Source organism: Lysinibacillus parviboronicapiens, from assembly GCF_003049605.2.
In the GTDB taxonomy this organism is placed as follows: Bacteria; Bacillota; Bacilli; order Bacillales_A; family Planococcaceae; genus Lysinibacillus; species Lysinibacillus parviboronicapiens.
Genome location: NZ_CP073713.1, coordinates 684,041 through 799,383, shown reverse-complemented (window position 1 = coordinate 799,383; position 115,343 = coordinate 684,041). Strand labels below are relative to the sequence as shown.

Sequence of the window (115,343 nt, the reverse complement as noted above, 5' to 3'; positions counted from 1 at the left end):
TATATCGCGCTCTTCAATTTTACGCATAAGTTCGTTGATAGATTCTTCTAATGCTTTAATCTCATTGTTTGTCGTTTGAATATCCGCTAATACATTTTTGATATTACTGTTTGTTTTGTCGATTTCAGCGTTTAATGTCTGTATTTGATCTAATAGTTTTTGTTGCTTTTCTTGATTCGCACTAATTGCACTTGTTTTATTATTAATTGAAGAGTTTAATTCATTTTTCTTTGTTTCGACTTGTTTCTTCTCATCTTTTAAATCCGATAAACTAGTTGCATACGCTGATGGAGTTTGGATAAAAAGGAATAATGCAGTCATTGCTGCAAATGTTTTTATAGAGTTTTTTGCCATACTTTTCACCGATTGAACTCCCCTTCGACTATTAATTTCAATATTTCACTTAATGCGTAATGTAGTTGTGGTTGATAATTCAATTAACTAAAAAATACGACTTACATTTTGCGACACGTTAAATTTTTAAAAACTTACGCACTGACATGAAACTTCCCCAAATACCAATCAGCACACCAATAAGTAGTAGTAGACCGCTTACTTGGTACACCAGTGGTGAGAAATCCAGTAATTGAACAAGCTCCCCTTTTAAACGTGGTGCAATAATTTTATATACATTGTGGTAAAGAGTTGCGACAACCGCAATCGGAATAACAGAACCTAAAATTCCGAGCCACATACCTTCTAATAAAAATGGAATTCGCACAAATGAATTCGTTGCCCCAACAAGTTTCATAATTTCAATTTCATCGCGACGTGCAATAATTGTAATGCGAATGGTATTGGAAATTAGGAAAATTGCTGTGAATAATAACCCTAAAATGAGTACAAGTCCTACATTACGACTAATATTTAAGAAGTTGAAAAGTTTTTCTACCTTACCTTCACCATACATCACGTCATATGTATACTCATATTTGTCAATTGCCTTTGCAACGGCTGCTGTTTGCTGTGGATCTGTTGCCTTGACATAAATTACATTGCGTAGTGGGTTACTTTGTTCAAATAACTTGAAGTCATCGCCAAAATCTTTTACTAATTTTGTTAACTCATTTTCCTTTGTTGAATAAGACATCTCCGCAATATCAGGTAACTTTTCAATTTTTGTGAGTAACTCTTTTTCAGCCGCCTCATCTGCCGTCTCATCAATTAAAACTTTAATTTCTACATCATTCTCTAAGTCTGACGCTACTTTGTTTAAGTTCATCATAATCAGTGCAAATACACCTACAAGTATCAATGTAACTGTTACTGCACTTACTGATGCAATCGTCATCCAACTATTCCGGCCAAGTGATTTTATACTTTCTCGGAAATGGCGTTTTATCGTATTAAATTTCATAGCCGTAATCACCTCCGTGTTCATCACGGACAATCATTCCGCCTTCAATCGCAATTACCCGACGGCGAATCGTATTCACGATTTCGCGGTTATGGGTGGCCATCACAATCGTTGTACCCCGCGCATTAATTTCTTCAAATAAATTCATAATCTCCCAAGATGTTTCAGGATCTAGGTTCCCTGTAGGCTCATCTGCAATGACCACTTTTGGTACATTAACAATGGAGCGTGCAATGGAAACACGTTGCTGTTCCCCACCTGAAAGTTCATTTGGGAACATTCTCGCCTTATGTTTAAGTCCTACCAACTCAAGAACTTCCATTACACGGCGTCGAATCTCTGCCGGTTCCTCTTCAATAACCTCTAAAGCAAATGCTACATTTTCATAAACATTTAAACGAGGAAGTAATTTGAAATCTTGGAAAACAACACCGAGTTGTCGGCGCAAGAAAGGTACTTTTTTATTTTTTAATGACCCTAAGTCAATACCATTTACAGTAATTTCGCCTGAAGTCGCTTTTTCTTCACGATACATTAATTTGATAAATGTCGATTTACCTGCACCACTTGGACCCACAACATAGACAAATTCACCTTGCTTTATGTTAACCGAAATGCCGTTTGTCGCAACGACACCATTCGGGTACTTCTTTGTCACATTTTTCATTTCTATCATATTTAAACCACCTAAACCTCTTACACATGTAAGATGTATTTCTCTATCTATTATAGCACTCAATCTATGTTTTTTTATTACAGTTTCATTTCATTCCTTGGAAGTTGCTTCTATTTAAATATTATATTGTCAAAGAATGTACTAGTGTAGTATAAAATGCAGACAAAATTAAACAGCAATCACTTCATAAGTATGTAAGTCGATTCCTGTTTTATGTATATGCAACATTGGACAATATCACAATTAAAAGGCATCCAAGCCTATGTTATTTCATAGCCTTAGACTGTTGACAAACTTTGCTTTTAAGAAAGAAGTATCTAGATGAACACGTTGAATTTCTATAGTGGACGCTTTTCGCGGACATCGCTTCAGTCTCCTCGCCGCGATTGCTTCTGCGGGCCCTTTAGCTCGTGCTTTTCCCGCAGGAAGCTTTACTCTGTAGCGAAAGGCGAATACCGCCAGCTATACTCGTCGCCTGCGCCCCCATCAACTCGTGTACGTCTATAAATGCTTGTGGTGATGAATAGCTTGACGGCAATAATGAATGACATCCATTAAATGGTACCTTACAAAGTGACGTGAAACAATGCTATGCACGTCGAAAAGAAACGATTGAACGTGTACTTGCGGAAGTAAAAAACAGCATGGTATGCGGTGGACAACTTTACGAGGGATTTAAAAATTGTTCAGGCAGGCGTTGCTTTTGGCTGGCATGAATTTGAAGAAGCTATAATTGGACATCGCAATTCCAAAGTGGCGGAAAATATTTGGCTGTAGCGAGCTACTCTCGTTAATAGAGGCTATTTGTAATTATTTTGTCTGATAAAATTTCAAAAGGTATTCGGAATGTAATCATTCTGAATACCTTTTATCAACTCTGAAGCTATGTTATTTCATAGCCTGAATGCTTTCCATATTATACTTGTTGTTCGTCAGTAGTCGTATAACGTACCAAAACTGCACCCGTTTTCGATTCACCTTCGATAAATAAACGGTTTGCATTTTCTACTTCTTTATCAAAGCGTACTACTTTTGATAAAAACTGATCCTGCGATTCCATTTTTGAAACATCTTGAATCCCAACATCTACTTTACCAAAGTTCGTCACTATTTTACCGCTTAATGACATCGTGCGAGGCACATATAATTCAACAGCCCCTGCAACGGTTTGTGCTTTGATTTTTGATGAATTGCTAGAGCAAGTCGTCACTACAACATGTCCATTCACCGATTTTGCTTCCACTTCATCCAATGCTCCATCTAAATAGACGCGACCATTTAATGTTTCAGCTTCTAAATCTTTACCGCGGACATCTGTTAATTCAATCGAACCGTTAGAAGAATCAATCTCTGCTTTCGTAAAACTTAGCTTAGAACCTTTAATAGCACCATTTAGGGTCTTTACTTTTAATTGCTCTAGCTTAGTATCTTGTAAAGTCACACTACCGTTCATCAAACGCACAGACAATTTTTCTAACTGTTCCTTAGGCACAAGTACTTTTACATTGACCTGTACAAGTTTCAATTGGCTTAAAATTCGTAGTGAATCTACATCCTCTTTTACAACAAATTGCTCTAGGAAATGGCTGCGTGTTTCTTCTTCATTGTCATTAATAAGAGGTGCCTTCACTTTACAGATGACCTGGAAGTTGTCTCCTTCACCAGGCTCTAATGTAAAATTGCCGTTTGGTAATTCGACGATGACATTTTGTACATTTGCAGCTGCAAACTCTTCGGTATGTGTAAATTCAAATTTATCACCGAAGGGAGAGGCAACATCAAATTCCTTCACTTTTTTTACTGCCGTATTCATCATATCCATAAAGACTGAGCCGATTTGCGATAAATCTTTACGAAAATCTTGCATTTCATCTTGGAAGTACTTCATAAAATCTGTATCTTTCTTGTGTTCCTCTTTTGGTGCTTCATTAAATATAGACTCTTTTTCTGTAGAAGATTGTTGTTCTTGATTCAACACATCATTCATAACATTTTGAGTGGACTTGCTAGGTTGCTCTAATGCTTCTAATAATGTAATCGCCTCTTGCGCTGAAATAATTCCTTTTTCCACAAGTTCTAAAATTCGTTGACGTTCATTTTGCATAAATCTAATAGCCTCCCTCAGTTCGTTATACTATTTATACGTAACATTTTATGAAAGGTTTCATATTAAAAATGAAAAAAGTATGGCGAGATGAGAAAAAAAATTCGCTTTCTTTTCCACAAGTGATTCACAAGCCTCATAGAACAAAAGTATCTTTGAGGCTTAACGTGTTCACTAACCCGCAGGAATGTCGCGAATTTTTTATCCATATAGGATTGCTCCCGCGGCATCTAAGCATAATCTAGTAGAACATTGAACATTTTATTTAGATGCTTGTGCTAAAACTGCTTCCATACGCATTCGATCACGCACTAAAATTGGTTTTAAATATTTCCCTGTGTAAGAACCCTTTACTTCCACTACTTCTTCAGGTGTACCTGTAGCGATGATTGTACCACCTTTATCGCCACCTTCTGGACCTAAATCGATAATATAATCGGCTGTTTTAATTACATCCAAATTGTGCTCAATCACTAGGACCGAGTCTCCATTTTCTACAAGTCTTTGCAAGACAATTAGTAAACGTGCAATATCATCAGCATGCAGGCCGGTTGTTGGTTCATCTAAAATATAGAATGATTTCCCTGTGGAACGACGGTGTAGTTCTGAAGCCAGCTTTACGCGCTGTGCCTCGCCACCTGATAAGGTCGTCGCAGGCTGACCTAGTTTCATATAACCTAAGCCAACATCCACAATCGTCTGTAGTTTACGCTGGATTTTAGGAATATTTTCGAAGAACACGACTGCATTTTCAATTGTCATATCTAAAATATCAGCAATACTTTTATCTTTATATTTCACTTCAAGCGTTTCACGGTTATAACGCTTACCATGACAAACCTCACAAGGTACATATACATCTGGTAGGAAATGCATTTCAATCTTAATAATGCCGTCTCCTCGACAAGCCTCACAGCGTCCACCTTTTACATTAAAGCTAAAACGACCTTTTTTATAGCCACGAACTTTGGCCTCATTCGTTGTCGCAAAGACATCCCGAATATCATCGAAGACCCCTGTATAAGTCGCAGGGTTTGAACGTGGTGTACGACCGATTGGTGACTGGTCAATATCGATAACCTTCTCAAGTTCCTCCATACCTGCCACTTCTTTATGTGTACCTGGCTTCACCTTTGAACGGTTAAGCTTCTGCGCCAAAGATTTATATAAAATTTCATTTATAAGTGTCGATTTACCAGAGCCAGAAACACCGGTCACTGCGACAAATAATCCTAATGGTACATCTACCTTGACGTTTTGTAAGTTGTTTTCTTTTGCTCCTTTAATAGAAAGCTTACGACCATCTGGTTTACGGCGCTCAATTGGTAATGGAATAAACTTCTTACCACTCAAATATTGCCCTGTTAACGACTTAGGATTGTCCATCACTTCCTGTGGTGTTCCTGCCGCCACTATTTCACCACCATGTACACCTGCCCCAGGCCCTACATCAATCAGATAATCCGCTGCCATCATTGTATCTTCATCATGCTCCACAACAATTAATGTATTGCCAATATCACGCATATTTTGTAGCGTGCTAATGAGACGGTCATTGTCACGTTGATGTAATCCTATTGATGGTTCATCCAATATATAAAGCACGCCCGTTAAACGAGAGCCTATTTGCGTCGCTAGACGAATTCGTTGTGCTTCCCCACCAGAAAGTGTTCCAGCGGCACGACTTAACGTTAAATAATCCAAACCGACATTGACTAAAAAACCAAGCCGTTCTTCTATTTCACGCAAGACAAGTCGAGCAATTTGCATATCTTTTTCTGATAAATCTAGCTCTTTGAAAAATGTATCTGCATCCTGAATGGAATACTTTGTCACTTCTCCAATATGCTTGTCAGCAATTTTCACCGCTAATGTTTCTGGTTTTAAACGATAGCCTTTACAAGACGGACAGTCTTGCTGTGCCATATACTTTTCCATTTGTTCACGCACATAATCAGAAGTTGTCTCTTTAAAACGGCGCTCTACATTATGCACAACACCTTCAAATTCAATCATTTGGTCACGCACATTGCCAAACTCATTTTCATAATGGAAATGAACTTTATCCTTCCCTGAGCCATATAAAATCTTATCCATTTTTTCTTTCGGTAGATCTTTTACAGGCACGTCCATCGGAATATCATAGTGGTCACATACCGCCTTTAATAGCTGTGGATAATATTGTGAGCTTGTCGGTTCCCATGGTGCAATGGCATGCTCTAATAATGAACGGTCCCAATCTGGCACAACTAATTCAAGGTCTACCTCTTGAGTTGTACCTAAACCATCGCAACTTGCACAGGCTCCAAACGGACTGTTGAATGAAAACATCCTTGGTTCAAGCTCACCAATTGAAAAGCCACATAATGGACAGGCATGATGTTCACTAAAGAGTAATTCTTCATGCTCCATTACATCAACTAACACACGCCCTTCCGCTAGCCGAAGGGCCGTCTCAAGCGAATCACTAAGACGTGCAGCGATACCTTCTTTTACAACGACACGGTCCACAACTACCTCAATAGAATGCTTTTTGTTTTTATCAAGATCGATTGCATCATCTAAATCACGTAATTCGCCATCAATACGTACTCGTACAAAGCCTTGCTTTTTCAAATCTTCTAGCAGCTTTACATGCGTTCCCTTGCGCCCTGAAACCATTGGCGCAAGTAACTGCATTTTCGTACGTTCTGGGTAAACTAGAAGGCGGTCCACCATTTGTTCAATTGTTTGGGAAGTAATTTCAATCCCGTGATTTGGACAAATTGGCTTGCCGACACGTGCATAAAGTAACCGCAAATAATCGTATATTTCCGTTACTGTTCCTACAGTTGAACGAGGATTTCGACTCGTCGTTTTTTGATCAATCGATATGGCAGGTGATAGTCCTTCAATCGCATCCACATCTGGTTTGTCCATCTGTCCAAGGAATTGGCGAGCATAAGCAGACAATGATTCGACATAACGACGTTGCCCCTCCGCATAAATCGTGTCAAAGGCTAACGAGGACTTTCCTGAGCCGGATAAACCCGTCAGCACAACTAATTGATCACGTGGAATTGTGACATTAATGTTTTTTAAATTATGTGCACGTGCGCCCTGCACGACGATTTCTGTATTTTTCACAAGCCCGATCACCCTTCTGTCTTCAATTCAAAGATAGTATCTCGCAATTCTGCTGCACGTTCGAAATCAAGTGCTATTGCTGCTTCTTTCATTTCTATTTCAAGTGTAGCAAGTAATTTCTCCTTCTCTACCTTCGTCAACTTCTTATCTTTTGTTGCCTTCGTAACATACGATTCCTCTTCTTCAGCAACCTGTGTCGCACGAATTATATCAGGAATTTTCTTCACAATGGTCTTCGGTGTAATACCATGTTCGTCATTGTACGCCATCTGTAGTGTACGACGACGTTTCGTTTCTTCAATAGCCTTTTTCATGGAATCTGTCATATTGTCGGCGTACATAATAACATGTCCATTGGCGTTACGGGCTGCTCGCCCTATTGTTTGAATTAATGAGCGCTCTGATCGTAAAAAGCCTTCCTTATCTGCATCTAGAATCGCGACAAGGGAAACTTCAGGAATATCCAGCCCTTCACGCAAAAGATTAATGCCAATTAGTACGTCATACGTGCCCTTCCGTAACTCACGAATAATTTCAATACGTTCTAGCGTCTTAATCTCTGAATGTAAGTATTCCACTTTTAGGCCCATTTCCTTCAAATAAGCGGATAAATCTTCCGACATTTTTTTCGTTAATGTTGTTACGAGAACACGCTCATTACGAGTAATACGCTCTTGAATTTCATCGATTAAATTATCAATTTGCCCTTCTATCGGACGTACATCAATTAATGGGTCTAACAAACCAGTTGGACGAATAATTTGCGCAGCCATCACTGGCGTATGCTCGATTTCATATGGACCAGGCGTTGCCGAAACATAAATCGCTTGACTTACTTTAGCATCAAATTCTTCAAAACGCAGTGGTCTGTTATCGAGCGCAGACGGCAAGCGGAAACCATGCTCTACAAGTACACCTTTGCGCGCTTGGTCCCCGTTATACATACCACGCACTTGTGGTAGTGTTACATGGCTTTCATCGACGACCAGCAAAAAATCCTCTGGAAAGTAGTCCATTAATGTGTACGGTGTTGCCCCTGCTTCACGTAATGTTAAATGACGGGAATAGTTTTCGATACCTGAGCAAAAGCCCATTTCCTTCATCATTTCTAAGTCATAGCGTGTGCGCTGCTCTAAGCGTTGTGCCTCTAGTAGCTTATCCTCCGCACGTAATAGAGTAAGTCGTTCTTCTAGTTCTTTTTCAATATTTTCAATGGCTTTAATCATTTTCTCTTCACGTGTAACGAAGTGGGACGCAGGGAAAATAGCTACATGATCACGGTCCGCTAAAATTTCACCCGTCAACGCATTGACCTCACGAATGCGGTCAATCTCATCACCGAAAAATTCAACACGTATACAATGTTCATCGCGCGATGCTGGGAAAATTTCAACAACATCACCGCGAACACGGAAAGTCCCACGAGTAAAGCTCACATCATTACGCTCATACTGTACATCCACAAGTTTTCGAAGCAATTGATTCCGCTCAATTTCCATACCTGTGCGAATTGACACGACCATTTCTCGATATTCTTGTGGAGAACCTAATCCGTAAATACAAGACACGGATGCAATAATAATGACGTCCTCACGCTCAAAAAGTGCAGATGTAGCAGAGTGACGTAATTTATCGATTTCATCATTTATGCTAGAATCTTTCTCGATGTACGTATCTGTTTGTGGTACATAGGCCTCTGGCTGAAAGTAATCATAATAACTGACAAAATATTCAACTGCATTATTTGGAAAAAACTCTTTAAACTCACTATATAATTGACCAGCAAGCGTTTTATTATGGGCCATAATAAGCGTCGGTTTCTTCACCTGCTGAATCACATTAGAAATCGTAAACGTTTTACCTGTTCCTGTTGCGCCAAGCAATGTTTGATGACGTTTACCTGCGTGAACGCCCTCCACTAATTCTACGATTGCCTGCGGCTGATCCCCACTAGGCTGATATGGCGCTTGTAAATCAAATTCTTGCACACATGTCCCCGTCCTTTCCTTCCAATTTGTACATTTATTTTAGCATAGCAGTATGAAAATATCGAACATTTAACGAACGAATGTTTGTTATTTTTTTATTAATAAGTTCTTCTCTCTCCTATTATCTTTCTAGCATTGACGTTTCTAATGGAAATTACTCCCTGATATCCGAGGTACATTCTAAAGTCCTTAACATGTTAACCACTGGATACTTGAAATCCCTGCAAACGCCTTTACACACTCTTTTTCCTCATCTAGCAACATTGCTACTTGCAGATATTATTTAAATACCCTTGATTTAATAAAAAAACCGCCCTCCAATTATTGGAGAGCGGGCTCGTCATATTATTCACTTGCTACTTGGTGTAATATTTCTAATTCAGTTGCGTATTGATGAAATGCTCTTTCATCTTTTTCATCGAGTGCTCTATCTATCAGAACCATAAGCTGCTCCTCACGATGCATACGCTGGATACGATTTAAAAATAGATCTAAATAAATCTCGTTCAATAATTTCTCTGCCTCATCAACTTTTTTTGACTGACCAACGGCTTTTAGAAAATCTGTATACGAATAATATTTATCCAACGATCTCACCTCGATCCTTTTCTAAATTATAAGAAAATTGGAACTAAAATGCAATGCTTAAGAAATGAAATTTGATTTGATTTGGTATATTTCTCATGTTTTTACATGCATTTCTTTTAAGAAATTAACTGTTTTATCTAGGGATTTTCATCATTATCCAGTATTTTATGAATGTTAGTTTGTGTTATAAACTACAGCTAATAAATAGCAAAAGGAGGCACTACATAATATGTCAACGAACTATGTTAATGGTTATATAATGTCATTCAATACGTATTTGTTACAGCCTATTCAACATGAGTCTAAAATCTTCACACGCGTAATCGACAAGCATAATGAACTTATTGTTACACGTAAACCGATGCATGTCTTGCGGAAATCTTGCTTATCTTTAGGTACAACTTATGAAGCAGCAAAATATTCTGCAAAACGTTTTTTTGGCAATCAACATAAACTGCCAATTGTCGTCGCCTATGATTTCGGCTTTCCTTGCATTTTCCTCCCAACCTATTCACCAAATTCTATACACAATACATGGATTGGACTCCATGCTATATCTAATATTATACCGAGTGAAAACGGTTGTATTGTCATACTAAAAAACGATATGCGTATTGAATTCCCCATTAAATATGCATCAATTAGCAAACAATTTGTCAATGCCTCCATGCTCTATAAGCATTATATGGGTGAGCGAAAACAGCTTAGCCAGGACGCTCCATACCACCCACCCTTCTAGACAGTTGATGTGATTTAAAAATAAGTCTACAGCCGTAATGTATTTATGAAGCCTATATCAAAATCATTCCATAAAAAATGAGGTTGGAACAAAACTTTAAATTTTAAGAAAGAGGAGCAAAGGTATTATTAAATTGTTGCTATCTAAAATGAAGAAAAATTCAGAAGATAGCACTAGTTGATGGTAGCGAAGGCGGCGACTCTTGGGGGATTAGCGTGACGCCCCCGGAAAGCGTCCGCCGTAGTGGACATCAACGTTCACAGCAAAAAAGTGTTAAATCGACATCAGTCAATCTAACACTTTTTCTCTTTTGTCCCAGCCTTATTTCTATTATCCGATTCTTGAGCGTAAGTATGCATTAATAAATGGATCTAAATCTCCATCCATAACTGCGCCTACATTACCTGTTTCTTCGCTTGTACGATGATCCTTCACCATTGAATATGGATGGAATACATAAGAACGAATTTGCGAGCCCCAGCCAATTTCCTTTTGCTCACCACGAATTTCATCTAGTTGAGCTTGCTGCTTATCAATTTCTAATTGATATAATTTCCCTTTTAACATAGTCATAGCTTTTTCACGGTTTTTAATCTGTGAACGCTCTGCTTGACATTGCACGACTGTGCCAGTAGGAATGTGCGTAATACGAACGGCTGAATCTGTCGTATTAATATGCTGACCACCAGCACCTGTTGCACGGTACGTATCAATTTTTAAATCCTCTGTGCGAATATCCACTTCAATATTATCATCAAATTCGGGCATCACATCACAGGATACAAATGATGTATGACGACGACCTGAAGAATCGAATGGTGAGATACGCACTAAACGGTGCACGCCCTTTTCTGCCTGTAAATAACCGTAAGCATTATGCCCCTTAATGGATAATGTCACGGATTTAATCCCTGCTTCATCACCTGGTAAATAATCGACCGTTTCTACTTTAAAACCACGTTTTTCAGCCCAACGCGTATACATACGAAGCAACATTGATCCCCAATCTTGTGATTCCGTTCCACCTGCACCTGGATGTAGCTCTAAAATCGCATTGTTTTGATCATATGGACCACTCAATAATAATTGCAACTCAAAGTCCGCTATTTTTTGTTGGAATTCCACAAGCTCTTTGCCTAGCTCCTCTTGTAATTCCTCATCCGGTTCTTCGCGCAATAATTCTAACGTCATATCTAAGTTTTCATGTGTATCCACTAACTCTTTATATTCATTGACAATCGCCTTTAAGCCGTTACCTTCATTAATGACCACTTGTGCTCCTTGCTGATCATCCCAAAAGCCAGGCTCTAGCATCATTTCATCTAATTCCTGAATACGTGCCTCTTTGTTTTCTAAGTCAAAGAGACCCCCTAAAGTCCGCCAGTTTCTTGGCTGTATTGTCTAACGTGTTACGTACATCTGCTAATTCTATCATCGTAAAATCCTCCGAACATTTTTAATGGATTTCTACATGCAGAAATCCGTATCTTTCTATTATAGCGTTTTTATTTCGGAAAACATACTTTTTTCAGCACAACACCATTTTAAACAACAGAAGAAACACATACTATTACACAAGTTCTGTGATAGTATGTGTCATAAAATTCTTCTAATCATCATCTTTCTTTGCTTCTTCTTCTAGCAAGGGGCGATTCCTCATTCGTTGAAATACTTTCACACGGTCATGTTTGACAAGTAGATGCTTCGTTCGTTTCTCTAATTTATATTTCAATAAAAAAGCTCTTTGAATTCGATATTCAAATGACTTTGCACTTACATCAACAATCATTTCATTACCATTCATAAAAATCACTTTTGTCTGCTTTTTATCAACTGCTGTAAAATCATCTATTTGATGTACAGCAAACCAAATACAATCTGGATGTAAGGGCGACTTACTTGGAAACCATAATATATTAAAACGTTCATGCACAATAATTGGATTCTTATTGAGCTTACCTAGAATCATTTTTGATCCATCAAAAGCCCCTCGTAAACTTGATCCATAATATCGTAGATTAAAGTCCATTAATTGCGTTGGCGTTAATTTTGATACATATTGATAATCCCGTTCAATGACACGCGTACACAAATTTCCAAAGGAATCATACTCAGGCATATACAGCATTGTTTCACGACTCATTATGTCTTCATTATTATAACGCATTGAAAAACCTCCTTTAAAAATTTTATAGTTACAATAACAAGGAATATACTAGTTGACATTTGGTATACTCCAATAAATTTCCTCGGTAGGTCTGACAGGACATTATTATCGAGGATATTTTATAGTTACAGCGAATCACCCCATTTTCACAAAAAAGGTTTACAGAACAACTCAACACTTTCAATCTATCTATTTCACTAGTCTACTTTACATATAATTAGAAGCACTAATTCCCATTGATTAATTCAACTAAATACCTATTGTTACATTTATTGTATACATTCAACACTCAATTGTCTATCAATTCTGACTACTTTCTACTTTTTTATCTAAAATTTTAAAGTGTTATAAAACGAAAAAAGACCATTTCAACGTAATGTTGAAATGATCTTTCATAGATTCTATCTTATTGTCCTGCACCATGACAATTTTTGAACTTCTTGCCACTTCCACATGGACATAAATCGTTTCGACCGACATTTTCAGCCTTGCGTACAGGTTGCTTTTTCGGAGCTGGCGAACCATCCTCTTTCGGATTAACCGCCTGGCCTTTAGCAACTTCCTCACGTTCAAGATTACTACGAATTTCTGCCTTCATGGCATATTTTGCTACATCTTCGCGAATCGAAGCGACCATGTCCTCAAACATTGCAAAGCCTTCTTGTTGATATTCGCGCAGTGGATCATTTTGGCCATATGCACGTAAATGAATACCTTGACGTAGCTGGTCCATTGCATCAATATGATCAATCCACTTCGTATCAATTGAACGCAATAAAATAACCTTTTCAAACTCACGCATACGCTCTGGCGTAAGCTCAGCTTCTTTTTCATCATAGCGAGTCTGCACAGCGTCTGAAATCAATGCAATAATTTCTTCGGAAGACTTGCCTTGTAAATCTGCTGCCTTCAAATCGCCTTCTTCTAATAGGTTTGCAGCAACAAAGTCCTCAATGGCTTTTAAGTTCCAATCATTTTGCTCACCCTGCGTATACAGTCCGACAATATTGTCGATTGTTTCTTGAATCATTGACTCGACAAGCACACGCATATTTTCAGTTTCTAAGACATCATAACGCTCTTTATAAATAATCTCACGTTGCTGACGTAAAACATCATCATACTGTAATAAACGTTTACGTGCATCGAAGTTGTTCCCTTCAACACGTTTTTGTGCAGATTCTACAGCTCTCGAAACAACTTTTGATTGCAGTGGCTGAGAATCATCCATTCCTAACTTCATCATCATTGACTTCATGTTATCAGAGCCAAAACGACGCATTAAATCATCTTCAAGAGACAAGTAGAATTGCGTAACCCCTGGATTCCCCTGACGACCAGAACGTCCACGTAACTGATTATCAATACGGCGAGATTCATGACGCTCTGTACCGATTACCGCTAATCCACCGATTTCCATTACGCCTTCACCAGGTTTAATATCTGTACCACGACCAGCCATATTCGTCGCAATGGTTACCGCACCTTTTTCACCAGCATTCGCAATAATTTCTGCCTCACGCTCATGGTTTTTCGCATTTAATACGTTATGCGGGATTTTATGTTTATTTAATAAATTGGAAATAATTTCAGATGTTTCAATTGCTACAGTACCAACAAGAACGGGTTGTCCAGCTTTATGACGTTCTGCAATATCTGCCGCAACTGCTTTATATTTTCCTTCCATCGACGCAAAAATCAAATCCGCTCGGTCATCACGCGCAATTGGTTTATTCGTTGGAATCGCGATAACACTCATATTATAAATATTACGGAATTCCTCTTCCTCTGTTTTTGCTGTACCGGTCATACCTGCAAGCTTTTGATACATACGGAAGTAGTTTTGGAACGTAATTGTCGCCATTGTCATCGATTCATTTTGAATCTCAACGCCCTCTTTGGCCTCAATTGCTTGGTGTAGTCCGTCAGAATAACGACGGCCTTTCATTAAACGACCCGTAAAGCCGTCAACGATGACGATCTCGCCCTCTTGTACGACATAGTCAACATCATTATGCATACTAACATGGGCCTTTAATGATTGGTTAATGGCATGGTTTAAACGTACATGTGTTAAATCAAATAGATTGTCGATACCGAACGCCTTTTCGGCTTTCTCCACACCGGCATCCGTTAAGGTAACACCTTTTGTAGACTCTTCATATGTGTAATCTGTATCTGCACTTAACATACGTACAAATGCATTAGATTGCTTGTACAATTGCGCTGATTTGCCGGCCTGTCCCGAAATAATTAATGGTGTACGTGCTTCATCGATTAAAATCGAGTCAACTTCATCGATAACAGCATAATGAAGTGGACGTTGTACACGTTCTTCTTTATAAAGCACCATATTATCACGTAAATAGTCGAAGCCAAGCTCATTATTCGTGCTATACGTGATATCTGCCTCATATGCCGCTCGCTTCTCCTCTTTTGACAAGCTATTCAAGTTTAAACCAACTGACAGCCCTAAGAAGTTGTACAGCTCGCCCATTTCCGCAGCATCACGACTCGCCAAATATTCATTGACTGTTACAACATGCACACCCTTACCTGTAAGCGCATTGAGATACACCGCCATCGTAGCTGTTAAAGTTTTACCTTCCCCGGTTTTCATCTCCGAAATATTACCTTCATCTAATGAAGCAGCCCCCATAATTTGCACGCGGAATGGGTACATCCCTAATACACGTTTCGATGCTTCACGACTTACAGCAAACGCTTCGGCACGAATCGACTCTAAATTTTCGCCATCCGTGTAACGTTGTTTAAATTCTTCTGTTTTCGCTTGTAATTGATCATCTGAAAGCTGTTCCATTTGAGAAGCGAATCCCTCTACTTGGTCAGCGATTTTTTCTAATTTTTTTAACTCACGTTTATTGAAATCAAATAATTTATTTAATAGGTTTGCCATGAATTTTTTCACTTCCTATATAGTCTCAACTTTCATTTTACCATTTTGAATGCACTTGGTGCAAATTGTCATCCGTTTTAAAATTAAAATGACCTTCTCAATTGTTTAGAAGGTCACTTTAAACACTTATTAACTTTTTAATAAAACAATCATATGTGCCATCGTTGAGTAACCACTCTCTTGAAGCATTTTACGAACATTTAGTAAATAATTTGGATTATGCTCGATTGTTTTAGCATACGATTGAATTAGTTTAATGACCAACTCAATCGTTAACCCTTTATGGTGTCCTGCCATGCCTATTAAATGGAGTTTAATCATTGAAATATTTACGACCAACATTACATAGCTTTCAAAAATATTAGGTTGATCAAAAGGGAATAAATTTTTAAACACATAGTTCACTGCATAATTCTCAAGTATGTATTCATGATTATTCATAAATGGAGCATAGTACTCGGTATAAAATCTTTTATACAATTCAGTAGACTCATTAATATCTGATTCATCATTTAGATGTAATGCCTTTAACATATCATTCAAGCAGTCTAAATATCGTTGACTCGACACACCTCCCGTTAAACGATATTTCACCAATTCTTTTGCCATATTCATTTGAAATGACAAATTTTGCGGTAAATTCAATAACAATTTTATTTGTGCATCATCTTCTAGAACATTTTTATAGCGTTGCATTAAAGGCTCTAATTGAGTTGACCAATTTCCACGAGGAATTTCATGCAATTTTTGAAGAAACATCCCAATAATAATTAACCGTACTTCAAATGCTTGTTTACGATTTTGTAACATCTCTATCGTAAACATTCGTAAATCCCAAAAAAATAGATTATCATTGGATTGTATTTGACCCACAGTCAATACGTTTGTATTAGTCCTTTCTTCATCAATTATAAATCCTATACCTTCTTCATTGAGTAAAATTAAGCGTGCCGCCTCTGGACAAGATGGTGTTAAACTTTTCTCTATGCGCGTATCAATTTCATTAAAATTTCTCGGATATACTGAACATGTATTACATAAGAATTCTTCACCCAGCTCCGCATGAATTTTGCACCAACCTTCTTCAGTCAACAATGTGCATTCATTCTTTTCATTCATTTTAATTTTTCCATAAGTAGCATCGGATGGATTTGAACGTTCACGTGTAATATTTTTTTTTAACTCATCTTTTATCCCAGGAGTTTTGACATTACGGTATTTGTGAAAAGCAGCTTTATCAACCGTAACCTTCCAACCTGCACAACAAGTATCTTCACATGCAGCCCCTATACATGAAAAATTTGTTAAATATTCTGGTATTAAAATTTCTCGCTTCATACAAGACACATCCTTTTTAATATTACTTCCATCATATAAAAATAACCCTCGCTATTGCGAGAGTTATTTTCACTATTTTAAAATTTAAGTTGTTTCAATTAAGCCATATTTACCGTCTTTGCGTTTGTAGACAATATTTGTGCCGTTTGATTCCGCATCTGTAAAGATATAGAAATCATGCCCTAGCATATTCATCTGTAAAACCGCTTCTTCTTGATCCATCGGTTTTAAATCAAATTGTTTTGTCCGAACAATTGAGTATTCTTCTTCCTCAGTTGCTGCATCCATTGTGGCCTGTGAAGTAGCGAAATAAATACCTGTACCTTCACGCTCACGGAATTTACGGTTTACCTTTGTTTTATGTTTACGAATTTGACGTTCTAATTTATCAACAATTAAGTCAACCGCTGCGTACATATCATTATGACGCTCTTCGGCACGAAGTGTTAAGTTTTTCATGGGAATTGTAACTTCGACTTTTGTTTGCTTGTCATTATAAACCTTTAAATTTACGTTGGCGTTGGCATTAATATCTTCGTTAAAATAACGCTCAACTTTTTCGACTTTATTCTCAACATACTCTCGAATAGCTGGAGTTACCTCAATATTTTCACCGCGAATGTTAAAGTTTAACATGTAAACTCCTCCTTTATAACTGCTATACTATCTATTTCTACACAAGTGTGTGAAATTCCTCTAAAAAAATTCCTTTTCTCACAATAATTTTTAGGAATCGATTTTTTTCATTTTTGCCTCAGCTGCTTCTTTTTTACGGCGAGACTTCAACTCTTCGACAATAAAATCTTCTAGCGGTCCTTGATTATTGAAATACACACCATAGTACTTACCGTTAGCAAACGGACGACTCCAAATCACCTCACCATAAGCACGTATTTCTCTTGTATCCAGAATAAAACGTAAATCAAGAGGTGGCGGGTTCACCCCTAAATCAACCTCTGTAAACATCTTTAAACCTCTTGGACTCACATCGAGCAAGTCTGCCATCGCAGTTTGTGAATTATTGACTCTGCCGTTTTCATATATCGCAAAAGTCATTTTAACCGGCTCCTCGAATTTAAATCGAAAGCCTTCTTGACGCTTAAATATCATTTTCCCACCCCAATACTTTTCCAAACATTTAGTTAGCTTGATTATGACACGAATGCACGATTTACATCCAGAGGGAATAAGTAACATATTTTACCGTTTTATGAACTAATTTATGACTATATGGGCTTATGCCTCTGTCTATCGTTGAAAGGCTTTAGAAATTATAGTGTTTTTTTATGAATATGTTATAAGTTTAGGTCTATCTTCATATAATAAAAGAGACCATCATCAATTGATGGTCTCCATGCGTTGATAACAAGCTCAAATAATATATAAAAATTTATATTATAGTAATTTTCTTAGTAAAGTGAAATACAAGCATTACGCACTTTTAAGCTATTCAAGCATAATAAAAATATACTATTTTTTCCCATCATAGTACATACCATCCATGACGCGTACATTACCATAAGGATTTAAATACGTTTGCTCAGACTTTTTAGACTGTTGCAAATTTTTCATATCTGTTTTGATAACTGTCATTACTTTTTTTAATCGGCTTTGAATACCTTGATCTAGTTCAATTAAATGAGGTGTTAACTGATGTCCCTCCAGAGACACACTTTCCGAAGCCATTACTTGCTCAAGAAGTTGTCCTCGTTTTTCAAGTAATCCATCAATTTTTTCAATGTAGCTATCACGTTCATCGCCCTCAGGTATGACAGTTAAATGCTCATAAAGCTGCGCTGATGTAGAAAGTAACTTTTCAACAGGTCCCATCATACTTGGTTACCATTCCCATATTGTTGTTGGCGATTAATACGAAGAACTTCTTTCCACGTATCTCGGAATTCAGTAACCAAGCCTTCAACTTCTTCAATAATAGCAATATCATTTTTCAAATTTGCTTCCACTAAGCGTTTATTCATATATTCATATAATGCAAGCATATTTTTTGAAACCTCGATATTCATATTCAACGTTGTCATAAATTCACTGATAATTGCTTGAGCCTTTAAAAGATTCGTATTTTTTTCTTGAATATTTTTTTCACCAATAGCATGTTTGGCCTTTGATAAAAATTTTAAACAACCATTGTAAAGCATTAATGTTAACTCACCAGGTGATGCAGTAGTAACACTATTTTGTTTATAGACATTATGAGCGGATGTTTGCGCTGCCACTTGAAGACAACTCCTTTTTATAACCTTTTACTACATTATACCTTATTGACCACCAAATTGCGCTAAGGATCCTGATTGTGCGTTTGCTTTATTGATAGCTTGTTCCATAGCAGTGAATTGTTTCCAATAACGAGCCTCAACATTTTTTAAACGATCTTGTAATTTTGTAATACGTTCTTCTGTTGAGGTTAAAGATTTACTAAGTGAAGAACTAGTATCTGTAATACTTGCACGTCCAGCTTTACGCTCGATTTCACGAGTGAAGTCAGTAATGGATTCACGCATACGTACTAAAAGGCCTCGCGTATCCTCGCCCGTTGTTACATTCTTTGTCCCTGACTGTGTTAAAGCATTCACTACACGATCAGGATCTTCTGTTAATGCTTTACGCAATTTCGTTTCGTCAATAACTAACTTACCACCGTCTTTATGTGCATTAGAAGTGGTAATGCCCATCTCAGCCATAGTATCGATTACTTTATCACCTAAGCCACCAACACGCCCACCTAGTGCACTACGCATCTTATCTAAACCACTTCGTAAGATTGAATCACTACGTAAAAGTCCACTTTTCGCCTTTTCATCCCATAACTTTTGTTCGCTTTCTGACATATCCTTACGTTGTTCAGCCGTTAGAGGGGCATAGTCGCGGTATTTTGTTTCTGTTAACTGATCATTAATACCTGCTATTAATTCATTATATTTGTTTACAAATTCCTTAATTTTGTCCATCATTGAATCGACGTCATTTGTAGAAGATACACTAACACCATCAGTTATAGTACCTGTTATACCTTTATTATCAGCAGTAATATTGCTCTCATTAAATGTACCATTCAAGTTAATTTGGTAACCTGAGACATTTACAGAATTAGATTTACTTGTCATGACTAAACCATTTACTGCATAGACAGCATCTTGACCTCTATTAGCAGCTAAATCGATTGCTCCATCGCTAGAAACTTGTCCAGCAGTAAGGAAACCTAATTGACCTAATAATTGTTTCCCCGAGCTATCCGCTGCTCCTACAACCTGAATTTCACTTGTTACAGTAGAATCAGTTGCTTTACCTGTATTATTAGTAGTCATATTGATTTGACCATTTGAGAAGATGGCTGTCACACCAGCACCGGAAGAATTTAAACGTTTAATAAATGAATCAATCGTATCGTCTTTTGTAAAGGCAATAGTTGTTTCTTTCATTTCACCATTTGCTTGCATAACATTTAACGTCAGCTTATCCTCATCGCCATTAAGCCCAAGACCTAAATGCCCTAATTTACTACTGCCTGTTGGTGTTTGTGCAGTTGAAGAATCTTGAATAAAATGCGCTGTGCTTGTTGTAGCTGTTTTTTTAATACCTAATTGTGTGAGTTTTATATATGAGCTATCATCTGCTGCAGTGACAGTCTTTTTTGAATCTGTGGCAGTAATAGAAAACCTACCTGTATTTTCATTGTAAGACGCTTTTACACCAGAATCTTGAGCATTTAATGTATTTACTAAATCTTCAATTGTATCATCTGCTCCGATAGTAAATGATTTTACATCATCACCTATTTTTAAATCTAGCGTTCCTGTTGCAATACCAAGATCCGTTAGTTTTATTCCTTTCGGAGCAATCGTTTTTCCGTCTGACAATTTAATAGCAGTTGACTGATTAGAAGTAGAAAAACCAAATTGTTTTAACTTTTCCTCACTTGCACTGTCCGCAAATGAATAGCTTACATCCTTACCACCAATTGTAAGTTTCCCTGTTGCTGCATCGAATTTTGAGTCCTTTAAACCAACATCATCACTCTGTAATTTTGCAACAAAGCTATCAATTGAATCATTCTGATCAAATGTAATTGTTTTTTCAGTTGTTGTTGAAACACCATCAGCATTCGTTGTTGTTACGTTTAGCTTAATTTCTCCACTTGTAACACCAAGAGCACTTAGTGCATCTCCCCCATTAACATTACGATGAGTAGTCTGTTGTGCAGTTTTAACTCCTGTACTTGAATTAGTAGCAAGTTGTTTAACCGCTTGTATATCCAAACTTCCTGCAGCCCCTGCACCCGCTTTTACAGATACTTTACTACTGTTTATACCACTAACATTAGGTGTTTTTGACACAAATTTACCTGATAGAATGAAATTATCAAACGTATAATTACTAAAGGTAGTTAATTTTGTATTTACACCACGATAAGCATCACGTTGCCACTCATATTTCGTTTTTTGCTGTTGTAATTTATATAATGGTGCACGTTCTGCATCCATCAATTTTGCAACTAATGCATCAATATCCATACCTGATACAAGTCCACCTACACGATTAATCATAATTTATCCTCCTAAAATTCATGTTATATTTTTTCATCTACAATCATACCAACCAGTTTTTGCATTTCATAAAAAGCATCTAGCAATTTTTTCGGTGGAATTTCTTTAATAACTTCTTCTGTGTCACGATTCACCACCATCACATAATAGCGTTCTAATCCATCGTGATACATAAACTTTGAAGAACTGTTATTTGTTTCGAGAAAATCATTTACCGCATCTACAACTTGCTGTAACTTTTCTTTTGAGATTTCCTGTTCTTCACCAGGAACTGTAGCAACTTGCTCTACTACCGGTTGTGAAACAGACTCATTTACCACACTAGACTTTTCATTTCCTTGCACCTTTACTACTTTTTTTTCATTTGAAGTAGTCGTTGCCTCAATTGATTGTCCTTGTGTTGCAATACGCACTATGCTCAACCTCCTAAACATTTCATATTCTTATAACTATTATCGACAGCTTTTTGGAATATTCCATGTTTAATATTAAACAAAAAACAAATCTATTTTCTAAGGTACTAAGTCTACTACTTTTCTTTCTCTCACAATTATTATGTATGTAGTAAAAAATTAGTCAGCGTTTGTGTTTGCATCGCAACTTAACTGTAAGTATTTGCTTGTATTGAAATAAAAAAACAACTCGCCCTTTTTATGGAGCAAGCTATTTTTAGTAGTATGATATATGCTATTTTAGTAATTCTACTATGTTCTTTACAATGCTCGAAATTTCCGCCATTGTCATTTCAGGATGAATTGGTAATGTCAGTGCCTTTTCATACCAACACTCTGCTACTGGACATATTCCATGTTCATAGCCGAGTTGCTGATAATATGGATGCCAATAAACAGGAATATAGTGAACATGTACACCAATATTTAACGCCCGCATTTGTTCAAATACCAGTTTTCGTGAAACACCTTCAAGTTGTACCATATATAAATGCCAACCAGAATTTGTCCCTTCAAGCTGGTTTGGTGTTACAATTTCATTCACGTTTTTAAATGCCTTTGTATAGAAATCTGCAATTTCACGACGACGGGCAATAAATGCATCCAGCTTTTTCATTTGTGATAAGCCAAGCGCGGCTTGTATATCTGTCATTCGGTAATTGTAACCAAGGTTTGTCATTTCATAATACCAATCCCCTTGCTCCACAGCATAATCGGTGCGTTCAATGCCATGACTACGAAATTGCTGTAGCTTATGAAGGTACTCCTTATTATCGGTTACAATAACACCACCTTCAGCTGTTGTTATTGGCTTTACAGGATGGAAACTAAATATTGTCATATCCGCTAGAGTACCAACCTTCTTATCTTTATAATCAGCACCTAAAGCATGAGCACTATCTTCAATTACGACTAAATCATGTTCACGTGCAATTTCCATAATCTTATCCATATCAGCTGGTTGACCAGTAAAATCCACAGGGATAATAGCTTTCGTGCGAGGCGTAATTTTCTTCGTCACTTCAACGGGGTTAATATTGTACGTATCAGCATCAATATCAGCAAACACAACGGTTCCCCCAACATAACGCACGCAATTTGCACTCGCAGCAAATGTAATCGGTGTAGTAATTACTTCATCACCTTCTCCAACTCCAGCTGCATAACAAGCCGCATGTAGTGCTGCCGTGCCATTACAAAAAGCAACTGCATATTTTGCGCCAACATAATCGGCAATTACTTGCTCAAACTGTTGAATTTTTGGACCCTGAGTTAAAAAAGGAGAACGCAGTGTTTCAATTACAACTTGGATGTCTTCTTCATCTACTGATTGGCGACCATAGGATAAAAATTCAGGCAATTTCTCCATCGCTATTCCTCATTTCCAAAAGCTGAAATAATAAGTGGATCGATTTAAATCCCCTTTATTTGTAACGATATTTATTCTTGTAAAATACGATTTATCTCTCGAACACCTTCACTAGTAATACTATGCATAAAAGGGAAAGGACAGTCGAACTTTTAACTCTTCATTCACAATAATAACTCCCAACTAAGTGGCGTTCCCTTTTTTACATCTTGTTTAATTGCCTTACCTAGTACTAAATCAAAATATTTTGTTGGTAACCCAAAGCCCGGGCGAACATTACGTACATTTTTCTCCGTTAAAATATCACCAACTTGTAAATCCTTACCAATATATAGTGAACGTCGGAATTTAATAGACTCTTGCTCAGCTTCGGTTGGACCATATTGAACCCGTCCTAGACTTTGCCATGCTCGCTCTGTTTCCTCAACAAGCATTTTTAATTCATATGGCTCCATAGAAAAGATCGAATCTACGCCTCCATCGGCTCTTGAAGTTGTGAAATGCTTTTCAATCACGGTCGCACCTAAAGTAACCGCTGCTACCGATACCCCAACTCCTATCGTATGATCGGACAAGCCAATTTCAGTATCAAATAATTCTTGCATATGCGGAATTGTTGCTAAATTTGAGTTTGCTGGCGACGCTGGGTAAGTGCTTGTACATTTCAGTAACACAATTTGATTGTTACCTTCAGCTCTTGCTGCATTTACAGTCTCATCAAGCTCCGCCGCTGTTGCCATACCTGTTGAAATAATCATCGGCTTGCCAGTACGTGCTACTTTGCGAATAAGTGGAATATCGACATTCTCAAATGATGCTATTTTATATGCAGGTACATCTAAGGTTTCTAAAAAATCAACCGCTGTTTCATCAAATGGTGAGCTAAACGCAAGTAATCCAAGTTCTTGTGCTCTATTAAAAATAGGCTCATGCCATTCCCAAGGTGTATACGCCTCTTTATATAAATTATATAGCGAATTACCATTCCAAATATTACTGTCATCCTGGATAAAGAACTCTCTTGTATGAACATCCAGTGTTATTGTATCAGGTGTATACGTTTGTAACTTTAATGCATCTACACCAGCCTCAGCAGCAAGCTCTACTAAATGTAATGCACGTTCCAATGACTGGTTATGGTTTCCAGACATTTCTGCAATAATAAAAGGCTTTGTATGTTTGCCGATTTCTTTCGTTCCAATTTTAATCACACTAACATCTCCAGTATCTTTAATAACCAAACATTTGGTTGCTTTGTAGCTGTTATTTGTAGACCTGTTGTTTTTAATTTATCTACATCTATTTTACTTAAATCATTAAATAATATTTTATATGTATCCACCGTTACTTGTTCATGCCATCCTAAATTAATGACAGCCTCAAGTTGTGCCGCATAACCTGTCGTCATATATTGATTTTCCGAAACAATTGTGCTCGATGAAGGTAAGCCAACATAACACCTTTCCCACATTGAACTACCTCCAGCACCAATTGCAAAGTCCGCCTGTTGCATGAGCTTAGCCATATAATTTACTTGGCAATGATAATGATAGCCTCGCTCGTTACAGAGTTGCTTGATCTCTTCTTTATCCACGTTGCCATTGCCAACAACTATATCCACATGCATAAATTCTATTGACTTAATAGCTGTTAAAACTTTCAATGTTTCTTTCGTTGGATCAGTGCCGCCCATAAATACAAGAATACGGTCTATTCGTCCGCTTCGCGCTTGCAATTGCTGACGTGCCTCGATGAACTCATCACGCATTATTAAGTATTTTGGTCCGAGTAACTTACTGCAGTTTTCGGGCACTAATCCTTCATAACGTGATTCAAAATTTGGTATAACATTTTGGTCAAGTAAAATATCACAGTCATGTGCTCTTGCTAAATCATCTATCACCACAATTTTTTTGGTAAATGGACGAATAGCACGTTCCCACACGATATCAATTTCGTAATGGTCGATAATATAAAGATCGGCCTGCTCAGCCTGCTTAATATTCATAAAGCCTTGCGACTCAACATAATCTATCAAATTCCCAACTAGCGGTTTCATCCAAAAACATACATCATAGTCTCTACGTTTTAAATTATGCGCTATAGTTAAACACCGCATAACATGACCGCTACCGATTTCTACTGAAGCATCTGTACGAATGACTATCTTTGTCATTAAAGCACCTGCTTTTGTTCAATATGTGCATTGAGTTTGGCAACTTCAGGTGTTTCTTGTAAATAACGAATAACATCCAAACTTGATACTAACGGGTCATCGAATTGCTTGGCCACGGCGGAAATCAGCTCATAATCTTCCTCTGTATCTAAAGTAATGCGTAATTCGGGTGCATTACGATTTGCAGGTGCTCTATAGGTTATGGCTTCAAATTCATCTACAAACTCATACGCGTAATACGTCACATGCTCACGATGATGTGCCCCCTTACCTACTTCGTTAATACGTAAAAGTGCCTCATATGAAATAAGCTCCACTGCTAATCCCCGTGGTAAATATCCATCAATTAATACTATATCTTTTCTTTTACTCGCCATTAATGCAACAATGTCACTACCCATCTCATAATCAACAAAAGGGCAATCCGATGTTACACGCATAACGTAATCAGGTTCATATATTTTAGCACATTGTACATAACGATCTAACACGTCCTCCTCTGATCCTCGGAAGCACGCCACGTCATGAGCCTTACACCAATTTTCAATCGCATCATCTTGCGACAAATCACTTGTTGCGACAATCACTTCACTCACACCATGAATCGCCCTGCAACGTTTTACATCATATGTCAGTACATCCACAGCACCAAGTGGCTTTAAAATTTTCCCTGGCAAGCGGGATGAACCCATTCTTGCTTGAATGATTATAATAGTCTTCATATGGAACCTCCAAACTAAAATTCTCTCATTTTTGTTGTGACGATTGCGTTAGTAAAGAGCAAACACCGGATTTTTTGGATAATTGGATAAGACAATAATTTTCACTTGAGAAGTAGGGTACATCGACTTTTTCTAATGACGATTTAGTAATTGGGCTACTCCAATTAAAAGAACTTTAGGATGACAAATTTAAATCCAACATCAATTATTGATATCAATGTTGGATTTAAAGCGTTTAAGTTCTTGTACATAGCTTCGTGTAGTTTTAATTTATAGTCTAGATTTACAGCATACTTATATCATTTGTATATCCGTTGTGATCCACTCTATTCATTTACCTTCATTTATAGCTAGTTCATAACACAGTTCTACAAGTAATATTTTAGCGCTCCACTTTCTCCTCTACCATTTAGCTCAATAGCTTAGAAAGTAAATACCACGCCCCTGAAATCCCCATTTATAGGTAACTCAAATATATTTCCAAGGAAAAATTTCTAACTCACACCGAATTTGTGTACTCATTTCATGTGTACTTATATCGCAACACAAACAAACCTGCTTTTCTTCGTTTTAGCATTTCTATGATCCAATGATTATGCTATTTAAAAAGTAAACTTCAAATACATCATTTTTTCTTAAAAATCATTCTAGCTAAGTAAGGATTTTCATTTTGGTATATAGACAATCCTTGTCCTTTATAATAATACTGATTAAAAAAACCATATTTAGTTTCTAAGTCTTTTTTTAATTCATCTGAGTCAATATATCTCCTATAATGATTATTATATACTTTTTCAATTTTTTCGTCTTCAGTAGTTCTAAATTCCAATACTAATAAATCTTCGCTCTTTAAATTCTTTGATAAGATATGTAATAAAATCAATTCAGTTTCTTTATTTATAGAGTGCAAGAAAAATCTACTGTAAATCATTATTTTTTTTGTCGCATTTTCCTCTATTGTAGAAACATATTCCAAGAATCTTTGTAAGTTACTTTTATCAGCAATATCTATATTAATAAATTCAATATTACTAATATGCTTGACGTGTTCATTATTCATATTAATAGCTTCTGTTGATCTATCAATACCATAAACCTGATATCCTTCTTTTGCAAATGAGCGGGTATCCCTGCCGGAACCGCAACCAATATCAATAATTACCACATCTTCTTTGATTTCTTTTTTTATAAAAGAACAAAATGTAGATTCTTCATCAATAGCAACCTTTTTATAAAATTCATTCCAATAACTCACATTATTCTTTTCACTTACACTATTCATAATTTCACCTCCGCAAACTCCATTTAATCTCATCTAATAAATTCCTTAATATTTGAGTAAATATATGACTCGAAAAATTCTACTTTTTCAAGGTATTGAATACTTACATCTTCTTTTGTATTTTTATTAATATATTTCGTTGAATATTCACTAAATGAAATTGTTAGATTGTTGTCTACGTTTTCTTTAGTTTCTAAGATAAATGTAAAGTCCTTTTCAGTAATTATTGCTTTATATGGCTGATTCGGATGAATAATTTGTGTAAAAGCATAATCTCTTTCAATTGTACCACCTAATGCTTTTGGTAATTTCCCATCTATCCCCTTAGGTACTTCAATATTTGAATAAGCTAGTAAGCTTGGTAATATATCAACAGTTTCAATTATCTCATAAACATTAGCAGAAGGAACATCTTTACCCTGCATCATAAAAGGAACTTTAATTCTGTTATTATGATATAAGGTACCTTCCTTATTTAAGAAAGTTTGTCCATGATCTGAATGTAAAACGACAAGATACTCACTTTTATCATAATTTTTTTGGATAAAGCCAAATAATATACCTAAAAATATGTCTATGCGCTTTATTTCTTGTTTATATTTATAAATTTTCACTTCATCATACTTAGTCAATACAGATGTAGACCCTTTTTGTCGTTTATTTCTTTTCATCGTAATATCTGTATTCACTTCTGAAAACAGATGGCTTTCTATTTCATCAGGTACATTATGAAGATCCATCATTGATAAATTTATGTAATTATTTGTATCTTTAAAAGATGAAATATGCTCAATGGCTTCTGTTACTACGTCCCTACAATCCATCCCTCCATGAAAACTCTCATAAACCAAACGGTCGACGCCTTTATAATATCCAAAACCTGCTGTTGTTCGCCAGTTTGTATCAAAACGCGCTGTGTAAAAACCTGCTTCCTTAAAATATTCTGCCATTAATTTATTATGCTCTTCAAAAGAGTAGTGGTATTCTGGATGCAATAATCTATGTTTTGTTGGATATGTCCCCGTATTTATACTTGCTTTACTTGGTAATGTCCATTCACTATTAATAATACAATTTCCAGCGTTAAAGCCATTCTTGAAAAAAGCAGCTGTATTAGGCATTATATTTTTTAATCCTTCTTCTTCCAACACATCATAGGCTAAACCATCTACAAAAATTTTCATAACTAATTTCGGTTTATCCTTTCTAATTTTCAAAAGAATAGGAATTCCTATGAATATCGATTTATTTGTTTCAATTACTAGTTCACCAGGCTCATTAAATTTTAAATAATTGTACTTATTAATCGGTAATGTGTTCTCTTCAAAATCAACAATTTTATTATTATACGTGACTTTAATAACTGTATCATCTTCAGTTAATGACAGCGGTAGTACAAACGGTGCATCACTATTATACGTATAATGAGCCTCTACCTGTTCACCATTTATTAGCTCTGTTTTGAAATAAAATTTGCTTTCTTTATTTATATTGGTCACTTGAAAAGATTGATACATATTAACTAAATAAGATTTCTCACTTTCATACTTAATAATTCTTCTGATTAAACTCTCTCCATTTAAATCTAATGGATACATTCTTCCATCCTGAACATTAACCTTTTTTACTATTTCTGCAATTTTCTCTTTCTTAAACATTACATCAGTTAAAGCAAATTCTTTTAATAACCTTTCAACATTTTCATCAGCACTCTTTTTATCATCTATGTTATTAGAATACTTAGCTGAAAATAAATAATGTTTAATTGCATTTAAATAGTCTTTTATTTCCCCATATAAAAAACCTAAATTGTAATGGATATCAAAATTAAATGAATGTTTTTTCAATCCCTCTTTTAAAATGTCAATTCCTTTATTTATCTCTCCTTGATAGAAACATAACGTAGATTTCAAAGAAAAGTATCTTGCATCTTGTACAAGTTTCCCATATTGTTCGATTAACTCGTGAGCAACTTCTAAATCCACTCCTAATTGGATTTCTATTTCCTTAAATAAATTTTGAATTTCAACTATTCTTTCTGATATCATATACCTCTCACCCTTTTTAGATAATATCAATAGTTTAATTTATCTCTAAATGTTTCAACATAAATTTAGAATTTTTTTATATTGTTCCATTATCAACATGAACAACTGTACCTGTAATCGACTTTGCTTGATCAGAAAGTAAGAAAAGCACTGTACTAGCTACACTTGAAATATCCGTTTCCTTTTTCAAAGATGTTCTTTGGTAAATACGTGCCTTTTGATCCTCCGTCAATGAAGTACTCATCGATGTTTCCATAAAACCTGGTACAACACAGTTAGAACGGATGCCTTTGCTCCCCCATTCCCTAGCAGTATTTTTAGAAAATGCCTCCATTGCTCCTTTAGATGCTGCATACATGCTCAAACCTTTATATCCCGTATGAGCACTGATAGAGGATATATGTACGATGGAGCCCTGTGTTTTATGTAATAACATATCTCTAATAACGTATTTCGATAAATGCATGGCTGCAAATACATTCACTTGGAACATTGTCTGCAATTGTTGCACATTTAAGTTAGAAACAATGTCGTCATAGGCCATTGCGGAATTATTAACGAGTCCATAGATTGGCCCTATTTTACGAATCTTTTCCAAATATAATTGCTTTACACCATCCACATTCGTTAAATCATAAGAAAGTGGTTTGAAACGGCTTGGGTAGTTTACTAATATCTCGCCTGCAGCTTCTTCACTTGACCTGCTTATACCAATAACACCAAAATCCGTTTCAGCTAGTATTTGATGAACAATTTCTCTCCCGACTCCTCTTGAATCGCCAGTCACAATAATCCACTTCATCTTCTGACCTTCTTTCCAGTTCGTGTACTAGGTAGTTCATCTACGAACTTAATAATGCGCGGAACTTTCCACTCTTGTAAATGAGTAGTTGCAAATTGTTTAATTTCTTTTTTCAGCTCTTTTTCATCAATATCATCACTTTTTATAACATCTGCGACAAGCAGTTCACCCGTAACACTATTCTTTTTAGACTTTACAACAATATCGATAACACCAGGTACTTGAACAAGTAAACTCTCCACTTCAAGGGGATTTACTTTGTAGCCTCCTACATTAATCATATCCGATTGACGTGATAGAAATTTAAAATGTGTTTCGTCATCCATTTCCACAAGATCTCCCGTGTGAAACCATTCATCATCTAATGATAGTGAAGCTGAATGACCAAGCAAAGAACGATGTATACATAATTCCTTTTGTGTTGTAATTTTCACCCACTGCTGATGTTCTTCTCTAATTTCAAACGTATCGCTTTGTGCTGTGAATAGGCTCCCTGCCTCCGTCGATGCATAAATATTTATCATTTTTGCATTAGGAAAAACACCCTTTAACTTATTTTCTAAAAACAAATCAAATTTTTCCCCGCCAAATGTTACTCTTTTAACCAACGAATACGTATTTCCTTGCAAGTAAGGAAGAACATTTCTATAAAATGTTGCCGTCGCTGAAATATTAGTTACCTCATAGTCTTCTATCAATTCAGATGCCCTTTTCATGGACTCCCCAAAAACATAAATCAACGTATTTTGATTGAGAAATGCTTGGAAAAATACTTGTAATCCAGCCATGTGAGTCGGATTATAAGCAAAAGCCCAAACATCATTGTCAAATTTCCTATGCAACTTTACGTTTCTAGTTAGTGTATGGAAAGAATGGCTCATCTTTTTAGGACGCCCTGTCGTCCCAGATGTATAAAGAGTTAATTGCCAGTTTTCTATATCTTTTATTCGTCGCATAACCGCTTCTATCTTCTGAAAAAAAAAGCGTTCTTTTAATTTTGTCGTCAATGTTAATGCATTTACATTGATACCCAATTCAATTATCTCTTTATCAGAAAAATCTCCATCTAACACTTCAATTGAATAGTCAAAAAGCAAACTATGAATAATCCCTAAAAAAACATCGTATGGGTGATTGTCCTTCACATATAGATAAGGAGATTCATTTTCCTTGTTGTTCAAATCCAATAGCAATTTCTCATAGGTATAGGCAATCTTATTATGTACTAAAAAAACTTTCTCCATATTATACGCCTTCGATTTTAGCAATGATTTCACCAATTGTTTGAACAATACCGTCTTCGAAAATATCTACATCAAACTCATCTTCAATTCGAACTGTTAATTCCGCTAACATGAAAGAATCTAAAGTTAAATCCTCTCTTAAATCCATAGAGGCTTCCAAAGATTCAATAGACTCATGCCCCGCTTCTTCTCGCATTTCATTAATGATTAATAGTAATTTATTCATGTATTTATTCTCCAATTCTAAGTTTCACTTTTCAAATTCGCATACATACTTTTCGAATTTACTTTGCTTTAGCCAATCTTCCTTTAAAAGCTCCAATAAATTCAAACCCGAATACGAACCATTTTTTAAAATATGATCTTTATATACACCGACCATTCGATAACCATGCAATAAATTCAACTTGATGACATTACTGTTCCCTTCCATTACTTCTGCTGTGATTTTGTGAAAGTCATAGGTTGAAAATATATAATTATAAAAGTAAGGGGGGATGATGCCTCCATATAAGCGATACTTTTCTTCGCCTATATAGAAGCCCCAGCTCGTTCTTTTATTCACATGATCCATATTATTTAAAGAAATTACGCCTACTGGTTTTTCCTTTATTTCAATAATCCAATAAGCATCGGTTCCAGAATTAGAAATTCTTCTAAACCACTCTCTCTGTTTATCCATGTTTTTTTCAATATCTGTGTTCATAAATTTAGTGACATCTTCCTGTGTTCTCCATTCTAGAACTTGTTCAAGATGTTCTTCTCTAAGTTTAATAAAGCGAATCATTTAGAACCCCCGTAAATATTCAGTTTCTTACATATAATTATATTATTTTTATCGGTAAAAAAACCGTTTTCTCCATATCTCTAGCATAACAGAAAAACGACTTTCAGTTGATTATTGAAAGTCGCTTTTCTCCTTTTTGCTTTTTATTAACGAATGGATTCCATTATCGCAGACCAATCTTTTTCTAGTCTCACAATATCTTCTTCTATTATAAGGTCACCCATCTGTACTTCAATTAGCTCTGTATCCGTCAATGCATAAAGGCAATGCCTCGAGCCAAGTGGAATACTTAATACATCTCCAGGTAAAACCATTTTTATTTCATCATCTAAGATAAAAATCGCATCTCCTGAAATAATGGTCCACACTTCCGATCGATAGTTATGATATTGATAACTTAAGTTTTTCCCTGCCTCAACACAAAGTCTTTTCGTTAAAATCTCGCGCCCATCTTTTCTCGTAACATCAAGTACTCGATACCAACCCCAACGACGTTCCTCATACATCGGTCTTGAAAATAACCCCTCATGCAACATATCTTTCATTCGCGAACTTGCTGGCTTATCTGTTACTAAAATACCGTCCGCGCTAACAGCAACTACTGCATTGGAAATTCCAAGTACTTTAACAGGTAAATCAAGCTCATTAACGATATGCGTATTGTAGCTATCCTCACTTAACCCACCATTCCCAATAACCTGCTGAGACATCTCTTCTGTTAACGTATTCCATGTACCCAAGTCTTTCCAATAACCATCATAGGTTAAAGCAGTTATTTTAGTGAGTTTTTCTACTACTTCATAATCAAAGCTATTTTTCGGCAATCTTGAAAATTGCTCTAGTAATTCTTCATATGAATTTGAAAATCCGCCTTTTTTAAGTTTATTTAATAGTAACTTTAAAGGGAAAGCAAATACACCACTATTCCAATAAGCGCCTTCACCAATTAACACTTCTGCAGCTTCTTCAGACGGCTTTTCAACAAAACGGTCAACTTGCATGTATTCAGTATATTGCTTTGGTATTAAATAACCATATTTTGAGGAGGGGTATGTAGGTTTTATCCCTAATAAACCAATATCAGCAGTGGTTGCCATAACAAGCTTTTCAAGCTTCTTCACCTGTTGATAAAAAGCAACATCTACAAAGGCATCCACTGAAACTACTCCAACAACCTCATCTTCCTTCATCCCTAAAGCAGAATAAAGATATGTACAAGCTAGTGCAATTGCTGGAAATGTATCACGTCTTTCCGGCTCTACAACAATTGGAATATCACCTAACTGATTGCGTAACATATCTACTTGTGCAGCATTCGTTGCCACAATCATGTCTTCCACAGCAACAACCTCTGACAATTGACGATACACACGTTGCACCATCGACTCTATTTCACCAGTTTGCTCATTCTGCAACACTTTTAGAAACTGCTTTGCACGCGAATCATTGGACAGTGGCCATAGTCTTGTACCAGATCCACCTGAAAGTAGAATTAGCTTCACTCACTTCACCACATTTCCTTAGTCTGTACTGTATGATAGTAATACTGGTCTTAGTTCGCGCAAAGAAAATCTATAAAGTGATTTATCTGTTTCACTATTTTCTATCAGCATGATATTATGCTGAGCATCTAAATAGCCTGGAAATAGCAACATAGCTTGTTCCATATTAGTAATTGCTTTTTCTTTATTGCCATTCATCGCGTAAATAACACCTGAATTATTCAATGCTGCCCCGTGGGTTACATCTGCAACAAGTATTTTTTCATATTCATCCAACGCCTCGTTGAATCGTTTATCTTCAATATAAACAATAGATTTCAAGAAACAATAGGTCACATAGTGCGATGAATCTTCTAAAACTCGAGTATTTTCTAACAATTTTTCGCATTGCTTCCACTGCTTATACCGAATTAAAAATAAAGCAAAATCTAAACTGTTTTTCTCCATTGTATAACTTCGTTTATAAAGTTTTTCTTTAATATAATCCAAACCATATTGATCCATTATTAACTTTTCCGCATTATGTGAAGTACTCATACTAGAGGTAGTATTATTTGAATGACGTCGAATAAATGAAAGTGGTTTATTAATATATTCGATTGAATAATTGTTATCTAAAAGACGCACCCATAAATCAACATCTTCATCACATTTAATAGAAGTATTAAATCCAGACATTTCAACTAATCTACTTTTCTTTACTAATACGCCAGAAGGAGAAATAATAGGATTCCTTATTAAGATATCGCAAAACCCTTCAATTCCGCTTAATCGCTTGCCGCTCAAAAATGGAGAAATCACATGAGAATGTTCATCAATTTGATAATAAGCAGTATAAATTACTGAAATATCTTCTCTAACTTCATTTATTTTAGCTAAATAAGTTTCAACTAGATTTTCAGAACATTCATCGTCAGCATCTAAAAATAAGATCCAATCACCAGTCGCTTCATGAATGCCCCTATTTCTTGCTGTCGAAGCTCCAGCATTTTTTTGTGTATGCAAAACTATTTTCGGTTCTTCTTTTTGGATCTTTTGAACAACTTTACAGGTTTGATCGACACTACCATCGTCAACAATAATAATTTCATGCACATGTATAATTTGTTTCAATATACTTTGAATAGCTTTTTCTATATATACCCCAGCATTAAATGCCGGTATTACTACGGAAATTCTCAATTCATATCACCTCATAATTGATATGTAAAATCTTTGTATTCTACATATCCAAACCCCACTAAAATGTCACGAATTTCTTTATAAAATCCACTACAAATAATAATGCCACTGTCTTTTTTATTAGGTATAGTTTCAATACTAATTATTGGTTTCCCTAATAAATATGAATTGATTTTACTTTTATCAGAGTCAATAAAAGCCTCAATTTCAATTTGTAAATAGTCTAATACTTTTCTTCCCGTCTGCCCGGCGCCCCAAATATAAATATCTTTTTTGGTATTCAACAGTTTCTCAGTCTGAACACTAATCTTATTTGCAGAGAAAATTTCTAAATCTAAATATTTGTAATATAAATTTTGAAACGGATTACTACAAGAGATATGCCAAGGTTTAACAGAACCTGTAAAATGAATTATTGCAGGTGAAATCTTTGCCTCCGCTAATTCGCCACTTACATTATTAATAGTAAAACTAGAATTTTGCACATTCCATTTATACGGTAAAATTCTTAATGAGTGATAAAGAACTGCATTTATAGCGTCTTGATCCCAGTACATTAATTTTTCCGTATTATTGTTAATAAATTGAAGAATTTCATTTTCAACATTTTTTTCTCTCCAATAATAAAGATTGATTAATAACACACCTGCGTTGATATATTTATATGCATCAGGAATTTCTAATTCTATTTTTCTATGATGTCCGTTAAAATCTATTACACCGGCTGCTGAATATCCATTTAACTCAAAATTCCAAATCTCCTCCAAATCTTCATTAATTACTATGTCACAATCTAAATAAAGTACTTTATCTATATTTGGAGGAATAATTTCTGCTAGTAAAATTCTATAATATGTCTCTTTTGAAATATGACCACTGATAAAAACATTACTAAAATCAAAAATCGTCATGTCAAAAAAGTTAAAATAAATATACTCATCTTTAAATAAGTTAAGTAGCTCAAAATCTTCTTTAGTTAAGTCCGAATGCAAAATGTAAATTTCATATGTATTTAGACTTCTATTATTTTCAATTAAAGAGTTGAGTAACACTGTAAAATGCTGTATATATTCTCTTTCAAAAGCAACAGCAAGATAAATTTTTTTCAAAATTCAACACTATCCTCTTAAAATAAATTTTCATCTTGTATTTCTACTTGATTTAAGAACTATATCATATGTATATAATTCATCTGGATTCAGCTCAAAACTAAAATCTTTTAAATATTTATTAGGAATATATATACCGCACATATTAAAATCAACAGAAAACACATTTGCCAATAATTCTTCTTTCAATACTAATTTAATCGCATTAACAACATCTAAATTATATCTACCATCTTTGTTCTTAAAATCATGCCAAACTACTATAGTGCTTTCAACATTAATAATATTAAAGATATTTTCAGTATCTAGTTTAACTCCATTCATTGAATGATCACCATCAATGAAAACTAAATCTATATTGACATCAATTTTTTTAAAATCAAAAACTTTCGAATCCTCTTTAAAAAAAGTTATGTTTGATTTTTTATTTGCTAAAAACCTACTAAAATTATTTTTCCCGATATTTCTAAACATTGTAGTCATAATCGGTTCATCATCCGGCAGTGAAACGCTAAAACAATGTTCCACGTAATCTGCAATATTATAGATACTTTCCCCAACAAACGTTCCTATTTCTAAATAACTTTTAGCACTAATTCTATTTGCAATATTAATTAAAAAAGCATAATCCAAAACAGTTGAAGTACCATACATAAAAGTTAAATTTTTCAACTTAGATGTATTTCCGAATAGAAATTCCCCTAAATTTATTGTTTTAAACATATTTTTAGTTACATCAGATTCAATGTCCACAGAATAAATTTCGATAGCATCGATACCTGCTGAATATAATTGATTAATTATTTCTTCTTTAAAATAACTAGCGACAATTACTTTATTAATCGAAGGGTATATCTCAGCTATATTACTTCCCAATATTATTTTTACACCATCTATTTCTGTTCCCACTAAATCTTCATTATTATCTGCAAAAAAGCAAATTTCATGAGATTCTTTATAATATTGATAGGCAGATTTCCCTAGAGTTCCTGCTCCAAAAATAACTATTTTTTGTTTCATTTTCTCATCCCTTTATACAATTTTTTTTAGCCATAAACTAGCTCCAGCTTCTGAATAAAAAAATTGAACTTCTTTTGAAGAATTACTTTTTTGTTGTTTTTGTATATAGTCTGTCCAAAATTCTATAGCAAAAGAATTATTATATTGTAAAAAACTTCTCAATAAATATGCTTCGTTCCAATAACGTCCTTCATTTATCCAAGTTTCAGGATATTCAAAAGGATAGAATAAATCATGAAAATGAATAATTACTCCTTTTTTCAACAAAGGAAGAATATTAAACATTATATAATTTACATCACTGCCCATTTTGGATACATGAGAACTATCAACAAATAATATATCATTTTCTTCCAATTTTTTAAATTCTTCAATGTCTACTAATTGAACAGGTAAATTTTTTATTTCTATATTTTCCTTTTTCAAATCATTACTTTGAAGTAAACTCTTTAATCTTTCTGGATTTGGATCAATAAATAATAATCTACTATCTAAATCTAAAATTTCTTTAGCATCTAACATTACTGCAGATGAGTAACCAGAACCAATCTCTATAATTCGTTTAGGGCGAAGTTCATGCAGCATTGCAAATAAAACGGCTGAATCTAAAAGTCCAAAATAATGATTATTTGGATTATATCTTAACACCTCATTACCATACACCACTTCTTTGAAATCATTAATTATCGGCATGATTTCTTTCAGTAGGGCATTTTGTCTTTCTATGTTTAATTCCACACCTTGTAATTCATTATTCTCTAAATATTGAGTAGCATTATTTTTACTTAAAATATCTATCTCAGGTATTGGAGAATAGAAGTGTCCATTAGGGAATAAAGAATTTAGATTTAATATTTTCTTTAAGTCAATAGAATCTATATAATTAGTATTCTCATTTAACCCATAATTTATTAGATCTCCTTTAATTTCATTACTATACATGCTACAAATTATAATAAAATATTTATTCCATTCATCTTTTTTTAAATTGGTTGGATGAATAACTTTCCTATTCCTAAAGTCTGTATTATTTTTCGTTAAATCATTATCTAAAAAAAATTCTATTTCGAGTAAAGGCAGTTGATTTAAAAAATTCTCGCTCGAATCTCCTGAGCCAAAACAAACAATTTTTTTTGTTTTCAATAAATATATAAGTTGTTCTTTATTCATTCTTTTTTCCTTTCAACAACATTGTCTTATGTTTTTATAGTTTCAATCAGAGCCCTTCGCTTTCTTTGTATGATTCTCCCCCCATAACAAGAAACAACAAAAGCCTTAAACTCTTCTAATTCAATTTTATTTGGATTTACAATACTGATATTTTGCAATTACCTTTTTTCCTTTTTCCACCAAAACGTTAATTAACATTTCACTTATATTTATAGATTCGGTAACAATACATTTATATAATCAAAATTGAAGTTTCGAGAGTACAAATCTTCTAGTATTTCTTTATGAGAATCACTGCAAATTACTAAATTCACTTTTTTACCTTTCGACTTTTCAAAAAAATCTTGAGGAGAATATATATTTACTGATTTTAATTCCTTTCGCCATTTAGTAATATCATTATCTATGAAACCAACTACAGAAAGATTACATGATTTTATATTTTCAAAAGTTCTTTCAGCTAAATAACCTGTACCAAAAATAAAGATTTCTCCTTCAATTAATTCTATCAATTGTTCGAAGAGGTGATCATTTTTCCAAAAAGACATATTATTTAATACTTTATTATACTCTTTAGAATGCACTTGATTATTAATTAAATCCCATGGTTTTAAAGGACCTGAGAAATGAATAATTGCAGGATTGCTAATAATTAATTCATATTCATTTTCTGAATACCAATTAATAAAATCTTCTTTTATAAAACACCAAAAATTTTGCACATTCCATTTGGGTTGTAAACTTAACCAGTTTCCATTTAACACACCATTTAAAATATCTTGATCGCCAAAAAAAATTTTTCCCTTATTTTTCTTTGCATATTCAATAAATATTTCGAAGTACTCTTCTTCTCTCCATAGCTCTAAATTTATTAAGATGAGTCCTGCATTAAAATAATCTAATCTTTTCTTTAAACCAATTTTTTTATACATAAAATCATCAAAATTCGCAACAGCAGCTAAAGGATAATCTTTTAAATTTATTGCCCATATTTCCATTAAATTCTGTTTAACAATCATATCAGAATCAATATATATAATTTTTTTTATATCCTCAGAAATTAAATCTGCTAATTTAAGCCTGTAAAAGGTTTCCACTGTTAAATGTTCTGCAACAAGTGGAAAATCTTTAAAATTCGAATTATCTACTTTATAAAATTTTAAACTCAACATATTAATTTCACCAAAAACATTAAAAATCACATCAATATCATCTTGCGTAAGATTATTATGTAGTATATGGACCGTTATATAATCATATTTTGAATTGTTTATTACTGATTGCAACATTACTGAAAAATATTTAATATATTTTTTATTAATAGAACAAGCTAAATGCATGTTTCCTCCCCACCCTGAATATTTTTTTCTATATTGAATTTAGAAAAAAAGGATTATCAGTTCAAAATATTTCATTTGATAAATGGTACTAATATTCGCGTTTTTAAAACTTTTCTTTCTGGATTCTTTAAACTTTAAGGTCCATTTCCCTAAAATCTCTTAATTTATTTTTTCAATTAACTCTTTCCAACTATATGAATTTATATTCACACTAGCATTAGCAAGTTGTAATCTAACTTCATCTTCATATTTACCTTCAAACCCAAATATAATTGCATCTATATTTTTTGGGTTTTTTACTAGCCATTCTGGTGAATGAATCACAATATTATTCATTTTAACATTTTGTTTTTGAATATCATTATCTATAAACGCTTCAACATTGATATTATGTTCATTAAATTCTGGTACTAATAAATTTGCAATTACACCTGTTCCCCAAATAGCAACTTTAGAAAAATTTTGTTGATTTAAAAAATGAGATATACTTTTTTTCTCAAAATTTTTCTTTTCTAACCATATTTTTAAATATTCTTCATTTGAAATAACTCCATCATAATTAAACTCTACTTGAAAAACATTCCGTAATATCAAAGCCATCTCTTTATACAATTTAGTACGATTTATTAATTGACTTGACATACCACCTATACGAAATATACTAATTAACCTAGGAATAAAATAAATTTGATCCTTATATTTTTTGAAAATTTTTGAAGTTAAATCATAATCCGCTAAAATTTCATATTTAGTATCAAATAACCCCATTTCTATCATTGTCTCTCTCTTAGTAAAAACCGCTTGATGAGGTAACGAATTTCCACTTTTAATCTTTTCATAGTCTATTTCTTTATTTATCCAGCTTTTTAAACCAGTTATATCATTTTGACATAATACACCACCATAAATTATAGTTACATCTTCCAACTTCTTCATCTCATTATTAACGTCATCAACTACAAACTTATCAATCAAATAATCATCTGCATTCAAATATTGAATATAATCCCCTGTTGCTGCTCTTGCACCTTTATTAAACGCATCATAAATTCCTTCATCGGACTCTGAAATGATGATATCTATTTGTTCTTTATAATTATTAACAATCTCCATCGTTCCATCAGTAGAGGCCCCATCAACAATGATATACTCAATGTTTTCATAGGTTTGCCCTAGTACACTTTGAATCGTTTGCTCAATTGTATTTTCTGCATTATAACAAGCAGTTATTATACTAATTTTTGGTCCATTATTCATGACTTTATGACATTATCAAGATACCAATTATATACATCTTGAATTCCTTCCTTTAATTCAATTGAATGTTTCCAGCCAAGATGATGTAACTTAGATACATCTGTTAGCTTTCTTGGTGTGCCATCTGGTTTACTAATGTCAAATACTAGCTTGCCCTTATAGCCTATTGCATCAGATAATAGTAAAGCTAATTTTTCTATAGACACTTCTTTACCTGTTCCGATATTAACAAATTCCCCAACTTGCTCAGCATCGCAATGCTTCATTAAATGAACACAAGCATCAGCTAAATCATCAGCATGCAAAAACTCACGGAGTGGCCTCCCCGATCCCCAAACAGAAACTGTCGACTCGTTATTCACTTTTGCCTCATGGATTTTCCTAATAAGTGCCGGTAATACATGCGAACTTTGCAAATCAAAATTATCATTTGGTCCATATAAATTGGTTGGCATCACACTAATAAAATTTGTACAAAATTCCTTGTTATAAGCATTACACATTTTAATACCTGCAATTTTAGCTATTGCATATGCCTCGTTTGTACATTCTAATTCACCTGTTAGTAAATACTCTTCTTTTAGGGGTTGGGGGGCCATTTTAGGATAAATACATGTGCTTCCTAAAAACAATAGCTTCTTAACTCCATATTGGCGAGCAGCTTCAATAATATTCGATTGAATCATTAAATTATCGTATAAAAATTGAGCTGGAAAACCAGAATTGGCTAAAATTCCTCCTACCTTTGCAGCAGCTAAAAACACATAGTCGGGTCTTTCTTGTTCAAACAAATGTTGAACACCTTGCTGATTACGTAAATCTAACTCATTGCTCGTTCTATATATAATTTGTTCATACCCTTTTGATTTTAAATTACGCATAATAGCAGATCCAACTAGACCTCTATGTCCCGCTACATAAATTTTACTTTGTTTATCCATTCGACAACACCTTGTTATAAAATCTCTTATTTTTATTATCGGTAAAAAAGTAATAGAACTGAATAGCTACAGTTCCTTTCATAGATTCTCAAATTATTGCGATTATTTCATTCCAATCATACTTAAAACACACTATATCTTCTTCATTAACTGCTTCTTGAATTTCTATAATTTCTGTATCTTCAATGTCACTCTTTCATCAAATCATATTAAAAAGAGCGATATGAGATTTATATTTAAAATTCATATCGCACCTTTCTTAAATTAGACTCTTTTTAAATCTTCATGAACCATTATTTTCACTAATTCATTAAAGCTCGTTTTTGGCTGCCACCCTAATACTTCCCTTGCCTTTGTTGAATTCCCTAGCAATAATTCCACTTCAGTTGGGCGGAAAAATTGCGGGTCAACAGCGACAATTACTTTTCCGGTTTCCCTATTAATACCCTTTTCATTAATTCCCTTACCATGCCACTCAATTGTAATATCCGCCTCTGCAAATGCACGTTCAACAAATTCTCTAACAGTTCTTGTTTCACCTGTCGCAATCACAAAATCATCTGGCTTGTCTTGTTGTAATATAAGCCACATTGCTTCAACGTAATCCCCTGCAAAGCCCCAATCACGTTTAGCATCTAGATTCCCTAAATACAAACATTCTTGCTTACCATGCTTAATATTGGCAACTGCAAGTGTTATTTTACGTGTAACAAAGGTTTCGCCGCGTAATGGTGATTCATGGTTAAACAAAATACCGTTACATGCAAATATATTATATGCCTCTCGATAATTGACCGTAATCCAATATGCATAAATTTTTGCAGCAGCATATGGACTACGTGGATAAAAGGGCGTTGTTTCAGATTGTGGTGTTTCTTGCACTTTACCATAAAGTTCACTTGTAGATGCCTGATAAATACGTGTTTTTTTTTCAAGCCCTAAGATTCTAATTGCTTCAAGCAATCTAAGTGTACCCACTCCATCAGCATTCGCCGTGTACTCAGGCATCTCAAATGAAACTTTCACATGACTCATTGCAGCTAAATTATACACCTCATCTGGGCGAATTTCAGACATTAGACGAATTAAATTAGCTGAGTCTGTCATATCGCCATAATGAAGGTGCACATCGCTTAAATATTCCTCAATACGATCATAGCGTTCAATTGAAGATCTACGGACTAACCCGTGCACCTCGTATCCTTTTTCTAAAAGGAATTTTGTTAAATAGGCACCATCCTGACCAGTGATACCTGTAATCAGAGCTCTTAACATTTTTAATCTCCTAATTTCATATCAATCTTTTGATTAAATATTTACAACTAAAAAATCTTTCCCTATTTTCAAACCTTTATCTGTTAATTGCTGCTTAATTTCTTTATGCCAAGTAGACGCTATAATAATAAACACATTGGTTGGCAAATCATCAAGTGAGACAATCTTTACATTTCTTAAAAGCTGACCTCGTTTATTAATATCATTATCAATAAAAGCACTCAACTTTATTGAATGATTATTTAAATGTTCTAAAACTCTTTCTCCAAACGAACCTGCACCAAATATAAATATCTCTTTTTCATTTGTACACATGGATAGATTATCGAATAGTTTTTCATCATCTAATGTATAGACGGCATCATGTTTTAAATAATCATAAAACTCATCATCTTCTAATCGAAAATTTATTTCTAATAAAGTATATTCTTTCATCTCTTGAAAAACACCATCAGAATATCTTTCAAACCCGCAAGTTGCAATTTCTAGAGCAAACCCTAATTGTTCCTCTATAATAGAAAAAACCCAACCTAATAAATAATCTCGCTTTGTAAAATATTTTTCATTACTAAAGTCATTTAAATATGTAATTTCTGCCCATCCGGGTGCTTTAGTTAAGTTTTTTTCTAAAAACATTTGTTCTGTTCTAGAAAAATATCGTGCCTCAACCTTTTTATTAAACCTTAATGTGCTTTTAACATTCATTTTAGATAACCAAAAATTTTTTTGACCAAAATACTGTATAGTTGAAAAAAGTTTATCCTCATACTTATATGCATCCAATATCCCTGGTTCAAATTCTGCTAATAATACTTTATTTTGAATCTGTTGATCTAAGCTAGTAAATAATCTTAAATCGGTCCCTTGCGAATCCGACTTAAACCAATCTACATACTCAATACCTATACTTTGTAAAGCTTTTTTTAATGTAATGTTGCGTAACTCAGTTTTATTATCTACATCAAACAACTCTGCAAATGACCAATTTTCTAATTGACTTTTATTTGGTTCAAGTACACTAGAACAATGCGGAGATTTAGTCAAATGAAAATACACTTTTTCAGATTCTATATTCGAGACAATGCTATTAAATACATACAATTGTTTAAATGTAGAATCTTTTTTATTTATGTACTCAAAATCCCTATCATCAGCATCAAATGCTACTCCAATTGAATATGGGGCAAGTATCTCCCACTTCTGATTCAAATCACCTGATGCTCCTATATCTAATAAAACAGGTGGATTATCAATAAATTCTTTCCTTTTTAAAATTCTCTTTAATATTTCCACATTAACTCCCTATTCTTTTGAATTAAAATGTATAAAACTATAAGTTTGCTGGTCCTTGTGAATAAATAAATCCCCTTTAAATTGTTCAACAATTTCTTTCCAACTTATTATTAACAACCGTCCTTTAGTAACTTTAAGTTCTTCTAACTCTTTAATTAAATTTAAATCATGACTCCCCTCTAAACATACTATAATAATTGCATCATGTTTATAATCATTCAAATAACATTTACCATAAATAGGAACACCGTCATCTGTTGTTACTTCTTGAGGATTACTTTCGATTAAAGCTTGAACTCGAATATTTGCTTTTTCGAGTTCATTCAGAATTAGAGGTGTAATTCGATTTTTTCCAAACAACATAATATCTTTACCATTAAAGTATTGGAAATTTGAACACACAGATTTATCTTGATTTATTTTAATTTCTAACCATTTGAGCAATATTTCTTTGTTATTATCTTTTTTTTCATCATAAACAGTTGATTCTAATAGATTATACGATTTCAATTTTTCATTCTGACTACTTATGCTTTTTAAGTATGGAATATATATAGCATTTATAATATCTTTATTTAAACGATAACGCCCCGCCTCAAATCTATTATTGATATATATTTCAAATTGATGGAAATGGTAAAAAACTATTAGAGATTCTTCAGTATCGATACCCTTAGATAAATCATATTGTTGAACATTCCACGGAGCAACTCCACCACCTAAATGTTCAAGTACATGAACGTTTCCTTCAAATCTAGTTAACCAGTCATCTAAATATTTTTGGTCTCCAAATTTCCCGTCTTCATAACGATTAAAACACCACTCTATACAACGTTCTTGCCACCAGTTTAATATTTTCTTACCTTCAAAATTGTTCTTGAAAGTCATAAATTGTACACAATAAATACCTGATGTACTTGATTGATCGTATTCTTTTGTATAGCGATGTTCCGTTATCAAAACTGATTTTCTAGATTTATCAAATTCATCAAGTAAAATAGACGGTGAATTATAAAAATACAAATCAGCATCTAAATATGTACATTCTTTTACATCATAATTATCTAATACATAAGAAATTGCATATGGTGTACTTGTCCAACAATACTCTCCTTTAGATCGACTTTCTTTAACTGATAATAATCTCTCGCTCTCAAAACTTGCTAAAGGTATTAAAACTGCATGCTGTAAAGACAAATCATCTAAGATTTCAAAGCATAAGTCATCCATACAAATAATGTATAATAGAAAATTATCTCCCGTTTTTTCTAAAGACTCATACAATGCCATACCTCTTGATAAATAATTCGAATCAAATAAAGTACAAAAATTATGCAAACTATTACTCCTTTCCAACTTCAACAAACTACACTATGCTCTTTATAATTTCTTCTTGCTCTCTATTCATTAATGTAACATTTAAAGGAATACTCAGAATTCTATCGCAAAGGTTTTCTGTACTAAGTAAATTACCTAGTTTAGCATACTGATTAAATGCACTCTGTAAATGAAGAGGTGTTGGATAATGGATTAAAGCACCTATACCTCTTTCTTCTAAATAATGATTTAAACTGTTTCTGATATTTGTATCGTCAAGAATTATAACGCTTAAATGCCAGTTTGGATCACAATTCGGGATTAAAGAATCTACACTGTAACATTCGCAACAAGTTCTACTAATTTAATAGCTAGGTTGCTCCCAATAAACCCTAGGCCTCCAGTGACAAGAATATTTTTAAACAATCTCTAATTTTTATCCTCTCTTCATTAAAAATCCTTCATAAGATTTCCATTCTCCATCAATTTTAATTTTAAGATGTGATTCAAATTCAAGAAAGATATTATACTTCCCATAAAAAAAATTTATTAACTTTTCTTTACTCATTATCCAAACAGGGTAATCTGCGTCATAAATATTGGGAGGAACGTATTGTATAGATAATCTATCTTCTTTTTTGTTATTAAATGGCATCTTATCGAACAAAATAAATGGTACCTTTTCTCCAATAACCTCTTCTAATATTAGATATGGGTCCTCAAGATACTGTAAAACACTTGAAAAAATTATCACATCAATATTCTTTGTCTGCATACATTTTTGGATATTATCGTAAAATTTAAGTGTATCATCTTCAAAATGTTCTTTACCTACACGAACAAACTCTTCCTGTTCCACAACATTCCAATTTATTTTTCTAAAATCAAAAAATTTCTTACACTCATAGTAGGTTGACCCTAAAGATCCTCCAAAATCAAGAACGTTTAAATCCCCTCCATTACTATTTGCTATAAATAATAATGATGCAATCAATGGAAAAGAATAATCTGGTTTATCAAATAAAACGGAGTCCCTTTCATATGCAGCTTCACCCTGTTTAACCTTTAATAAGGAACTCTTAACCTTATTAAGTATAATTTCTGAATTATAACCTCTACTTAAACTTTCTGCTTCTTGCCAATTATCGAAATCCCCATAAATACCAAAAAAATCTTCCCAATATAAATAGTTGTCAAATTTTTTTAGCCCTATTTTTTTGAGTTGTGTCTCTATTTCTAAATACCACGATGAGGCAATTACAATATAGGACTCTTTATTTATAATTTCTGGTTTATTAATTCTGAGCCCTTGTAATACTTTCCCACGTTTTAGAATATCATTATCTATAAACCCCTTAATATTAATTTTTTTCTTGTTCAACTCTTTTAGAACATTCACCCCCATTGCACCTGTTCCAAAAATATAAATATCACCATCGAATTTTAATAATTTATTTAAAATCATGGCCTCCCTCCCCTCTAGTTCCTATAAACCCAAACCACCTGTTACTATTTTTTATATTATCCGCTTTTATTCCCAATTAAATCTTTCCAATTAATTATTTTTACACCTTCCGGTATTAAATCATTAATTAAAGAAATTACTTTTCTATCATGATGTCCCTCTATACTTACCAAAATTATATCTTCAGCTTTAAATCTTATATCTCGAATATCTTTGATTTTTATGCCATTTAATACTTTCCCTACATTATTAGACTCCATTACTAAGAAGTTTTTAATACGATATCCTCTTTCATCCATATAACCTTGTAAAAACTCTCCCCATTCCCCTGATCCAAATATATACAATTCTCCTATTTCAAAATTAATAGGACTCATTTCTTCAACAGAGTTCTCTATAAACTTCATTTTCAGAACGGTGGTAGATGCTTTTTCTTTCAAAAACTTCACATTAAAGATATTTTCTGTTGTATAAAAATCCGCTTCAAAATTAGATACAATTTTTTGGGGATGAATTAAAGGGTAATCAATTGGATAAACTGGTAATTCAGCTAATAAATCATTATATTCTTTAGTATGGGTTGCTTCCTTCGAAAAACCAATATTACTAACCAAATTTTTTTTAGGCAATATTGTATACCCTTTGTTAATAAATGAAGTAAAAACCCATGGATACGCCCAAGAATCTATAAGACCATTGGCGACATCATCAAATGTTTTTTCCCAGAATTCTTTAACGAAGACATCGTAATAAATTTCATCAAATTCATTCGATTCTTTATATTTAGACCATTCCGCCAAACTAATATCAATCTTTTCCCACGCACGTTTCCACGTTGCCCATCCCCAACACTCTGGATATACAGAAAAATAATAGCTTTCGTCTATTTGAAATGACGGTAATTGAAAATTATTACCTGCTATTGTCATAACTCTTTCTTCTTCTCGATAGTACTCTAATAATTCCTCACAAAAGCTAAAGAAATCTGTATGAGGTAAACAATCATCTTCTAAGATTATCGCATCTTCTACATACGAAAACACCTCATCCAATCCTGAAGAAATCCTTCTTTTACACCCCTGATTTTCGTCTGAGTAAATATATGTCACATTACAATCCCAATCCACCTGTATAAGTTCACGTGTATCTGCACATAACTGCGCTTCGCCCTCTCTATACGCTCTCGGACCATCGGCAATAACAAATAACTGTTTCGGCGAATATTTGCGAATTTCCTCAAAAACGATAGCTGTTGTATCTGGACGATTGAATATGATAAATGCTACAGGTTTTTTCATTTTGCATCCCTCAACTTAGATTTTATTTTATTCCATCTACAATCAAAGACGAGTAGACATTATTACCATGCCAATTTCGCGAATCATTATCCTTACTTCTACTAATAAAACCATGCTCTAGCTTCCAATCGCTTTGATGAAAATTACCACTTTCATCAAAGTATTCGATTATATCAACAGTACTAAAACCAGCATTCTTTAATAAACCTGTTATCATATCAACGGTGTACAAAACTTTATGATCCTCAGCTCCATCACCAAATCCATCTGGCTTTATCCAACTAATATAGTGTGGATTCGGATGATTCCCATCTGGAACTGCAATCCTTAAACGACCACCTTTTTCTAAGTAATGAAAGCAATTTTTGGCTGCTATTACTCCTTGCTCATAAGTTAAATGTTCCCAAACGTGCTCTGCGACAATAGAATTTATTTCCCTTCCTCCAAATAAATTCTTCCAATCTTCCTGCTTTAATACATCCAAATAAGGTTTATCTGTAGAAATCCACCCTTTCTGATTTGTTTGAGATGCACCGATAATAACCTTTAGTTTGTCATAATACTTAATCTGCTCAGACGCAGTTAAATATCCTAAATAATCGTCGAACTCCCTATATGTGATGAAATCTATCTGCTGTTTAAATCTCATATGCCCTAATTGATTTATAATTTCCTTTTCAAAAGAGCTACAAATAACGATACAATGCTCACTAGTCATTAGATTATGAATTTCTTCAGAATGATGAATTTTCTTATCAAATAACATAAGACCAACCTTTGTTTTATCATTATCAATAAAACATTCTATATCAACGGGTAGACTATTTAGCAAAATATTACAATATTTTTTTTTACTTAAAGATCCCGTACCCCAAAAGATTAATTTTTTATCTATTAAATCGAGCATAATACACCTCTGAATTTCTTTTTGTTATTAGATACCAAAATCATTGTTAATTCTATAAAAATACTTGTCTGTGTTTTAAAATCGCACATCGAAGCCATTTCAACAAAATCTATCTTTCTAAAGCCGCGTTTTATTAAATTATCAAAACCTTTGTCTTCATTTATTGAACTTAAACTACTAACTACCCAATTCACTCTATATCTTTCATCTATTACCACCGAGATTTTTATGATTTAATACTTCTTTTGAATACTCTCCATTATAAAATAACTCTTTATAAATTGATATTTTTTCCACACTAATTATTACTAACCTTTTCAAACCATTGTTTATCCTGTTCTACCGATATAATACTATCAACTTTTTCAGACCACCATAAAGTACTACTCCAGAGCCATATTCAAAATTTTTCATAGTTTCATTTACTCTATCTTTAATAGATTCAATAAAGGATATGTAATCCACGATAATGGTTTTCCATTCTTATCAACAGGACTACTTTCTTCAACGCTTTGATAAAAAACGTTCTTTTTCAAATATATCGTGTCACAAATCATTCCTGTTTGATCTATATAAAATAAAATTTCATATCCCTATAATTTAAGCATCTCGAAGGCTTTCTTAAAGCTCTTGTACTTTTGCACACTGAATACTGACTAAACCCATTATTCAATATTGAAGATATCATTCTTTTCTTCGCTGAATTGATTAGCTATATAGTTTCTTATGATTTCCTTTGTAACTGTTCAAACAGTCGCACAAAAGTACCCTCTCTCCAACAAATATTGTCACAATACTTTTTATTAGCTCAGAAAACTCGTCTTGCAGTAATCTCGACGACCTTCTTTTTGGAATTGCATGATTTTGCTGGGTGCTTAACTTACTGGACGTAATAGTAATAAATAAATATGATCTTTCCCTACACTACCTTGCATAATCATTATCAGCCCTGCTTCACACCCCTGTCTTACTAATTCTCTTGTTCGAATTGCTTTTGGACCCCTCAATATTTTACATCTATATTTTGTTACTCATATCACAAGGTACTTTATATCCTGTATTGCATGACTATTTTTTTTATAATCGTCCATACCTCCACCTCTCAATTGAAGTATGGATCGATACGGGAAAGACTAAAAGCTGATACCGTCTAAATACGGTGGAGTTAGACCACACTTTTGGAATTAAATATTTCCATTTTGCACTCCGTTAAATGCCCCTGATTTTATCTTCTATATTAAATTCAATTCATATGAATATAATAGATTCTTGATACTTTTTTTTATTAAGATATAAAAGCCCCTAAACTTAATTATGTATCTCTGACAATTTATAATATTGCTTGAATAGGGCGATTCGTATTTTGGACAATTACAACTCTTTCATAAACCTAAACAATTATCATTTTTATAAAAAATACTCGTCTGTGATTTAAAATCATAAATTGGAATCATTCCAATAAATTCAATATGTTTAAATCCCCTCTTATTCAAATATTCATATCCTGCTTTATAACATTCTCTATCCGTGTTATCCCAAATTATAACTCCGCTTTTACTCAAAGAATGTAGACTATTGATGGCACAATTCACTCTATCTCGACCATCTATAATCACAATATCGATATCTTTATGTTTCAAAATTTCTTTCGAATAATTTCCATTATAAATTAATTCTCTATGAACTATTCCGACATTAGTATCTTTAGTTTGACTTTCAACCTGCATATACCATTCTTTGTCATGTTCAACAGCAAAAATTTTATTGACTCTTTTAGACCACCACAATGTACTATTACCTGATCCATATTCAAAAACTTTCATATTTTTATTTATTCTACTCGATAAAAATTCAATACAAGGATATGTAATCCAAGGAATAGGTTCTCCATTTTTATCTACAGATTTCATTTCATTAATACTTCTATAAAAGCCACATTCCTCTAAATAATTGTATTTTTGTTTTTTTAATTGCTTATAGATTAAATCATACGGTTCATCATGTATTGTTTTAATAGGTTTATGAATTACTGAAGATAATTTTTGTTGAAGCAATCTTGACTCATCTTTATTACCAAGAGCAATTAGAAGGAAGTCTATACTATTTATGCTTTCATCTTGAATTTCAGCAACACTCTTATAAACGATTACATTATCAAAATTTCTTGCATCTGTAATTGTACCAGTCTGATCTATATAAAACATAATTGTATAACCTTGTAGTTTTAAAATTTCACTTGCATAGTACCCTGATGAACTAGCTCCATATATGGCCGCTCTCAAACTTAACAACTCCTCACAAGATTAATAAAGGGCGAAAACCGACATGTGCTCCTATTGTGTTCTCCCGCCTGATATATAGTGTGTTAAAATCTTTATCTTTAGTTCCAATGTTACTTCCTCTAAAACCAACATAGTTTAACTTCTCTTTTACATCACACCACATATTTTCATTAATCCAAGTTGATGAATTACTATCATAATTCCACATAATATTATTTTTATTTTGGCTAATAAATTTCGAATCTAAATCCTGAAGTTTATCAATATCTGTTTCATTACTATATGTACTATTACCTGTTGGTAAGGTAATTTCCATTAGATTTATACTATTTTTCAGATGTACAGTAAGTTCATTCCAACTAACATAATTTTGAAGAACCCGATCTGCAATCAACTTCTTCTCTCTATCAATTTCATCCACCATAATAAAATAAAAATCTCCATTCGGATATGCAGTTGAAATAACTGGTAAATGATTACTTATTTCATCTCCAAGACCTGAAAATTCTCCAACTTGATTATAGATTGCTTTATAATGACAACGAATCCGCTTCCCAATTTCAAGCTCTCCTACAGAAATTACTTCATCTATGTGATACGCCCTACCAGTTGAACAAATTTCAATTCCTTCAAAAACAATTGAAGGATTATCTGATAGAATACAAATTTCAACATCATGCATTTTGCCATCTAGACCTGATGTTTCAAATAGTTTCTGACGCATAAATGAGCCATACTTATCTTCATTAACACCATCGGTCAGTATGATTGTGTCCACTTTATCATCAATCATAACTTGAAGCTTTAGCGCATTCTTAGAATGCACTGTCCCGAACACTTTTAATGTTTCTCCATAAAATCGGAAATTTATTTGTGCCCCTTTTTCTTTTGTTTCTACTCCTGATGTATAAATACTATAATTGGATACATCATTCTCATTCAAGGTATGATATTTTTTCTTCCAACCTCCTACATAATGAAAAACACCTGAAGTACTATTATAGCCTTTTGTTTCTAATTGTTTCTCTAATTCCAACAACGTTAGATTAGTAATGATTGGAGCAAGATCTCGATAAAAAGCTCGGCAATTATTCAGATAGCCATTGTACATTTGAATGGTACTCTCAACTTTTTTTATCGAACTATCCATCTTACTTATAATTTGTTTTTCCGCATTCAATTTTTCAAATGCAAGCTTTGCTATTAGTGAAATAGTCGTCAGAAAGAATATGTTTCTTTGATATTTTTCGAAAAGTCTCTCCAACTCCTCAAGTTTTTGATTAATTTGATTTTCTTTTATACTTATCAAAGACTCATTAAAGTCATTTAAATAGTTCTCCAATTCTTTATCTAATTGAATAAATAGCTCAAATTCTTTTCTATATTTCTTTTTAAATGCTTGATTTAACTCGTTAAATCCATCTAGTGGTATTGACTTCCACCATTCATCTACTACAACTTTTCCCGATAATTCTTCGATTATCTGTTGCAGAGGTTTGAAATTTGCGCCTTTAATAGCTGCACCGCCATTAGTAGTATTAATGACAGACATATTTACAAAATCTATATACTTCTCTATATCTAGCCTCATTCTATTTAAACTATCGTTTGTCATGACTTTGCCACCATGAACATCTTTCACTTCAAATGAATTAATTAAATCAAGCTTCTGTATTAAACTATTTGTTAGTTCCTTTTTCTCGTAATCGTATCTTTTTATTTCTTCTGAATAATACTTATTCTTTTTAAATGCTAAATTTTGACCAACAAGATATACTTGTTTTACTTCTAGAGCGTGGAAAATTTGTAGCATAATTAATGCAATTGTTGGTGCATCAGAAATAACAGGTATTTGTTCTTTATGGAACTGTGGGGTAATACGATCCTGTGATGTTACAAAATATAGCTTTGGTCCCTGATAAAATTGTACAGTTTCAAAACCTACCGTAGTACCATAAACCATTGGAATATCAGTAATTCCGTGCTCGTATATTTCTTTAAAAACAGTGTGATTATGTGATTGTGGATCATATGTACACATTGCATCTGGGTAAATGTTATTCAGTACCAATACCTTAGCTGCAGAACCAACAGCAAAAATATATGCCAAGCCTCGCTCTTTAATAATTCGTATATTATCTAGTTCTTCATCAAGAGAGGGGCCCGCACTTACTAATATAACTGGCTTGTTTTTAAAGAACTTTTTCTTATGTAAGATTATATTTTCATGTTTAAATGTTCCTGATAAATTCATCAATGCATTCAGCGTCCATCTTTTTGAAAAAAGTGAAGCTGCCACCATATTGGATCCTTTACTCATTAATAAGGATTTTAATGTTTCTCTGAATTCCTTTGTTTGTTCTGAAAATAATCTTTCGTACACAGGCAACACAATCAACAGCATTTTTTGATGAATTAGCTCACTAAGTAACTCCAAATTCTGAACTAAAGGATGTTGACTATCTTCTACGATGTAATTCATTAATTTATCTTTAGGAAATTTGGTTATAGCAAGCTTCTTTAAAGAAATTGTAGCAATCTCAGCAACTGGTTCATATGCCGAAACAAGTTTTTCAGGGAACTGCTCACAAAAGTATCGAACATGATAACCTAATCCCACTCCGTAAAATAAAATATGCTCTGATTCTTCTATTTTTCCTTTAAGAGTATCGATAAAACGCTCAGCTTCCTGCACAGGATTATATTTACTATGGAGCATCATTTTTTTATCAACAATCTCTACTTGTAAAGCTGGAACCCCTATTTTACTGTCAAGTACTTCAACTTGAATTTTGCTCACTTCATCCACCTCCAGTAGCCACTAAAATTTAAGTATATGCCTTCCATCAAAGACAGCCGCATTGTTAGAATAAGTCATTAACTTAGCCCAATCTGCCTCTATAAACTCTGACCACTCTGTAACTAGCAAGATTGCATCTGACTCTGATACACATTCTTCCTTAGTAGCTGCATAAGTTAACTTTATTCCCTCCAAATACGGGGATTTTTTTACAACTGGGTCATACGCTGAAATTTCAGCACCTCTTGCCACTAATTCCTTAATGATCATGATAGATGGGGCTTCTCGCATATCGTCCGTATTTGGTTTGAATGCTAGCCCTAATATTGCAATTTTTTTTCCTACAACCTCACCTTTAAAGTGATTTATAACTTTTTGAACATATATATACCGTTGCTCGCTGTTAGCTTGTATAGCGGACTGTACTATGCTTAGATTCACACCATTTTCACTTGCCAAATATATTAATGCTTCTGTATCCTTTGGAAAACATGATCCACCATAGCCCAATCCAGCATTCAAAAACGCGCGCCCTATTCGATGATCCATGCCCATACCATCTGCTACAGCATTCACATCTGCCCCTAGTGCTTCACATAAATTAGAAATTTGATTGATATAGCTAATTTTCACTCCTAGAAAGGCATTTGACGCATATTTAATCATTTCCGCACTGCGACGATTTGTATGCATAATTGGTATGTTAAGTGACTTGAACAGACTTTCTACCTTATCTCTAGCAATTGAATCTTCTGCTCCTATCACAATACGATCTCCGTAAAATGTATCGTTAATTGCATGTCCTTCTCGTAAAAACTCTGGGTTAGATACTACATGAATTTGTAAGCCCGCTGTCATATTCGCATGAATAATTCCTTCCACTCTATCATTCGTACCTACAGGAACCGTACTTTTCACGACAACAATCACATTATGATTTACATTGATTGCAATATCTTTTGCTGCTTGTTCGATATAAGACAAATCCGCCGCCCCGTCTTCTCCTTGAGGTGTACCGACAGCTATAAAAATTATATCCGCCTGTGCAAATGCTTCTTGTGTACTTGTTGTAAAGCATAAACGATTTGCCTCAATATTACGTGCTAGTATTTCATCTAATCCAGGTTCATAAATTGGCGATTGCCCTTTGTTAAGGGTATTGATCTTTTCTTCATTAATATCTAAACAAGTAACAACATGCCCGATTTCTGATAACACGGCGCCTGTTACTAAGCCTACATATCCTGTGCCTATGATGCCTACGTTCACTTTGTTATCCCTGCTTTCATATTGATGTAAGCTTGAACATCCTCTTTTAAATCCTCACGTTGCAGTGCAAAGTCTATCGTCGCTTGGACAAAGCCAATTTTACTACCGATATCATATAATTGTCCTACAACATCTTGTGCAACTACTCGTTCTTCTTGATTTAACAATTGGATTGCATCTGTTAGCTGGATTTCCCCACCTGCACCAGGTTCAGTAGCTTCCAACTTTTCAAAAATCGAAGGTGTTAGGACATAACGTCCCATAATAGCATAGTTAGAGGGTGCAGCCTCTTTCGTAGGCTTTTCAATAAAACCCTTTACTTCAATGGTCTTGCCATTTTGCATCTCTACAGCTGGATCAATCACACCATATTTATGGACACTTTCCATCGGTACTTGTTGAACACCGATGACAGAAACCTTCTCGCGATCATATGTATCGATTAATTGTTTTAACGCAGGCGTAGGTGCTTGTAAAATAATATCACCTAGTAAGACAGCAAATGGCTCGTCTCCGATAAAACGATGTGCGCAATAAATGGCATCTCCAAGGCCCTTTGCTTCTTTTTGGCGTATATAGTGTATATTCGCTAGATTTGAAATAGCTTCGATTTCTCTTAAATCATCCAGCTTCCCCTTCATTTCCAATGAATGTTCTAATTCATAATTCGTATCGAAATGATCTTCGATTGAACGTTTGTTGCGTCCACTAATGATAATAATATCTTCAATTCCCGATGCTACTGCTTCTTCTACAATATATTGAATCGTAGGTTTATCTACAATTGGTAGCATTTCCTTCGGTTGTGCTTTTGTTGCAGGCAAAAATCTTGTTCCCAAGCCAGCTGCTGGGATAACTGCCTTACGTACTCTTTGCATCTTTCATCTCTCCTGCACTTTACTCGCAAAATAAGCGATTGTTTTCTGAAGTCCTTCATCTAACATGACTTTTGGCTCCCAATCTAGGATACGTTTTGCTTCAGCAATGACCGGTCGGCGTTGTTTTGGGTCATCTTGTGGAAGCTTTTCAAATTGTAATGGTGTATCATTCCCCGTCCATTTCACAACTTTTTCTGCAAGTTCAAGCATTGTAAATTCATTCGGATTGCCTAGGTTTATAGGTCCTGTAACTTCCTTTGCTGTTTCCATTAATCGTAAAAAACCTTCTATCAAATCATCTACATAGCAGAAAGAGCGTGTCTGTTTGCCATCACCATATATAGTTAAAGGTTTCTTCAGTAAGGACTGGACAATAAAATTGCTCACAACACGTCCGTCCCTAGCATCCATTCTTGGGCCATATGTATTAAAAATGCGGACCACTTTAATTTCGATATCATACATACGTGCATAATCAAAAAATAACGTTTCTGCTCCGCGCTTTCCTTCGTCATAGCAACTACGGATGCCAATCGGATTGACATGTCCCCAATAATGCTCAGGCTGCGGATGTACTAAAGGATCTCCATAAACCTCCGAAGTAGATGCCTGAAATACTTTTGCACCTGTTTTACTAGCAAGCTCTAATATACTCAGAGCACCTAATACACTCGTTTTAAATGTATGAACAGGATCTGCCTGATAATGTAAAGGGCTAGCTGGACAAGCTAAATTATAAATCTCATCAAACTGTCCTAATTCAGGAAAAGGTTCTATAATATCATGATGAACAAACTGAATTTTATGTAGTACATGGCTAATATTAGCCATTTCTCCTGTTTGTAAATTATCCATACATACAACTGTATGACCCTGTTCTACTAGTCTATCGATTAAATGCGAGCCTAAGAAACCTGCTCCACCTGCCACTAGTATACGTTTCATTTCATACCTCCAAATTTCTTCACATGCCACTGCCAGGCCGTTTCAATAATCTTTTCTAAGTCATATTGTGGCTGCCAACCTAGTAATTCCCCAGCTTTTACCGCTGAGCCAATAAGTTTCGCTGGATCTCCAGAACGACGCTCTGTAATAACAATTGGAATGCTACATTCTGTAACTTTCTCAATCATTTGAATAATCTCTAACACGGAATAACCCAAACCATTACCTAAATTTAATGTAAGATTTTCACCATTCCCCTTTAAATAATCAACAGCCTTGCTATGTGCATCCGCTAAATCTGTGACATGAATATAGTCACGAACACAGGTACCATCTAAGGTATCGAAATCTCCACCAAATATCGAGATTGAAGTTTTTCTTCCAATTGCAACATCTAATACAAGTGGGATTAAGTGTGACTCTGGCTCATGCCATTCACCAATTTCACATTCAATATCGGCACCAGCTGCATTAAAATATCTAAGTACCACAAATCTCAAACCATATGCATGTGAATAGTCTTCTAAAATATGCTCCATCATCAATTTTGTACGTCCATATGGATTAATGGGATTTTGCGGATGCGTCTCCGTTATCGGCCACTCTATAGGGTTCCCATAAGTTGCACAAGTAGAAGAAAACACAATACTTTTCACTTCATAGTGCAGCATCATATCCAATAAATAAATCGTATTTACAACATTATTTTGATAGTAAATAGCTGGTTTTTCAACAGATTCGCCAACGTATGCAAAAGCAGCAAAATGAACAACAGTATCGATTAAAGGGTATTGAGTAAACAAGCCTTGTAAATCCTCTTTATTTGCTAAATCTCCCTTGACTAAAGGAACATTTGAAGGGATAAACTCTTCATGACCCGTGCTTAAATTATCAAACACGACTACATCTTTGCCCTGCTGCATTAAATATTTCACTGTATGTGAGCCTATGTATCCTGCTCCGCCTATAACCGCAATCATGATATATCCTCCGACAGCTTTTCCAATTGTTCAATCGTTAGCCATTCCGTATTATTATCACTCGTGTATGCGAACCCTTCTGGTAATGACTTTCCACCCTCTGCAAACTTTTTAGACCACCACGGAAATTCTGGTTGAATGACATAATGATCATCAAATTCCACAGTATGTCGTGCATCATCCTCCATAATCATTGCCTCATGCAACTTTTCTCCAGGTCGAATACCGACAATTTCAACTTGACATTCAGGTGCAATCGCCTGAGCTAAATCCATTACCTTCATACTTGGAATTTTTGGCACAAAAATTTCGCCACCATGCATACGCTCTAGACTATCGATTACAAATTGAACGCCTTGATCTAAAGTAATCCAAAAACGTGTCATACGGTGATCAGTCACTGGTATTGTTCCTGTTTCTCTTACTTGTTTAAAGAACGGTACCACACTACCTCGACTCCCAGCCACATTACCATATCGTACGACAGAAAAACCTGTTTTTTTCGAACCAACATAAGAGTTAGCCGCAACAAATAATTTATCCGAAGCAAGCTTTGTTGCCCCGTATAAGTTAACCGGACTACATGCTTTATCTGTACTCAAAGCAATGACTTTTTCAACACCACAATCAATGGCAGCTTCGATAATATTTTGTGCTCCATGGATGTTAGTTTTTATCGCCTCAAACGGGTTATATTCACAGGCTTCCACATGCTTCATCGCAGCAGCATGCACAACAATATCTACTCCATCAAACGCACGATCTAAACGCTCCTTATCGCGAACATCCCCAATAAAAAAACGAACACGTTCATCATGAAATTGTTGTCTCATTTCATACTGTTTCAATTCATCTCGACTGAATATTATAATTTTTTTCACATTAAATTTTAAGGCCTGTTTGACAAACTTTTTACCAAAAGACCCCGTACCGCCTGTTACTAATACGGTTTTATTTTCTAGTATATTCATCTTTTTATTTCCTCTATTCTATAGAACTTCTAAGTATATATATTATCATTCGACCTTTAGCATGTATTGTATATATCGGTCACTTTTTGCATTTTTAAAATCATACATTTGAAACTTAATATAATATCAAATCAAAGTAAATAGTCAAAAAAATACTTGTTGCCATGCTTTCATGACAACAAGTATTTTATTTTAGTTGAAATCGTAGTGTTTCAAAACATTTCTTTTTTCAACGTATCACAAATAGTATAATCAATTCTATTATCTATATCGTAAGAATGAATTTCACTCATTACAAGTCTTACTGTTTCAGTAGCTAAATGATTTTATCACTTTCAATTGTTCAGTTTGTACTACAAATATCTCATTAAGAGAATATGCTTTAAGGTAAATTCCTCCTGTGCTAAGAAAACTAGTTTGTTTTATTATAAGATTTAATACCTCTTTTACATTTAGATTATACATCCAAATCCTATTTTTTTAACCATTGTAATGGACTTTACAATTAATAAATTCGCATGGGGCAGCACCATACACTTTACACAACTCTAGTTCTTTCTTATCCGCAAGTAGAAGTTGGATTACTATTTAGAAAAGCCTCAGCATGATAACCAAGGCGTAACCCGAATAAAATATATTGTTTAGACTGTTTTATTACTCTTTTCTAATAAATTTCTCTATATCTTGTTTGAGCGATATTTACTATAAAGGTAAACATCGTTCGATTGAAGCGTATATGAGCCACCTTTTGAATGTTCTACAAGTCAGTGCATTAATTTGACTGTATTTCAATTAATGTTGCTTCTTCAAAGAAAGGTGCAATCTCATACTCAAACATATCTGCTACTAATACATAATCCTGCATTTCAAGCCCCGTATTGATTTCTTGAAAAAATCCCTGAATTTTTTCAATTTGTATAGATACTTTTACCTCATTTGCTTTGAAGAGTTCACTCGCCTCTACAAGCCATGACATTCCTTCTGAAAACTCTAAAATCATTTTCAAGGCATTAGCTATTTGATCACTTCTTAACTTTACAGCTATTTCTAGACTTCCAGTTGCTACTCTGGGTAAATATTCGTTAAAGCTTTGCACTGTATCCATTAAAATTTCTGTCATCATTATTCCTCACTTTTTATTAATTTTTAATTGTCAATTCGTTTTTACATTTTGTATATATTTTCGTTTTCTAGTTGCTTCTAAAAGTTGAGAATAGAGTCTTTTTGATTATATACTCTATTTTCTCTTTCATTCTCTTTCTCTAAATAACTTTTTAAAACCTCTAATATGAGTGAATCCATTTGCACATTTGGAGATAGCTCAGCAATTTCTCTATTTACCATACCCAGTGTTTTAAAATTTTATCATTAAAAATAGTTAAACCTTTTCCTTTTAATACAGCTAAACCTTTTAACATTGTATAAAAGTTAATCTACTCATTTACTTTAAGTTTATCTTGCACCTCTAACAGGAAATCATTAAATCGTGGTTCAATCACTATTAAAGGGTCATCAAACTCAAATTGTATGTACTTTTAGCCTATCTCCTATATAACCTAAACCATAGTCAAAGAAAATTTGTAAATAATGTGGTTCATACTGCTTTTCTGCAAGCTTCTGCACACTAACTATTGGGTTATATTACTACGTAAAAAGTAATATTTTACTTTTAATGTCATATGTCCATTCTTCATTTAGATTGTTCAATAACAAGTTAATTTTCCATAATTATACCTCTACTAATATATCGGCTTAGATTATACTTTATCAATAACTTCCCCATCATTTCAAATATTTCTTTCGTCAATCAGAACCACCAGTTTAACTGGTGGTTTGCTCTGCGCGTGAAACGCTGGGGTACTGGCCCATGTCTAAAGACATCCTGAAAGGTCCGCCAACCGCACTCCGTTTCCACACGAACCGCTAAAGCGATTTACTTTTTTTCCTTTCTCTTGATTTCTTCTCCCGTGAACGGGTCAATGAATTCTTTCATTGTCATTTGATCATGTAGGATATCTTCCTGTAATTGGTTCTTGAATACTCTTGAATCACTTTTCGATTTCGACCGACTGTATCCACATAGTATCCTCTACACCAAAATTGTCGATTTCCATATCGATACTTTAAATTGGCATGTCGGTCGAAAATCATTAAGCTACTCTTCCCTTTTATATAGCCCATGAACGAAGATACACTTAGTTTCGGCGGTATACTCACCAACATATGTATAGGATCCGGACATGCTGATGCTTCAATAATTTCTACACCTTTTCTTTCACACAACTGACGTAGAATTCTTCCTACATCCGCCTTGATTTGACCATAAATAACTTGTCTTCTATATTTCGGTGCGAAGACGATGTGATACTTACAATTCCATGTTGTATGTGCTAAACTATTATTATCCATTTTTTAGGGCTCCTTTCGTACGAAGTCGGTTGACCAGACCTGACTTTATTGTACGATTGGATTTTTTTTATTGTCCATAGCTAATAGCTTTCCGGAACCCCACACACAGGAGGTTTTCAAAAAATACAAAAAACCCTGTTTCTCATTTGAGAAACAGGGTTACTGTCATCAATTATTGTAATAATTGAAGAACACCTTGTGGTTGTTGGTTAGCTTGCGCTAGCATAGATTGTGCAGCTTGCATTAAGATGTTGTTCTTTGTGAAGCCCATCATCTCTTTTGCCATGTCAGTATCACGGATACGTGATTCAGCAGCTGTTAAGTTTTCAGAAGAAGCACCTAAGTTGTTGATAGTGTGCTCTAAGCGGTTTTGAACAGCACCAAGCATAGAACGCTCTTTTGATACAGTGTTAAGTGCATCGTTGATCGTTTTAATAGCTTTATCTGCACCTTCTTGAGTTGTGATATCAACATCACCAGCAGCTACACCTAATGTTGCTGCATCCATATTACCAACAGATACAGTGATATTTTGACCTGAGTTAGCACCGATATGGAATTTCTTATCTGTGAAAGAACCATCTAAAACTTTCATGTTGTTGAATTCAGTGTTTTCAGCGATACGAGTAATTTCTGCAGTTAATTGAGTAATTTCATCTTGTAATTTTTGGCGGTCTGTATCAGCTGCGTCTTCGTTTGTATCGTTGGCAGATTGTACAGCTAATTCACGCATACGTTGTAGGATAGCGTGAGTTTCGTTAAGAGCACCCTCAGTAGTTTGGATTAAAGAAATTGAGTCTTGAGCGTTTTTAGTCGCCATGTCAAGACCACGGATTTGTCCGCGCATTTTTTCAGAGATTGCTAAACCAGCAGCGTCATCGCCAGCACGGTTGATTTTGTAACCAGAAGATAATTTCTCAAGGTTTTTAGAAGCTTGAGTGTTGTTGAAAGAAAGGTTACGATGTGTGTTTAATGCTGAAATGTTGTGTTGAATTCTCATTTGGAATTCCTCCTTGAATGTTTGTTTTGGTATTCCACATCCGTGTGGAATGCTGTGAGTTCAGGTCGTATTATGTACTTCCTGTGCCTTACAATATATATATCGTTAGTTATTGGAAATGTTTAATAGCTTTTTTAATTTTTTTAAAGAAATAATGTCCTCCTTTTTGACATAAGCTATCGTGAGCCAATGGACAATCGTTACATTCATGAGGACGTGTATACTTTAGCGTCTCATGTTTAGCATCATAATTGTCATATCGATAAGAATATTCCCGTGCACAAGTTGGAGCGAAATGATTATCAAAACCAATAGGTTCTGGTTCATTCTTTTTATTATAGGCAATGACGGATTGTGTACCCATGCGATAAACCTGTTGATAAATCGGAACGTAATCATACCCGGCGTCCATCGTTGCATAGGCAATATTTAAGGAAGAGAAACGATCCTGGATGCCTTTCAACAAGGGAATAGCTGCTTTTCCATCATTCAAACTTCCTGAAGAAAATAAGGATTGAACGATGTATTGGCTTTTTATTGGGGTTGGATAGGTACAGAAGATCGGAGTTCTGAAAGAGAGACATCTAATTGAGCGGCAATTGTCTTTTCATATAGTGGAAGATTCGCCTCTTCCTTTGCTTTTTCTAAAAGCCATTGTTCACGTTCTTCTTTCTTTTTACGACCTCGTTTTTTCGGTTCTTTCACTAATTGTCCTTTCTTAGAAGGAGCGCAATCACGAGCATCCACATGGGTTGCATCGATTGCGACTATTTCATTCGAGACGTAACCTTCATTAATAGCCTGTAGAAGTAAACGTTCTTGAACAATTTCCAATGCATTTGATTCACTGATTAATGTAATCATACGCGAATAAGAGGCTTCTGATGGGATTTCATCCGACACGAGGAAACCACAATCAACCTTGAAACGTAAATCTGTACGAAGGCGTGCTATCAAATCTTTGATAAATGGAATGTGCTCAGTGATCCGAATGATTAATGAATAAATCATTGCTGGATAATTAAGCGTTTGTGGAGCGCCTAAATGGGACTTTTTCATGACAACATCAAGAATTGGGTGGATATCAATATCAGATAAAATTGAGTTAAAACGATGAGTAGGTTTCAAATCATATAAAATTTGCATATCAAACAGGCTTTCTTGTCGTATAATAGGCATAGAGCATTTCTCCAATCTGTTAATTTGTGTGTAGTAACTCTCATTATACAGGATTTGGGGAGGTGCTCTATTTTCTTGTCATTTTAAGCTTAGAGCCGTAAGGTCTCAAAATTATGAAATTGACTCAGAGTAGTGCTCTTTTTTGTTTTTATATTTTTATTTTTTCTTCAATTGCTCCAAAAAGCTTGACGATGAGGAGAGTGCTTCCTTATTCTGCGCTTGAATCGCTTCGAAAACTTCTGAACGGTGTACTTTAACTGTTTTCGGGGCGACAATGCCAAGTTTAATCTGATCGCCGTCAACTGCTAAAATTTTAATTTCTATTTGGTCGCCGATCATAATAGATTCGTCTTTTTTCCTAGACAGCACTAGCATTATTTCGCACTTCCTTCCAAAGTAAGCATTGGAAAGCGTAATGGATAGGATTTGTTATCTTGGAGAACGATTTGCTTACCACAACTATTATGCACATTTAGAATTATAGGGGCAAGTAGGTTTAAAGTAGAGTCTTGGAACGATTCCTTCATTGTAACAATAGCATATGTAAGGACATCTTCTTCTCTTCCTATTTGTAATTGCTCACGATCTTCTTCACTGATGTCAAAGCTATAGTCCTTTTTGAATGCAAATGGATAAGCGACAACAAATCCAATTTCTACGTGCTCAATTGATTGTAGTAATGCTAGTGGGAGGTTTGCATCAATAGGTAGTAATACGAATTTCTTTTCATCCTCTAAACCTAATAAGCCATGTTCAAACGTAAGGATGTCTTGTTCAGTAATTTCCACTTCACCTAAAAATTTCGTAGCAATTTTCATATATTCCGAGCACTCCTTTAGATAATGACATCAATGTCAACATCTGGTCTTTGTATTAATGTACCAGTTACTTTACCTGGTGTGTATTCATGTATTGGTTTGTTCACTTGCGCGTCAATTTTTGGCTCTCTTCGCTGAATATTGACATCTGTCGTACCTGGTGTGTAATCGATTTTTACCGAGCCAATGGATGGCACAAATTTAATATTGAATTGTACACGGTGTGGACCATGATTTTGTTTAGCGATGTTTTGAATAGTTGCACGTCCTTGGTCTTTGCCGGCATTCTCCATCATTACACGGCCTTCTTTTACTCTCCGTGCCATTCCCTGCTGAGCCTCTTGTTTACCTCTCTCGGCATAATTTGCAGTTGATTCAATCGGTCCAATTAAACCTAGGTCACGTCTGGCCTGTGACGAATCCACACGTAAAACACCACGTGTTGTATTAATATCTAGAATTGCTGCAGGCTGTTCGATATGTTGAGTTGCTTTAGGTTGTTTGATATACTGCTGCGGCTTTGAGATACTAAGATCTATTTGTGCATCAGTAGTGCGAATTTGAATTTGAGGGAGTCTCATTATCTTCTTTCCTTTCAAGAAAAGCGCCTGAACATGTAACATAATGTCCAAACGCTTTCCATATTAGCGGATAAAGTCACTAAGGTATGCCTCTGACACTTCCAAGGGAAAATTAGTTAAATACTTCTGATGTTATTTTCTATCTAATAAAATCTACTAATGTTTGTTGAATAATTTTAGCACCTACTGATAATGCTGCCTGGTGAATGGATTCATTTGTGACCATTTCAGTAATTGCCTTTGAATAATCAACTGATTCGTTATCTCTCAACTGCTTTGTTACATTTACCTCTTGAATACCGAGACGATTTTCCATCATCTCCACACGGTTTTGGCGTGCACCAACGTCAGCCTGAGCCTCAAGAATTTTGTTATGCATTGCTGTAATATCGTCACTTGTACTTGTCGATGTAACACCACCAAGTAAATCCCCAATATCTGAACCAGTCTTGGTTGGGTCACCCAGTAAATCAGAGATTTTACCCATCATATCATCTATACCTTTAAATAAATCTTTTCCTGGGGTATTCACTTGAAGTTGAATACCATCATAAATCTCTATGTTTACAGAATTATTCGCCCCATTGAGCGCTGGGTTAATCTCTTTACTACCACCGGATGCTAGCGTAAATAATGGTTGATTTGTATTCGTTCCACTAAATAAATAGCTACCTCCTACGTTTGTGTTTGCCACATCCTGAAGTTGCTGACGGATTTGATCAATCTCCATTTTAATTTTTTCGCGTTCTTCTGGTGTATTTGTATCATTAGCAGCTTGAATAACTAGTTCACGAACACGTTTCATTTGTTCGCCAGCTTGATTAAGAGATTCATCTGTTGAATCTAACCAACTATTTGCTGTAATCATATTTCGTGTATATTGCTCAACTTTAGCTAAATCACGGCGATAGCCCATCCCCTTTACTGCGATTACAGGATCATCTGACGGCCGAGTAATTTTAGAACCTGAGTTTATCTGATCCTGAAGTTTAGACATCTTACCATAACTGTTACTTAAATTTCGTAGCATATTATTTGAAAGCATTGATTGTGTTACACGCATTGCAAAAACCCCCTTCTTTTAAGTCGGAGTAATGTGTCTCCGATTTGCTAATACTTGTATAGTAAAATTAACCCTTATAGTCCTACACGACCCATACCGTTGATAATTTTGTCTAGCGTTTCATCAACAACAGTAATCATCCGCGCATTGGCATTATAGGCTTGTTGGAAGGTAATCATATTCGTCATTTCTTCATCTAAAGATACTGCACTCATAGCGTCACGACTATTTGAAACCATAAGACGTTGTGATTCAAAACTTGAAAATAAACGCAGTGCTTCCTCACCATCTACACCAATCTGTCCAATAACCCCTTGATAAAATGTTTGCATAGTAGCATTACCAATATCCGCAAACAGTTTATGTTGCATATTGGCAAGCTCGAACGCATGCTTACCATCACCTTCTTCTGCTGCACCTGAAGCTGCGGCGATAAGATTTGGATTATTTGAAATGGCGTCAGTTACTTTAATACCGCCTGCACCACTACCTTCAAAGAACTGTCCACCGTTAGCTGATGGATTTATAATATTTCCTGCTGAGTCCTTTTCTTCAAGCGTATAGCCTTGTGCATGAAGATCATTGAATTCTTTGATAAATGCATCGGCTAATTGGTCTAATTTTTTTAATGTTTCTGGATAATAGCCCTTTATATCACCATTTGCACTTTGATAGCCATAAGAATTAATTAAGGACAATAACTTCCCTTTCGAAGCGTCAAAGTCTTCTTGTTTAATTACTTGTTGTGTACTTGTTACAGTACCTGCTTCATGTGCCTCTAAGGATTCTACACCTGTTAACTGCATTTCAGAGAAAACATTTGTAATATCATCCCCTGTAACTTGACCATTTGTCCCCATGACAGTGAATTGAGCAAAATCTTTTCCATCCACTAAATCTCTTACAACTCCGTCAGCACCTTTAAAAGTAATTTTCAAACTACCCTCTGCTACTTCAGAAGCTTTCCCACCAGAAGGCACGCGTTCAATAGACACTGGGATATATTCATTTAACTTGTCAACTAAAACATCACGGACATCATATAAATCATTTGGGACATGACCATTCGGCTCAACCTCTTGAATCTGTTTATTAATAGCTGCAATTTGTTTAAGTATTGTATTGATTTGCGTAGTGGAAACGTTAATCTCTTTACCTAAGTTACCTTGAATCGTTTTTAATTGTGTATCCATATAATTAAATGATTCAGCTAAATGTTCAGCACGTCTGATGGCAACTTTCCGTGAAGCTGCATCGGCTGGCTTTGTACCAACGTCTTCTAGCCCCTTCCAAAACTGTTCAAATGCTTTATCTAAACCAAATTCAGAAGGTTCACTCATAATATCTTCCATTTGAGAAATGGCTTTTGTTCTCGATTCCCAATAGCCAAACTTATTTGTTTCTTGGCGGAATTGACGATCAATAAATTCATCACGAATGCGTTGAATTGATCCCGCTTCTACCCCTGTCCCAAGATGTCCTGGATAAACAGGTTGGTTTAAGCCGGCTGTTGGAAAACCTGGTGTTGCTTGCATATTTACTCGTTGACGAGAGTAGCCAAGCGTGTTGGCATTCGATATATTGTGTCCTGTTGTATATAAAGCAGTTTGCTGTGTGAATAAACCACGTTTACTTGCTTCTAAACCCATAAATGTAGAGCGCATTCTTTTTCCTCCCTATAGTAACGTCCAAAAAAATCTAGCAATTAGTTTCGCGCAGGCGCAAAAACCTATGCTTGTGAATCGAAATATGATTTTTTGGCAACTGTATTTGTGCCGCGCACCTCACTGCCCGAGTAGTTCATTTGCTCGGGACGCGGACGTAGTGTATCTAGTGTCAAGTTGACGAATTGTAGTGATTGAAACACTAGCTTTTGATTTAAATCATTTTGTTTACGTAAGTCTTCTATGATTAGCATTAATCGATTGCGCACTGCTGACAGTGTGTCTTTTTCAGTTTGTTGTTCAGCAGCCTCGATGACATCAGCGACAGTCATTTTGTCAGTAGAAGCAAATCCTTTTGCTTCAAGGTAGTCCGTTACCTGTATTTGACGCTGTTGCTCGAGCTTATCGATGGCCGCTACATGTGCCTGCTCATCCTTGAGCATTTGGTCCAGTGCTTCGATATTGCCGGATTTAATGATTTCAGTTTTTTTATAGGCTAGTTCAAGTAAGCTTTTATGCATTCTTTCTAGCTTTGTTAATGTAGAACAAATCGCTTCTACAGACATATTGCTAAACACCCTTTCTGTTATTCCCTAGAAACGATAATATTTCAGCATATCTTCTGCAACTTGGCGTGCATTTACTTTGTAATCACCAGAAGCAATATCTGCTTTTAATTGTTGCACGCGCTCCGCACGCTCGGCGCTATATGTTGATACACCTTGCATTTCCTGCGCTGTTTTTGAAATTTCAATTTTATCGGCGAAAGATGCTTTGTTGTCACCTGCTTTTACATTGCGCACTTGATTTTTATAGGCGTTTACCGCATTCACACCATAAGATGTAATTTTCATGTCTGCCCCCCTTATCTAAAAAGCTTATCTTCCTATTATTTCGGACTTTCTCACACAATGTTAAGTTTCAAACATAAAAAAAGAGAAGGTGCTATCTAAAAAATATCTTAAGTAATAAATACCATTTTTTTATATGGGTAAAAATCCCGCTAAGTTTTCGGTGCATGGCATGAGCCCCGTAACTTGTTTACGTTTCCTTCCGGGTGTCGTGTTATTTTTTACCTTAAAGTAAAAATAGTATGCGAGGAGTACTCCTAGCATACTATTTTTACTTTTGACACAGTTCACTACTCGAACTGGTAACAGCAAAATGGTGTCTTTAGTTGAAGAGTGAGCTATTAAAACTGTATTTTTATCAACTATAGTGAGAGAAGCTTTTGCTACACATAGTTAAAGTTCGTCTCCTCCGTCTTCATCTTTTGCGATCAGAATGATATGTTACACGGTCACGTTGTGCAACACCATCACGGAATTCCTTTGCCGCATCAAATGTGCGAAGATCTGACTTTAATTCGTTCTGGCATTTTGTACAGAGTTTTCCCGTTGTCGTTAAATGACCACAGTTATCACATGGATAACCTAAGTTTGGGAACATCGCAGGTTGTAAACGACCTTTTCGAACCCATCTATATAATAGTTCTTCTTCTGCTCCTGTAGCTTCCACAATACGCTCAACAGTTGCTGCCCGGTTTTCCCGTTTACGCAAAAAGCGATAAACGATTTGATATAATTCTTCTTCAGATTGAGCGCATTTATGACAAACTTCTCTTACCCCTATATAATTAAAAAATTCATTACATTTTGGACAATTGCGAACCTCTGCCATCTACTCTTCCTCCTCTTGCATGATAATCATTATATAAAGTGAAACTTCAGTCAGATTCAGTGGGGGTGTCCTTCATCCCTCACTGATTGTTAGTTGAATCAATCAGGCTTTTACGGTTAGTTGATTGATCGCCTACTCTTCCCACTAAAGGTGGGCGTCTTACTGACCGTTACTGCGGGATAAAGTGAAACTTCAATCAGTGGGGGGTTCTTCATCCCCACTGATTGTTAGTTGAATCAATCGGGCTTTTACGGTCAGTTGATCGCCCCTCTAATCTTCCCACTAAAGGTGGGCGTCTTACTGACCGTTACTGCGGGATAAATTGGCTAAATTATACTATACAATTTGCTCTATCTATTATACATGATGCTTTTTCATTTTCATCCATTAATTAAAGTGAAACTACGAACATTTTTGGCACCAGCTTGTAGTAGAATTTCTGTGGCATGTCGTAATGTAGTTCCTGTAGTTTGTATATCGTCAAAAAGGACATATTCTTTATATGCTACAGTTACGCTAGGTAATAACTGAAAAAGTGACGCCGTTTGTAATCGTTCCTCTCTATTTTTCGAGCTTTGTGTTTCGGCCGTTGTTTTTTCTAATAGTTGAATATAGGGAATCTTTGCGGCTTTTAGTAGTTCCTCCATATGGGAAAAGGTACGCTCTTTTTGTTTTAAGGGATGCATCGGTATTGGGATAATAGGCGATTTTTCATGTTTGAATTGATCCTGTAGCTCCTGACGAAATACTTTGGCCAGCGCCACGTCTTGAAGGAATTTATATTGATGCAAATAGTCTTTCATGGCGTCATTATATTGGTACAATGCTGTAGGGGACGGGGCATGTTCGAATCGAGATGCACATTTCTTGCATATGCATGGGGGGAATTGTTTGGTTAAAAGTGTTTTCCATGAAGGTTCTGATTGCAGAAGCTGAGCACATAGTAAGCAATGTGTTTCCTTTTTATTCATAGTGAGAATCCTATCTTATTGTTGTATTGTATCTTAGCTCGTGCCTCATCCATTTCCACTGTAATGCCGTGATGAAAAAATACAACATCGCCGTCTGCAAAAGCTATATTTCGCCCAACACGACCTGCTATTTGAATCAGTGCGCTTGACGTATAAATAGAAGATTCTGCCCCGACAACAGCAACCTGAACATTTTTTATGGTAATACCTCTTTCTAAAATGGTCGTCGTTAATAATCCAGGAATTTCTTCATTGCGTAGCTTGAGTACCTTTTCTTTTCGTTCAGGATCCTCAGCATGTACCGCTAATATATCCGAATGTAATGCTTGAAAAATTGATACAGCTATATCTACTAACTCCACTTTTGGTAAAAAAATTAGGAATGGCTCTTTTTGCGTAAGACGATCCTCTGTCCACTTTTTCAGCTTCAACGGAATTACGCCTTTTTTCAGCTTTTTTTCATAGCCCCATAACGAACTATAGCGCGGTACAGGTAATGGATGATTATGATAGCGCTTCGGAATAAAAGAATAGCTACTGTTTTGGTACTGATTCAGTAACTTTTGCGATGGGGTTGCTGTGACAAAAAGTATCGGCGCCTCGGCTGTTTTAGCTTTGTGCACAGCTCTTTTTAATGTTTCATCAAATATATAGGGAAATGCATCAGCTTCATCGACAATCATGACATCAAAAGCCTGCTCAAAACGGTATAGCTGATGGGTCGTTGCCATGATAAGCTGGGCGTAACCTTGTTGCTGAGGAGCGCCCCCATATAATGCATGGATAGTCGTTTGTGGGAAAGCTTTGTGAAAGCGTGGAAATAATTCTAACACCACATCTGTTCGCGGCGTCGCAATACATACCCGTAAGCCTTCTTGCAATGCAAAATGGACAACTGGAAAAAGTAACTCCGTTTTACCAGCTCCACACACGGCATGTACTAAATGCGATCGTTTTACTTTTACACTTTCTAGCATTTCATCTGCTGCCTGCTGTTGAAGTTCGGTAAATTGTCCTGTCCATGCTAATAAGTGCCTTGTTGGCCTTATTGCGCGTGGACCTCTCCATATCACTAACTGTGTACAACTGCTAACCCTCCCCATAGCAAGGCAATGTCTACAATAAACACATAGCTGCCGACATTTTGAACAGTCGAACGTTGTAAATTGCTGGGGGTTGTCATTATGACATCGATTGCATTTTAAATGAGGTATTTGTTGAATACCTTCTATTATATTAAAGTAGTTTCGTTCGATTGCCCGGTTTAGATCTTGTTCTGCAATTGGTGAATGCTCTCTTAGCCAAATGCGTCCCTCATGAAAATCTCGTAATGCAGGTGGTAATAACCATCCTTTGTATTTCATATTATTTAGCTCCTTTCACCTTGTAATTATTTTTCTATCAGTATTTCAGTTGTTATCGTTGATTGTCGATTTTATCAGCGGTTCCTACATTGTTACCGGCGATGTTCGCTATTATAGTGACGATTCTTGTTATATTATCAGCAATTTTCACCTTTCCACTGGCGATTCTCTCTGCTACCAGCGGTGGTCGTCATCCTATCAGCATTGTCTGCCATCCAAACAAAAAACAGTCCCTACAATAATCTGTAGAGACTGTTTACATATAAACGTTATTTTTTGGTCCAGCCAAGCCCCATTGCACCTTCACCTAAGTGAGTGCCGATAACTGGGCCGAAATAGCTTAATTTAAAGTTTACGTTCGGGTAGCTTGCAGCAAGCTGGGCCATCCATTCTTCGGCTTCTGCTTGACAATTGCCGTGAATGACTGCAGCATCCATTGCCTCGTACTTGCTAGCATCTTGAGCTAGCAATTCTTCGGCACGCTTTAGGGCCTTTTTGCGTGTGCGAATTTTTTCAAATGGCACAATCACTTTGTCCACAAAATGTAGAACTGGTTTCACTTGTAATAAGCCACCAATTAAGGCTGCTGCTGCAGACAGACGCCCTCCACGTTGTAAGTGCGCTAAGTCATCTACAATGAAGTAAGCACGAATATACTGCTGCATGTCCGCTAATGCCGCAAGTATGTCCTTTGCTGAAAAGCCCTCCGCAGCCATTTCTGCTGCGCGCAATACATAAAACCCTTGGACAGCACAAGAAATCTCGCTATCAAATGAGTACACATCAATGTTATCCACCATTTCGCCTGCTTGGACCGCTCCTTGATATGTACCACTTATGCCACTCGATAAATGTATGGATACTACCTCGTCATAATCTTTTGCCAGTTCTTCAAAGAGTGCCGCAAACTCTCCTACTGGTGGCTGCGTTGTTTTTGGGAATTCCTTTGCACCACGTACTTTATCATAAAATTCAGATGCCGTAATATCAATTTCTTCTGCAAATAATTCGCCTGCGATGTTTACACTTAACGGAATCATACGAATATTTAAGCGTGCACGTTCCTCAGGCGTAATATATGCAGTACTATCTGTTACGATTGCCGTCCTCATCCATGTCCACTCTCCTATGTTCCATAGTTTACAGTAAAAAGAAATGAATGTGAAATCAATTTTACCTCTAGGTAGTCATGTTCAGACTTTGATTTGGCTTGTACAATTCACACCACTCAAAATTCATGACATCCGCTAGAGATTTAGCCATATCCTACAAGTAACTTTGCCGAATACAGGCGAAATTTCACATTCATTACCTATGTATGCTAAAGGGAATTAAATTCCCCTTGTTCTATTTACCCGTGCTTGATTTTGTGTCGTCTCCAATATAAAAGACGCTTGTTACCTTCCAATCTCCATCCTCTTTAACGAAAACTGTTACTTGGCGCCCAGCACTTTCATGTTCGACCTTCGTTTCAAGCTGTAGAGAGTGCATTGTCATGTTAGCGAAAACTTGCGCTTCTTTTTCATCATATTTCGCGATCGTTACATTTGCCACGTCACGCTTAATATCAAATTGGTTGAAAACGTCAGTTGCATACGTTTTCTCTTCATCATAATTAAAACCTTTTGGGTCTTTCGATATTGTTTGCATATAACGATTTATTTCTTCCGCATTTAGAGCTGCAATATATTCATCAAATGCCGCTATAATTGCTCTTTCGTCTTCTGCTGGCACGTTTTCAGCCTTTTCTATGTCTTCTCCCATCATTTCAAAGCCTACTGTACCTTCCTCAATGACTTGGTCACGCTCTTCTGCACTTAAATCGTCGTTTTTATTACCACAGGCAGTCAACACGAATAAGGTTAAAACTGCTAGAATACTTTTCTTTAACATCTTAAAACCTCCCGCGCAATATTGTAGCATATAAATGCTTTCGTAGGAATTTTGTTGCGCTTTTTCAACTTTTAGTTGTTACATCTTTCTTATGACGCTATAAGCTCTAAAATGTTGCACAATCAATTATGCCTCTAGCAAAAATTGCGTTCGGAGGCTTTATGCCTTCAGACATATTTGCTGAATGTAAAAAAACTGCTTTAAAAACTACTTCATCTTTAAAGTAGCTTTTAAAAACAGCTTTTGTTGTTATTGCTATACAATTATCGAACTTCAACCCAGCCGTTTTTGATAGCTGTTACAACAGCTTGTGTACGGTCATTTACGTTCATTTTTTGTAAAATGCTTGAAACGTGGTTTTTAACAGTTTTTTCCGAAATAAACAACGTCTCACCAATTGTACGGTTTGATTGTCCATCAGTCAGTAGTTGCAATACTTCACATTCACGTTTTGTTAATAGATGGAATGGACGGCGAATTTCTGTTTGATGGAAGTTACCCTTGTTTTCATGCTCAGAAAGACGACGGAATTCTGCTACTAAATTTTTTGTTACTTTTGGATGGAGGTAAGAACCGCCGTTCGCTACTACTTTAATTGCTTCGACAATTTCATCAGCATCCATTTCTTTTAACATATAACCAAGCGCACCTGATTTCAATGCATGTGTAACGTAAGTTTCATCATCATGGATGGATAACATAATTACTTTGGCATCTGGAAATTCTGAAATTAAGTCTGCCGTTGCTTCTACACCATTTCTGCCTGGCATATTAATATCCATTAATACCACATCTGGTTGATTTTCTGCATATAAATTTACAACATCTGTGCCATCGTCACCTTCAGCAACTACATCAAACGTATCTTCAAAATCTAAAATACGTTTTACCCCTTCACGGAATAGCTGGTGATCGTCTACAATAATAATCTTCGTCATAAGTCTTTTACCCCCTAAATTTCTGCAACAAATTGCTTCACTCTACTTCTAACGGAATTTTAAATAGGACCGTTGTGCCTCGATTTATCTCACTATCAATTGAGATTGTACCATCTAATATTTCAATTCGTTCACGCATGCCTAAAATACCAAATGAATGGTCTTTGACGCCGCGTGGATCAAATCCTACGCCATCATCTTTGACGACGATATTTACCGCATTGCTCAACCATTCTAGCTTAACCCATATATCCTTACATTTCCCGTGCTTCATAGCGTTGGTTACACATTCTTGCACTAATCGGAAAATGGATACTTCATAGTTTGAAGGAATACGTTGTTCAGTGCTTCTTGATTGGAAATGAATTTCGACACCTGGATTATATTCAGTCACTGTCGACAAATATTTCTTTAATGTCGGAATAATCCCCAAATCATCGAGCGCCATTGGTCGTAAATCGTAAATAATACGACGCACTTCAGATAATGCATTACGCACCGTTTTCTTTAAATCAGCTATTTCTGCCAAAGCATTTTCAATGCCCTTTTCACGATACGTTCTCTCAATTAAATCTGTGCGCATTAATACGTTTGCCAACATTTGAGCAGGACCATCATGAATTTCCCTTGATAACCGTTTACGCTCCTCTTCTTGTGCAGCGATTATACGGATTCCAAAATCTTGCTTCATTTTTGCTTGTTCAAGCGCTAATCCAACATTTTTTAAATCAGATGTTAAATAATTTAAAACGACATTCACTTGATTGACAATATGATCAGCACGTTCAATCGTATCGAGTAATCCTCTTAATCTTCTCTCTAAGTCATCTCTTTTGTCGCGTAGTTGCTTTTCTTGTGTTTTAATGACTGATAGCTTCACTTGAAAATCATGTGCCGTTTCGTATGCATCTCTAACTTGTTCTTCGGTATAATTATCAAATGCTTTACTCACTAACACAAGTCTTTGCTTTGCAAGCTGCGTACTTTTTTCTAAAGCATCGCCTTCATCGATGACAACTGATATTTGTTTTCGTACAATTTCTAGCTCTTTTTGCATATCTTCGAAGCTTAAACGACTTTGTTCGCTTATAATGAAAATATCATCTTTGGAGCTCATTATTGTATCCAACATTCGATTAAATACGTCATCAAGCGACTCTAAATCGAAGGTATCATTTGAAAACATAGTGTACTCTCCAGTCTAATGTCCTTATGATTACATACTATTTTGAAAGACCAATTTTCATAAGTCTACACCTATTATAGCATCACAATCATAAAATTTAATGCTTTTTCTTAATGAAAATTATAGAATATAACCCTATTTGGAAGGAGAATGACACATATGAGAGAAAACTATTTAACTGTTAAAGGATATGGAGAAAGCGAAATTATTATTTCTAAATCACGCTTCCTCACTTATATAGAACGTGCAGAGACAGAAGAGGATGCAATTACTTTTATTGAACGTATAAAAAAACTACACCATAATGCCACACATAATTGCTCAGCCTATATAATTGGGGAGCATGATCATATTCAAAAGGCGAATGATGACGGGGAACCTAGTGGCACAGCTGGCGTCCCAATGTTAGAAGTATTAAAAAAGCAAGGCCTGAAAGATACGGTCGTTGTCGTTACACGCTACTTCGGTGGCATAAAGCTAGGCGGTGGCGGTCTTATTCGTGCCTATGGAAAAGCTTCAACTGAAGGCTTACTAGCTGCACAAGTTGTAGAACGCAAGTTACATCATATTATGAAAATTGCCATCGACTACACATGGCTAGGAAAAGTAGAAAACGAGATTCGCAGTTCTTCCTATATATTAGAAGAAATTCGTTACCAAGAAGGTGTCGACATCATCGTTTCTGTGCTAAAAGAGCAAGAAGATTCGTTCCGAAATTGGGTAACAGAAATTACTAACGGTCAAGCAAATATTACATTCGAGAATGCACAATTTATCGAATTTGTTGTGAAATAAAATAGTTTTAATTGTCGAACACTGAATATCCATAGTATAATTTTAATATTGAGCTATTTTATAGTCATAAGATAAGCGTAATTTCGAACTAGTTTTATGTAACGTGATATACCCCAGTTAGTAATTAACACATAGACGCAAACTTGCGATTAGTTTTAGCTCTTATTAATTTGTCATGTCGCTTGTACTAACAATAAACATATGTGGCATCCACTAAAGGCTTAGCTGAATAAATTTTTTTGTGTTCGTCCCCAATGTATTACAGTAGAACTCAAGTTATATTAAACGCTTCATTATTCCCAAAATTTAGAGGAGAATATATAAATTATGAAAAGAAACAATTATAAAAAGAAAAAAAGGTCGTCTAAAGCTTCCTTAATGATCAAAGTGGCTTTACTGCTCGTTGCTAGTTTACTAATTTGTGTCACTGCTTACGGTGTCTATATCACGAAGCAAGCTGAACATGCGGCAGACTCAGCGCATGAGGTATTAGAAGGCCGTGAAGTTTCTACACTACGTGAAGAAAAAGTAAAACCGGTGCATGATAATGTTTCCATTTTATTTGTTGGTGTTGATGATAGTGAAAATCGTGGCCAAGGTTCCGAAAACTCGCGTTCAGATGCGCTCATTTTAGCAACTTTAAACAATAAAACAAAGACCATTAAAATGCTAAGTATCCCACGTGATTCTTATGTTAATATTCCTTCAGTAGGCTATAAAGATAAAATTACACATGCACATGCATTAGGTGGTACACTATCAACAATCGAAACGGTCGAAGGTCTATTCGATATACCAATCGACTACTATGTACGTATGAATTTCAATGCCTTTATTGATGTCGTTGATGCATTAGGTGGCGTCGAAGTGGAGGTGCCATATGCTTTACATGAGAAGGATGAATTCGACCGCAATACAATCAACCTTCAGCCTGGCTTACAACATTTGAACGGTAGTGAAGCACTAGCACTTGCTCGTACACGTAAGCAAGACAATGATATCGAACGTGGTAAACGTCAACAAGAAATTTTATCGGCGATTATTAAACAAGTGGCGTCAGTGGGTGCCATTTCTAAATATGATGATGTCATTAAAGCAATCGGTGATAATATGAAGACTGATATGACATTTAGTGAAATGAAATCGTTCTTATCGTATTTAACACAAGGTATGCCGCGCATAGACTCGTTAACGCTAGATGGTGCGGATGATATGTCTACAGGCGTCTACTACTATCAATTAAATCAAGAATCAGTAGATGAAGTAACAAATACACTGAAAAACCATCTCAACTTAAATAGTTCTTCATCCAGCCTAACAAGCGGTAATACTGGTAAAGATAGCGCAGCTGCCGAAGACAACCCTTCAACAGTACAATAAACATCCAAAGCCTTTCCAACATCAATCTCGATGGCGGAAAGGCTTTTTAATGTTTTGATTGCTGTCATTCTTTTTTCTGCGGTCTACTACTTGAAGTGTTTGCCCTGGCTCATTTAGCGATATTCTTAGTTATATGAGCGTTCGTTCCTTGCCGCTGAGCGGTTCTCTTGGTTACCTGAGCGCTTGCTCCCTTCACCTGAGCTGTTAGCTTGTCCATCTGATTTAGCTCCTTTTCCTGAGATCCATTCTGAGTCCCTTAAACGTCTAATTGGCTACCCGAACCACAAAAAAAAAGCAATCCTACACTATGTGCAAGATTGCTTTCTGCGTTTTTATTTATTAAATATCCGCACAAAATTTAAGAGCGGTTTATAGTTTTTACCTGCAAGTCCGATGACTTCAACAAAAATTTCAATGGCCGTTAAAATAACTGCGATGAGTAAAATAGCACCCCATAATTTTGCCATTGAGAAGATGATAGCGGCTAACCCAAACATCATGGCAATGCCATAAATAATGAGTACTGTTTGACGATGCGTAAAACCCATGTCCAATAATCGATGATGTAGATGGGATTTATCTGGATCTGACCATTTTTTCTTCATACGCACACGACGAACAATGGCAAAGAATGTATCAGAAATTGGAACACCTAGCATAATAACTGGGATAATTAACGAAATAAATGTGACGTTTTTAAAACCTAGTAATGCTAATACCGATATCATAAAACCAAGGAATAATGCGCCAGTATCGCCCATAAAAATTTTCGCCGGATGGAAATTATAAAATAGGAAGCCAATTGTTGCTGCAGCTAAAATGGCTGCAATCGCTAATACAAACATATTGTTCATAATAATGGCCATACCAGCTAATGTAATAAGGGCAATCGATGAAACACCTGCAGCTAGACCATCTAGACCATCAATTAAATTAATGGCGTTGGTGATACCAACAATCCACAGGATCGTTAAAGGAATACTTAGGAAGCCAAAATCCAATTCGCCAATGAATGGTAGGTTAATATAGTCAATTTGAATACCGCCAACAAAGATAACAATCAGTGCAGCAATCAGTTGGCCAAGCATTTTCGCTTTTGCTGATATTTCACGCATATCATCAACAACACCTGTAGCTACGATAATGGCAGCTCCGATAATAATTGCAATTAAACCATATTCACTAATCTTCAACCTAGGTAGTGCGTTTATTAAAAACGGATATAGCATAGCCACTCCAATTAAAAACGCAAGGAAAATTGCCAATCCGCCAAGTCTCGGCATAATTTTTGCATGTACTTTTCGATAGTTCGGCGCGTCAACAGCACCTATTCTGAACGCTAAACGTTTAACTAGTGGAGTTAACAAAATGGAAGCAACAAACGCTGCTATTAAAGACACGTAAAGCATGTCTCTCCTCCTCAAAAAAAATAATCTACATTTTAAACCATTTTGATTATAGCACGAACAAGCTGTGAAATATACTTTTTCTATTTATTTTCCACCATTTCACAAATGACATATTTCCCTATTATTATGTCCGTATGCTTTATGTCAAATGTAGTCACCATTCGTAAAATTTGATAGAATAATGAAGTGTCTAGCATTTAGACAACTTTAAAGGAGCGTAAATTCATGTTCTCAATTTTTAAACGTACTAACGAGCAAACAAGTGCTCGTCAATTAAAACGCTATTATAAAATAGTAGCGCAGATTAATAATCTTGAAGAAAATTATGTCAACAAGTCAGATGATGAATTAAAAGAAATGACTTTTATTTTCAAGGATCGTTTAGAACAAGGTGAACCAATTACATCAATCATCCCAGACGCATTTGCTGTCGTACGCGAAGCCTCAAAACGTGTATTAGGTATGCGTCATTTTGATGTACAACTTATTGGTGGTCTTGTACTAACTGAAGGAAATATTGCCGAAATGCCTACAGGTGAAGGGAAAACGCTTGTCGCTTCACTTCCATCTTATGTACGTGCATTAGAAGGCAAAGGTGTTCACGTTATTACGGTAAATGATTATCTTGCCAAGCGTGACTTTGAGCTTGTTGGACAAATACATCGTTTCCTTGGCTTAACGGTTGGCCTAAACGTGCCAATGATGGAGCCAGAGGCAAAAAAACAAGCCTACAACGCTGATATTACATACGGTGTCGGTACAGAATTTGGTTTCGACTACTTGCGTGATAACATGGCACATAGCCTGGCTGATAAAGTTCAACGTGCCTACCACTTCGCAATTATTGATGAAGTGGATAGCGTACTAATCGATGAAGCTAAAACACCACTAATTATTGCTGGTAAAATGCCTGCGAACGATGAACTACACCGCATTGCATCCATGCTAGCTAAACGCTTCAAAGAAGAAGAAGACTATGATTTTGACGATGAAACAAAAGCTACATCTTTAACAGATAAAGGTATTGAAAAGGTAGAAGCTGCCTTCAATGTTGATAATCTATATGACCTTGAACACCAAACACTTTACCACTATGTTATCCAAGCTGTTCGTGCTCACGTTATGTTCAAGCGCGACGTTGACTACATCGTTAAAGATGACAAAATTGAACTTGTCGATATGTTCACAGGTCGTATTTTAGAAGGTCGTTCACTTTCGGATGGCTTGCACCAAGCGATTGAGGCTAAAGAAGGTGTAACCATTACTGAAGAAAACAAAGCACAAGCACAAATTACGATTCAAAACTATTTCCGCATGTATCCGAAGCTTTCTGGGATGACGGGTACGGCGAAAACACAGGAAAAGGAAATTCGAGAAGTGTACGGTATGGAAGTTATTCAAATTCCAACAAACCGTCCACGTCAACGTGTCGATCAACCTGATATGATTTTCAAAACACAAGAGGCTAAATATAAACACGTTGCCGCAGAGGCTAAACGTCGACATGAAAAAGGACAGCCTATTTTAATTGGGACGACTTCTATTCTACAATCTGAAACTGTGGCAGATTATTTAAAAAAAGAAGGATTAAAGTTCCAGTTATTAAATGCAAAAACAGTTGAACAAGAAGTAGAACTTATCTCTGGAGCAGGTCAAAAAGGACGTATTACAGTAGCAACAAATATGGCTGGACGTGGTACAGATATCGTGCTAGGTGAAGATGTGCATGCACTTGGTGGTCTATATGTCATCGGTACTGAAAAACATGAAAGCCGCCGAGTGGACAATCAGCTTCGCGGTCGTTCAGGTCGTCAAGGCGATATCGGTGAAAGCCGCTTTATTCTCTCTATTGAAGATGATATGTTCCGTCGCTACGCAAAAGAAGACGTTGAAAAGTTCTCTGCAAAAATGATTACCGATGAAAATGATGTCATCCAAAACAAAGATGTACAAGAGCTTATTGATCGCACACAACGCATCGTTGAAGGCTCACAATACGGCATGCGCGAATACAATTTAAAATTAGATGATGTCATCAATGATCAACGTACAGTAATTTATGGGCTACGTGACAAAATTTTAGCTGGTGAAGATTTATTAGAACAATTGAAGCAAATGTTTTACGAAACTGTTGATTTTGCGGTACGAGATGCAGCGCCAGATGAATTGCCTTCTGTAGAATGGGATTATGATGGGATGGAGCGATCTTTAAATAGTCTTTTCCTATCTCCCGTCACAATTGATAGAGAAGTAGGAAAAGTAATTCCTATACTAGATTCACTACAAGAGCCAGTTGATGAGCTAACTGCAAAAATGGAAAAATTCGCTGAAAATGACCGTGTTATGGCAGTTATTCCCCAAGTAATGCTTAGCTATTTGGATAGTGGCTGGGTGAAACATTTAGAAGCAATGGCTCATTTAAAAGAAGGTATCGGCTTACGCCATTACCAACAAGAGGATCCAATGCGTATTTATCAACGGGAAGGTCTAGAATTATTCGCTAAAAATTTCCAAGAACTACGTCGTTCTATAATTATCGAAATCACAGGCTTCATGAAAATGATTGAAGCTGAACAGGAGGACTAACATTAATGGGCTTATTTTCATTCTTTAAAAAATCCGACAAAGTCGTTCAAGAGAACACAATCGACTCTAACGAATTATTAGGAACTGATTCTACTAATAACGGGGATAACCGTGATGTCGTAACAAAATTATCATTCCATCCTGAATGGGATGTTCCACAAGAGCAAAAATACATTTTCAATTTCCTTGCTAATGAACTAGAACCATTAAAACCGAATCAATTATCGCTTTCTTCTATTAGTATTGATGAAGACCTAAGTTCTGGAAACTGGCTCGTTCGTGCTTTTTTCCGCTCATCTTTACCAGAAGCAATTGAGCTTGGAGAAATTGAATTATTCATTATGGATAAAAATGATGAGCTTGTCGCATCCAAGAAATTTGATTTTAAAGCACTTGGGACAATTCCAGCTGAAAGTACTCGCCCTTGGGTATTTGAATTTGAAAAATCAACAATAAAAGTTGATGAAGTTCCTGAAGAAGGTTGGAAGATCGCATTTAACCTTGTATCTTTACGTGACCACCAATTAGAATTAGATCCAACTTGGGAAGAGCAATTACCTGCTGAACAGAAAGAGGAGCTTGCGAAAATCGTAAAAACTCTACCAAAACTAGGTGAAACAGAAGTTAATTTCACAGGCCTACAAGCCAAATTCGCGAATAACGGAAGTTTAAATGTTTCTATTTTTATTCGTAATGGACATAGTAAAGCTATCAACCTAGAACAGCTACCTATAGAAATTATTGATGCTAGAGGCATACAAATAGCTAAAGGCTCATTTAAAATGGAACCTGTTTTAACAGTGCAACCAAACTCTACGAAACCTTGGACGTTTATTTTCCCATCGCAATTAGTGAATCCCAAAGGGGCTGACCTTTCTCGCTGGACAGCTCGTGTAACACAATAAATTAAAACTCCCCCTCTCTTCTTCCTTAAGGGGGAGTTTTTTTATATCTATTAAAAATTGTAGCATTCTACCAAAGAGAATCTCCTTTCCTCTCTATCAGCGAATCCGAATAACTGTATGTACTGTCTATATATGATCATAAAAAAAACAATCCCAACATTTAGCTGAGATCGTTTTTGAATTATTTCATTAAATCAAATCGTTTATAAGCTACTAATCTACTTGACCAGTAAGAATAGGTAACATCAGAAATTTCAACACCCTCTGTACCTGCATGAACAAACTTATTATTCCCAAGATAGATACCCATATGAGAAATGCCTTCTTTATAAGTATTTTCAAAGAATACTAAGTCTCCAGCTACTGGATTCTTCACATTAGTGGTACTACTAGAATAGTAACCTTCACTGCTATCTCTTCCAATCTTTAACCCACTCTGGTTAAATGCATAGAAAATAAACCCACTACAATCTAGTCCATCTGGTGTGTTGCCTCCATATAGATAGGGTGTCCCAACTAGCTTATTAGCTATTTCTACTGTTTTCTTATAAATAGCTTGTCCATTAGCTGTAGGATCTTTTGTCGTTTCAGTTGTTGATGTACCCGCACCTGAAGTCACATTGTTATGTATTGTATCCTCGTCGGGGATGACAGCTACTGGAGAAATCTTTAACACTTGTCCAATATAAATTGTATCTTTTTCTAGTCCATTCCACATTTTAATGTCATTTAGTGCTACATTATACTGTTTAGCAATTTTCGATAGCGTATCGCCCTTCATTACTGTATGAGCGGCAATTGTTGGTTGTGCAGGTGTTGATGGTTTCGAAGGCTTTACTGTTTCACCATTCGTCTGTTTAGTAATTTCTAGTTTTTGTGCAACGTAAATCGTATCATGTGATAGATTGTTCCATTTTTTTATATCTTGAATGGTTACTTGATGATTTTGGGCGATTTTGGATAATGTATCCCCTTTTTGTACTGTATATGTCGCCGCTTCTGCCGTTTGTATTGCGAAAAATGAAGTCGCAATAGTACTTAAAGCAAGAATTCTCCATTTTTTTGACTTTTGCATATCAAATTGCCTCCGTTCATGCTAGAATATTTCCTTGTGTGTCTATCATACTAAAAATTTGTGTATTCAGAAATCGGAAATACTGACTATTTTTCAAACAAATTATCAATCTTATAAAATACTACAGAATCCGACTACTTTACAACGTTTAACTCGTTGCATGATTATCAATCATATGATAACATACACTTCTGTATTTAAAATTTTTAGAAAGTTTAATCTTTTCACTAATAAAGGAGTTTTTAATTTTTATGAAATTCATCAAAGAGAATCTAGCTGTAGGATTACTACTTTTCGCCTTATTCCTAGGAGCAGGAAATATTATCTTCCCACCATTATTAGGTCAACAAGCAGGAGAACATATAACAGTAGCAATGATTGGTTTCTTAATAACTGGTGTAGGTTTACCACTACTTGCTATCGTCGCTGTTGCCAAAGCAGGTGGCGATTTACAACTACTTGCTAATCGTGTTAACCCAGTTTTCGGTATCATTTTCACATCGATTGTTTATCTAGCAATTGGGCCATTTTTCGCAGTACCACGTACAGGCTCTGTGTCCTATGAAATCGGCATTGCACCGTTTCTTTCAGAAACAGCAGCAAATCACTGGGCTCCACTATTCATAACTTCTGTTATATTTTTTGCATTAATACTTTATTTAGCCATAAACCCTTCTAAACTTGTAGATCGCGTGGGAAAAATATTAACCCCTGCACTACTGATTGTTATTTTATTACTAGCAATTAAAAGCTTTGTAACGCCAATGGGCGAATCTAGTTTAGCTGTTGGAAAATATACAACTTCGCCTTTTACTGAAGGCTTTATTCAAGGCTACTTAACGATGGATGTGCTTAGTGCACTTGTTTTTGGTATTGTTATTTTACAGGCTTTACGAGGCATGGGTATGTCTGATACTAAAAAACAAGTCAAAACAACGATTTTTGCAGGAATCGTTGCAGCAATTGGTTTAGCATTTGTATATATCTCACTTGGCTATATCGGAAATACAAGTGTTGATGCCATTGGTGTATCAGATAATGGTGGTATCATCATTGCTAAGTCGGCTGACGTACTTTTTGGTAATCTAGGAAGTATTATTTTATCAATTACCATTTTACTAGCTTGCATCTCGACTGCTGTCGGTTTATTGACTGCCAATGCACAGTTTTTCAATAAACTCTTCCCCAAAATTTCATATAGAACATTTTTAATCGTTTTCACGATTTTCAGTTTAGCGATTACAAACGTTGGCTTATCTACAATTATTAACACATCTCTTCCTGTACTTTTGATCATCTATCCATTAGCAATGGTATTGATGGTGTTGTCGCTTTTAGATAACTTCTTTAAAGGTGGACAAATAGTTTATATTTTAGCATTAATCCCAACGTTTATGGTTAGTCTTTACGATGGCTTAAAACTGATGAAAATCGAAATAGTTCCTTATGAAAATTTCTTAAATGCCTTGCCATTGTATGAGCAGAGCCTAGGCTGGCTTGTACCAGCAATCTTTGGCGCAATCGTTGGCTTTATCATTCATAAAATTTCCAAAAAATAATAAAAGCTTAAAAGATACGTCTTTCTTTTACAGACGTGTCTTTTTCTTATTCGCAGATATATGGAAATTCATGTATAATAAAGGGTATTAGAAATGAGGTGTCTTATGAAAAAAGCATTGTGGTCTATGCTTTTCATTGTTAGCTTTTTCATCTTTCCATTGGCTAATGCTTCTGCCGCCAACAGTGAACCGCTTGTAGAAGAAATAAAGGAAATTATCGCAGAAAACTATGTTGGTACTATGAGTGGTAATTTACAAAATGCAAAAACAATCCCAGAAATCATCGACATGCTAGATCCATATTCAACATATTTCACAAAGCAGGAATTTGAAGATTTCATGAATAGCATCAACTTATCTACGATTGGAATTGGTGTAGTGATCGAAGAACATGAAGATGGCATTCATATTTTACAAGTAATTGACGATGGCGGGGCTTTTGCCGCTGGTGTTGTGGCTGGCGATATCATAATCGCTATCAACAATCACTCTATTGTTGGTCGTTCTACACAGGAAGTCTCTTCACTGCTGATTGGTCAGGAAGGATCACAAGTAACTATGACACTCTTACATGAGGATGGCACTACTTCAACAAAAACAGTAACTCGTAAAAAGTTTACACTACCAAATGTAGAATCTGCGTTACTATTTGGAGATGTGGGCTATATTGGCATGTCATCTTTTTCTGAAGACGGTGCACAATTAGTGAAGGATGCCCTTATCCAGCTAAAGCAACGTGGTGCTACTTCCTTTATATTGGATTTACAAAACAATGGTGGCGGATATGTGACCACTGCTGAACAACTTACAGGCTTATTTCCTAAAGCAAGAATCGCCTACTTATTACAAGAAGCTCATGCCTCTTACGAAGTGCGTGCTACTCATCAAAATGTGAAATTCCCAGCAGATACACGTATTCTTGTGAATCGGTATAGCGCAAGTGCCTCTGAAATGCTTGCAGCTTCCTTACAAGATCAACAAGCGGCTATTTTATATGGCGAAACTACTTACGGTAAAGGTGCGATGCAAGGGTTCTACGAATTGCAAGATGGTAGCTATTTAAAACTTACTGTCGGTAAATTTACAGGTCCTGCTGGCAATGTCATAAATGAAATTGGCGTTAAGCCCAACATTCAAACAAACTCTGCACCTATTTTTCAGGCGCATTATGATGCCATCAAAGCACAATATACAGACTATCAAGAGTTAACTAGTTTAAAAAATGTACCTACTACGAAAACATTTACAGTTAAATTCTCACAATCCTTGTCAACATCCATCCCTGAAGGCAGCGTACAACTTGTCGCCTTAGGCGGAAATGAAATTCCGATTACCACAATAGTCGATCAAGGAAGCTCCTTACTGGTTACTCCTACACAGCCTTTAATCAAAGGGCAAGAGTATATGCTTGTTGTTCATCCAACTGTGCAAAAACCATCAGGAAACAAGCTTAAAAATGGTATTTATCTTCATATAGTCGTGGAAAGCTAAAAATCCCTCTCCCCTTTAAAAAGCTTGTACTTTTAAGGGGAAGGGATTTTTTTATTAAGAATTTTCAATTCTCAAGTTGAAATTGTCGTTGTATCATATCGTACTTATCGTTTCTTATAAAATATAATTTTACTAAATCTTCTGCTAGCTCGCTTGGCTTTCTTTTTTGTTCGAGCAAATTTGTGAAGATCAGACGCTCAAATGAGCCCACTAAGCTATCTGCCAACGTTTTTACATCAACTTCGATTAATTGAAAAAAACGTTCACAATCATGTCGATAAATAAGATGAATAAACTGCTGTGAAAGTTGTGATTTAATTTGGTATGACTGTTCGGATTCAAAAAGGCCAATTTTCGTTAACTTTGGATTTTCAATGATATAAACGAATAACAAACATAGCTTTTGCTCCAGCGTTTTAATAAAGCCTTCTATACCTCTCACTATTTCATCTGAATATTCAGAATTTATAGTCATGATTTCGGTAAAGCCTTTTTGAAAGCTCTTATTCAAATCATTATAAAGAGATTGTTTGCTTTTAAAATATAAATAAAAGGTAGGCTGTGTTAAATTAGCGGCTTTTACAATATCACTAATTTTTGTATCATGATAACCTTTTTCAGAAAATAGGTCCACAGCTTTATTGAGCAATAATTGTTTACTTCGTTCACCATTTGAATTAATCTTTCTGCCTCTTGCCATATTTCCCACCTTATTTCATTCTATAGTAGAAATATTCATGATGCACTCGATTCATGATAGCCGTCGCTTTGCTCCGACATGCAATGCATCAATAATACCGAAATAGCCATTTACACATAAAACTTCCACCATTCAACACTGGTTTCATAAAATTTATTATAATACAACCCCTAATTTTTTACTATAAATTATGATTAATATGACAATTTTTTTATAGCAGTTCAACCCTTTGTAGATAGCTTGCTTTTTTCACTTATTCGAGGCACACGCACTATTAAATTCGATTATAACCTAAAAGGGGTATCTCAGATTCGCCACTAAGATACCCCCTTCTTTATTATTGCTTTAATAATTTTCTTCTTAGCTTATCAGCAAATTCTTTTACTTCCCTGACACCGAATAATAAATAAGAACCTACAAGTACTGCACTAAAGATAACAAGCCCAACTATAAAAGTAATCCACTTATAGTCAAACACTAAATAATGGCTTGAAAAGTACATGACAATTGTAATTATAATCATCGGTGGCAGCGCTCGGAAAAATTGGAGCTCTTTGCTGAAAATACCCATTTTCAGATCGTACTTGAAACTTGCATATATAATCAGCATGAAAAAATTCACAATAGCACTGATTAACGTACCCCATGCAATAGACACCACACCTGTAGAATCTACCAATAAAAAGATCACTGCTATATTAACAGCAAAAACATTAAGTAGACTAAATACTACTGGTGCCATCGAGTCTCCCTTGGCATAGTAAAAGCGTGTAATATATGTGTTCGCTGCAAGAAAATACATGGAAAGTACGAAGACAGCAAGTACTGGCGCTGTTTTAGCCGTTGACTCTACATCAAACTTGTTATATTCGAAAACAACCTGTATGAGATTTTCCGCATAGAAGTATGAGTAAATTGTCACCGGAACCAGCAATAAGAGTAAATAATGCAATCCTTTAGAGTATAAGCTTTTTATAGAAGCATGATCATTGTTGGCTTCTTTTTGACTTAAAATTGGATAAATAACCGTTGTTACGGCCGTAATTAAAATAGCCTGCGGAAATTGCATCAATTTTGAAGCAAAGTTAACAGATGATACAGCACCTTCTAATGATAATAACCCAGCAATATAACGCTGTAATAATGCATAGAGCTGAATAGTTGCGCCGCCAAGCATAATTGGTACTACCATAATCCATAACTCTTTTGATGATAAATTTCGTTCTAACGAAAAACCTACCTTGTACGTATCTAATTTACGGTAGCCAATAATTAAGAAATATACCATCAATGCCGCACTTGCTAAGGCACTAATCCCGTAGCCAATTGGCCCGATAAAATTCGATAACACAACGGCAATCACTAAGAATATGGCATTGTAAATTAAAATCGCAAAACTCGATAAATGAAATTTTTGATTTACATTTAGTAAGCCACTATACCATGAAGATAAAACAAGTAAAATAGATGACGGCATCATCCAGAAATAAAGATCTTTCGTTAATTTTATGTCACTTTCACTAACGATTTTACCCTGATTAAAACTTTCTAAAATCGGATTTGCAAAGGCAATCCCTATTAAAGTCATGACCGAAGCTGTCAAAAGGACAATTGTAAATGACTGTTTGACGAATAATGCACGATCTGTTGTTTCCCTGTTATAAATGGAAATGACAACAGTTGTAAATGCTCCACCAACCACTAAATATAAGAAGTTAGGAATCATATATGCTGTGAAAATACTGTCGGAAGTATGCCCACTACCATATTGGTAACCAACAATCATCTCACGTAAAAAGCCAAATACACGAGCCACAATATTAATAATCGCAACGGCTCCTATAATTTTTATAAATTTATTCATAAGTCATCCCTACCTTTGATGGCCGACTTATAAATCGCTATACATCTTGCTGTTATATTTTTTTCATCGTGAATGGCTAAGACGTTATCGACCGCTTCACGATCCATATATTGATCTTTTGGCGTGTTCACTGCACGCAGCATCTCCTCGGACAAGTCCATGGCGTTTTCGGGCTCTACTAAATGCCCTGCGCCTTCACCAAGCAGTGATACAAGTCCACCTACGTTAGAAGCAATAACAGGCGTATCTGTCGCTAATGCCTCTAATGCCACAAGTCCGAAACCTTCTAAATGGGAAGGTAACACAAAGACATCACTTGCTTGGAACCACTTTACTAGTTCTTGTTGTTTTAGCGGCTCTATAAATTTGACGTCTTCACTGACTAATGGTTGCAAGGAATGGAAAAATCCTTCATCTCTTCTAGAACCAACGATAATTAACTCTATTGGACGATTTACTTTTGTTTTTAACATTTGGAACGCCTGTAAAAGCTCCTCGACACCTTTTTGCTTAATGACATTTCCAACAAATAAGAATACAAATGGCTCCGAAGCTACTTGTAGCTCCTGACGTACTAGAGCTTGTTTACCTTTTGTGAATACTTCGCGATTGACTCCCATGCTAACAACCGAGATCTTGTCAGGTGCGATGTTAAAATCTTGTTCAATTTGTTGTGCTAAAACCGGACCTACCGCAATAACATGATCACTTTCACGTAAAATGCTGGCCGTCCAATTGCGGATTCTAGCATTCTTCTTCGCCATGCGCTCGATGTCACCGCCATGAGCTGTAACAATGTACGGTATTCCAAACATTTTCTTTAAAAGTAGCGACAGCATACCAGACGGAAAAACATAGTGTGCATGTGTAACATCGATTGATTTTCGATTTTTCAGGCCCTTCATCAGCGTAGAAATACCCCATTTAGCATATTTCATAATGGTGTTTTTCTTGCCAGTTGCTGGGTTTGCATTAACTGCTATTTCAACGTCTAGTCCAGCTTTTTCTAGTGCTGTGACTTGATTTTTCACAAAAATACCGAATGATAAATGATCAGATGTTGGATACATATTACTAATGACGAGTATTTTTTTCATAGACGTGTCACTGCCTTTTTCATTAATTCCTGACCATACATGGCCTCTTTATGAATATGTGTAGCAATTTGTTTCGTCTCAGCAATTGATTGCTCCCAATTGCTACTTAGCCTGCCAACTAATGTGGATAGAGCTTTCTCATCATCCGCTATATCCTGCATTTGAACACATCGCTCTGAAGCGCCTACAAAAGACATAAAATCCTGTACTTTTGTGTGATAAGATATCGCAATAATCGGAGTTTCCGCATTCGTTGCCAAAATAAGCGAGTGTAGACGTGTTCCAATGATAATATCCTGCTCTCCAGTAACTTCAAGAAGTCGCTCCGGCACCAAATTTTCTTCAATAATCTCTGTCTGCCCATGCTGTAGCATCTTTTTCTGAATATCTTTCGTCACCGTAACATCTTGCGGAAATTTCGTAGCAAAAAAAGTAATACGAACATTGTGTTCCGAGATGAGGTTATCTAAATTTTTCGCCATGCTTGTAACGTAGGCATCGTATTTTTCAAGGTCACCCTCTGGCCAGTAGTTCGCATTATAAAATGGAACCGCTGACACACCTATTTTTAACGGTTTTTCAGCGTAGCTATCACGAATCCCTTTTAATGTAAAAGCAGGATCACCGATAATTTCTATTTGCTTTTTTACGCCAATACTTTGTAAAAGCTCTTTAGACTGAGGATCACGCACAGAAATATTAGCTGCGTATTTGCACATCACTCTAATACTAATTTTTCCAGAAAACGTATCAAGTGGCCCTGCGCCACATCCGTAAATAATGTAGGGAATATTACTTTGTTTGGCCATCATTGCATACGCTCCATACAGGTGAGCCTCACGTTTATAAAAATCCATTAAAATGCCACCACCACCAATAATGAGGAGGTCAAATGTTGAAACATATTGTTTATTGTTATTATAAGTATGGATAAACGTTTTAACTAAATTGCTCTTTCTGTAATACAATGGATAGCTATGTACCCCATAACGCTCGGATGTTTGTTGTGTGTTATTACTAAAAACGGTAATGTCGTCGCTTGTTACCGAAAATGTTTGTTTTACTTGTTGAAGAATGCCGTATAATATTGATTCATCACCATTATTATCATTGCCGTAATTCCCCACAATGCCTATTTTCATTAAAAAACATCCTTTTACTTTTTAATACTGAGATTATACCACAATTGTACATTTTCTATCTTTTTAAAAATAGTAAAAAAAAGGGGCGAGTCTCGAAAGTCTTCGAAACGCCCCTTTTCTACTGTGAAATTTCAGTAGGGTAGTGGTTAAAAAGTGCTAAAAGTATCCTAGAGAATGATATTAATTACTAACCTTTAGCCTCTTCTATTTCTACCTATTTATTGATGTATTGCTCTATAAAGGAATAGACCGAAGTGCGCTCGACTAATCGCATCGTTTGGTTTATAAATATTTCCATCATAGCCTGTTGTAATTTTATTCGCTGCTAGTTGCTGGACATATGTGTAGGCCCAATGGTTTTTTGGTACATCTTTAAATGCAATGCTACTTGTACCTTTTAAATCGTAAGCCAATGCCACAATTTTCGCCATTTGAGCACGTGTTAATGTCGCATTCGGGTCAAATGTATTATTTTCTCGACCACTCATAATGCCGGCTTCCACAACAGCTGCAATTTGTTTATAGTACATATGGTTGGCTGGAATATCTTTAAAACTTGGATTTTTCACATTCGCTGTATTTAAGCCTAAGGCACGACTAATGATGACCGCTGCATGAGCACGTGTTAACTTGTCATTTGGTCTAAATGTACCATCCGCTTGTCCAGTAATGATATTATTAGCCGTTAAATACTCAATTTCTTTATAATACACATAATTATTTGGAATATCCTTAAACAAGGCTGCCTTCGCTACAGACACGGTAGCAGATTTACTTTCTGTTCCTAACGTTGCAATCACTTTACCAGTAGTACCTGCATTTTGTGCAGTAAACTTCCCATCGTTAGTAATTGTACCGATGTTGCCCTCCACTGACCATTTCACTTGAGATGGATCATAGACAATAGCTTTACCACTCTCATCTTTCGCATCTACTGTAAAGTTAACAGTTTCTCCAGCACCCACAGTTTTAGAACTTGGTGCAATGGTCATTGTTGTTGGTGCATCTACTATTTTGACTGGGAATGATTGCACCGCTGCACCATCATAACCGATATAAATTCTTTCCTCGCCAGCCTGTGTTGCCGTATAGTTTAAGCCATTAATTTTTAATGTTTCATTTTGTGACGCTAGTGATAAATGTCCATCTAGTGGAAGTGTCGTATAATTATCATCTAATACATATTGAACTGCTACGCTAGACGAAGCACCTACTAAAAGTGTTGCATAATTTGTGCTGTTTGAGAATTTTATATGTGTTGCTTTGCCTGTTGGTGCCGTACTTACTGCTTGTAATGTTGCAGACACAAGGCGTTGTGTATTGCCTGAATTAGAGGGAAGATTTGCTAAAACGACATTATTGCTGCCATAATTGCGAATGCCCATTGTTGTTGAGCCTCCACCGTCTAAGTTAATAGCTCTATCGACACCAAGTGCAACTAAATAATTTGCCAGCTGAACCATATTCATACCTTTACTATGGCTTTGACGGCCATCGACTGTTATGAAATGCACAGTTTGTCCATTATTACTTGTCGCTACAACTGTACGTGGTGCAACTTCTTTGGCACGAGAGCTTGATGTGCTCATCATAATATATGGTTTACCGTCTTTTACTAAGTATGGACCGCTCGCCAGTATAAACTGAGCATTTTGCCAAAGTTTATCGATAGAGAAGTTGACACTCATCTCATCGCCAACGGCTACTTGGCTTAGTTTACTATGCCATTCGCCTCCTTGTAAGGATACAACAAAGCCAGTTGATGGAATAGTTAATTTTTCTTTCGAGCCGTAAGCTTTAATTTGTGTTACTTTCCCTGTTAATGTTTGACCAAATGTATTTTCAGTAATCGGTGAACCTGTATCTACCACAATTTCAAAACCATATTCATTGGTATTTGTTGTTTTACTATAAAACTGTGGTGTGTAAATAATCGCTTCATAAATATTACGCTCGCGATTTAAACCGGACATTTCGTAATTCGTGCCTTTATGTGAAAGTGTCACATCAAAATCAAAATAATCGATAGCGCCACGACCATCTGCTGTCATCCCAAATGCTGTTGGCACATTCATGTATTGATCTGAGCCATTTGAAACTGCTCCACCATTTAAAATCACATTATTTTTAGCTAATAAAAACAATGGGTAGCCTTCTGACATATTATAAAAACTTGCATTAATAGCACCCACTACACGATTTCCCTCACGTGAATGACGATTAGCATTCGCTACAGTCGATTCTTTCCCATTCACTGTTGCAGGCATACCTAATTGTACTTCTGTTGCTTGTTCACCTACATTAATCGATAGATGATTAATAGAATTTGTATAGGTATTGCTGTATGTATACTGTTTATACTGCACACCTTTTGAAAGCGGATAATCCTTCTTTATTGTTTGAAATGCATAAGCATTTAATGGACTAATAACCATTGACATCATGACAACTAAAATCAGTAAATTTTTTGCTATTTTCTTCATTTTATTTGCGCTCCTCAATAATGTAGAGCCCTCACCTTCCCTTCTTATGTTTTACCTCTATAACATTAGCAAAAATATGTCAAAATTGCTATGGAACATTTAAGCTATTTTCCAGTTTCGTATAATAGCCATGAAAACTATTTAAATTGACGCATTTTATGATATTTCTAACATTTGACCCTTATCTCAGCTCTCTATCTTTGTTAAAATGGTGTTGAAGTTTAGGAGGGTAAAATATGAGAAAACTATCAATTATTGCATTTCTTTTAACATTAGTAGCCTCGCTATTATGGCAACCCCAAATAGCATCTGCTGATGAACTAACAGGTCATGCCCATGAAACAGGTCTTCGTTATTTAATTTCGAAAGACGCTATCGTGCAAGATGCAAACGGAAGCTATCGACCAAACGACAATGTGACACGTGGCGAATTTGCTTCTTATTTATCAAAGGTGCTAAAACTTGAAGCGAACGACGGAAAAGTATTTACAGATGTCCCAGATACATATATGTATTTGACAGATATTCAGCTTGCTGCGACAGCTGGCATTATCACAGGATACGCTGATGGTACTTTTAAACCCGATGCCGCTATTTCAAGACAGCATATGGCGATTATGTTGGAAAGAGCCATCGACTTTTTAAAAATCCCTAAGGGTACTTCTTCGATTACGTTTAAGGATAATGCAGCGATTATTAAGGACTACCGCCCAGCGGTGGCAGTTGGTGCTCATTTAGGCATTATAAACGGCTCTGATGGCTACTTTATGCCCGAAAAGAATGCCACAATCGGACAAGCTGCGACGTTCATTCAACGTTTAATGCTTCTTTCTGATGATTCAACTGTCGACACATCTACTTACGCTATCAAGGAAATTGCTAATGGTGCTCTTGTTGGTAATCAAGGCTACTCTAGTTTTGACGCAGCTGATAAAGCCCTAACGAAAAATACCCAGGTCATCGTTCAAAAAGATAAAATCGTCAAGATGACTTCAGGCTATGTTGTTACAAATAATTATGTAGCATTGAATTCCGAAACAATTAAAGACCAAATTTCTGTTGCAGGAAATACGGAAATGGAATACATCAGCAGTGACGCGACGCAAGTTAAAGTACGATTAGCTGGTCAAGTTGGTTTTTTGAAGCAAGCGGATGTTACACTAATCCCATTTTCATTGAGTAAAGGACGCTCTTACTATTCAAACGAAAATGGAGAAATTAAGCACACATTATACGATTACAATACAAATAAATATTCTTCTAGCTACGTATACGGAAAAGCGCCTGCCTTCATGAAGCAAGGCGAAAAATATTTTAGCTGGAACGGTATTTATTTTACAAATGGCAATGGTTCATCTAAGGGTGATGCCTATAACTATTATCAATTTTTACCTGCACGTGCAACAACGCAATATACGGCTGAAGAACTGGATGCCTATATTATGAATAAACTGGCTGAGATTGAAAGTACGGGTATTACATTGTATAAAGATGCAACAACGAAAAGTAAATTGATTGGCTTAGGCCAAACATTAAAAGAAGTTGAAGCAAATTCTAAAATCAATGCGATGCTGATTTTAGCACTTGCCCAACACGAAAGTGCTTATGGTATGAGCGATCATGCACAAAAGTTAAATAACCTCTTCGGTTTATATGTATATGACACAAACCCTCTTAACAAAGAGTTTGAAAGTGTTGCTGCCAATATTAATGAACTAGTTGAGAAGTTCCTACAGCCAAACTACATTACACCAGGTGGCTCATCAGGCAGAAACTATGCTAATGGTGCAGTAGTTGGTTCAAAAGCACTCGGCTTTAACGTTAAATACGCTTCAGATCCATATTGGGGCGCTAAAATCGCCGGACACTACTACCGCGCAGAAAAAATTCTAGGCTTTAAGGATGCAAACAATCCTTATACAATCGGTCTAACAACTTCAACTGGCTTAAATGTGCGTACTGACGCATCAACTAGCAATAGCCCACTGTTCACATACGTACGAAGTGGTATGCCTGTCATTGTCACAAACACTAGCACAAACGGCTGGTATGAAGTGCTTTCTGACAAGCTCCATTCAGGTACGGCATATATTAGCAAAGATTATATCCAAGTTATTAATACAGTAAAATAAAAAATGAGACTGGGACAAAAGAGAAAAAGTGTTAGATTGACTGATGTCGATCTAACACTTTTTTGCTGTGAACATTGATGTCCACTACGGCAGACGCTTTCCGAGGGCGTGATCTGAGCCTATAGTCTCAGGCGTCACGCTAATCCTCCAGGAGTCGCCGCCTTCGCTACCATTCTAAATTTTATTTATGCCAAAAGGAAGAACGTCTAAATTTTTTTCATTTTAGATAGCGAAAATTTAATAATACCTTTGCTTTTCTTTCTTAAAATTTAAAGTTTTGTCCTAGCCTCTTTTAGGCGGTAGACAAACTCAAAAGATTGAGTTTGTTTACCATCTTTTTTTAAAAGATAGAATTATCTATATGGACCCATTGATTTCCGCTAAGGCGGACGCTTTGTGCGGGCATGGCTTCAGTCTCCTTGTCGCTATGCTACACTCCTGCGGAAACTTCAGCTCATGCTATTCCCACAGGAAGCTTTGCTCTGTAACGAAAGGCGAATGCTGTCAGCTTCACTCGCCTCCACGGTCAAAGCAGTTATTTGCTTACATATTTTCACGTTAAACTTTCACTTTTATCCCCAACATTTTCTGATTTATCGATCACTTTTTTTAGTTTATCGACCATATTTATTCCTTTATCGAAAAAGGACTATCCTATGTAGGACAGTCCTTTACGGTTAATATTGAACTTTTTTTCCATCGGTTTTAATAATCGCAGACGCAATTACGACAAAACCGAGCATTAATATAAAGATTAAATCCAGTAAACCTGTATGCATTGATACTGTAAATAAAGTAATTACAAACGCATAGGCAACAGAGTGGAAGCTGCGAATACCACCTTGCTTCACTTTATTATAGATGAGAGAAATTAAGATACCGTATAACAAGAAGCCAATTGCTACAAGCGCATAGCCACCATCTAGGAACAGCTGCCCTATAAAGGTAGGTGTTGTTGTTCTCGTTGGACGTGTAATATACTTACCTTCTTCTACACTTAAAGAGTTTACAACCTCAGTAACCTTCATACGCGGTGAAATTTGCTCACCAGGTAAAATAGTATTGAAGATACCGCCATGAATCTCTCCTTTTAGGTAACCTTCCTCTTGTGTATACTCTATAATTTTACTTAAAACAATATGACCCGTAACACTTTCACCATTCAACGAACGCATCCATTTAGGTGTTAAATTTACCTTTTGCTCTACTGTCAAAAGTTTTTCTTTATCTGTTTCCGATAACTCAACATCTGGTTGATCGCGATTATTGAATTCCTTTGATGTATCCTCTGTCATAACGCGAAGGAAACCAAACATTGAAAACGCTACACCTATCACTAATAAGGCTGTAAGGAACCAAGTTAATTTCACACGTTTTACAACATAGTGGAAAATAATAATACCTGTAAATAGCATAATGATTAATGGTGTACGATAGCCCATTAATAAGAATAAAAACATGACAACCGCAAAAATCGAACCATAAACTAATGCTTTTTTCCATGTCATATGTTTTTCTAAAATCATTTTGTATGATAATAATAGCAGAATTCCATACCATAGTAATTGGCTAAAGAAGTTAAGTTTTGGATCAAGATTACGTCGGTTAGATTCATCCGAAATCCCCAAACCTCCACCAAAAATCATCATTAAATAAGAAGCTAAGCCGATTAATGTTAATAGCACAACAAAGTGAATCACATATTTCCCTAAAAAGGATAATCCGAATGATGGGATTGTCCATTGTAATTTATCAATGATATAGACACCGATGTAATAGCACACAAGCGCTACTAGTACAGCTGGTAAAATGGAAACGCGCACATTAAATAAATCGAATCGATGAAAATCGAACAGACTTGTGAAGAAATAAAGCACTAATATAAAAGGTAAAAAGAAATACGGTGAAAACGTATCTATCTTGTTAACCTTTGTAAAAACTTGTTTCAGTTTATTCATACATGTAATACATCTAATTTATCTTATTAGATGTTATTGCCCTCCTCTATCATGAATCAATAGTCACTAACTACTATTATATTCTTTAGTTTTCCCTACAAAACAAAGGTTATTATATCATAAATATAGATAGACTTATAGAATGGATTTAATAGATTTAACATAAAAAAACGCAATAATTTCTTTTTTTACCTAAATCTCTACGAATCATCCATTATTTAGTTGTAATATGTGTAGTAGTACTATTTTTTGCAACAATACTAAACAAGGATGTGAATCTTTTGAAAAAAATATTCTTTTCACTATTGGCAACCTGTGCTTTCTTGCTTGTAACAGAGTTATCCTCTTCACAAGCCCAAGCAGCAACACAAAGTATCGGTGTTGTTTTCTCTGAAAGTAGCGAGAAATATGCTAATACGACACACCCTGGTGGTACCTATCAAGGACAAACTGTATCGCCAAAGGTCGACTATAGCTCAACATACAATAAAGAGCTTAAAGCATACCTTCTCTATCAACAACAGGGCTTCAATGTAGAAAAAATTTATGAAAAGGACTTAAACAGCTTAGAAGCTTTAAGCCAGTACGACGCAATCGTTTTTCCATATACAGTGATGATGAATCATCAACAACGCGAAAATGTCAAAATGTACGTACGGAATGGTGGTGGGGCAATTTTCGCCTTCCAAACAGCTCGTAACGAGGCAACAAAATTTCCTAAAGCAGGCCAAATGGATTTATCCCCATTGATCTATGATGTCGATTCTTGGGTAATGGAATGGGATAACCTAACTGAAGTATTCAATGCGCGCTTTATAGACGATGTTGTGTTGGGGAACGCTACTGTCAGCAACACAAATACTGTACACCCTATCATGCAGAACGCGACAAAAGAGCTTGGTAAAAGCAAACTGAATCTGACTAAAACAGATCAAGAATGGGTTGAAATCATCAAGCCTTGGCAAGGTGGCTCAGCAACACCTATTTTGTATTTCTCAAATTACGATTACACAAGTAAGCCACAAACAATGAAGAAAAATGAATTCGGTGCTGCTCACGCCATTGAATACGGTAAAGGTCGTGTCGTTCAAATTGGTTTTAAAATCTTTGATTATATTAATATTGATGCAAAAGCAGATTGGCAGGACAACGAAAACGGAGTTGCCTACACAACAACACGTGGTGACAATGATGCAAAAGTATTTATGAAACACGCTTTAAAGTGGACGGCAGAGAATCATAAAGGCAATACACCACGCCGCTATAATCTTTCACTGTATTCTGACGGCGTGCAAAGCTATGTAGCTCCTTCTGGTCAATTTGTGTTCTATTCCACAGTGACTGTGAAGAATAACGGGAATGTACCTGCGCGTGGCACATTAAAAGTAGAGATTTTAGATACAAATGGTTATGTTGTTGGTCAAGGACATGAGCGCTATATTCCGGGTCTAGCGGCTGACGCGACAACAGATAATGCTGATCGTAAAGATATTAGTACCCATTCGGAAAAATATCAAATATTTATGCCTGGTAATTTAGCTGCCGGTACGTATACTATTCGTACATCCTTTATTGAAGGCCGAGATGATCGTAAAAATGTTGACGAAAAATTCGCAACGATTGCAGAAATTAAAACGCTCACACGCCCAAAAGGTTCCAATAAGACAACAATTGCTGTGGCTTCCATGTTCCAAGATATAACAACTTCAAATAGCGGCTACTATGATGTTAAAAATTTACAGGCCCTTGGTATTATTAATGGGAGTAATGGCAAATTTAATCCACAGGGAACATTAACACGTATGCAAGCCACTGAAATGGTCTTACGTGCGCTTGGTATTACTGCGTCAAGCTCAGCTTCCATGAAAGCAAGTGACGCAAAACCCGGTGATTATGGCTACGCACAGTTAGCAACGGGCATACGCTACGGAATTATTTCATTAGAAAATGGTAAAATTAATGCTCATCAGCCAATGACACGTGCTGATATGGCACATGCTCTTGTCAATGGCTTTAAACTACAAGGCTTTTCGACTAATACTTTTTCAGACGTGCCCCCTTCTCATACTTATTACAAAGATATCCAAGCACTATACGCTCTAGGCATTACAACGGGTTACGCAGATAATTCATTTAAGCCTAGTGGTACGGTTACACGTCAAAACTTTGCACAATTCGTTAATCGTACATTATACGCGAATGCTAAATAGTTTTCGCTTTGTCACTTATTACACTGTCCTTACTGGTAGAATGTTGAACTACAACATTCATATCAGCGACTGCTACTAATAAGATAAGAAAAGAGCTACACAGTTCACAATGAACTATGTAGCTCTTTTAAATTATTGTTTTGCGTAATATTGAGAAATACCTTTATAAATAGATTCTGCAAATAGCTCAACATATTGATCATCTGTCATTTTACCACGATCTTCACTATTTGTGAGGAAGCCTAGTTCGACTAAAATCGCTGGAATTAAAGTGTTACGAATGACATAGTATTGTTGCTCTTTCACACCACGATTTTTCATATTTAAGTTTGTCACAATTTGATTGTTTACAAAAGTAGCTAAATCTATATCCTCTTGATACATATCTCCTGTTGTCACAGCATAATATGTTTCAGTACCTTGTGCAGAAGTGCTCGATGCTGAGTTGACATGGATACTAACAAAGATTTCACCGAAGTTTGCATCCGTAAAATCCACACGATCTTGTAATGATGGGTACGTATCACCTGTACGTGTCATCTTTACCTGTGCACCTGCTGCTTCAAGTTTTTGCTTGACAAGTGTAGTCACTTTTAATGTAATAGACTTTTCTGAAGTTGAACCCACTACAGCACCTGGGTCCTTACCACCATGTCCAGCATCAAGAATGATAATACGGTTTTTCAACGGATTACCTTGGTTTAATAGCTTTAAGTACGATTTGTGCACATAACCTGTTTGGCCTTTAAAAGTAATTTGTGCCCAGTAACCATTTATACTGTTAACATGCACGTATTCGCCTTTGCTTAGCTTACCTAATACCGTAGAAGTCGAATTTGCTTCTTTTCGTACATTCAAACTATCAACAGTTGTACGTCCTAGTAAATCCCCTGATACAGGTGGAGTTGGTGGATCTGGTTTAGGTTGTTCCACTTCTACATCTTCTGTACTGTTTGCTACAATATATCCTGGCAAACCATTTACTACCGTTAAATAGTAACCATTAACCGTCTTATAGACAGGCAATTTCACTTTACTATTTACGGTTGCAATAATTTTAGATGAAGATGTTGCTTTCACATAAACATTAATACCTTGTGTAGTTGTAACTTGTTTTTGGATACTACCTAAAGCATTACCGTCCGCGTCTAAAAACTGTGCATACGTTTTATAAATATAAGCATAGGCACCTTTATACGTTACTTTTAACCAGTCTCCTTCAACAGCATAGACTGATAGTTTACCGCCTCTATTGACTGTCCCTACAACATTCGTACTAGAATTAGAATCTTTTGACTTACGAATATTTAATCCATCTGTCGTTACTTGAATTAAACCAATAACCTGCTTTGTATCTGGAACAGCATCACCTTTTACAGGTAGTTCTAAACGATATTTTTCACTTTTAGCACGCGCTACAAATAATGCAAATTGCGCACGTGTTACTTGACTATTTGGATTATAATTCTGACCGCTACCTTTTGTAATACCGTTATAATAAATAGTATTAACATATTGAACGTAAGGATGCGTAATGCCAACGTCCACAAATGGAGAATCTATATTGTCATAAGCACTAGCATCGAGCTTAAATGCCTTTGTTAGTACATAACTCATTTCGTCACGTGTTAAAGGCTTATTTGGTAAAAATTGCCCTTTTGTATTGGTTGCAAAGAGACCTAACTGAACGGCGCGTTCGACGTAGCCTGAAAGCTCAGTACCAACTGCTACATCTGAAAAGTTTGACTTGCTAACAACTAATGGTTTGTTCCCAGAGGCAACTACAACCATTTTTGCTACTTGTCCACGTGTTACATTATTATATGGTTTATAGTACGTTTTGCCGTTTTCCTTATAACCTTTAATAACACCTAAACTAACTAAATAATTAATCTCTTCATAAGCTTCATGCTTTGGGGAAACATCATCAAAACCACCACTTGCATTTGCACTATGTATAGTAAACATAGAAGCTGAAATGAATAAGACGCTTAATATAAGACTGATTTTTTTGAGGTACAATGTCTTATTTCCTCCCTTCCTGTTCTCGTGTTTCATTTTAACAAAAATACACAGCCAAAACTATCATACGAATGTAACTTTTCTACTGTTTTTTACATATCTCCTCCCTTTTCTATAAAGTGGAATTAATCGTTGCAGTGACTTTCACCACTTACAAACGATGAAAAGTTGACCCAATCAGATGGGACAACTATTTCATAAAAAGAAGAGAGCCTGCAAGTGCAAACTCTCATCCATTTATACATTATTTAAAAGAACTTTCTTGCAATACTTCAAATGAAACGTAGCCCTTGTTTTATGTGAAGTGGAAATATATATTATTTCTTTAATTGTTTTGCGCGTTCAATAAAAGTTTCAAGCTGAGAAATTTTTAGCATTTCATTATAACCGAAGTTACCGTTATCTTTACCAGCTGTGATGCCATTTGTTGCAATAATTGAAATATACTCAGTTGCCCAGTAGTTTTCAGGAACATCTGCAAATGTGACAACTTCACCTTGATGCTCAAGACCAAAAGCAAGTACTAATACTTTTGCAATTTGTGCACGTGTCATTGGTGAAGATGGGTTAAACTTCCCATTGTCATCACCTTCAAAGATACCTAACTTCGCTACAGCTGCAATCGCACCAGCATGCGCATATGTTGGTTTTACATCTGTGAATTTTGTGTTTTTATCAGATGTATCTAAGTTTAAAGCTTGAGCAAGTTGCACAGCTACTTCAGCACGTGATGCATACACTGTAAAATCAATTGCAGCATCCTTTACTTCAGCCGTCGCTACTTTTGTTACTTCTGCTTGTTGCTCCGTATCAAATGTTGCAACGCGTTTTGCGCCAATGTATCGAGAAGCCCAATAATACGGATCGTCTACACTAGAATAACTAACACCTTTGCCTGTTTGAGAGTGAATCATTTTACCGTCACCTATGTATATAGCTACATGTGAGATACCACTACCACTCGTGTTAAAGAAAAGTAAATCTCCTACTTGAAGATCGCTTTTGGCTACCGCAGTGCCTTGCTGATATTGTGAGCCTGACGTACGGTTAAGTTTAATACCTAAATCTGAAAAGACTTTAGAAGTAAAGCCTGAACAATCTAGTCCGCTTGTAGTTGTACCTCCATATGAATATGGAATACCTAAATATTTAGTCGCTGTATCAGTGACTTCTGATGCAGTCGCCGCCTCAGCGTTATCTATTGGAGTTGCTGAAAATATCATAAAAGATGCAAAAATCGGTAATAACCATTTCTTATTCATACTTTTGTTATACCCCTCTCGAAGAACTTTTTTGCCTATACATAGACTATCACAAATGTTAGTATTTTAATTTTTCAATTGTGTAACGGTTTTAAAAACAGAAAAAAGTGCTGATATACCAACGTTTCGAGGTTTATCAGCACTAATAATTGGGTATTAAATTATGGTTATTCCGGTCTTTTGTAACATTCCTGTAATATTAGAGATGGTTTGTTACAGACAATTACACTTCTATGTAATTAGATTCAGTTGCATAATAGTTAACTAAATCAAATAATAAACTTATTGGCTAGAAAATAATTGCACCCAATAGTAATTTCCTTTGCTATCTTCTGCAATGGCTACACCCGTGTTTGTGTAATGTTCGCGCAGTATGTTTTCACGGTGCGATGGAGAAGCCATCCATGCTTTCACAGCCGCTTGAGGAGTTGGGATATTTCTGCCAATGTTTTCTCCTAAGCTTGTATATGGATAATCGAATAATGTCGCTAAATCCCATGGTGCCCCGTAGTAAGGGGATTCATGCTCAAAATAATGTCGATTCACCATATCCTGTGCCTTGATAACAGCGACTTGTGTTAGTGCTGCATCTAAGCTAAGTGGTTGCAGTTTATTCTTGTGTCGTTCTATGTTGATTAAACGAACCACCTCATTAGACATAGTCGATGAAAAATTAACAGTCGGGATATATGTCTTTGATAAATAATCATAGGCAACTTCAAAATTTTTCACCTTATTCGTAAAAGTAAGGCTACGTTCAATTAACGTGGCAAATTGTGCACGTGTAACCATGAGATTCGGTGCAAATTGCTGTGACTTTACCCCTTGAATAATCCCCACATCAGCTAATGATTCAATATAGTCCTTCGCCCAATGTGCTTCGTTAATATCATTAAATTTGCTGTTATTGGTTGAATCAACTTCGATATTATAGGAAAGAGTTAGCATTTTCGCAATCTGCATACGCTTTAAAGGAGAATCAGGATTGAAGCAATCACCATTTTGCAAAATGCCTAATTCAACTAATGCGCAAATCTCTTTGTAATACTGATGATTGGCAGGTAAATCTTTAAAGTCAGGCGAAAAAGAACTATCCATTTTTAGCTGCATCGAGCGTGCAATCGCAGCAGCTGCCTCCGCCCTTGTGATCGACTGATCGGGCTTAAAAGATCCATCTTCATATGTTGTCATATATTGCTCACCTAACATATGCTGAATCGAGTTACTTGCCCAATGTGTTACTGGGACATCCTTTGCGACTTCCGCCGCTAATGCTACCTCTGTTGTACTCATCAAAGATTCAGCATACGGTGTAGCCTGAAAAATAAGTGATAATATGACAATACTAGATACTTTTTTTAACATCGCTACCTCCCATTATGTAAATACATAGTGTTGTTGTATGTTCAAAGATGGAGAGAGATTTATAGATTAATTGTAAACCTATTTAGATGCTAACATTCCAAAACTCCCCTACCTCTGTGGTAGTCCATACCCTTCAAGACCATATATAAACATACCATTATTACCGAATTTTTCCTATAATATTTTTAAAAAACACTCTAAAGGTAAGTTAATACCAAAGAGTGTTTTTTAACGTACTATTCTACACTAATAATATATAGGTGATTATCATTTTTTTGTAAGGTGCGATAAAGGAATAAAGCCATTTGTCCACGGCCAATATCCATATACGGTGAAAAAGTTGTCGAACTGGTGCCTTCCGTAATACCATAATTTAATAACGTTTGAATGTACTGGTTGGTTTCAACATCTTCCGTAAAATCTGCAAAAGGTGCCGATAATGTTGTTGCCTGCTGTAAATTAAATCCTAATGTTAAAATCTTCGCCATTTGACTGCGCTTCATATAATTATTCGGACTATAATTTGTTCCTTTTTGGATAATACCCTGTGCGGCAAGGGCTGCAATATGCCCATAATATGTATGAGAAGTCGGTACGTCATTGAAGCCAGGATTTTCTACATTTTTGGTATCTAACTTCAGCGCTTCTGCTAAAAAATAGGCCGCTTCCCCTCTTGTTAACTGTTGATAAGGGCTGAACGTCGTAGAAGTTGTACCAAATACAATTCCCAAGCCATATAATTCGCTAACTGCTTTGTAAAGTTCGGCCTCGCTACCACTATTTTTAATATCTTTAAATGGCATTGTAGCTGCTTCTGTCGGTAACACTGCAACACAGGGTGCCACCACTGCAGCAGTTATGAGCGCCCATGCTCGTCGTGAATGCTTTTTGTTCATTCTCTCCGCCCCCTTCTCATTAACTTTACTGACTGCTAAAAAAAATGAAAAGAGGGTTTCCCCCCTCTTCACTAATTAGTTTAATCCTAATGCATTTATATGATCTTGCAAAATACGATAATTATATACTAAATCCTGTTGTTCAAGAGTAAGTGCGCTATACAGTTTTTGTGCAGCAATTACTTTCTTTTCAAATGTTTTACTGTCTGAATCTAATTCCGCAATCGCATTGACAACCTTTAAAACTGCTGCGATATCTTTTTCTGCCTTCTTCAGTGCGTCATAGTTAAGAACTTGTCCCCTTACTTTTGAATCTAATGCCTTATAAGCAGCAACAGCATTGGCAACATCTTGTATATACGTGCTAGATGTTGGAGACAGACTAGCTATTAACTCGACTACTTTCTTTACTTCACTCATGTTTTTCTCAGCATCTAGCAAGATAGAATAATTAGACACCCTTTGCTTGTCTGTTGTACTTAAGCTATCGTAATCTCTACGCACCGACTCAACCATTCCAAAGTACATTTTGTCACTTGGTTTTAACGCAGCAATGCTTTTATAAACTTTAATGACATTATCTAATGATAAAAGAAGTTGCTCATTATAGACATATCTACGTTGAGTGGCAGAAAGTTTATCATAAGCATTTAAAATCTTTTGATATTGACTGTCCATATTTTTAGATGTCATAAGCTTGTCAATCTCTTGCACAATGCTAATAACAGGCTTGATAATTTTTTCTTGCTCTTGTAAAGTCTTATAATTTTCCACAGCCATTTGCTGATCTCTTGGCAGTGCATTATAGGCTGCGCGAATCTCATCAATACGTTTAACATATTGATGAGGTTCAATCGAAGATAGTTCATTAATCATTCGTTGGACATTACCTGCACCTAATATACTTGTTTCAGCAGCTTGTAATAAATGGTAGTTCGTGACATATTGCTGCATGTCCTTGCTTAACGCATCATATAATGCACGTGCTTGTGTAGTATCTGTATGGAATGTTTTGCTAGACGATTTTAACTTACCAATCAACTCAATGACCTTGGCAGTTGGCTCATAGTTTTGTAATGTTGCGATATTATGAACATAACTCTTTTGGTCCTTTGTTAACTTATCGTAGGCTTTACGTGCAGCATTCACTTTACTGACGAAGTTACTTGCCCCTGGCTCTAAACCATCAATTTGCACCATGACAGTTAGAATGGGCTTCACTTGTTTTTCACGATCCGTTAATGTTTTTATATTGACTACAAGCTTTTTTTGCCCCGAAGATAGTTTGTCGTAAGCTACTCGAGCATTCATAAGCTTTGTTAAATAGTCAGCATCCTCTGGTAATGCTGCATCTATCAATGAAATAACAGTATGTGCAGATGTTAGTTCAGTTTCAGCTGTAACTAGCTTATCATAGTTAATGACAGCCTGTTGCTTCTCTGGTGGCAAAGCATCATAATTTGTACGTGCTGTTTTTAAATCATTTAAAAACGTCTTACTTGTAGGTTTCAATGTTTCAATTAAACCAATTAATGTAGCCACATCTTCAACTGCTGTTAACTGTGCATAGTTCGTCACACGTTTTTGCGATGCTGCATCTAATGCATTGTAAGCTTTACGTGCTGCTAAAACCTTTTTTGTATAGTCTTTATTCGATGGATTTAATGCGGCAATTAAATTAATGACTTTCACAACATTGGCATTGTTTTTCTCGTATGTCGATAGTGTTTTATATTGCGTCACTAATTTCTTCGCATTTTTGTCCATTGTTTTATATTCTGCAGTAAGTGCCGCTACTTTGGCTACAAATGTAGTATCAGGTTCATTTGCTAACGCAAGTACACGATCATCAAACGCTTTTGCTGTTGCGATATAGCCTTTCGCCGTTTCAAGGTCTCGAGAATTCGTTACTAGTTTTTTGGCTTCGTCAGATAAACCTTCAAAGCTTAGTTTCAATGTTTCAACTGTATCTTTATACGTTTTCTGCGAAGTGTTTAAGGCCATAATTTGCGTAACGACATTCATTGCTTCCACTTGGTCTTTCAAGTTTTTATAGTTTTTCACATATTCTCGTTTTGTCACATCGAGCTTTAAGTAAGCTGTATTCGCAGTCTTCGCTTTTTTGGTATAATCCTTAGCTGCTGGATCAAGCTTTTCGACAAGCGCAATGACATTTAACACTGCTTTATGTGAGTTTTCCCAACTCGTTAACTCTGATAGATTATTAACGATTTTCTTCACACTTGCCGCATCAATTTTTTTTCCTTCTGGAGCTACGGGTGTATTGTATGCCGTACGAGCCTGCTCAATTTGTGTAAGTTTATCTGTAGCTGTGGCAACGCCAGAAATCAGTCCCTCAATCACCTCTGCTGCAGCAATATTTTCTTCTGCCAATTCTAAATCTGCGATATTTCTGACAAAATCTTTTTTATCTACAACAACTAGGTTATTAAGTGCTGCTCTAGCATCTTTCACTGCTTTACGATAAGCAGCATCATTTGAAATACGCAGTGCTGTAATTTGTTTAGAAATACTTGCAGCATCTTGATATGGCTTAAGTGCATCGTAATTTGTTACTAAACGTTTTGAGTCTGCATCTAATTTGTTATAAGCTGTTTCAATTGTTGTTATAGCACCAATGAAGCTTGTTGCAGAAGTAAAGTCTTCTGGTTTCTTAGTAGTTAGCTGCGTAATACTAGCAACTACTTGGTCAGCTGCTGATAAGTTAGCTAACACCTCTGTATATTTTTTATAGGGCGTCACAGCTGCATTATTTGGGTTATGGGCTGTGATAATTTTCTTTTGATCCGTCGTAAGTGTGCTAAAACTAGTCGTTACTTTCGCTGCCGCTTCCGCAATTTGAGTGGAAGATGATGCCGTATTTTCTAACACCGTGATAAAACCCTCTAAATTGTTAATGGTTACACTTGCTGTCGTAACATCTTCATTCATTTTTACAAGCTTCGCAATATCTGTACCGTTCTTTTTAAAATAATCATTTCGTTGTGCTTCATTATAGCCATATTGTAGGGCTGTGCCACGTACTGACGACACAATGCCAGTTGCATCCGGAGAGGCGAGGGCTGTATTAACGGCATTCTCAAAAATTGCTTGGACATGTAAATAGCTACCTGCATCTGGGCTTGTCCCTGAACCTAAAAATGTAGTGTAGTCCTTTTGAACATTTGTCACTTCAGCAACAAATGTTTTACTTGTATAAGACAATGCACTAATACGCTTACCGATTACCTTTAGTTCTTCTAATAAAGCTCGTTGGCTCTCAATATAATTATATTTCGCTGTAATAAATTTAATTTCTTCTGCATTGAAATCTGTTGTACTTAAAACCGCGACATCTCCCTTTGCGATGACCATGTCATTGGCACTTGATGTTTCAGATAGTTTACCGAATTGAGTAATTGTTTTTTCCCTTGTGTCAGTGGCCGCTACTGCATTGATATAGGCGGCTTGCTCTACTTGCGGTGTCTGGGGTTGCTGGGCAACTTCTTGTGCACTGGCAATTGCTGCCGGCGTTAATAATAAACTTGTTAACACACCAACTTTTAATGGTTTTTTCAAAAATATCCACCCTTTCTTATTTGTGTTATATAGGAATATAGATATGTATCATTTAATTGCATGTACTTACTTTAGTATCGGTACTATTTACTTGATTTCAAGCTATTCTCTTAAAGTCACTCACATCCTTTACTAACTTACAGTTTATTGTTATTTTTAGATGGAATAGGCTTTTTATAGGAAGTTATTGTTAGGATACTATATAATTGTTTTATGTGCATGTATCCCGTTTTTTAATGACTAAAGCACATAAAGAAAGCAGGTCGTGCAAGTAGAACTAAGAACCTCTTAAGTGCTCATTAAAGATTTACGTTATCGAGAGAATTACTTGAAAAAGTCAGCAATTATACTATGTTATTTACCAGTAATTAGGTGTATACTACATCTTTAATATGCATTACTAGAAAGGGAGCTATATATGTTTTATCACTATAAGTTTTGGCACAGCTTAACGCATCCCGTTACCTTCACACAAGCACTCGAGGGAGGCGAAATACGAGGCTATAAAAAAAGATCATTAGTCGTGTTTCTACTCTTTATCCTACTATTCGTCATAAGAGAGTTTTGGGGTATGGGGACAGAAAGCTTAACAACGTTATTTGCAATGAATAATCAGGATGAATATTATACCGCTCGACTTCTCTCAATGGTGGGGGCCATTATATGGGGAATCATTTATTATTGCTTCCAATACTTCGGCGTTACATACATGTTATATCTATTAACGGATATTCCATACAAATGGATTCAAAAAGTACAACTCTATGTAATGGCGTTTTTACTTATTGAAAAGGCAATTTTATTTGCTGTATTCTACGGAGTCGGCTATTCTACAACATTCTCTTTCTTTTCACTTGCACCTATTGCACAGCTATTCATTGATGCAGATGTTGTACTATTTGTTATTAATCAGTTAACGGCAGCAACTGTACTCACGATAATTGTACAATTCACATTTCTTTCTAAATGGGAAGAAGCAGCAGATCGTAAAGCGTTATTGGCGAAAATTATCGTAATACAAGTGTTAATGGCGGTAATTGTTGGCATGATTAGCGTTTTACCACTACAGGAATGGATTACAAGGGGGTTAGGATGATGCGCTTTATTAAATCCAGACCTTGGACAAGCTTGAGTATCATTGTGATAGCGCTGTTAATTGGCGTAAATGCGTATTTTGTTTTCAAGGCTGATAGCAAGGTGGCTCGTTCATACTTTATCGATGAATTTCAAAGAGCCACTACTAGCGACCGTGTAGAAACAGTCAAGAAGGATGCTATAGTAGCACCAGCAGAGACCTATACAATTTCTGCAGAAGCGAAAAGCTTATCAGCGGTTAACGTAAAACGTGGTCAGGAAGTACATGCAACAGATGTATTGGCTACATATAAGACAGAGGAAGTTGATGATGAATTGACGAAGTTGGAGGCTGAGCGCTCTGCTTATGAAACGGAACTAAGCGACTTAGAATCCGCCTTAGCTCAAATTGAATCCGAATTCGGTGGAGCTTCTGATCCGAAAAGCTCTATCAACACCGATCAGATTAGTGACAAACTAAATGTCAATGTCAAATTAGAATTGGCCCAACAAAACTCTCCTTCAACAGCTGTGGCCATTTTAAATCGTCATATTGCTGAGGCGGCTCGTCAAGTAGCGCTAATGGACGCTCAAATTGCTCAAATTCAGGCACGCCAAGGTGTTATTAGCCCTGTTGACGGTGTTATTTCCAAAATTACCGAAGATGCTGGCACAATGACTTTTGAAATTTACTCTTCAGAAAAAGCTATGATTGCCTACTTATCACAGGAAGAATGGCAACAGGTCGTAGCTGGACAAACGGTTAATTTTGACTTACAACATTTTGAGGATGATCTTTCGGGTATCGTACTTGAAAAACAAATGATTGCCACAAATAATGAAACTACATGGGCACATGAATTAGCTAAATCTGTCAAGCTACCACAGCCTTCAAGCTATGAAGTAACGCTACAACCGGATGATTTGCTAGTAGACTTTCCCTTCTCAACCGTCGGTAAAGCTTCTATTATTGTGAATGAAGCATTTGATGCTTATCAGGTCAATTCCGCTTGGGTGAGAACAGCAAAAAATGATGTTCACCGTGTTTATATTATTGATAGAGACGGCAAAATTCGACTTGAGGACATTGATGTTGCATTCAAAACAGCAAACGCCACTATCTTTACTGGCTATATGGATGAAGGGACGCCAATCATAACAAATGAACAGCGCAATATATTAGCGCGTTCATTCCGTACAATGCCCCTTGAAAAAATTGAATGGCAACATTTCAAAGAAATTGGCTGGAAAGACTATGTAAAGTACATCATCTTCTAAAATATAAAAACCTCCCCGTGTTTGTGGGGAGGTTTTTATTAATTTTAGACAAACTGAACTGCCCTAAATTGTAAGAAACCGTTGATTTCCGTTCCAGGCGCTCCCTTTCCGCAGGCACGGCTCCAACTAATTTATGCGGCTGCTTGGCCGCATAAATGGATTTTCCGCTCGTGCTGTTCCTGCAGGAATGTCACGCCTTCCACTCCAATCAACATGCCTATTGATAGCCTATTCTGCTAAAAATACTTGAGGCATAATAAGCATGACGTCGAATAATGCACGTGAACAACTTGAAATGCACCTTCAAAAACGCCAAAAGATATTCGGAATAATTACATTGCAAATACCTTTTGAAAATTTATCAGAAATACATCACTTCATTTATAAACGTACGAGTTGATTGGAGCACAGGCGGCGAGTGTACTGACTGCATTCGCATTTCGTTACAGAGCAAAGCTTCCTGGGGAATAGCATGAGCTTAAGGCCCCGCAGGAACGTAGCAACGAGGAGACTGAAGCCATGCCCACGAAATGCATCGGCCTTAGCGGAAATCAAGGATACTTATAGATACTTCTATTGTTATCGGAATCTATCAACATTTTCCTATTAGTTATCTGAATGATCCATTCATTTCCTTCTCTGTAGACAATTCATAGTACATCGACGTTACGCCACTTAGCTCGTAAATCATGCCATGCATGTATAGCTTTTCACCATTTGCTCCCATCAAACGAATCGCAAAAATGGCATCACCCTTGCCTGCTCTGTTTACGGTTACACCGTCTGGTGAAGATGTCACGTCAATGATTTTATGATCATGAACAGCACCAGTATATTGCTCAATTTTATAATCCGTTACAGCAAAACCTACCTCACTGGTCGGAATGAATACGCTGCTCATCTCTACTGCATGTGATGTATATAAATCATAACCGTCTGTTTCAGCATGAATACCTACACGTACTGTTTTCCCGGCATCATCAGAGAATGTAGCAATATAATCACCCGCCTGCATTAACTTCAGCGCGTAGCTAGCCCCTTTGGGAATACTTTCTTCATCCCAACCTTCGAATTCGAATGGCTGATAGGCATATACTTTATCACTTACTGTGTGACCCGCCGCAGTTGTTAACTTGATATGCTTAGGATTAAAACCTAAGTCTTCTTCAAAAAACAGCGATGTGCTCGGTGCTATTTCATCTGTTTGCTGGCAAGTCATCTGTAACTTTCCATCTACTTTTGTAATCACAATCTTATATTTTTGAGATTCGACTACTTCATAATTTCCTTCGTCATCGATTGTATAACCTGTCAGGACAAAGTAACCAGACCCCTCACTTAACGCTTCAAATTTCACACCATCATTCATAGAATAAATACGGAAAAATTCCTGCTCCTGATCTTCCGTCCAATTATTGTAAGAGAATGCCTCGAGATAATCGGCTCCAAAGTCATGTGTTTTAAATTCTTGGAAGACACGACTGGCCTGCATTGACTCGATACGATGTACAAATAAAGCGAGTTGGGAACGCTTTACTGTTTCTTTTAAACCAAATGTAGTCTCAGTGACACCCTTGGTAATTTGATTGTTATATAAAGGAGCCACTGCATAGTAAGCCTCGGAATATTTAACCACATCGGTAAATGGTAATGTCTGATCATAATCGTAATTATCTAATTGATAAGCTTTTGTTAGCATATTTGCCAATTGCTCACGTGTGATAGGTTGATTGACACCAAAACTACCATCTGCAAAGCCTGTCGCAATTCCTTCATTATATAGTGCAGCAACTGCACCGTAAAATTCATCACTTGGCTTTAAATCGGTGAAGTTTGGATTTTCCACTTTTGTTGTATCTAATTGCAATAATCCTGCCAAGATTTTGGCTGCTTGTCCACGTGTCACATCAGCAAATGGCTTAAATGTGCCATCTGTATAGCCATTGATAATACCACGTTCAGCTAAATCCTTCACTGCAGCACCGTATTCCTTTGAAACATCAACATCACTAAAACTATCTGCAGCCTGTACAGTCGGTACTACTACAATGGCACTCGTCGCTAGCGCTGCAATTAAAGCACCCTGAAACAGTGTATGTTTTTTCACCTGCTCAACCCCTCAACCCATTTTATCCATCATACTATAATTATACATTTAAATAGCACCAAAAGATTCAGGATTTTCCACATAAAATAAATTTTTCACATTCGTGCCTTCAAAACAAAAAACAGTGGAGAGTTCGATTACATCGAACTTTCCACTGCTTAAATAATTTATAACGTCATGTTAAAATCAGCAATTAAAAGTCAACTTTTGCTGTAACTTTTACAGGTGTTGCACTTTGACCACCGATGTTTACACGAGCATTAAATACATCGTTTGCTTTACCTTTTGCAAATGCATCAGTTGTACCGTTTGCGCTGAACACCACATCACCAGAAACTTTAGAGAATGTTAATGTTGTTGTAGCTGTTGCAACGTCGTTAAATTTCGCTTGACCTTTAACAACTCCAGCAGCATCAGCTTCTGCAACTGTTGCCATTACACCGTATTGGTCAGTTACAACTACATCAGCTAATTGGAAGAATGCATCAAGGTTGAAGTCAGTAGCTACATTGTAAGAGTTTGTCGTTACAAAGTTAATTGTTTCGCCAGCAATGTATGCAGCAGCTTTGTTATTCTCAACAAC

At 35.8% G+C, this 115,343-nt stretch carries 91 protein-coding genes and 2 pseudogenes (2 of these 93 running past the window's edge); 11 read left to right on the top strand and 82 right to left on the bottom strand.

Features of this window, described 5'->3' with window-relative positions:
- The 7 genes from C9J31_RS03815 to C9J31_RS03785 all read right to left on the bottom strand — a co-directional run.
- Positions 1-363: the beginning of a murein hydrolase activator EnvC family protein gene (locus C9J31_RS03815; protein ID WP_107947344.1), read on the bottom strand. 942 nt of this gene lie to the left of the window's left edge; only the first 363 of its 1,305 coding nucleotides appear in the window; the start codon lies at positions 361-363; its stop codon lies off the left edge, out of view.
- A 109-nt stretch (positions 364-472) separates the two neighbouring features.
- A complete protein-coding gene (gene ftsX, locus C9J31_RS03810) occupies positions 473-1,357 on the bottom strand; it encodes a permease-like cell division protein FtsX (protein WP_054768182.1) in 885 nt (294 codons plus the stop codon).
- A complete protein-coding gene (gene ftsE, locus C9J31_RS03805; protein WP_107925293.1) occupies positions 1,347-2,033 on the bottom strand; it encodes a cell division ATP-binding protein FtsE in 687 nt (228 codons plus the stop codon). The genes ftsX and ftsE overlap by 11 nt, the downstream gene beginning before the upstream one ends.
- Positions 2,034-2,949: 916 nt before the next feature.
- Entirely contained in the window at positions 2,950-4,137 is a 1,188-nt protein-coding gene (locus tag C9J31_RS03800; protein WP_107947345.1) for a DUF4097 family beta strand repeat-containing protein, read from the bottom strand.
- A 261-nt stretch (positions 4,138-4,398) separates the two neighbouring features.
- Entirely contained in the window at positions 4,399-7,263 is a 2,865-nt protein-coding gene (gene uvrA / locus C9J31_RS03795) for an excinuclease ABC subunit UvrA (RefSeq protein ID WP_107947603.1), read from the bottom strand.
- An 8-nt stretch (positions 7,264-7,271) separates the two neighbouring features.
- A complete protein-coding gene (uvrB, locus tag C9J31_RS03790) occupies positions 7,272-9,251 on the bottom strand; it encodes an excinuclease ABC subunit UvrB (RefSeq protein WP_107947347.1) in 1,980 nt (659 codons plus the stop codon).
- Between the two features lie 345 nt (positions 9,252-9,596).
- On the bottom strand, positions 9,597-9,839 hold the full coding sequence (locus C9J31_RS03785; protein ID WP_107925290.1) for an IDEAL domain-containing protein: 243 nt from the start codon (positions 9,837-9,839) through the stop codon (positions 9,597-9,599).
- A 229-nt stretch (positions 9,840-10,068) separates the two neighbouring features.
- On the opposite strand from C9J31_RS03785, the gene C9J31_RS03780 reads away from it, so the two are divergent.
- Positions 10,069-10,578, top strand: coding sequence for a competence protein ComK (locus C9J31_RS03780; RefSeq protein WP_107947348.1), 510 nt, complete (start codon positions 10,069-10,071; stop codon positions 10,576-10,578).
- A 330-nt stretch (positions 10,579-10,908) separates the two neighbouring features.
- Here the strand turns inward: C9J31_RS03780 and prfB are convergent.
- The 60 genes and pseudogenes from prfB to C9J31_RS03475 form a co-directional block, all read right to left on the bottom strand.
- A protein-coding gene (prfB, locus tag C9J31_RS03775; RefSeq protein ID WP_107925330.1) for a peptide chain release factor 2 occupies positions 10,909-12,010 on the bottom strand; the annotation gives its coding sequence in 2 pieces (ribosomal slippage) (positions 10,909-11,937 and positions 11,939-12,010; 1,101 coding nt in all).
- Positions 12,011-12,187: 177 nt separating this feature from the next.
- The gene (locus C9J31_RS03770) at positions 12,188-12,745 is read right to left on the bottom strand and encodes a competence protein ComK (protein ID WP_107925288.1); all 558 of its coding nucleotides are present in this window, start codon (positions 12,743-12,745) and stop codon (positions 12,188-12,190) included.
- A gap of 406 nt (positions 12,746-13,151) precedes the next feature.
- Entirely contained in the window at positions 13,152-15,662 is a 2,511-nt protein-coding gene (secA, locus tag C9J31_RS03765; RefSeq protein WP_107925287.1) for a preprotein translocase subunit SecA, read from the bottom strand.
- Between the two features lie 129 nt (positions 15,663-15,791).
- On the bottom strand, positions 15,792-17,000 hold the full coding sequence (fliB, locus tag C9J31_RS03760) for a flagellin lysine-N-methylase (RefSeq protein WP_107947350.1): 1,209 nt from the start codon (positions 16,998-17,000) through the stop codon (positions 15,792-15,794).
- Positions 17,001-17,084: 84 nt separating this feature from the next.
- Positions 17,085-17,636, bottom strand: coding sequence for a ribosome hibernation-promoting factor, HPF/YfiA family (hpf, locus tag C9J31_RS03755; RefSeq protein WP_054768184.1), 552 nt, complete (start codon positions 17,634-17,636; stop codon positions 17,085-17,087).
- 90 nt (positions 17,637-17,726) lie between these two features.
- Positions 17,727-18,056 (bottom strand): PilZ domain-containing protein, encoded by a 330-nt coding sequence (locus tag C9J31_RS03750; RefSeq protein WP_235616334.1) that lies wholly within the window; start codon positions 18,054-18,056, stop codon positions 17,727-17,729.
- Positions 18,057-18,470: 414 nt separating this feature from the next.
- Positions 18,471-18,833 carry a flagellar protein FliT gene (gene fliT, locus C9J31_RS03745; RefSeq protein ID WP_244854872.1) on the bottom strand — a complete coding sequence of 121 codons (363 nt, stop codon included), beginning with the start codon at positions 18,831-18,833 and terminating at the stop codon, positions 18,471-18,473.
- Positions 18,830-19,234, bottom strand: coding sequence for a flagellar export chaperone FliS (gene fliS, locus C9J31_RS03740; protein ID WP_107947352.1), 405 nt, complete (start codon positions 19,232-19,234; stop codon positions 18,830-18,832). Before fliS ends, fliT begins: the two co-directional genes overlap by 4 nt.
- Positions 19,235-19,276: 42 nt before the next feature.
- Complete coding sequence (gene fliD, locus C9J31_RS03735) at positions 19,277-21,562, bottom strand: flagellar filament capping protein FliD (RefSeq protein ID WP_107947354.1); 2,286 nt, start codon at positions 21,560-21,562, stop codon at positions 19,277-19,279.
- Positions 21,563-21,585: 23 nt separating this feature from the next.
- Positions 21,586-21,975 carry a flagellar protein FlaG gene (locus C9J31_RS03730; protein WP_238601992.1) on the bottom strand — a complete coding sequence of 130 codons (390 nt, stop codon included), beginning with the start codon at positions 21,973-21,975 and terminating at the stop codon, positions 21,586-21,588.
- Between the two features lie 274 nt (positions 21,976-22,249).
- Complete coding sequence (gene pseC, locus C9J31_RS03725; RefSeq protein WP_107947357.1) at positions 22,250-23,383, bottom strand: UDP-4-amino-4,6-dideoxy-N-acetyl-beta-L-altrosamine transaminase; 1,134 nt, start codon at positions 23,381-23,383, stop codon at positions 22,250-22,252.
- 164 nt (positions 23,384-23,547) lie between these two features.
- Positions 23,548-24,594 (bottom strand): pseudaminic acid synthase, encoded by a 1,047-nt coding sequence (gene pseI, locus C9J31_RS03720; RefSeq protein WP_107947359.1) that lies wholly within the window; start codon positions 24,592-24,594, stop codon positions 23,548-23,550.
- Positions 24,591-25,559, bottom strand: coding sequence for a UDP-2,4-diacetamido-2,4,6-trideoxy-beta-L-altropyranose hydrolase (gene pseG, locus C9J31_RS03715; RefSeq protein WP_107947361.1), 969 nt, complete (start codon positions 25,557-25,559; stop codon positions 24,591-24,593). Before pseG ends, pseI begins: the two co-directional genes overlap by 4 nt.
- Positions 25,559-26,281 (bottom strand): cytidylyltransferase domain-containing protein, encoded by a 723-nt coding sequence (locus tag C9J31_RS03710; protein ID WP_107947363.1) that lies wholly within the window; start codon positions 26,279-26,281, stop codon positions 25,559-25,561. Before C9J31_RS03710 ends, pseG begins: the two co-directional genes overlap by 1 nt.
- A 625-nt stretch (positions 26,282-26,906) precedes the next feature.
- Positions 26,907-27,563, bottom strand: a complete 657-nt coding sequence (locus C9J31_RS03705; RefSeq protein WP_193766967.1) for a class I SAM-dependent methyltransferase — start codon at positions 27,561-27,563, stop codon at positions 26,907-26,909.
- Positions 27,564-27,592: 29 nt separating this feature from the next.
- Positions 27,593-29,611 (bottom strand): sulfatase-like hydrolase/transferase, encoded by a 2,019-nt coding sequence (locus tag C9J31_RS03700; RefSeq protein WP_107947367.1) that lies wholly within the window; start codon positions 29,609-29,611, stop codon positions 27,593-27,595.
- A 76-nt stretch (positions 29,612-29,687) separates the two neighbouring features.
- Positions 29,688-30,413 carry an SDR family NAD(P)-dependent oxidoreductase gene (locus C9J31_RS03695; protein WP_107947369.1) on the bottom strand — a complete coding sequence of 242 codons (726 nt, stop codon included), beginning with the start codon at positions 30,411-30,413 and terminating at the stop codon, positions 29,688-29,690.
- Positions 30,410-31,657, bottom strand: coding sequence for a class I adenylate-forming enzyme family protein (locus tag C9J31_RS03690; protein ID WP_107947371.1), 1,248 nt, complete (start codon positions 31,655-31,657; stop codon positions 30,410-30,412). The genes C9J31_RS03695 and C9J31_RS03690 overlap by 4 nt, the downstream gene beginning before the upstream one ends.
- 1 nt (position 31,658) lies before the next feature.
- Positions 31,659-31,883 carry a phosphopantetheine-binding protein gene (locus tag C9J31_RS03685; protein WP_054767468.1) on the bottom strand — a complete coding sequence of 75 codons (225 nt, stop codon included), beginning with the start codon at positions 31,881-31,883 and terminating at the stop codon, positions 31,659-31,661.
- Positions 31,884-31,907: 24 nt separating this feature from the next.
- Positions 31,908-32,444, bottom strand: coding sequence for a UDP-4-amino-4,6-dideoxy-N-acetyl-beta-L-altrosamine N-acetyltransferase (gene pseH, locus C9J31_RS03680; RefSeq protein ID WP_107947373.1), 537 nt, complete (start codon positions 32,442-32,444; stop codon positions 31,908-31,910).
- 146 nt (positions 32,445-32,590) lie between these two features.
- Positions 32,591-33,946 carry a sugar phosphate nucleotidyltransferase gene (locus tag C9J31_RS03675; protein WP_107947375.1) on the bottom strand — a complete coding sequence of 452 codons (1,356 nt, stop codon included), beginning with the start codon at positions 33,944-33,946 and terminating at the stop codon, positions 32,591-32,593.
- 18 nt (positions 33,947-33,964) lie between these two features.
- Entirely contained in the window at positions 33,965-35,128 is a 1,164-nt protein-coding gene (locus C9J31_RS03670) for a glycosyltransferase (RefSeq protein ID WP_107947377.1), read from the bottom strand.
- A gap of 11 nt (positions 35,129-35,139) precedes the next feature.
- Entirely contained in the window at positions 35,140-36,237 is a 1,098-nt protein-coding gene (locus C9J31_RS03665) for a glycosyltransferase family 8 protein (protein ID WP_193766968.1), read from the bottom strand.
- Between the two features lie 30 nt (positions 36,238-36,267).
- Positions 36,268-37,257, bottom strand: a complete 990-nt coding sequence (locus C9J31_RS03660; RefSeq protein ID WP_107947380.1) for a class I SAM-dependent methyltransferase — start codon at positions 37,255-37,257, stop codon at positions 36,268-36,270.
- Between the two features lie 12 nt (positions 37,258-37,269).
- Positions 37,270-38,427 (bottom strand): class I SAM-dependent methyltransferase, encoded by a 1,158-nt coding sequence (locus C9J31_RS03655; protein WP_107947382.1) that lies wholly within the window; start codon positions 38,425-38,427, stop codon positions 37,270-37,272.
- Positions 38,428-38,636: 209 nt separating this feature from the next.
- A complete protein-coding gene (locus C9J31_RS03650) occupies positions 38,637-39,767 on the bottom strand; it encodes a glycosyltransferase family 8 protein (RefSeq protein WP_107947384.1) in 1,131 nt (376 codons plus the stop codon).
- Positions 39,768-39,926: 159 nt separating this feature from the next.
- The gene (locus tag C9J31_RS03645) at positions 39,927-41,024 is read right to left on the bottom strand and encodes a glycosyltransferase family 2 protein (RefSeq protein WP_107947386.1); all 1,098 of its coding nucleotides are present in this window, start codon (positions 41,022-41,024) and stop codon (positions 39,927-39,929) included.
- On the bottom strand, positions 41,021-41,983 hold the full coding sequence (locus C9J31_RS03640; protein WP_274520141.1) for a GDP-L-fucose synthase family protein: 963 nt from the start codon (positions 41,981-41,983) through the stop codon (positions 41,021-41,023). Before C9J31_RS03640 ends, C9J31_RS03645 begins: the two co-directional genes overlap by 4 nt.
- A 246-nt stretch (positions 41,984-42,229) precedes the next feature.
- Positions 42,230-43,240, bottom strand: a complete 1,011-nt coding sequence (gmd, locus tag C9J31_RS03635; protein WP_107947390.1) for a GDP-mannose 4,6-dehydratase — start codon at positions 43,238-43,240, stop codon at positions 42,230-42,232.
- 33 nt (positions 43,241-43,273) lie between these two features.
- Positions 43,274-44,533: a nucleoside-diphosphate sugar epimerase/dehydratase gene (locus C9J31_RS03630; protein WP_107947393.1), complete on the bottom strand. Its 1,260-nt coding sequence runs from the start codon at positions 44,531-44,533 to the stop codon at positions 43,274-43,276.
- A gap of 9 nt (positions 44,534-44,542) precedes the next feature.
- On the bottom strand, positions 44,543-45,871 hold the full coding sequence (locus C9J31_RS03625; RefSeq protein ID WP_193766969.1) for a hypothetical protein: 1,329 nt from the start codon (positions 45,869-45,871) through the stop codon (positions 44,543-44,545).
- A gap of 28 nt (positions 45,872-45,899) precedes the next feature.
- Positions 45,900-46,172 carry a DegT/DnrJ/EryC1/StrS family aminotransferase gene (locus tag C9J31_RS24200; protein ID WP_193766982.1) on the bottom strand — a complete coding sequence of 91 codons (273 nt, stop codon included), beginning with the start codon at positions 46,170-46,172 and terminating at the stop codon, positions 45,900-45,902.
- Positions 46,173-46,286: 114 nt separating this feature from the next.
- Positions 46,287-47,315, bottom strand: a complete 1,029-nt coding sequence (locus tag C9J31_RS03615; RefSeq protein WP_107947395.1) for a methyltransferase, TIGR04325 family — start codon at positions 47,313-47,315, stop codon at positions 46,287-46,289.
- Between the two features lie 56 nt (positions 47,316-47,371).
- The gene (locus tag C9J31_RS03610) at positions 47,372-48,613 is read right to left on the bottom strand and encodes a hemolytic protein HlpA-like protein (RefSeq protein WP_107923569.1); all 1,242 of its coding nucleotides are present in this window, start codon (positions 48,611-48,613) and stop codon (positions 47,372-47,374) included.
- Between the two features lie 22 nt (positions 48,614-48,635).
- Complete coding sequence (locus C9J31_RS03605; RefSeq protein WP_107947396.1) at positions 48,636-49,520, bottom strand: class I SAM-dependent methyltransferase; 885 nt, start codon at positions 49,518-49,520, stop codon at positions 48,636-48,638.
- A 1,382-nt stretch (positions 49,521-50,902) separates the two neighbouring features.
- A complete protein-coding gene (locus C9J31_RS03600) occupies positions 50,903-51,802 on the bottom strand; it encodes a class I SAM-dependent methyltransferase (RefSeq protein WP_107947398.1) in 900 nt (299 codons plus the stop codon).
- Between the two features lie 13 nt (positions 51,803-51,815).
- Entirely contained in the window at positions 51,816-54,602 is a 2,787-nt protein-coding gene (locus C9J31_RS03595; RefSeq protein ID WP_107947400.1) for a motility associated factor glycosyltransferase family protein, read from the bottom strand.
- Between the two features lie 21 nt (positions 54,603-54,623).
- The gene (locus tag C9J31_RS03590; RefSeq protein ID WP_107947402.1) at positions 54,624-55,871 is read right to left on the bottom strand and encodes a UDP-glucose dehydrogenase family protein; all 1,248 of its coding nucleotides are present in this window, start codon (positions 55,869-55,871) and stop codon (positions 54,624-54,626) included.
- A complete protein-coding gene (gene galU / locus C9J31_RS03585) occupies positions 55,868-56,749 on the bottom strand; it encodes a UTP--glucose-1-phosphate uridylyltransferase GalU (protein ID WP_107947404.1) in 882 nt (293 codons plus the stop codon). The genes C9J31_RS03590 and galU overlap by 4 nt, the downstream gene beginning before the upstream one ends.
- A 3-nt stretch (positions 56,750-56,752) precedes the next feature.
- A complete protein-coding gene (locus C9J31_RS03580; protein ID WP_107947406.1) occupies positions 56,753-57,694 on the bottom strand; it encodes a UDP-glucuronic acid decarboxylase family protein in 942 nt (313 codons plus the stop codon).
- Positions 57,691-58,674, bottom strand: coding sequence for a UDP-glucose 4-epimerase GalE (gene galE / locus C9J31_RS03575; protein WP_107947408.1), 984 nt, complete (start codon positions 58,672-58,674; stop codon positions 57,691-57,693). The genes C9J31_RS03580 and galE overlap by 4 nt, the downstream gene beginning before the upstream one ends.
- A complete protein-coding gene (gene pseB, locus C9J31_RS03570; RefSeq protein ID WP_193766971.1) occupies positions 58,671-59,645 on the bottom strand; it encodes a UDP-N-acetylglucosamine 4,6-dehydratase (inverting) in 975 nt (324 codons plus the stop codon). The genes galE and pseB overlap by 4 nt, the downstream gene beginning before the upstream one ends.
- Positions 59,646-60,417: 772 nt before the next feature.
- Complete coding sequence (locus C9J31_RS03565; protein ID WP_244854870.1) at positions 60,418-60,768, bottom strand: DUF8042 domain-containing protein; 351 nt, start codon at positions 60,766-60,768, stop codon at positions 60,418-60,420.
- 810 nt (positions 60,769-61,578) lie between these two features.
- Positions 61,579-62,054: pseudogene (gene tnpA / locus C9J31_RS03560) on the bottom strand (IS200/IS605 family transposase).
- A gap of 172 nt (positions 62,055-62,226) precedes the next feature.
- A complete protein-coding gene (hag, locus tag C9J31_RS03555) occupies positions 62,227-63,054 on the bottom strand; it encodes a flagellin Hag (protein ID WP_107947412.1) in 828 nt (275 codons plus the stop codon).
- A 163-nt stretch (positions 63,055-63,217) separates the two neighbouring features.
- Positions 63,218-64,233: pseudogene (locus C9J31_RS23510) on the bottom strand (transposase); the annotation flags it as partial.
- Positions 64,234-64,389: 156 nt separating this feature from the next.
- Positions 64,390-64,608 carry a carbon storage regulator CsrA gene (gene csrA / locus C9J31_RS03540; RefSeq protein ID WP_107947418.1) on the bottom strand — a complete coding sequence of 73 codons (219 nt, stop codon included), beginning with the start codon at positions 64,606-64,608 and terminating at the stop codon, positions 64,390-64,392.
- Positions 64,608-65,051, bottom strand: coding sequence for a flagellar assembly protein FliW (gene fliW / locus C9J31_RS03535; protein ID WP_107947420.1), 444 nt, complete (start codon positions 65,049-65,051; stop codon positions 64,608-64,610). Before fliW ends, csrA begins: the two co-directional genes overlap by 1 nt.
- 17 nt (positions 65,052-65,068) lie before the next feature.
- Positions 65,069-65,632, bottom strand: a complete 564-nt coding sequence (locus C9J31_RS03530; RefSeq protein WP_107947422.1) for a DUF6470 family protein — start codon at positions 65,630-65,632, stop codon at positions 65,069-65,071.
- A gap of 139 nt (positions 65,633-65,771) precedes the next feature.
- Positions 65,772-66,695, bottom strand: coding sequence for a flagellar hook-associated protein FlgL (gene flgL / locus C9J31_RS03525; protein WP_107947424.1), 924 nt, complete (start codon positions 66,693-66,695; stop codon positions 65,772-65,774).
- Between the two features lie 74 nt (positions 66,696-66,769).
- On the bottom strand, positions 66,770-68,359 hold the full coding sequence (gene flgK, locus C9J31_RS03520) for a flagellar hook-associated protein FlgK (protein ID WP_107947426.1): 1,590 nt from the start codon (positions 68,357-68,359) through the stop codon (positions 66,770-66,772).
- Between the two features lie 65 nt (positions 68,360-68,424).
- Complete coding sequence (locus C9J31_RS03515; RefSeq protein ID WP_107947427.1) at positions 68,425-68,925, bottom strand: flagellar protein FlgN; 501 nt, start codon at positions 68,923-68,925, stop codon at positions 68,425-68,427.
- 27 nt (positions 68,926-68,952) lie between these two features.
- Positions 68,953-69,213, bottom strand: coding sequence for a flagellar biosynthesis anti-sigma factor FlgM (flgM, locus tag C9J31_RS03510; protein WP_054767427.1), 261 nt, complete (start codon positions 69,211-69,213; stop codon positions 68,953-68,955).
- Between the two features lie 412 nt (positions 69,214-69,625).
- Positions 69,626-70,039, bottom strand: coding sequence for a TIGR03826 family flagellar region protein (locus C9J31_RS03505; RefSeq protein ID WP_107923592.1), 414 nt, complete (start codon positions 70,037-70,039; stop codon positions 69,626-69,628).
- Positions 70,040-70,419: 380 nt separating this feature from the next.
- Positions 70,420-71,010, bottom strand: a complete 591-nt coding sequence (locus C9J31_RS03500; RefSeq protein WP_107923593.1) for a ComF family protein — start codon at positions 71,008-71,010, stop codon at positions 70,420-70,422.
- On the bottom strand, positions 71,007-72,374 hold the full coding sequence (locus C9J31_RS03495) for an ATP-dependent helicase ComFA (protein ID WP_107947429.1): 1,368 nt from the start codon (positions 72,372-72,374) through the stop codon (positions 71,007-71,009). The genes C9J31_RS03500 and C9J31_RS03495 overlap by 4 nt, the downstream gene beginning before the upstream one ends.
- 269 nt (positions 72,375-72,643) lie before the next feature.
- A complete protein-coding gene (locus tag C9J31_RS03490) occupies positions 72,644-73,486 on the bottom strand; it encodes a DegV family protein (protein ID WP_107947431.1) in 843 nt (280 codons plus the stop codon).
- 235 nt (positions 73,487-73,721) lie between these two features.
- On the bottom strand, positions 73,722-74,267 hold the full coding sequence (locus tag C9J31_RS03485) for a DUF3225 domain-containing protein (protein ID WP_107947433.1): 546 nt from the start codon (positions 74,265-74,267) through the stop codon (positions 73,722-73,724).
- 263 nt (positions 74,268-74,530) lie between these two features.
- Complete coding sequence (locus C9J31_RS03480) at positions 74,531-75,205, bottom strand: response regulator transcription factor (RefSeq protein WP_107923596.1); 675 nt, start codon at positions 75,203-75,205, stop codon at positions 74,531-74,533.
- A gap of 37 nt (positions 75,206-75,242) precedes the next feature.
- The gene (locus C9J31_RS03475; protein ID WP_107923597.1) at positions 75,243-76,391 is read right to left on the bottom strand and encodes a sensor histidine kinase; all 1,149 of its coding nucleotides are present in this window, start codon (positions 76,389-76,391) and stop codon (positions 75,243-75,245) included.
- Between the two features lie 159 nt (positions 76,392-76,550).
- Here C9J31_RS03475 and C9J31_RS03470 point away from each other — a divergent pair, with 159 nt between their 5' ends.
- Both C9J31_RS03470 and C9J31_RS03465 read left to right on the top strand, forming a co-directional pair.
- Positions 76,551-77,186 (top strand): YigZ family protein, encoded by a 636-nt coding sequence (locus C9J31_RS03470; protein ID WP_107947435.1) that lies wholly within the window; start codon positions 76,551-76,553, stop codon positions 77,184-77,186.
- Positions 77,187-77,513: 327 nt separating this feature from the next.
- Positions 77,514-78,566, top strand: coding sequence for an LCP family protein (locus C9J31_RS03465; protein WP_054767425.1), 1,053 nt, complete (start codon positions 77,514-77,516; stop codon positions 78,564-78,566).
- A 332-nt stretch (positions 78,567-78,898) separates the two neighbouring features.
- Here the strand turns inward: C9J31_RS03465 and C9J31_RS03460 are convergent, their stop codons facing one another.
- Positions 78,899-79,975 carry a glycosyltransferase family 4 protein gene (locus tag C9J31_RS03460; protein ID WP_107947436.1) on the bottom strand — a complete coding sequence of 359 codons (1,077 nt, stop codon included), beginning with the start codon at positions 79,973-79,975 and terminating at the stop codon, positions 78,899-78,901.
- Between the two features lie 225 nt (positions 79,976-80,200).
- Between C9J31_RS03460 and secA2 the strand changes: the two genes are divergently transcribed.
- Positions 80,201-82,561, top strand: a complete 2,361-nt coding sequence (gene secA2, locus C9J31_RS03455; RefSeq protein ID WP_107947438.1) for an accessory Sec system translocase SecA2 — start codon at positions 80,201-80,203, stop codon at positions 82,559-82,561.
- A gap of 5 nt (positions 82,562-82,566) precedes the next feature.
- On the top strand, positions 82,567-83,466 hold the full coding sequence (locus tag C9J31_RS03450; RefSeq protein WP_107923602.1) for an accessory Sec system S-layer assembly protein: 900 nt from the start codon (positions 82,567-82,569) through the stop codon (positions 83,464-83,466).
- Positions 83,467-83,647: 181 nt separating this feature from the next.
- On the opposite strand, the gene C9J31_RS03445 is transcribed toward C9J31_RS03450, so the two are convergent.
- Positions 83,648-84,541, bottom strand: a complete 894-nt coding sequence (locus C9J31_RS03445; RefSeq protein ID WP_107947440.1) for a C40 family peptidase — start codon at positions 84,539-84,541, stop codon at positions 83,648-83,650.
- Between the two features lie 251 nt (positions 84,542-84,792).
- Here C9J31_RS03445 and brnQ point away from each other — a divergent pair, with 251 nt between their 5' ends.
- Entirely contained in the window at positions 84,793-86,100 is a 1,308-nt protein-coding gene (brnQ, locus tag C9J31_RS03440; RefSeq protein WP_107947442.1) for a branched-chain amino acid transport system II carrier protein, read from the top strand.
- 105 nt (positions 86,101-86,205) lie between these two features.
- Positions 86,206-87,591, top strand: coding sequence for a S41 family peptidase (locus tag C9J31_RS03435; protein ID WP_107947444.1), 1,386 nt, complete (start codon positions 86,206-86,208; stop codon positions 87,589-87,591).
- Positions 87,592-87,655: 64 nt separating this feature from the next.
- Here the strand turns inward: C9J31_RS03435 and C9J31_RS03430 are convergent, their stop codons facing one another.
- The 5 genes from C9J31_RS03430 to C9J31_RS03410 all read right to left on the bottom strand — a co-directional run bounded on the left by C9J31_RS03430 (position 87,656) and on the right by C9J31_RS03410 (position 94,877).
- Entirely contained in the window at positions 87,656-88,291 is a 636-nt protein-coding gene (locus C9J31_RS03430; RefSeq protein ID WP_107947446.1) for a TetR/AcrR family transcriptional regulator, read from the bottom strand.
- Positions 88,292-88,628: 337 nt separating this feature from the next.
- Positions 88,629-90,155, bottom strand: a complete 1,527-nt coding sequence (murJ, locus tag C9J31_RS03425; RefSeq protein WP_107923607.1) for a murein biosynthesis integral membrane protein MurJ — start codon at positions 90,153-90,155, stop codon at positions 88,629-88,631.
- Positions 90,152-91,252, bottom strand: coding sequence for a glycosyltransferase (locus C9J31_RS03420; RefSeq protein ID WP_107947448.1), 1,101 nt, complete (start codon positions 91,250-91,252; stop codon positions 90,152-90,154). The genes murJ and C9J31_RS03420 overlap by 4 nt, the downstream gene beginning before the upstream one ends.
- Positions 91,249-92,394: a polysaccharide pyruvyl transferase family protein gene (locus C9J31_RS03415; RefSeq protein ID WP_107947449.1), complete on the bottom strand. Its 1,146-nt coding sequence runs from the start codon at positions 92,392-92,394 to the stop codon at positions 91,249-91,251. The genes C9J31_RS03420 and C9J31_RS03415 overlap by 4 nt, the downstream gene beginning before the upstream one ends.
- Before the next feature lie 218 nt (positions 92,395-92,612).
- Positions 92,613-94,877 (bottom strand): S-layer homology domain-containing protein, encoded by a 2,265-nt coding sequence (locus C9J31_RS03410; RefSeq protein WP_107947451.1) that lies wholly within the window; start codon positions 94,875-94,877, stop codon positions 92,613-92,615.
- Positions 94,878-95,113: 236 nt separating this feature from the next.
- On the opposite strand from C9J31_RS03410, the gene C9J31_RS03405 reads away from it, so the two are divergent.
- Complete coding sequence (locus C9J31_RS03405; protein ID WP_107947453.1) at positions 95,114-97,009, top strand: S-layer homology domain-containing protein; 1,896 nt, start codon at positions 95,114-95,116, stop codon at positions 97,007-97,009.
- Between the two features lie 677 nt (positions 97,010-97,686).
- Here C9J31_RS03405 and C9J31_RS03400 read toward each other — a convergent pair.
- A complete protein-coding gene (locus tag C9J31_RS03400) occupies positions 97,687-98,967 on the bottom strand; it encodes an oligosaccharide repeat unit polymerase (RefSeq protein ID WP_107923612.1) in 1,281 nt (426 codons plus the stop codon).
- Positions 98,968-99,248: 281 nt separating this feature from the next.
- Between C9J31_RS03400 and C9J31_RS03395 the strand changes: the two genes are divergently transcribed.
- Positions 99,249-101,177: an S-layer homology domain-containing protein gene (locus C9J31_RS03395; RefSeq protein ID WP_107947454.1), complete on the top strand. Its 1,929-nt coding sequence runs from the start codon at positions 99,249-99,251 to the stop codon at positions 101,175-101,177.
- A 132-nt stretch (positions 101,178-101,309) separates the two neighbouring features.
- Here C9J31_RS03395 and C9J31_RS03390 read toward each other — a convergent pair whose 3' ends face one another.
- The 5 genes from C9J31_RS03390 to C9J31_RS03370 all read right to left on the bottom strand — a co-directional run bounded on the left by C9J31_RS03390 (position 101,310) and on the right by C9J31_RS03370 (position 110,301).
- Positions 101,310-103,199, bottom strand: coding sequence for an N-acetylmuramoyl-L-alanine amidase (locus C9J31_RS03390; protein WP_244854868.1), 1,890 nt, complete (start codon positions 103,197-103,199; stop codon positions 101,310-101,312).
- Positions 103,200-103,516: 317 nt separating this feature from the next.
- Positions 103,517-104,461, bottom strand: a complete 945-nt coding sequence (locus C9J31_RS03385) for a C40 family peptidase (protein ID WP_107947456.1) — start codon at positions 104,459-104,461, stop codon at positions 103,517-103,519.
- Positions 104,462-104,743: 282 nt separating this feature from the next.
- Positions 104,744-105,826, bottom strand: a complete 1,083-nt coding sequence (locus C9J31_RS03380) for a CAP and S-layer homology domain-containing protein (protein WP_107923614.1) — start codon at positions 105,824-105,826, stop codon at positions 104,744-104,746.
- A gap of 236 nt (positions 105,827-106,062) precedes the next feature.
- Positions 106,063-106,722, bottom strand: a complete 660-nt coding sequence (locus C9J31_RS03375; protein ID WP_107947458.1) for an S-layer homology domain-containing protein — start codon at positions 106,720-106,722, stop codon at positions 106,063-106,065.
- 75 nt (positions 106,723-106,797) lie between these two features.
- Positions 106,798-110,301: a hypothetical protein gene (locus tag C9J31_RS03370; RefSeq protein WP_107947460.1), complete on the bottom strand. Its 3,504-nt coding sequence runs from the start codon at positions 110,299-110,301 to the stop codon at positions 106,798-106,800.
- Between the two features lie 418 nt (positions 110,302-110,719).
- Here C9J31_RS03370 and C9J31_RS03365 point away from each other — a divergent pair, with 418 nt between their 5' ends.
- Both C9J31_RS03365 and C9J31_RS03360 read left to right on the top strand, forming a co-directional pair.
- Complete coding sequence (locus C9J31_RS03365; RefSeq protein ID WP_107947462.1) at positions 110,720-111,397, top strand: hypothetical protein; 678 nt, start codon at positions 110,720-110,722, stop codon at positions 111,395-111,397.
- Complete coding sequence (locus C9J31_RS03360) at positions 111,394-112,653, top strand: efflux RND transporter periplasmic adaptor subunit (protein WP_193766973.1); 1,260 nt, start codon at positions 111,394-111,396, stop codon at positions 112,651-112,653. Before C9J31_RS03365 ends, C9J31_RS03360 begins: the two co-directional genes overlap by 4 nt.
- Positions 112,654-113,263: 610 nt before the next feature.
- Here the strand turns inward: C9J31_RS03360 and C9J31_RS03355 are convergent.
- Both C9J31_RS03355 and C9J31_RS03350 read right to left on the bottom strand, forming a co-directional pair.
- On the bottom strand, positions 113,264-114,760 hold the full coding sequence (locus C9J31_RS03355; RefSeq protein WP_107947464.1) for an S-layer homology domain-containing protein: 1,497 nt from the start codon (positions 114,758-114,760) through the stop codon (positions 113,264-113,266).
- 193 nt (positions 114,761-114,953) lie between these two features.
- On the bottom strand, positions 114,954-115,343 hold the final stretch of the coding sequence (locus C9J31_RS03350; protein ID WP_107947466.1) for an S-layer homology domain-containing protein. The gene runs 2,763 nt beyond the window's last position; the window shows 390 of its 3,153 coding nt (coding positions 2,764-3,153); its start codon lies beyond the right edge, outside the window; its stop codon occupies positions 114,954-114,956.

What these genes read in the sequence shown, in the direction of transcription:
- ftsX (WP_054768182.1), bottom strand. Translation starts at nt 1,357, where the DNA reads ATGAAATTTAATACGATAAAACGCCATTTCCGAGAAAGTATAAAATCA.
- ftsE (WP_107925293.1), bottom strand. Translation starts at nt 2,033, where the DNA reads ATGATAGAAATGAAAAATGTGACAAAGAAGTACCCGAATGGTGTCGTT.
- C9J31_RS03800 (WP_107947345.1), bottom strand. Translation starts at nt 4,137, where the DNA reads ATGCAAAATGAACGTCAACGAATTTTAGAACTTGTGGAAAAAGGAATT.
- C9J31_RS03780 (WP_107947348.1), top strand. Translation starts at nt 10,069, where the DNA reads ATGTCAACGAACTATGTTAATGGTTATATAATGTCATTCAATACGTAT.
- C9J31_RS03770 (WP_107925288.1), bottom strand. Translation starts at nt 12,745, where the DNA reads ATGCGTTATAATAATGAAGACATAATGAGTCGTGAAACAATGCTGTAT.
- secA (WP_107925287.1), bottom strand. Translation starts at nt 15,662, where the DNA reads ATGGCAAACCTATTAAATAAATTATTTGATTTCAATAAACGTGAGTTA.
- fliB (WP_107947350.1), bottom strand. Translation starts at nt 17,000, where the DNA reads ATGAAGCGAGAAATTTTAATACCAGAATATTTAACAAATTTTTCATGT.
- hpf (WP_054768184.1), bottom strand. Translation starts at nt 17,636, where the DNA reads ATGTTAAACTTTAACATTCGCGGTGAAAATATTGAGGTAACTCCAGCT.
- C9J31_RS03750 (WP_235616334.1), bottom strand. Translation starts at nt 18,056, where the DNA reads ATGACTTTTGCGATATATGAAAACGGCAGAGTCAATAATTCACAAACT.
- fliT (WP_244854872.1), bottom strand. Translation starts at nt 18,833, where the DNA reads ATGATGGGACCTGTTGAAAAGTTACTTTCTACATCAGCGCAGCTTTAT.
- fliD (WP_107947354.1), bottom strand. Translation starts at nt 21,562, where the DNA reads ATGATTAATCGTGTAGGTGGACTTGTATCAGGTATGGATATTGATGCA.
- pseC (WP_107947357.1), bottom strand. Translation starts at nt 23,383, where the DNA reads ATGGAGAAATTGCCTGAATTTTTATCCTATGGTCGCCAATCAGTAGAT.
- pseG (WP_107947361.1), bottom strand. Translation starts at nt 25,559, where the DNA reads ATGACAAAGATAGTCATTCGTACAGATGCTTCAGTAGAAATCGGTAGC.
- C9J31_RS03710 (WP_107947363.1), bottom strand. Translation starts at nt 26,281, where the DNA reads ATGAAGACTATTATAATCATTCAAGCAAGAATGGGTTCATCCCGCTTG.
- C9J31_RS03705 (WP_193766967.1), bottom strand. Translation starts at nt 27,563, where the DNA reads ATGAATAGTGTAAGTGAAAAGAATAATGTGAGTTATTGGAATGAATTT.
- C9J31_RS03700 (WP_107947367.1), bottom strand. Translation starts at nt 29,611, where the DNA reads ATGATATCAGAAAGAATAGTTGAAATTCAAAATTTATTTAAGGAAATA.
- C9J31_RS03695 (WP_107947369.1), bottom strand. Translation starts at nt 30,413, where the DNA reads ATGAAGTGGATTATTGTGACTGGCGATTCAAGAGGAGTCGGGAGAGAA.
- C9J31_RS03690 (WP_107947371.1), bottom strand. Translation starts at nt 31,657, where the DNA reads ATGGAGAAAGTTTTTTTAGTACATAATAAGATTGCCTATACCTATGAG.
- C9J31_RS03685 (WP_054767468.1), bottom strand. Translation starts at nt 31,883, where the DNA reads ATGAATAAATTACTATTAATCATTAATGAAATGCGAGAAGAAGCGGGG.
- pseH (WP_107947373.1), bottom strand. Translation starts at nt 32,444, where the DNA reads ATGATTCGCTTTATTAAACTTAGAGAAGAACATCTTGAACAAGTTCTA.
- C9J31_RS03660 (WP_107947380.1), bottom strand. Translation starts at nt 37,257, where the DNA reads ATGAAACAAAAAATAGTTATTTTTGGAGCAGGAACTCTAGGGAAATCT.
- C9J31_RS03655 (WP_107947382.1), bottom strand. Translation starts at nt 38,427, where the DNA reads ATGAATAAAGAACAACTTATATATTTATTGAAAACAAAAAAAATTGTT.
- C9J31_RS03650 (WP_107947384.1), bottom strand. Translation starts at nt 39,767, where the DNA reads ATGCATTTAGCTTGTTCTATTAATAAAAAATATATTAAATATTTTTCA.
- C9J31_RS03645 (WP_107947386.1), bottom strand. Translation starts at nt 41,024, where the DNA reads ATGAATAATGGACCAAAAATTAGTATAATAACTGCTTGTTATAATGCA.
- gmd (WP_107947390.1), bottom strand. Translation starts at nt 43,240, where the DNA reads ATGTTAAGAGCTCTGATTACAGGTATCACTGGTCAGGATGGTGCCTAT.
- C9J31_RS03615 (WP_107947395.1), bottom strand. Translation starts at nt 47,315, where the DNA reads ATGATTTTAAATAAATTATTAAAATTCGATGGTGATATTTATATTTTT.
- C9J31_RS03610 (WP_107923569.1), bottom strand. Translation starts at nt 48,613, where the DNA reads ATGAAAAAACCTGTAGCATTTATCATATTCAATCGTCCAGATACAACA.
- C9J31_RS03605 (WP_107947396.1), bottom strand. Translation starts at nt 49,520, where the DNA reads ATGCTCGATTTAATAGATAAAAAATTAATCTTTTGGGGTACGGGATCT.
- galU (WP_107947404.1), bottom strand. Translation starts at nt 56,749, where the DNA reads ATGCAAAGAGTACGTAAGGCAGTTATCCCAGCAGCTGGCTTGGGAACA.
- C9J31_RS03580 (WP_107947406.1), bottom strand. Translation starts at nt 57,694, where the DNA reads ATGAAACGTATACTAGTGGCAGGTGGAGCAGGTTTCTTAGGCTCGCAT.
- galE (WP_107947408.1), bottom strand. Translation starts at nt 58,674, where the DNA reads ATGATTGCGGTTATAGGCGGAGCAGGATACATAGGCTCACATACAGTG.
- pseB (WP_193766971.1), bottom strand. Translation starts at nt 59,645, where the DNA reads ATGAATATACTAGAAAATAAAACCGTATTAGTAACAGGCGGTACGGGG.
- C9J31_RS03565 (WP_244854870.1), bottom strand. Translation starts at nt 60,768, where the DNA reads ATGATGACAGAAATTTTAATGGATACAGTGCAAAGCTTTAACGAATAT.
- hag (WP_107947412.1), bottom strand. Translation starts at nt 63,054, where the DNA reads ATGAGAATTCAACACAACATTTCAGCATTAAACACACATCGTAACCTT.
- csrA (WP_107947418.1), bottom strand. Translation starts at nt 64,608, where the DNA reads ATGCTAGTGCTGTCTAGGAAAAAAGACGAATCTATTATGATCGGCGAC.
- fliW (WP_107947420.1), bottom strand. Translation starts at nt 65,051, where the DNA reads ATGAAAATTGCTACGAAATTTTTAGGTGAAGTGGAAATTACTGAACAA.
- C9J31_RS03530 (WP_107947422.1), bottom strand. Translation starts at nt 65,632, where the DNA reads ATGAGACTCCCTCAAATTCAAATTCGCACTACTGATGCACAAATAGAT.
- flgL (WP_107947424.1), bottom strand. Translation starts at nt 66,695, where the DNA reads ATGCGTGTAACACAATCAATGCTTTCAAATAATATGCTACGAAATTTA.
- flgK (WP_107947426.1), bottom strand. Translation starts at nt 68,359, where the DNA reads ATGCGCTCTACATTTATGGGTTTAGAAGCAAGTAAACGTGGTTTATTC.
- C9J31_RS03515 (WP_107947427.1), bottom strand. Translation starts at nt 68,925, where the DNA reads ATGTCTGTAGAAGCGATTTGTTCTACATTAACAAAGCTAGAAAGAATG.
- flgM (WP_054767427.1), bottom strand. Translation starts at nt 69,213, where the DNA reads ATGAAAATTACATCTTATGGTGTGAATGCGGTAAACGCCTATAAAAAT.
- C9J31_RS03505 (WP_107923592.1), bottom strand. Translation starts at nt 70,039, where the DNA reads ATGGCAGAGGTTCGCAATTGTCCAAAATGTAATGAATTTTTTAATTAT.
- C9J31_RS03500 (WP_107923593.1), bottom strand. Translation starts at nt 71,010, where the DNA reads ATGAATAAAAAGGAAACACATTGCTTACTATGTGCTCAGCTTCTGCAA.
- C9J31_RS03495 (WP_107947429.1), bottom strand. Translation starts at nt 72,374, where the DNA reads ATGAAATACAAAGGATGGTTATTACCACCTGCATTACGAGATTTTCAT.
- C9J31_RS03490 (WP_107947431.1), bottom strand. Translation starts at nt 73,486, where the DNA reads ATGAGGACGGCAATCGTAACAGATAGTACTGCATATATTACGCCTGAG.
- C9J31_RS03485 (WP_107947433.1), bottom strand. Translation starts at nt 74,267, where the DNA reads ATGTTAAAGAAAAGTATTCTAGCAGTTTTAACCTTATTCGTGTTGACT.
- C9J31_RS03480 (WP_107923596.1), bottom strand. Translation starts at nt 75,205, where the DNA reads ATGACGAAGATTATTATTGTAGACGATCACCAGCTATTCCGTGAAGGG.
- C9J31_RS03475 (WP_107923597.1), bottom strand. Translation starts at nt 76,391, where the DNA reads ATGTTTTCAAATGATACCTTCGATTTAGAGTCGCTTGATGACGTATTT.
- C9J31_RS03470 (WP_107947435.1), top strand. Translation starts at nt 76,551, where the DNA reads ATGAGAGAAAACTATTTAACTGTTAAAGGATATGGAGAAAGCGAAATT.
- C9J31_RS03465 (WP_054767425.1), top strand. Translation starts at nt 77,514, where the DNA reads ATGAAAAGAAACAATTATAAAAAGAAAAAAAGGTCGTCTAAAGCTTCC.
- C9J31_RS03460 (WP_107947436.1), bottom strand. Translation starts at nt 79,975, where the DNA reads ATGCTTTACGTGTCTTTAATAGCAGCGTTTGTTGCTTCCATTTTGTTA.
- secA2 (WP_107947438.1), top strand. Translation starts at nt 80,201, where the DNA reads ATGTTCTCAATTTTTAAACGTACTAACGAGCAAACAAGTGCTCGTCAA.
- C9J31_RS03450 (WP_107923602.1), top strand. Translation starts at nt 82,567, where the DNA reads ATGGGCTTATTTTCATTCTTTAAAAAATCCGACAAAGTCGTTCAAGAG.
- C9J31_RS03445 (WP_107947440.1), bottom strand. Translation starts at nt 84,541, where the DNA reads ATGCAAAAGTCAAAAAAATGGAGAATTCTTGCTTTAAGTACTATTGCG.
- brnQ (WP_107947442.1), top strand. Translation starts at nt 84,793, where the DNA reads ATGAAATTCATCAAAGAGAATCTAGCTGTAGGATTACTACTTTTCGCC.
- C9J31_RS03435 (WP_107947444.1), top strand. Translation starts at nt 86,206, where the DNA reads ATGAAAAAAGCATTGTGGTCTATGCTTTTCATTGTTAGCTTTTTCATC.
- C9J31_RS03430 (WP_107947446.1), bottom strand. Translation starts at nt 88,291, where the DNA reads ATGGCAAGAGGCAGAAAGATTAATTCAAATGGTGAACGAAGTAAACAA.
- murJ (WP_107923607.1), bottom strand. Translation starts at nt 90,155, where the DNA reads ATGAATAAATTTATAAAAATTATAGGAGCCGTTGCGATTATTAATATT.
- C9J31_RS03420 (WP_107947448.1), bottom strand. Translation starts at nt 91,252, where the DNA reads ATGAAAAAAATACTCGTCATTAGTAATATGTATCCAACATCTGATCAT.
- C9J31_RS03415 (WP_107947449.1), bottom strand. Translation starts at nt 92,394, where the DNA reads ATGAAAATAGGCATTGTGGGGAATTACGGCAATGATAATAATGGTGAT.
- C9J31_RS03410 (WP_107947451.1), bottom strand. Translation starts at nt 94,877, where the DNA reads ATGAAGAAAATAGCAAAAAATTTACTGATTTTAGTTGTCATGATGTCA.
- C9J31_RS03405 (WP_107947453.1), top strand. Translation starts at nt 95,114, where the DNA reads ATGAGAAAACTATCAATTATTGCATTTCTTTTAACATTAGTAGCCTCG.
- C9J31_RS03400 (WP_107923612.1), bottom strand. Translation starts at nt 98,967, where the DNA reads ATGAATAAACTGAAACAAGTTTTTACAAAGGTTAACAAGATAGATACG.
- C9J31_RS03385 (WP_107947456.1), bottom strand. Translation starts at nt 104,461, where the DNA reads ATGAATAAGAAATGGTTATTACCGATTTTTGCATCTTTTATGATATTT.
- C9J31_RS03380 (WP_107923614.1), bottom strand. Translation starts at nt 105,826, where the DNA reads ATGTTAAAAAAAGTATCTAGTATTGTCATATTATCACTTATTTTTCAG.
- C9J31_RS03375 (WP_107947458.1), bottom strand. Translation starts at nt 106,722, where the DNA reads ATGAACAAAAAGCATTCACGACGAGCATGGGCGCTCATAACTGCTGCA.
- C9J31_RS03365 (WP_107947462.1), top strand. Translation starts at nt 110,720, where the DNA reads ATGTTTTATCACTATAAGTTTTGGCACAGCTTAACGCATCCCGTTACC.
- C9J31_RS03360 (WP_193766973.1), top strand. Translation starts at nt 111,394, where the DNA reads ATGATGCGCTTTATTAAATCCAGACCTTGGACAAGCTTGAGTATCATT.